Origin of the sequence: Catenulispora sp. MAP12-49 (genome assembly GCF_041262705.1) — a bacterium.
Lineage (GTDB): Bacteria > Actinomycetota > Actinomycetes > Streptomycetales > Catenulisporaceae > Catenulispora.
In genome coordinates this window covers 115,012-227,534 of the sequence record NZ_JBGCCP010000013.1, presented here as the reverse complement: position 1 = coordinate 227,534, position 112,523 = coordinate 115,012, and the positions used below count along the sequence as shown (strand labels likewise).

Below are 112,523 nucleotides of genomic sequence, written 5' to 3'. Positions count from 1 at the left end.
GGGGTGGCCGGCGACCAGCGCCTTCTCCGCCCACAGGAAGCGGGTCTCGCCCTGGGCCGTGCCGTGCGACAGGTGCGCGGCGATCCGGCGGGAGGAGTCGACGACCCGGCCGACCAGCTCGGCCACCGCCGGGACCCCGCCGCCGGCCTCGCGGGCGATCAGCGCGGCCAGCGTCGCGGCGTCCAGCGGCGGCGGGGCGGACGGCGGCAGCCAGGACTCGGCGGTCCAGGCGCTGTCCGGCTCGATCTCGTCGCCCGCGGGCCGGCCGAAGGCCTTGTTCTTGGGCGCCGCGGACTTGCGGTTGGCGTGCGGCAGCGCCAGCGGGTAGGCCGGGCCGAACCGGTGCCAGCCGACCGCCGACCAGGCGTCGACGTCCACTTCCACGGTGACCCCGGTGGCCGGGAAGGTCAGCCGCATCGGGCCGCCGGTCGGCACCGGGATCCGGGCCTCGCGGACCCAGCAGCGCAACAGGACTTCGGCCGACAGCTCGTCGGCGGCGAATGTGTTCATGACGGGCCCCTGACGAAAGCCGAGGATGAGGACGCGGTGCCGCCGGCGGCGCGGACCGCGGCCAGCAAGGCGTCGATCTGCAGCTCGGTGGTGTGCGGGTTGAGGAGGGTGAGCTTGAGGCGGACCCGGCCCGGTGGCGTACCCGGCCGCTCGCGCGCCAGCTCGGTGCGCCCGAGGACGGCCCGGCCGGCCTCGAGCAGATGCCGCCGCAGGAGCCCGTTGACGCGGTCGGCGTCGCGGGGGTCCGGCGGGAGATAGCGGAACAGGACGGTGGTCAGCTGCGGCTCGGCGGTGAGCTCCAGGTCGGCGTGCTTCCGGACCGCCTCGGCCGCGTACCCGGCCAGCGCCAGGCAGCGGTCGGTGAGCTGCTGGAAGCCGTCCCGGCCCAGCGCCTGGAAGGTCGCGGCGAGCTTCACGGCGTCGGCCCGCCGCGTGGTGCGCAGCGAGCGTCCCAGCAGGCTGGGGTAGCCGGCCTGCTCGTCGTCGACGGAGTTCAGGTAGGAGACGCGCTTCTCCAGCGACCGCAGCGACGCGGCCTGCTTGACCAGGAAGCAGCCGGCCGGCACCGGCTGCCAGCCGAGCTTGTGCAGGTCCAGGGTGACGGAGTCGGCGACGTGCAGGCCCTGCAGCCGCGCGTCGGCGACGGTGCCGAGCAGCAGGCCGCCGCCGTAGGCCGCGTCCACGTGGAACCAGGCACCGTGCCGGGCCGCGACCTTGGCGATCGGCACCAGCGGATCGATGGCACCCAGATCCGTGGTCCCGGCGGTGGCCACGACGGCGAGCGGGATCTCGTCCCGGTCGGCGACCGCCTCCATCGCCTCAGCCAGCGCGTCGGACCGCATCCGGCCCTCCGTATCGGAGGCCACGGAGACGACACAGCGCTCCCCGAGCCCGAGGATCGCGGCATTGCGCGCGACCGAGAAGTGCGCCTGGTCGGAGGCCAGGATCCGCAGCCGCCCGGCGGCGAACGGCGGCACACCGTCGAGATCGGGATCGGCGTCGAACCGGCGCCGCAGCACATCGTCGCGCGCGAGCAGCAGCCCCATGAGATTGGACTCGGTCCCGCCGGAGGTCAGCACGCCGGCACTGGCATCGGAGTAGCCGACCGAGCGGGTCAGGGTCCGGACGACCCGCTCCTCGATCTCCCCGGCGGCCGGCGACTGGTCCCAGGAATCCAGCGACTGGTTCAGCGCGGCCACCGCGGTCTCGGCGGCGACCCCGACAGCGAGCGGCGGACAGTGCAGGTGCGCTGCGCAGTGCGGATGCGCGGGATCGGCGGAACCCCAGGCCAGCAGCCGGCCGAGGGCGGCGAGGGTCTCGAACGGATCCTCGCCCTTGTCCGGCAACGCGCCGAAGCCGGTGGCCGCGACCGCGTCGCGGACGGCGGCCGGCCCGCCGGGCGGGAGGGGGCCGAGCCAATCGGCGCGGCCGCGGTCCAGCCCGTCGAGGAGGGTGGCGAGCAGGAGGGCGAGGGGGCCGGTGCCGGAGGGGCCGGAGGCCAGGGCGGTGGCGTCGATAGCGATGTTGAGGGTGGTGTCGATGGCGGGGTCGATGACGGGGGCGATGGCGGGATGGCCGGCCGGCGGCTCGGGCGTGGCGACCGGCTCGGTCATCGCAGGGCTCGGCTGCCAGACCGCGGCCAGATCGGTTGGCGGCTCGGGCATGAGACTCAGCGGCGCGAGGCGGTCGCCCGGCGACAACAACCCGGCAGCCGCGCCGAAGTTGGCGACCTGGCTGGCAATCTGATTGGCGACCTGATTGGCCACTTGGTTCGCGGCGATGCTCAGCGCCGGTCCCGTCGGGTGCTCCGCGGGCGCGAGCCGGCCGACCGGTTCGGCGCGCAGGACTCCGCGCAGGACGTCGGCCTCGACGCCGCTCATCTCGCCGATGTCGACCTTCGCGCCGGCCCGGACCGGCAGCTGGGTGCCCGGCTCCTCGTCAATGTGCTCAGACACCGGCTGCCTCCAAGTCGCGGCGGGTCGTGCGGTCGGGGTCGGGGTTAGGGTTGGGATCGGCGTCGGCGTCGGCGTCGGCGTCTGACAGGGCGTCCAGGGCCAGGCCGAGGACGCCCATCAGGTGGTCGGCCTCGTCGTCGCCGAGGGTGAGGGGCGGCAGCAGGCGCAGGACCGCGCCGTGGCGGCCGCCGAGTTCGGCGATCACGCCGCGGGCCAGTAGTTCCGCGCGCAGTCGGCGGGCCGTCGCGGGGGCGGTGGGCAGGGCGCCGAGGGCGTCGGGCTCGCCGTCGGGGTCGACGATCTCCATGCCGAGCATCAGGCCGCGGCCGCGGATCTGGCCGAGGGCGGGGTGAAGGGCCTGATATCTGGTCAGACGTCCGATGAGCCGTCCGCCCAGCTCCGCGGTCCGCGCGGCCAGGTCCTCGGCCAGGATGTGGCGGATGGTCGCCGCTCCCGCCGCCATCGCGAGCTGGTCGCCGCGGAACGTCCCGGTGTGCGCGCCCTCGGCCCAGCGGTCGAGCTCCGCGCGGTAGACCACCACCGCCAGCGGCAGTCCGCCGCCGACCGCCTTCGACAGGACCATGACGTCCGGCACCACGCCGGCGTGGTCCACGCCGAACAGCCGCCCGGTCCGCCCGAACCCGGTCTGGACCTCGTCGGCGATCAGCGGGACGCCGTGTTCGGCCGTGACGGCGCGCAGCGCCCGCAGCCAGCCGTCCGGCGCCGGGACCACGCCGCCCTCGCCCTGGACCGGCTCGACCACAACCGCCGCCGGAGCCGCCGCGCCCGAGTGCGGGTCGGACAGCAGGGTGCGAACATACGCCGCCGACGCCGCCTCGCCGAGCGCCCCGCCCAGGCCGAACGGACAGCGGTACGGATGCGGGAAAGGGAGCCGGGTCAGGAACGCGTCGCCGGCGACCGCCGGATCGCGCACCGCGTTCGCCCCGGTCAGCGCCAGAGCCCCGGCGGTCATGCCGTGGTAGGCACCGGTGAAGGCGAACACGCCGCGCCGCCCGGTGGCGATCCGGGCCAGCTTGACCGCGGCCTCGACCGCGTCGGCGCCGGTCGGGCCGGCGAAGTGGATGCGGCAGTCGGCGGCCAGCTCCGGGGGCAGCGCCTCCAGCAGCACCGAGGTGAACTCGTCCTTCACCGGCGTGGCCAGGTCCAGGACGTGCAGCGGGGCACCGCTGTCCAGCACCGCGCGGATGGCGGCGACCACCACCGGGTGGTTGTGCCCCAGCGCCAGCGTCCCGGCCCCGGACAGGCAGTCCAGGTAGTCCCGGCCGTCCGCCCCGGTGATCCACGAACCCTGCGCCCGCACTGGCACGATCGGCAGATGCCGCGCGTACGTCCGCGCCGCCGACTCGCGCACCGCCTGCCGCGCGAGGATCTTCGGCGCGGAGATCTTTGCTGCCGAGATCTTTGCTGCCGAGATCTTTGGCGCAGAGCTCTTCGCTGCTGAGGCGGCCTGGGGGTTCGTACGGTCGGCGGGCAGGGCGGGCGAGGGCATAGCGGTTCTCCATCCGTGGCAAGAGATCAGGTAAGGCTTACCTAACTCCCGTCACGGAAGTCAACCTGAATCACTACCGACAGTGATTCTCCCGCGCGTGATCAGACGCGCGGGTCTCCGACACGCCCAGCGTGGACGCGGCGGCACCGCCCGCGTGCCACGTAACGAAAACGAGCCGCCCGGCCGCCGCGCACAAGCCCGCGGCTACGTCAGCAGCAGCCCCTCCAGCCGCCGCGCCGCGACCACCGCCCCGACCAGGCCCATCACCGCCAGGTACAGCACGTCCCACAGCAGCCCGACGTGCATCCGCCCCAGGACCAGGGCCCGCAGCAGGTCGATCCCGTGGTACAGCGGCAGCGCCTCGATCAGGATCCGCACCTGGCGGTTGTACACCGACAGCGGATAGAACGCGCCGGAGAACAGGAACATCGGCATCAGCGCCAGCGTCACCAGGTCGAAGTCCTGCCACGACCGCATGAACGACGTGCACGCCATGCCGACCGCGGCGAAGGCGAAGCCGATCAGCACCGTCACCGGCAGCGCCAGCAGCGCCCACCAGCTGTGCACCAGCCCCATGACGAGCATGACCGCCAGGAACGCCGCCGAGTACATCAGCCCCCGCAGCTGCGCCCACATGATGTCGCCCAGGGCGATGTCCCCGACCCGCAGCGGGGTGGCCAGCATCGCGTCGTAGATCTTGCCGTACTTGATCTTGAAGAACACGTTGAAGGTGGCGTCGAACACCGCGCCGTTCATCGCCGAGACCGCGAGCAGGCCGGGGGCGACGTAGTGCGCGTACGGCACGCCGTCGATCGCGCCGGTCAGCTTGCCCAGGCCGACGCCGATCGACAGCAGGTAGAACACGGGCTCGAAGAACCCGGAGACCATGGTCAGCCACAGCCGGCGGTAGACCATCAGGTTGCGCTCGACCAGCACCCCGGCCTTGCCGCCGCCCATCGGGCCGAAGGCGCGCCGGCCCAGCAGCGCCCGGGTCAGCGGGGCGTTGGACCAGAAGGACAGCTCGGCAGTCGTCATGACCCGCTCCTTCCTAGAAGTTCAGCCGGCGGCGGAAGGTGCGCCTGCCGTACCACAGCGCCGCGCCGACCACCCCGACCAGGTACGCCAGGTGCAGCAGCACCGAGCCCGCGGTCGCCGTCCCGAGCGCCAGGCCCCGGCACAGGTCCACGCCGTGCCACAGCGGCGTGGCGTAGGCCAGGGGCCGGATCTCGACCGGGAGCTGCGACACCGGGAAGAAGGTCCCGGAGAACAGGAACAGCGGGATCATCACGAACCGGAAGACCACCGAGAACCCGGTGTCGCGGTCCTGCGTCACCGCCCAGGCCACCACCGGGGCGGCGAAGGCCAGCCCGGTCAGCACCGCGGCCGGCAGGGCCAGCACCGGCCCGAGGCCGCCGGGCCCGGCCGCGCGCACCGCGCCGAACAGCGCCATCACGCCGAGGAAGATCGCGCAGTTCATCAGGATCCGCAGGCCGATGAACAGCAGCCGGCCCAGGAAGACGTCGAACGAGCCCAGCGGCGAGGCGATCGAGGCGTGGAAGGTGCGCTGCCACTTCATCGACGACAGCACCGGATACGTCGACTCCCCGATCGCGGTCTGCATCGCCGCGTTGGCCATCAGTGCCGGGGCCAGGAAGAGCAGGTAGCTCACCGGCTTGCCGTCGACGGTGCCGAAGGAGCGCGCGCCCGGGCCGGCGTCCACGATCTTGCCCAGCGACATGCCCAGGGCCACCAGGCTCATCAAGGGCCCGAGCACGCTGGAGATGATCGAGCCGCGCCAGGTGCGGCGGTAGTTCGTGAGCAGCCCGCGCAGTTCGCGGACCGCCATCGGCGGCGCGGCGGCCGCGGTCAGCGCCATCAGTCCACCAACGTCCGTCCGGTCAGGTGCAGGAAGACGTCCTCCAGCGACGAGCGCCGCACCAGCGAGGCCACCGGCACGATCCCGGCGCCGTGGACGGCGGCCATGCAGGCCTCGCCGTCGTCGCTGTAGAGCAGGATCCGGTCGGGCAGTTCCTCTATACGGTCGACGGATCCGCGCTCCTTGGTGTCCACCAGCGCGGCCAGTGAAGCGGCTGCGGCCTTGCGGTCCTCGCCGTCCGGTGCGAACCGGATCTCCAGCACCTCGCGCGTGGAATAGCGCTCGATGAGCTCGCGCGGCGAGCCCTCGGCGGCGATCCGGCCGTGGTCCATCACCACCAGCCGGTCGCACAGCTGCTCGGCCTCGTCCATGTAGTGCGTGGTGAGGATGAGCGTCGTGCCGCCCTGCTTGAGCCGGAACAGCCGGTCCCAGACCACATGCCGGGCCTGGGGATCCAACCCGGTGGTGGGCTCGTCCAGGATCAGGATCTCCGGGGAGTTGATCAGCGAGCGGGCGATGGTCAGGCGCCGCTTCATGCCGCCGCTCAACGGCTCGACCGGGGACTCGGCCCGGTCGGTGAGCTGCACGAACTCCAGCAGCTCGGTCGTCCGCGCGGCGATCTCGGCCCGCTTGAGCCCGAAGTAGCGGCCGTAGATCAGCAGGTTCTCCCGGACCCGCAGCTCCATGTCCAGCGAGTCCTCCTGCGGGACCACGCCGAGCCGGGCCTTGATCCGCGAGGAGTCCACCCGCGGGTCCATGCCCAGGATGGTCAGCTCGCCGCCGGTCATCGGCGAGACGCAGCCGATCATGCGCATGGTCGAGGACTTGCCGGCGCCGTTGGGGCCGAGGAACCCGAAGACCTCGCCGCGGTGGAGCTCGAAGTCGACGCCGTCCACCGCGGTGAAGGGAGTGCCGCCGCGCTTGGTCGGTGGGAAGACCTTGCGCAGGCCCACCGCCTTGATCAGCGGGGCGTCGGAAGAGGAGGAGATGAGAGCAGGCGTGGGCGAGGTGGAGATGTCGACCATGCCCGCAACCTAGCGGGATTCAGGGACAATCCGTAAACGCTTTATGGCGTGGCGGCAGGCTATTCCGGCCGCCACCGGCGGATCTCAGCCTTCGAGCTCGCCGTGATGCTGGTGGCCGTGGTGGCCGCCGCGCAGATCGTCGTTCTTGGGCTCGCGGGGGCCCTTGCGCTTGACGTCCACCCCGCCCATGAACGCGAAACCCTTGACGTGCACCGTCGGCGCGGCGGGGTCGATCGGGCCGACCGGGCTGCCGGAGTAGCCGCCCATGAAGCCGAAGCCGTGCACCTGGACGTTCAGGCCCTCGGGCACGAGGATCTCCACGCCGCCCATCCAGCAGGAGGCGTTGATCGTCACCTCCATGTCCTCGAACTCGGCCTCGCGCAGGTCCAGCACGATGCCGCCCATCCAGCAGAACGCCGTGTACCGCTTGGGCACCACCCAGGCGCCCCGGTTCTCCGAGCCGCCCATGACCACGAAGGTCTTGCGGCGGCCCGGGGTGCGGCCGACCCGCCACCGGCCGCGGCCGGTGGCCGGAGCGGGGGCAGCGGCCGGGCGGGAGCCGGCCGCCGGGAGGTCCCGGGTGATCGGCTCCAGCTCGGCGTAGGTCTTGGCGGTGTAGACCGCGGTGATGCGGTCCTCCAGCTCGTCCAGGCCCAGGCGGCCCTCCCCGGCCGCGTCCCGGAGCCGTTCGGCGACCTGGTCGCGCTCGGTGTCGGAAACGCGCAGCTGCCGCGGGTCGATCGGCTCGGGGACGTTGCTCGTCATGGCGTAGACCTTACAAGACCAAGGGGAATCTGCGAGGGGTCACAGGGCCGTGACGTAGGCCCCGCTGATGCCGCCGTCGACCAGGAAGTTCGAGGCGTTCACGAACGAGGCGTCGTCGCTGGCCAGGAACGCCACCGCGGCGGCGATCTCCTCCGGCTCGGCGAAGCTGCCGCGCGGGACGTGCACCAGGCGGCGGGCGGCGCGCTCGGGGTCCTTGGCGAACAGCTCCTTGAGCAGCGGGGTGTTCACCGGCCCCGGGGACAGCGCGTTCACGCGGATGCCCTGCCGGGCGAACTGCACGCCGAGCTCGCGGGACATCGCCAGCACGCCGCCCTTGGAGGCGGTGTAGGAGATCTGCGAGGTAGCCGAGCCCAGCGTGGCCACGAACGAGGCGGTGTTGATGATCGAGCCGCCGCGGCCGGTCTGCTCGAACTGCCGCAGCATGTGCGGCAGGACCGCCTTGCAGCACAGGTACACCGAGGTCAGGTTGACTCTCTGCACCCGGTCCCAGGCCTCGATGTCGGTGGTCAGGATCGAGTCGTCGTCGGGCGGGGAGATGCCGGCGTTGTTGAACGCGACGTCCACCGAGCCGTAGGTGTCCACGGCGGTCTGGAACAGCGCCGCCACCCGCTCGGCGTCGGTGACGTCGGTCCGCACGAACAGGCCGCCCACCTCCTCGGCCGCGGCCTTGCCGCTCGCCTCGTCGAGGTCGGCGAGCACCACGTGCGCGCCCTCGGCGGCGAACCGGCGCGCGGTCGCCAACCCGATCCCGCCGGTACCGCCGGTGATGACGGCCACCCGGCCGGCCAGACGCTCGGTCATCTCGCTCCTGTTCTGAGTTTCTGAGTTTGCAGAGTGTTCACGCTTCTCAACGGTCACAGCGCGATGAAGATGTTCTTGGTCTCGGTGAACGCGGCCAGCGCGTCCGGTCCGAGCTCCCGGCCCAGGCCCGACTGCTTGAATCCGCCGAACGGCGTGGAGTACCGCACCGAGGAGTTCGAGTTCACCGACAGGTTCCCGGCCTGGACGGCCCGCGAGACCCGCAGCGCGCGGGACAGGTCGCGGGTCCAGATCGAGCCGGACAGGCCGTACTCGGAAGCGTTGGCGGCGGCCACCGCCTCGTCCTCGGCGGCGAACGGCGTCACGGTGACCACCGGGCCGAAGACCTCCTCGCACTGGATCTCATCGTCCGGCGCGACCCCGGTGAGGACGGTCGGCGGGAACCAGAACCCTGCGGTGTCCGGGACTTCGCCCTGGTAGGCAAGGCGGCCGGCGGGAACCCGGTCGACGTAGCCGGACACCCGCGCCTTCTGCGCCGCGGAGATGAGCGGGCCCATCTCGGTCTTGTCGTCCATCAGGTCGCCGATCACCACGCCGCGGCAGGCGGTCAGGAAGTGCTCCAGGAACTCGTCGTACGCCGAGGCCTCGACATAGATGCGGGACCGTGCGCAGCAGTCCTGCCCCGCGTTGTCGAAGACGCCGTAGGGCGCGGACGCGGCGGCCTTCTCGATGTCCGCGTCGGCGAAGACGATGTTCGGGCTCTTGCCGCCGAGCTCCAGCGTCACCCGCTTCACCGTCGCGGCGCACTTCGCCATGATCTCGCGGCCGACCTTCGAGGAGCCGGTGAACACGACCTTGCGGACGTCCGGGTGCTCGACCAGCCGCGCGCCGGCCTCGGCACCGAAGCCCGGCACGACCTGCAGCACGCCCTCCGGCAGCCCGGCCGCCAGCGCCAGCTCGGCCAGCCGCAGCGCGGTCAGCGGCGTGGTCTCGGCGGGCTTGAGGACCACGGTGTTGCCGGCCGCCAGCGCCGGCGCGAAGCCCCAGGCGGCGATCGGCATCGGGAAGTTCCACGGCACGATCACGCCGACCACGCCGAGCGGCTCGGAGACGGTCAGGTCCAGACCGCCGGCGACCGGGATCTGCCGGCCGAACAGTCGCTCCGGCGCCGCCGAGTAGTACGTGAGGACGTCGCGGACGTTGCCGGCTTCCCAGCGCGCGTTGGAGATGGTGTGCCCGGCGTTCTCCACCTCGATGCGCGCGAGCTCCTCGGAGTGGGAGTCCACGAGCTCGGCGAACCGGCGCAGCAGCCGGGCCCGGTCGGCCGGCGCGACGTCGCGCCAGGCCGGGAAGGCCTCGCGCGCCCGGCCGACGGCCGCGTCCACGCCGTCGGCGGAGGTCATCTCCAGGGAGTGGAAAACCGCGCCGGTGGCCGGGTTGATCAGGTCGTACACGCGCTATCGTCCTTTTGCGTATCTGGTCGCGGCGTCGGTCAGGGAGCGGAAGAGCTCCGGCTTGCTGTCCTCCTCGGGGTGCCACTGCACCCCGACCACGTAGTCCTTCTCGGGCATCCACACCGCCTCGATCAAGCCGTCCGGGGCGTTGCCCGAGGATTGCAGGCCCTCCCCCAGCTTGTCGATGCCCTGATGGTGGTGGCACCAGGCGATGATCTGGGTGCCCATCACGCGTCCGGGAGGCGCCGCCGGATCCAGGTCGATCCGCACCGCCGCGTACTGGCCCAACTGCTTGCGGTGCGCGTCGCCGAACACCGCCTCGTCGGGCAGGTGCTGGCGCAGCGTGCCGCCGCGGGCGGCGTTCAGCAGCTGGAACCCGCGGCAGATGGCCAGCACCGGGACGTTCCGCTCCAGGGCGGCGGCCAGGAGCGCGAACTCCCAGGCGTCGCGCCCTTTGCGCGGGCTGTCGGTGTCCAGGTGCCGCACGGCGTTGTAGCCGGCCGGATCGATGTCCGGGCCGCCGGTCAGGATCAGGCCGTGCAGGACCGCGACCACCTCCTCGGCCTCGGCCCTGAGGTCCTGCGAATCGTGCTCCAGGTGCTCCGGGAGCAGCAACGGGACCCCGCCGGCCCGGGTCACCGACTCGACGTACGCGTGCGGGAGCAGCGAGGCGGGCACGTTCTTCCACGCCCCCCACGAAGCCGTCTCCTGGTACATGCTCAGTCCGATGAGAGGCGCCGGCATCGCGGCCTCACATCCTTTCGAAGGAACGGAATCGCTCCCAGTCGGTCACGGTCGACTGGAAGGCCGCGAGTTCCACGCGGCCCATGGTGATGTAGTGCTCGACGACGTCGTTGCCGAGGGCCTCCCGGGCGGGCTCGCTCCAGGAGAAGTAGTCGACGGCCTCGCTGAGCATGTCCGGCACCCGCGGGATGTCGGCTTCGTAGGCGTTCCCCGTGAACTCCGGCGGCAGCTTCAGGCCGCGGTCGATCCCGGCCAGGCCGGCGGCGATCATCGCGGCGACCGCCAGGTAGGGGTTCACGTCCCCGCCGGGCACGCGGTTCTCCACACGGAGCGACTCGCCGTGGCCCACGACCCGCATCGAGCAGGTGCGGTTGTCGCGGCCCCAGGCGATGCCGGTGGGGGCGAAGGAGCCGTTCGCGTAGCGCTTGTAGGAGTTGATGTTCGGCGCGTACATCAACGTGAAGTCCCGCAGGAAGGCCAGCTGCCCGGCCAGGAAGTGCTCCATCATCTCCGAGAAGCCGTTGGGCCGCTCCGGATCGGCCATCACCGTCTCGCCGCCGGGGCCGCGCAGGCTCAGGTGGATGTGGCAGGAGTTGCCCTCGCGGTGGTCGTACTTCGCCATGAACGTGAGGGACTTGCCCTCCTGCATGGCTATGGTCTTGGCGCCGTTCTTGTAGATCACGTGGTTGTCGCAGGTGGTCAGCGCGTCCCGGTAGCGGAAGGCGATCTCCTGCTGGCCCAGGTTGCACTCGCCCTTGGCCGACTCCACGTACATGCCGGCGCCGGACATGCCGGTGCGGATCCGCTTGAGCAGCGGCTCGACCAGCGACCCGCCGAGCATCGAGTAGTCGCCGTTGTAGTGGACCGAGGGCTGCATCTCGCGGTAGCCCTTGCGCCAGGCGTCCTGGTAGGAGTCGTCGAAGACGATGAACTCCAGCTCGGTGCCGGCGTAGGCGGTCCAGCCGCGCTCGGCCAGCCGCGCCAGCTGCTTCTTCAGGATCTGGCGCGGGCTCTGCGCGACCGGCGCGTCGTGGTGGTCGACGACGTCGGCCAGAATCAGCGCGGAGCCCGGCTCCCACGGAACGTTGCGCAGGGTGCTCAGGTCCGGCTTGAGGACGAAGTCGCCATAGCCGGTCTCCCAGCTCGCGGTCTCGTAGCCGTCGACGGTGTTCATGTCGACGTCCACGCCCAGCAGGTAGCTGCAGGCCTCCGTCTCGTGCGCGGCCACCTCGTCCAGGAAGTACTCCGCGGACAACCGTTTTCCTTGCAGCCGGCCCTGCATATCGGTCATGGCCAGCTGAACGGTGTCTACGCGGCCGACCGATATGAGGTCGCGGAGCTGCTGGAGAGTGAGCATGCCGGAACGCGGGGGCATAGTGTGCCTACCTAAAGGTCAACGCAAGGCGGGGCACGGAGACGGTGACCGCGGCCTTGTGACTTACAGAGGTTTGCGACGTGCTGGCACATACCCTGGTGTGCGGCGGGGGTTCCAGTCAAGATCCGTTGTGATTGTGCGGGTACGGGCTGTTCGGGGGCGTGCGCACCGGTTCGGCGCGGTGGCGCGGCGGCGGCGAAGCGGGGTCCGACCCGGGCGGAGGCAGACTCCGCCTGGCCGGTAGCGTGGCCGACGCTCGGCGTACCGCTGGAGTTAAGCTGAGCCCGATCACAGCTGATCACCGCCGAACCCGCTGAACCCGCCGAACCCGCCGAACCTGTGCTGAACCCTCGCTGGAGCCCCGCGTGCACTGGATGATGCCCTATCAGATGGCCTTCTGGCTGTGCGGCGTCCTCATCGTGCTGGCCGCGGCGATGTACTTCTCCGGCAAGCCGGTGCTGGTGAAGTACATGCCGTTCCCCCGGGAGCTGGGGACCGTGCTGGGTCTGTTCGGCTTGTGGCAGGTGGCGGGGCAGCTGTCCGTGATGAAGGTGGACGGGGCGATCGCTCGCGGCACCTGGATCTGGGACGCCGAGCGGGACCTGTTCCTGCCCAGCGAACACTGGATTCAGCACCTGTTCTTCCCGGCGCATCCGACCGTGGTGAAGTTCTTCAACCTGTACTACGCGTCGATGCACTTCACGTGCATGATCATTTTCTTGATCTGGATGTTCGTCCGGCACCGCGAGCACTATGCGCGGGCCCGGACCACGATGGCCATGGCGACCGCCTTCGCCCTGGCGATCCAGCTGATCCCGGTGGCTCCGCCGCGGATGATCGACAAGGCCCACCTGGTCGACACCGCGCTGTACTTCCACCAGTCGGTCTACGGCCCGATGAACGCCGACTCCCCCGACCAGCTCTCGGCGATGCCGTCGGTGCACGTGATCTGGGCGGTACTGGTCGGCTGGACGGTCTGGCGGGTCTCCTCCAGCAAGTGGCGCTGGATCGGGCCGCTGCACACGGTGCTGACCATCACCGTCGTGCTGGCCACCGCGAACCACTACTGGGCCGACGGGATCGTCGGCGTGGCGCTGCTCCTCCTTTCGGCGGGAATCCAGGCCGGGGTCCGGCGTGGCGTCGGGGTGATCCGCGCCCCGCGCGTAGCCTCGGCGGAGCCAACCGAACCCGAGCTTGCCAGGAGCACCTGATGACCGCCGTCGCCGAAACCGGGGCCAACACGGTCCCCACCACCGTCGCCTACGGCGTGCTGGGCATGAGCTGCGGGCACTGCAGCGCGGCCGTCACCGAGGCGCTGAGCGCGCTGCCGGGCGTGCACGCCGTCGAGATCGACCTGGCGGGCAAGCGCGCGGTGGTGACCAGCGACGGTCCGCTGGAGATCACCGCGGTGCGCGACGCCATCGAGGACGCCGGCTACCAGCTGGTCTGAGCGCCTCCCCCGGCAGGCCGGCCAGCGGCACCGGGCCACTCATCCGCGATTGGCCCGCAGCTCGCGCCCGAAGCATCCGCCGCCGGCGGCGGCCCCCGGACTACGCTTCGGCAGCATGACGGCGACTCCGCATCTGCACACCCAGCGCCTCGACCTCGACGACCAGACCCTGCGCGAATGGGACGCGACCGTCCTGCGGTCCGACGCCGAGGGCCTGGTCCTGGACCGTTCCGCCTTCTACCCCGGCGGGGGCGGCCAGCCGCCGGACGAGGGCGTCCTGGTGTGGGGCGGGGTGCGGACCCGGATCGTCGGGGCCCGCAAGGACGACGACCTCGTCCTGATCCCGCACGACGAGGACCCGCTGCCGCCCGCGGGCACCGCCGTGCGCGGCGCGCTCGACGACGAGCGCCGCACCTGGCTCATGCGCACCCACTCCGGGCTGCACCTGCTCTCCGGCGTCGTCTTCCGCGACTTCGGCGCCCTGGTCACCGGCGGGAACATGGAGCCGGGGACGGCCCGCATGGACTTCAACCTGCCCGAGGTGCCGCCGGACTTCAAAGCCACGGTCGAGGCCGCCTGCAACGTCGAGGTGGACCAGGACCGCCGCATCGACGTGAAGGTGCTGCCGCGCGAGGAGGCCTTCGCCATCCCCGACATCATCCGCACCGCCACCAACCTCGTGCCGCCGGAGCTGGAGGAAGTGCGGATCGTCGACATCGTGGGCCTGGACACTCAGGCGGATGGCGGAACCCATGTCGAATCGACGAGATGGATCGGCAAGATCGAGGTGTTGAAGGTGGAGAACAAAGGCAAGGGCTTCCGGCGCTTGCGCATCGCCATCCGTGACTGAGTGTGACTGATCTGAGTGCGACTGATCTGAAGGTGATCGGTCCGAGAGGCGGCAGGATCATGGGGACAGACGCCCGCGGGCGCGTGAAAGTGGAGACCGGCGCCAAGCGCGTTCGGCTTTATCTGGACAACCGGCTGGTGGCGGACACGCTGAGGCCGCTGCTCGTCTGGGAGAAGCCGTTCTACCCGACCTACTACGTCCCGGCGAAGGACGTCCTGGCCGAGCTGAAGCCCACCGGGGAGTCCGAGCACTCGCCGAGCCGCGGCGACGCGCAGGTGCACGACGTCCTGATCGGCGGTGCCACGGCGGCCGGCAAGGCGCGCACGGTCCCGGAGTCGCCGCTGGAGGAGCTGCGGGACGCGGTCCGGTTCGACTTCGACGCCTTCGACTGGTTCGAGGAGGACGAGCCGGTCTACACGCACCCGCGCGACCCCTACAGCCGCATCGACGTCCTGGCCAGCACCCGCCACTTCCGCGCCGAGCTGGACGGCGTGGTCCTGGCCGACTCGCCGGGCAGCATGATCCTGTTCGAGACCGGGCTGCCGCCGCGCTACTACGTGCCGATCACCGCGCTGAACCAGGACATCCTGCGGCCGTCGGAGTCCGTCACGCACTGCCCCTACAAGGGCGCGGCGACGTACTGGTCGGTCCAGGTCGGCGACAAGCTCCACACCGACCTCATCTGGGGCTACCGGACGCCGTTCCCGGAGGTGCAGAAGATCACCGGCCTGGCCGCGGTCTACAACGAGAAGGTCGACATCTACCTCGACGGGGTGCTGCAGGAGCGGCCGAAGTCCCGGTACTGAGAGTTCCCGTTCCCAAGATCACCGGGCAGACATCTAGCCGGTGAACTCGACGGCGTACGAGGCGGAGTCCGGTGCCTGCAACCGCAGCACCCGCTCCGCCTCTGCCGTCAGCGCCCTGGCGTCGGCCTTCCCCAGCTTGTGGAACGGCTCCAGCGTCAGCGTCGCCAGCTTCTTCTTCGCCTCCACCGACCAGATCCCCGCGATGTAGCCGCCGACCAGGAAAGACGGCAGGATCTGCAGGTTCTTGCCGTTGTACACCCGCTCCCAGTACTCGCGGGAGATGATCCGCTGCCGGTGCTTCGCGTTGTGCGCGAGCAGGATGCTGTCGAAGCGCGGCAGCAGGCGCGGCGGGGCCTTCACCTCGGCGTCGGTGATCTCGCCGTCCGGGACGTCGTAGAGCGTGCGGCCGGCCTCGTCGGTGTAGGCGACCAGGTCGTCGAAGCCTTCGAGGATGCCGCGGGCGCGCGTGACCTTCAGCCCGAGCCACACCGCGACGTCGTCGGCGGCGGCCGGGCCGAACGCCGCGAGGTGCCGGTGCACCAGCGAGGCGATCGCCGCGTCCGGATCGGCGGCCCGTTCCGGCGAGTACAGGTACGTCTTGGGGCCGGTGGCCGGGGCCCAGTTCCCGTCCGCCGGGAAGCGGATCAGGGCGTTGCTGCGGTAGATCGGCCGCCAGCTGCGCGACTCGTGGTACTCCAGGTTGGGCGCCGACATGCGACCCGGGTTGTCCGCCGCCCACTTCGCGGCGAAGTCCGCGAACTCCGCAGCACTGCGCGGCTGGTCGGCGGCGAACTTCAGAACCGCCGCGCGCAGTTCGTGCAGGCCGGGATCCTTGGCCTCGGCCTTGGCGGTGAGCACGTCGGCGTTGGTGGCCTCCGACACGGCCGCGTACAGCGGGTGCTCGGCGCGGCTGACGGCGTGCACCGTGCCCCGGATCGAGGAGCCGACGACCAGTTCGCGGCGCTCGAAGGCGTCGTAGACCGACTCCAGGGTGGCGCCGTCGTTGCGGGTGAACAGCGAGACCGCGACGGCCGGCCAGTACTGGGCCTGGATCGCGCCGATCGCCTCGACCGTCTCGGACAGCGAGCCGCTGTGCGGGGTCAGCAGATGCTGGCGGGCCAGCAGGGTGCGGTTCAGCGTGTCCCGGGTGAGTGTGGTCGGCGCCATACCGTCGATTATGGCCGCTCAGTTGTCCGTCGGCGGGTTGAGGAAGTCCCACTGGTTCTTGTCCCACACGTCCTGCATCCCTTTGTCGACTATCGTCTGGGCCCACACGCGCAGGCCCTCCGGGTTCTTCAGCTTCCAGATGAAGGTGTGGTCCACGCCCTTTGTGAACGTGTAGTAGTTGTTGACCAGGTCCGAGATGACGTGGATGTCCTTGGGCTGGTACGGCTTGCCCCAGGAGTCGTCCACGAACAGCTCCGGCTCCTGCCCCTTCTTCTGCAGGTTCAGGATGTCCTGCGCCATGCCCACGATCGGGCTGGTCGGCGTGTAGACGATCGGCGCGACCTTGTCCTGGTCGCCGCCGCCGGCGAAGCCGGACAGGAAACCGGCGGTGATGAACCGGCTGGCCGGGATCTGCCCGGACATGAAGTAGATCGAGGGGTCCATGCCCCAGACGATGATCGGCTCCGAGCGGCCCGCGCCGGCGATCTTCTGCACCTCCTGGGCGACCTCCCAGTCGTGTTCCATGTCGGTGCGCGGCCAGGTGAACGCCAGCGTGAGGAACAGTGTCGCGGTCGTGGCCGTGACCCCGAGCATGGTCCAGCGCAGCCGCGAGCCGTTGCGGTGCAGCGCGCCGGTGGCCAGGATCACCAGCGGCGGAAGCATCTGCAGGAAGTAGTGGCCGAAGAAGTGGAATCCGCTGGAGACCCCGATCGCCGAACCGGCCAGCCACAGCCACAGGTCGGCGTCGGCCTTGAAGATGCCGTTGCGGGCCGTCATGTACGTGATCGCCAGGAAGGCCGCGGCCGAGGCGCCGATGAAGATCCCGAAGTTCGCCCAGAACCTCGCCATGATCGTGCCGAACGAGCCCAGCGAGGTCAGATAGCCGCTGTTGCCGGTGAACACCCAGAAGAAGAAGTCGCCGAAGCCGACCCACAGCGCCACTCCCACGATGGGCAGGATGAACGCCGGGATGATCACGACCAGGCCCTTCCAGCGCTGGTCCTTCCAGGCCCGCCAGGCCACCGGGAGCATCGTGACGCCCGCGGTCTGCTTGGTGAGCGTGGCCAGCGCCGCCGCGACGCCGGAGCCGCCCAGCAGCGGGATGGCCCGCCGGGGATGTCGGCGGGCGCTGTCGGCGAGCAGGAAGGCCGCGCAGGTCCACGGCAGCATGAAGACCTCGAACGAGGCCGCCTGGGAGTCCTCCGGCGCGAGGCCCGCCGAGCCGAGCAGGTACAGCAGCCCGGCCCAGACGCCGTGCCGGCCGAAGCGGCGCTTGGCGATCTGGGTGATCAGGATCGCGGTGACGACGTGGACGCAGATCGCCAGCGCCCGGATCACCACCAGCGTGGACAGGCCGTGGTCGCCGACGAGCCGGAACACCCAGGCGTAGACGTACGGCAGCAGGGGCGGCTTTCGGTCGACGATGATCTGGTAGAACTGCCCGTTCTCGGTGTTCAGCGCGCGGGCCTGGGTGGCCAGGAAACCCTCATCGGGGTTCCAGAAGGTGCGGCTGAAGCCCGGAAGGTGGGTGATGGTGGCGACTGCGAAGAACAGAAGGACGACACGTGTCCACGAGGCCTGGGGGGTGTTCCAGAGCCGTTGGAAGCGGGCGGAACACCAGAGTCTTCGAACGCCTGAGGGCTCCGGATCAGGAGGCCCGTTCAGGCCCGGCCCGGTTCGGGTGGGAGCGTCTGTCGCGACCATCGCCTTGTTACGCCTCGCCGCCCATGAAAGAGAGGTTACCTCCCACGCAACGGTGGCCGGGGAGGTAACCCCCTAAAGTCAGCAGGCTGCTACCGTGCTGTTACTTTGGGTGCCGAGCCGTTGGACGAAGCGGCGCCGTCGGCCGACGCCTTGCTGCCGAGCCCGGCGACCAGACCGAGGACCTCGTGCGCGACGCGCTGCCCGGTCAGGCCGATCTCCTCCAGCACCTCGCCGCGGTTGGCGTGGTCCAGGAACTCCGCCGGGATGCCGAAGTCGCGCAGCGGGGTGTGCACGCCGGCGTCCCGCAGCGCCTGGGCCACCACGCAGCCCACGCCGCCGACCCGGACGTTGTCCTCGACCGTGACCACCAGCCGGTGCTCGGCGGCCAGCATCACCACCGCCGGGTCCACCGGCTTGACCCAGCGCGGGTCCACCACGGTGGCCCCGATGCCCTGGTCGGCCAGCCGCTCGGCGACGTCCAGGCAGACCTGCGCCATCGCCCCGACGCTGACGATCAGCACGTCCGGGGCCAGCCCGGTACCCGCGGTGGTCCGCAGCACGTCCATCGAGCCGGCCTTGGCCACCGCCGGGATGTCCTGGCAGACCGCGCCCTTGGAGAAGCGGATCATGGTCGGGGCGTCGTCCACGGCCACCGCCTCGCGCAGCTGGGCCCGCAGCTGGGCGCCGTCGCGCGGGGCGGCGATGCGCAGCCGGGGCACCACCTGGAAGATCGACATGTCCCACATGCCGTTGTGGCTGGCGCCGTCGTTGCCGGTGACCCCGGCCCGGTCGGCGACGAAGGTCACACCGGCGTTGTGCAGCGCGGCGTCCATCAGGACCTGGTCGAAGGCCCGGTTGAGGAAGGTCGCGTAGATCGCCACCACCGGGTGCAGGCCGGCGTAGGCCATGCCGGCCGCGGAGGTCACCGCGTGCTGCTCGGCGATGCCGACGTCGAAGATCCGGTCCGGGAAGCGCTCGGCGAACTTGGCCAGGCCCACCGGGTGCAGCATGGCGGCGGTGATGCCGACCACGTCCTCGCGCTCGGCGCCGATCTTGACCATCTCGTCGGCGAACACCGAGGTCCAGGACTTGCCGGCCGGGACCAGCGGCTGGCCGGTCTCCGGGTCGCTGTCCACGGCGACCTGGTGCAGCTGGTCGTTGACGTTGTTGCGGGCGGCCGGGTAGCCCTCGCCCTTGCGGGTGATCGCGTGCACGATCACCGGGCCGCCGTAGTGCCGGGCCCGGCGCAGCGCGGCCTCCATGCCGGCGAGGTCGTGGCCGTCGACCGGGCCGACGTACTTCAGGCCCAGGTCCTCGAACATCCCCTGCGGGGCGACGACGTCCTTCAGGCCCTTCTTGACGCCGTGCAGCGCCTCGTACAGCGGGGCGCCGATCACCGGGGTGCGGCCGAGCATGCCCCGGCCCCACTCCAGGAAGCGCTCGTAGCCCTGCGTCGTGCGCAGGGTCGCCAGGTGGTCGGCCAGCCCGCCGATGGTCGGGGAGTAGGAGCGCTCGTTGTCGTTGACCACGATGATCACCGGGCGGTCCTTGGCCGCGGCGATGTTGTTCAGCGCCTCCCAGGCCATGCCGCCGGTCAGGGCGCCGTCCCCGATCACCGCCACCACCTGGCGGTCGGTGACGCCGCGCACCTGGTGCGCCTTGGCGATGCCGTCGGCGTAGGCCAGCGCGGTGGAGGCGTGCGAGTTCTCGATCACATCGTGCTCGGACTCGGCGCGGGCCGGGTAGCCCGACAGGCCGCCGGAGTGCCGCAGCGAGGACAGGTCCTGGCGGCCGGTGAGGAGTTTGTGCACGTAGGCCTGATGGCCGACGTCCCACAGGATGGTGTCCTTGGGCGAGTCGAAGACCCGGTGCAAAGCGATGGTGAGCTCCACCACTCCCAGGTTCGGGCCGATGTGCCCGCTCGTCTTCGCCACGGTCGGGATCAGATAAGCGCGGATCTCCGAGGCGAGCTCAGCGAGCTGCTCGGAGCTGAGCTTGTCCAGATCGCGCGGACCCTGGATCGCCTCCAGCAGTGCCACCCGATCCTCCTTCAGTTGAAACGACGCTCCGGGCTTCCAGTTATACGGCAGAGAGTCTAAGCCTGGCCTGAGCGCCGCCCTGGCGCTTCCCGCCTCCTTCTACATGATCTTCACATGGCCCGCGCAGGGTGTTCACCCGAATGCGGCTCTCCGCCGAGCGCCAGACGAACGGCGGTTCGAACAGACGTCGGCGGCGTCGGCCGGGGAGACCCCCCGGCCGACGCCGCCGGCTCCCGGCTCCCGGCTACGGCAGCCTCGCTGCCATCTGGGCAAGGATCTGCGCGGTGTCGCCCTGGGCCCCGGCAGGCTGGGGGTTACTGAAGATGACGGTCAACTGAGCCACATACGTCCCCTTGACCACGATGAACTCGTGGGTGGTCCCGGCCGTTCCGTCGTTGATCCGCGTCGAGTAGCCGGACCCGATGACCACCCCGGCCGCGACGCTGTAGTCGTAGCTCATGCCACCCGGGTCGCTCTTGTGGCACTGCTGAGGCCCGATGAGCTTCTGTGCCTGAGTGAAGGCCGCCGACGCCGACCGGGCGTCCGGGAACGAATGGATGACCTCGTGCGCGTCAGGTCCAGCCGCCCCGGCCGGCCCCGTCGGTGCCTCGAACGCGCGCGTCGCCTCGGTCGACCCGACCCCGCCGACGACATCCGTGAAATCCGACCCGCACAGACTGACCGCGGCCGCCTTTCCGCTGACCGCAGGCACCACCGGCAACTGCGTCCAGCCATGATCGGCTCCCGGACCGGTCCCGAACGGAATCTGCGCGGCGGCAAGGAAGGCGCTACTCGGAGCCGGCGCCGGGCCCGACACCTGGCCGGAGCCCGGATTCCGCAGGCTCGCGGCCATCCGCGCCAGCGCCTGCGGATCGTCGGCCGTGTTGTACTGCGGCATCGTCTTCTCAGCACTGTCGACGTAGCCGTAGACCCCGATCGTGGTCCCGGACAGGACGACCATGATGTGCTCAGTCATGGAAGGCGCCGGAGGCCCCGGCAACGGAGCGGTCTGCACCCAGGCGAAACCGTCGGTCGTCGACGCGGTCAGGCGGCCGTCGTCGCCTCCCGCCCCGGAACCGGCGATGGGATGCTGTGCGCACACGGCCGCGTCAGGCACGAGCGCCGTGTAGTCGGCCCGCGCGGCGGCCTCGGACGGGTACTGATAGAGGGTCTCGCTGCTGTCACTCATCGTCTCGGTCGACGAGTACAGAAAGGTGCGCGCCCGCTCGGCGCGCAGCGCGGTCACCGGCCCCTTCGCCCCACCGGTCCCGCAGATCGGGTATTCGAGCCCGTCATCGGTCCGCCCCGGATTCGGCGCCACCTTCCACTGGAACGTGGACTCGTCGGGAAGGTCGGGGCCGGCGAGGAACAAACTCGCGTCGAGCGGTGCCACGACCGGCTTCGGCACAGGCGTCGGCACAGGGTTCGCCGGCGCGGCGGACCCGCTCCCGGTGATCCCCATCGCGAGCCCGGCGGTGACCGCGACGACACCGACCGCCGACGTGACAACGGTGAGACGCTGCCGCCTCTGCCGCGACCGGCCGCGCGCGACGACCGACGCTTCCGGAAGCGGACGGACTCGCTCCCGGCCGTCGGCGACCAGGGCCTCAAGAGCTGAAACGAGGTTCTCAGGCATTGGAGATCACTTCCTTTCCGGACTTGGCACCGGCGGATTTCGCAGAAGGCGTCGTAGCGGCTCGCTCGGCGTCGGCGTCGGCATCGTCGCTGAGCTCCGAGACATAGGGAGCGACAGCCTTCCGCCCGCGAGCGAGCCGCGCTTTGACGGTGTTCGGCGGCGCACCGGTCTCGTGCGCGATCTCCGCGATACTGAGGCCCTGCACGTAGAACAGCACCAAGGCCTGCCGCTGCTCCCGGGGAATCTTCCGCAGCGCCTCGACAAGCACGAGACGATCGCTCGAGAGCCCAGAGGGATCCGCATGGTCTCGCCGGCCGACACTCTCGCTCCGGCGATGCGCGACAAGGCGGTTCTTCGCCTTGCGCCAGGAGTTCACCGCGACCCGGTACGCGACCGTCCGCACCCACGCCTCGGGATCGTCGTAGTCGCGGACCTTGGACCAGCGCTGCCAGGCCCGCGCATACGCTTCATGCGCCGCGTCCTCAGCCTCGGCCCTGTCGCCGAGCACGACGTACAAGTACCCGGCCACACGATTCACCGTCGCCGCGTAGAACACTCCGAAGTCTGTGCTTCGTGAATCGGCCACCCCGCCCCCGCCTTCTGTCTCGCCCGGCGTTCTGATCACCGCGTCTGGGAAAGACACCGGCGAGTGCGGGGCCCGGTTGCACGGTCGGGAAGAAACCTGCCCGACCGCCGACCGTCACAGGAAGGCGATGCGGGGTTGGTCCTGCCCGAGGATCTGCGCCGGGTCGGCGCCGAGGACCTTGTCCAGCACGGTGGCGTAGACGCTGCGGAAGTCGGTGCTGAACTTCAGGTCGCCGTCGTCCAGGTCGGTCAGCGAGGGCTGCGCGCCGTAGAAGCCGCCGTTCACCGGCTCGCCGAGGAGCAGGACCGGACCGGCGGTGCCGTGGTCGGTGCCCTGGTTGGCGTTGGCCCGCACCCGGCGGCCGAACTCGGTGTACAGCATCGTGACGACGTTCTTGCCGTGCGGTCCGGCGGCGATGGCGTTCTGGAAGTCGACGACCGCCTTGTCGACCTCGCCCCACAGGTCCGACTGCGTGCCCTTCTCGGCACTGTGCGTGTCGAAGCCGCCGAGGCTGACGCTGTAGACGCGGGTCGGGACCGAGGCGTTGATGCACTCGGCGACGATGTCCAGCTGTTGAGCCAGCGCTGAGCTCTTGGCGGCCTTGGCGGGGGCGGCGGCCTTGGCTCCCTTCGTGCCCTTGGCGCCCGCGGCTCCCTTGGCTCCCGCGGCGTCGGCCGCCGAGGCCAGCGCCGGGGTGAAGGTCTTGGCGACGGTGAACAGGTCGGCGACGTCCCGGGCGGCGTACGCGGCCACGGCGGAGTCCTGCGCCGACGGCTGCCCCAGCCCCGTGAAGCCGGTGTCCAGCGGTCCGGGCTTGGGCAGCCGGAACTGGCCGATCGGCAGCGAGCTTCCCGCGGTTTTGGTCCCGCCGAGCAGCGGCGGGAGCGTGCCGCCGACGGAGACCGCTTTCAGGGCCCGCATCTGGTCGTCGGGCTGGGCGTCGAGCCAGCGGCCGAGCCAGCCGGAGTTGGTGGGGTCGCCGGGCGTGGCGGTCTGCCAGATGTCCATGGAGACGAAGTGGCTGTGGTTCGGCTGCGGATAGCCGACGCCGCGGACCACCGCGCACAGCTTGCGCTGCCACATCTGGTGCAGGCCGGTCATCGCCGGGTTGAAGCCCAGGCCCTCGCCCAGGTCGAGCACCTGGCTCGCGCTGTAGGCCAGATCGGGGCGGGAGGAGTTGTAGGCCGGGTCGGCGTACGGGATGACCGTGTTGAGGCCGTCGTTGCCGCCGTAGAGCGTCACCAGGACCAGGACGCCCTGGCCCGGCGCCAGCGGCGCGTGCTGCGCGGCCGCGCCGAGCTGCGCGCCGGAGGTCTGCGGGCCGCTCGGGGTCAGCTTCGGGGCGCCCACCGGGTGGCCGTGCGAGCTGGAGCAGGCCGCCGCGAACGCGCCGGTGGACATGACGCCGGACAACTCCAGGAAGCGGCGGCGGGTCACTGTGTCCATGGTCGAATCCTTAGGTTCCGTCGGTGCTGTCGGTGCCGTCGGTGCTGCCGGTGCCGTCGGCCGTCAGTTGGCGAGGTACTCCGGCGCGATCAGCGCCAGGGTGACCAGTTGCCGGGGGTCGGCGACGACCTCGGTGAGGGCGGCCGTGCTCCGGTCGCTGAACGCGTCCACCCCGAGCAGGTGCGCGACGGCGTCGATCCGCTGCGACGGGCTGCTGTTCTGGACCTGCGACAGGTCGCCCTTGGCCACGGCCCACTGCGCGAAGACGAACCGGGTCTGCGCCGCGGCCGTGGTCAGCCAGGCCGTGCCCTCCGGCCAGCCGCCGACGTTCGGCGGGTAGAAGGGCATCTGCCCCAGGCCGTCGAGGGCGGTGCGCAGGGCTGCCGCGTCCTTGGCGTCCTGGCTCGCGTCCACCTTGATGTTCAGGGCTCTGAGAACGCCGACGACGTACTCGGTCGGCTGTTTCACCAAGGCGTAGCGCGCCTGCGGGCCGCGGAAGACCGGGTCCAGGAACAGGGCTCTGAGAAGCGCGGTGACGTCGCGGTTCGGACCGTAGGCGGCCAGCAGGCGGCCGGAGACGTCGGCCGGGATCGGGCCGGGCATGCCGAAACGGTCCCAGAAGCGGCCGGTGACGAACTTCGGCGAGGCCGGCTGCTGCAGGATCCAGTCGACGAACGAGGTGTCGTCGAAGTCGGCCGTCTTGCCCAGGATGGTCTTGGGGGTGTCGTCGTGCAGCCTGGGCACCAGCGTCGCCTTGCCGCCGGCGTCCAGCCGCCAGCCGGTGAGAGCGCGAGCACCGGCCCGGACGTCGTCCTCGGTGTAGTTGCCGACGCCGAGCGTGAACAGCTCCATCAGCTCGCGCGCCAGGTTCTCGTTCGGCGCCTTGCTCGTGTTGCCGGCACTGTCCAGCCACAGCATCATCGCCGGGTCCCGCACCATCGCGTGGGCGAGCGCGCCGAAGTCACCGCCGCCGAGCGTCCGCATGGTCTGGTTCTGCTCGAGCATGAAGCCGGGGCTCTTCACCTTCTGGACGGAGGTGGCGAAGTGCCCGTGGAGGAAGAAGGTGCGTTTCTCCGCAAGCGGCTGGGTGACCGCGGCCATGCGCGCCAGCCACCACCCCACCATCCGGTAGTCGTCCGGCGCGGAACCCTTCTTGGCCACCTTCATCGCCGGGAAGTCCGGCATCGGCGTGGCCGCGGCACCGGGATCGGCACCCGCCGGCGCCAGCAGCGCGGTCACGGTCGCCTCGTACCCGGCCTTGGCGGCGGCGTCGATCTCCGCTCCGCTCGCGCCGAACCCGGCCCGCCGCAACAAGTGCGCGACGGCGGATCTGTTCTGGTCGATGCTCACACCCCCAGAATCGGGGAGGGGGCCTAAACGGAGGGTAAGAAGACGGCATGTCCTCGGATGGCGACCCTGACGACCCCGACGAACCCTTCATACCGCTGGGCTCCGAGCACCCGCTCGACGAACCCGAGACCGACCCCGCGACCGGCGAGAACGACGATCCCGATGAGCCCAATGAGCCCGACGAACCCGATGAGCGCTACGCGAGCGGCCAGAACCTCGGCGCCCACGCGGCGATAGCCCGCTCCCTGTCCCCGACGGTCCCGCGCGTCCTGCGCAAGGAGGCCCGCGCCTTCTTCGACGGCGCGATGTACGCCTACAGCGAAGGCGACCTAGCCGGCGCCCGGCTGTCCTTCCTCGCGGTGGCCGCCATCGGCGACCCCGACACGGCGCCGGCGGCGACGGTGTTCCTCGGCGTCATCGCCTTCCGGAGACGCGATGCGGCCGAAGCGCGGATGTGGTTCACGCGCGCGGCTTCGGGGCCTGACGAGCATTGGGCTTTGGTCGCCGCGCAGGAGTTGCGGCGGGTGGGTTGATCGGGGTTGATCGGGGTTCAGTCAAGCTCGGCCGTCCCCTCGCGGTAGACCTTCGCCGCCACGATCAATCCGTCGCGCAGCTTGAAGAACGCGGCGATCGCGAAGGACTGCTCGGTCCCGTCCCACACCAGCGTCTCGGTCATCTGGCAGGCCGCCCGGTCCCCGTCGACGAGCAGGTTCTGCACCCGGAGCGCCGGGTGCAGGCCGGCTATCGCCTCGCGGAAGAAGGGCTCCAGTTCCGCGCGGCCGCGCACCGTCGTCCGGCCGGTGATCCACACCGTGTCGTCCGCCAATCCGGCCATGAGCGCCGGCAGGTCCCCCTTGCTGAAGGCCCGGACGTGCTCGTTCACCGCTGCGGCCACTTGATCGTCAATCATGCCCGGGAGCATAAGGCAGCCCCCGACCCGACCGGGCCGAGGGCTGCCTCTCAGAACTCTGTTTCGCCTACTTCTTCAGCAGGTTCCGCAGCACGTACTGCATGATCCCGCCGTTGCGGTAGTAGTCCGCCTCACCGGGGGTGTCGATGCGCACGACCGCGTCGAACTCGACGTCGCCGGCCTTCACCTTCACCGTCCGCGGAGTCGCGCCGTCGTTCAGCGCCTCCAGACCGGTGATCTCGAAGGTCTCCTCGCCGGTCAGCCCGAGCGAGGCGGCGCTCTGGCCGGCCGGGTACTGCAGCGGGACGACGCCCATGCCGATCAGGTTGGAGCGGTGGATGCGCTCGTAGCTCTCGGCGACGACGGCCTTGACGCCCAGCAGCGCGGTGCCCTTCGCGGCCCAGTCGCGGGAGGAGCCCGAGCCGTACTCCTTGCCGGCCAGGACCACCAGCGGGATGCCTGCTTCCTGGTACGCCTGGGAGGCGTCGTAGATGGCGGCCTGCTCGCCGGTCAGCAGGTTCTTCGTGAAGCCGCCCTCGACGCCGTCCAGGAGCTGGTTGCGCAGGCGGATGTTCGCGAAGGTGCCGCGGATCATGACCTCGTGGTTGCCGCGGCGGGAGCCGTAGCTGTTGAAGTCGCGGGGGCCCACGCCGTGCTCGGCCAGGTACTTGCCGGCCGGGCTGTCGGCCTTGATGGAGCCGGCCGGGCTGATGTGGTCGGTGGTCACCGAGTCGCCGAGCTTGGCCAGGACGCGCGCGCCGTGGATGTCCGCCACCGGCGACGGCTCGGCGGCCATGCCCTCGAAGTACGGGGGCTTGCGGACGTAGGTGGAGTCCGCGTCCCACTCGAAGACGTTGCCGGTCGGGGTGGGCAGCGAGCGCCAGCGCTCGTCGCCGTGGAAGACGTCGGAGTAGTCCTTGGCGAACATCTCGGCGGTGATGGAGCCCTCGATGACGGTCTGGATCTCCTGGGTGGAGGGCCAGATGTCCTTGAGGAACACCGGCTTGTCGTCGCCGTCGAAGCCCAGGGGCTCGTTCTCGAAGTCGAAGTCCATGCTGCCGGCGATGGCGTAGGCGACGACCAGCGGCGGGGACGCGAGGTAGTTCATCTTCACGTCCGGGTTGATGCGGCCCTCGAAGTTGCGGTTGCCGGAGAGCACCGACACCACCGCCAGGTCCGCCTCGTTGACCGCCTTGCTGACCGGCTCCGGCAGCGGGCCGGAGTTGCCGATGCAGGTGACGCAGCCGTAGCCGACCAGGTTGAAGCCGAGCTTGTCCAGGTACGGGGTCAGGCCGGCGCGCTCGTAGTAGTCGGAGACGACCTTCGAGCCGGGCGCCAGGGTGGTCTTGACCCAGGGCTTGGTGTGCAGGCCGCGCTCCACCGCGTTCTTGGCCAGCAGCGCCGCGCCGATCATCACCTGCGGGTTGGAGGTGTTGGTGCAGGAGGTGATCGAGGCGATCACGACCGCGCCGTTGTCGATGACGACCTGGGTGCCGTCCTCCATCGTGACCGGGGTCGGCTTGGTGCCCTGCGCGGCGTAGGTCGGCAGGACCTCGGCGAACTTGTCCTTCGCCTGGGACAGCGCGACGCGGTCCTGCGGGCGCTTCGGGCCGGCGATCGAGGGGACCACGGTGGCCAGGTCCAGCTCCAGGTACTCGGAGTAGGACGGCTCGCGGTCCGCGTCGTGCCACAGGCCCTGGGCCTTGGCGTAGGCCTCGACCAGCGCCAGCTGCTCGGCCGGGCGGCCGGTGAGCTTGAGGTAGCTGATGGTCTCGTCGTCGATCGGGAAGATGGCGCAGGTGGAGCCGAACTCCGGCGACATGTTGCCGATGGTGGCGCGGTTGGCCAGCGGGACGGCGGCCACGCCGGCGCCGTAGAACTCCACGAACTTGCCGACCACGCCGTGCTTGCGCAGCATCTCGGTGATGGTGAGCACCAGGTCGGTGGCGGTGGCGCCGGGGGGCAGCTCGCCGTGCAGCTTGAAGCCGACCACGCGCGGGATGAGCATGCTGACCGGCTGGCCGAGCATCGCGGCCTCGGCCTCGATGCCGCCCACGCCCCAGCCCAGCACGCCCAGGCCGTTGACCATGGTGGTGTGGCTGTCGGTGCCGACGAGCGTGTCGGGGTAGGCCTGGCCGTTCCGGTCGAAGACCACGCGGGCCAGGTGCTCGATGTTCACCTGGTGCACGATGCCGGTGCCGGGCGGGACCACCTTGAACTCGTCGAAGGCGGTCTGGCCCCAGCGCAGGAACTGGTAGCGCTCGCGGTTGCGGCCGTACTCGATCTCGACGTTGCGCTCGAAGGCGTCCGGGCGGCCGAAGACGTCGGCGATCACCGAGTGGTCGATGACCAGCTCGGCCGGGGCCAGCGGGTTGATCTTCGCCGGGTCGCCGCCGAGCTCGGCGACGGCCTCGCGCATGGTGGCGAGGTCCACCACGCAGGGCACGCCGGTGAAGTCCTGCATGATCACGCGCGCCGGCGTGAACTGGATCTCGGTGTCCGGCTCGGCGTTCGGGTCCCACTGGCCCAGGGCCTGGATCTGGGAAGCGGTGACGTTGGCCCCGTCCTCGGTGCGCAGGAGGTTCTCCAGCAGCACCTTCAGGCTGAAGGGGAGGCGCTCGGAGCCCTCGACGGCCCCGATGCGGAAGATCTCGTACGACTGCGCGCCCACCGCGAGGGTGTCGCGGGCGCCGAAGCTGTTCTTGGAGGTCATTGCCATGGCCCAGCTCTCGCTTGCGGAAAGTATCTCGACATCAAGAGACTCTAGTCGGTGCCGCCGCGCTTCACCAACCCGGGGGGCGCCTCCTTGTGAGCACGCTCACCCGGGTGGCCGCTGGCTGGAACGATCGGACCTGGTGACAATCGTCCCAATGGATACTGTGCCCGTGAACCCAGAGACCAGCACCACCAGCACCACCAGCACCACCAGCACGACGAGCACCCCGACCGCCGCCTCGAAGGTCCTGCGCACCACCTTCCCGGCCGCGGTCCCGGCGACCGGCTTCGTGCGCGCCACCCGCGAGCTGCTCGCGCCGCACGGCTTCCACGCCGCCAACTCCCTGCCGCTGATCGCGACCTGCCGCGACGAGCTCGCGGTCACCATCACCGCCCGCGTGCAGGACGCCTGGGGCGCCGGCTTCAACATGGCGGGCCTGGCCGGGATGTTCGTCCTGGGCCGCACCGGCATCCTGGCCGCCTCGGGCCACGCCCCGGTCGAGGACGGCGTGCGCCGCTTCGTGCTGGTGGCGCTGCCGCACATCGGCATCGACGCCCACGGCGTGATCGGGAACGTGGAGCGCCCCGGCGTGCCCGGCGTCTCGCACACCTGCGGCGCCCTGATGGCCCTGCACGACGAGCTGCGCGGCGACAACGCCCCGACCGGCGACTACCCCTTCCTGGACGTCGCCGACCCGGAGCAGGGCATGCTCCGCGACCGGATCCCGCCGTTCCTGCCCCAGGGCGAGCTGCCGGACCTGGCCGGGCTGACCCGGATCGTGCGCGACGTCATCACCGCCGACACGCACAAGGTCATCACCGTGCTGCGGGAGGGGTCGGCGCAGCCGGCGCACGTGGCGGTGTTCACCGGGATCCACATCAACGGCCCCGGCGGGAGCGAGTTCGTGGAGCCCGGGCAGTGCTACCTGGACCTGGGCGCCGACCAGCCGCAGATCGATCTGGTCATCGACTGACCGAACGCAGTAACGCAGTAACGCGGCACCGCGACGACGCCGTGAAGAAGGAGCGGGCGGCCCACTGGGTACCGGAGCACACCAGTGGCCCGCCCGCGACGGCGGCAGCCGGGGGTCCGTGGCCGCCGCACCACATCTACTACTACCGCACCCCGTAGGCCGAGGTCACGGCCAGGTGCGGCTTCTTTGTGCAACCCCCCGCGCGTCCGAGCGCATCAGGTGACTGTCCGGACACCTATTCCAGAGGGGGAAGCCTATGGCGAAGCAGCCTGACCGCGACGCCGAGTTCACCGAGTACGTCAGCGCGCGCCAAGCCTGGCTGCGCCGGGTCGCCTTCCTGCTGTGCGGGGACTGGCACCGGGCCGACGACCTGGTCCAGAGTGCGATCACCAAGCTCTACGCGTACTGGCACAAGGCCCGCCGCGCCGACAACCTCGACGGCTACGCACGCCGCACACTGGTCAACACCTACCTGGCCGAGCAGCGGTCGGGCTGGGCGAAGTGGACGATCCTGCACCGCTTCGGCGGCGGCGGCGAGACCGCCCCCGATGCCGACCCCGACCGGGCCGCCCTCACCGGCGACCTGGACCTGGGGCTGGACCTCAAGACCGCGCTGGCCAAGCTCCCGCCGCGCCAGCGCGCGACGGTGGTGCTGCGCTTCTACTGCGACATGTCGGTCGAGCAGACCGCCCAGGTCATGGGCTGCTCGACAGGCAACGTGAAGAGCCAGTCCTCCCGGGGCCTGGCGAACCTGCGCTCCCTCCTCGATCCAAACCTGATCCCCGTCATGGAGGCGAACTGATGACCCACGACCTGAAGACCTCGCTCGACGATCTCGCGGAGGCCGAGTACGCCGGCGCCCCGCTCAGCACCGTCGACATCGGCCGGGCCCGCGCCGAAGGCCGGCGCCGGATGCTCACCGCCCGGCTGGCCCCGATCGGCGGCGGCGTGGCAGTGGTGGCGGCCTGCGCGCTGGTGGTGAACGGGCTCGGCGGCACATCGCCGGCCAAGCCGGGCAGCTCGCCGCAGCAGACCAGCGCGGCGGCCGGGCACACCTTCACCGGCACGGACCCGCTGACCGCGCCGGCGAAGTTCGGCTGGCTGCCGGACGGCTTCCAGACCTCGGCCCGCATGGCCGGCGCCGACTACGGCTACAGCGTGACCGCGAGCGCCAAGCTGCACGCGGCCACGGGGATCCTGGCCGCGGACGCGTACAACGTGGTGCTGCTCAAGTGGGCCGCCGAGCCGCCGTTGGCGGCGGGCCAGTCGAAGGCGCCGGCGAGCGTCACCGGCAGCTCGAACGCCTACTACCTCGTCACCGCCGGGGACACTCCGTCCATCCCGAGCGAGGTGGGACTGACCTGGCAGACCGCATCCGGATCCTGGTTCTCCCTCACCGGCAATCTCCAGCCCCGGAGCGACCTGAAGGCGCAGCTGCTCAAGATCGCCGACTCGGTGCGCGCCGAGGACACCGCGGTGGCCATGCCGATCCACATCGAGGGCATGCCGGCGGACGTCACCCTCGGCGAGACCAACCTGAACGACCCGCTGACGGTCGGCAGCGGTGGCTTCACCGCCGGCATGTCCTACCACTCCGGGAACGCAGGTCCCGGGACGGGCCGCTACTTCAGCATCACGGTGGCGCCGACCGGCCAGAAGGACCCCGACCCGGTCCACGCGGACCCCAATCTCGCGGCCAAGCCCGGGATCCCGGTGCAAAAGGCGGTCCCTACCCCCAACACCTGCAAGGACTCGGAGGGACTGCACATCTGCGTGCAGGACGACCCGGCGCAGTCCGGCCCGGACCCCCTGGCGTCCGTCGGCGGCGCGCAGGGGCTGCTGGACCGGATCACCTCGCTCGGCACGAACCGGGCGAACTGGACGACTCGCGTCGTGAACTGAGACGTAAAGGTGATCGACTGATGAGATTCACCCTGTGAGAAGTCTTACGTAGGAAACATGTATCAGGGCGCCTCTCCCCGGCTCTATGCGACAGCGCCGGGGCGGGGCGCGTGCCAGTCCCGCCAGACGGACACCAGCCGGATCCCCGCCGTGATCACCACCGAGCCGGCCGCGGCGAGGTACACCTGCACCGCCATCCCGTGCCCCTCCAGCAGCCCGAACAGCAGCGCCCCGACGAAGGCCGGCACCGCGTACAGCTCCCGCTGCAGCACCATCGGGACCTCGTTGACCAGTACGTCCCGGACCACTCCGCCGCCGACCGCGGTCAGCGTGCCGAGCAGCGCGGCCTGGAAGGTCGGCAGATGGTAATCCAATGCTTTGAGAGTTCCGGAGACCGCGAACAAGCCGAGGGTCAAGGCATCGGCGACCACTGCGACGTGGTCATAGCGGACTGTCCTTCTCCGCACTTCCTCGATCGCTGATTTCAGTTTCGAATCACTCATTCGGCGGCTGGTCACCAGGAGCACCACCACGGTCGCTCCGAGTGCCACGGCGAAATAGCGCCAGTCGGCGATCGCGGCCACCGGGGTGGCCCCGATCAGGGCGTCCCGGATCATCCCTCCTCCGAGTGATGAGGCGACCGCGATAACCAGGATGCCGACCAGATCAAGGCCCTTGCGCAGACCCGCGAAAGCCCCCGCGACGGCCGCGGCGAAGACTCCCAGGAGGTCGAGAAGAACCGGAAGATGAGGATTGGCGACCATGATGTCTGGGAATGTACCCGGTTCAAGGCGGGACGGTTGCTCCTGCGGGGGATCACAGAACTGACATCCCACAACTGGACGGCGTACGACAAATGACCGACAACCCTTGCTGTCCGGGCGACCTCATCCGTTTCCCGTACCCGGACGGCGTGTCGATGCAGTACGGTCTAGCTGGCAGCACTCGTCGAAGGGAGGTCCGCTCGTGACTGAGCTCCGCGTCATGGCCGTCACCAGCGACGGTCAGCGACTTGTGCTGCGCTCTAACGACGGCCAGGAATTCCATCTGACCATCGACGAGCGTCTGCGGGCCGCCGTCCGCGGCGATCGGGCCCGGCTGGGCCAGATCGAGATAGAGGCAGAGGGGCAGCTCCGCCCGCGCGACATCCAGGCCCGTATTCGCGCGGGCGCGACCGCGCAGGAGGTCGCCAGCGCCTGCGGCATCTCCGTGGAGCGCATCCGCCGGTTCGAGGGACCGATCCTCGCCGAGCGCGCCTTCATGGCGGAAAAGGCTCAGAACACCCAGGTGCGCCGCCAGGGCGAGAACCACGGGCAGAAGCTCGGGGAGATCGTCGGCGAGCGCCTGGCCAAGCGCGGCGCCGAGGATCCGGCCGCCGTGCGCTGGGACTCCTGGCGGCGCGACGACGGCACGTGGACCGTGCAGGCCATCTACAAGATCTCCGGCGAGACGTACGAGGCGCTGTGGGCCTTCGACCCGCCGCGCCGGCTGGTGACGCCCGAGGACGACGAGGCGCGCCTGCTGTCCTCCGACGCCGCCGCGATCGCCGACTCCCAGCCGATGTTCCCGTTCGTCGCCGCCTCCGTGCTCTCCGGCGGGACCGTGGTGCCCGGCCCCGCGCCGGCCGCCAACGGCTCCTCGGCCGGCGGCTCGCTGGTGCACCTGGAGGCCCGCCGGCGCCCGGCGGAGAGCTCTTCGAACGGCTCCGGCTCGGTGATGGAGCGCGAACGGGAACGGGAGCGCGACCGCGAGCGCACCGCCGCCGAGCGGACCGCGTCGGTGGAGCGGCACCCGTCCTCGATGCCGGCCTCGGCCTCGGCCGCCGCCGGGATGTCCGCCCAGGCCGCCGCCAACGGCACCGCGGGCGTCCAGAACGTCCCGAGCCCGACCGCGAGCCCCGAAGAGGACTTCGACTTCCTGGACGCCGCCGACAGCCGGGCCCCCGCGCCGATCGCCGCGGTCGCCGGACAGTCGGCCGGCTCGGCCTTCGACGACGCGATCTTCGGTCCCCGCACCACCTCCCCGCACCGGGAGCGGATGATCGGCACCACCGACCGCCAGGCCGAGGCCGACGGCGTACGGCCGGGCCGACGGGCCACGGTGCCGTCGTGGGACGAGATCGTCTTCGGTTCGCGCCGCGGCAAGCAGAAGGGCCGTGACTGATTCTCGTCACGGTGGCCCGATCTCGCTGACTGAGATCGGGCCACTTTCGCGTCTTTGGCTTTTGGCCCGGGCACCGGCGGTGTGATCGACTTTCCATCATGGAAGTGACGCGCGAGGACGGTCTGTTCATCAGCGACGACCCGGCGCTGGTCGACGCCGGCAAGGTGGTCCGCTGGATCTCCGAGGAGTCCTGGTGGGGCGTGGGGCGGCCGCGCGAGGCCGTCGAACGCTCGCTGGAGGGCTCGCACGTCTACGGGGTCTACGCCGACCGGGAGACCATGGTCGGCGTCACGCGGGTGGTCACCGACCACGCGACCTTCGCGTACTTCTGCGACGTCTACGTCGACGAGGCCTACCGGGGCAAGGGCGTCGGGCCGTGGCTGTCCCGGGAGATCGTGGCGGACCTGAAGGCCATCGGGATCAACCGGTTCCTGCTCGCCACCAAGGACAAGCACTCGACGTACGCCAAGGCCGGGTTCGTACCGGTGGCCCGCCCGCAGTCCTGGATGGAGATCGACGAGCGTGCCACGAAGCCGGGGCCGACGGACTAGCGCCATCGGCCGGACCACAACCACGGATCCCCGCCGGCCGATCAGAACCAGGTCGCGCAGTGGGGCGGGATCGCGGTCTTGAACATCCGGTCCGCGACCGCGAGCGCTCCCGCCTTCTCCTCGGTGGCCTCGCCGACCCGGGCCAGCGCGGTGGCCGCGTGGTGGCCGAAGTAGAGAGCGCCGAGGGTCTGGACCGGCAGGGTCAGGTCGGGAGTCTCAGTGGTGCGCTTCACCGAAGCGCCGCTCGGGCCGCCTTCGAGGGCGTACACGCCTTCGGCGTAGCCGGCGGGGTCGGTCACGGCCAAAACCAGCCGGCCCTCACCCTCGTAGGTGCGCGCTCCCAGCGCCGCCACGACGTCGAGCACGCGGGTCCACAGGACGTCGTAGCGCGCCGTCTCGCGGGCGAAGCGCGGGTTGGCCATCAGGTGGCGCCAGCTGTCGTCGGCCGGGAACTTGTGGACGTCGAAGGTGGTGATCCAGTCCTGCTCCCACAGGAACTGGAGCAGCCGGACGCGAGCCACCGGGCCCTCGGCGGCGAAGTAGGCCGTGGCGCTGTCGTCGGCGATGAAGCCCTCCCAGCCGCCCGCCTTGACCTCGTAGCAGGCGCTGCCGCGCACCGTCCCCGACTCGTCCCGGTACAGCGCGAACAGCTGGTCCTTGTCGGTCGGCTTGCCGTCGTGGGTCAGCAGCCCCGCTTCGCGCTCCCACCACTGGTTGCGGCGCTCGATCGCGCCGGGCGTCGCGGCCCGGAGGCGGTCGTAGACGGCCGGGGCCTCCTGGAGCCACTCCTCGGCCGAGGCGTAGTCCACGGTGCCCGGCAGGGGCCGTGCGGGGGCGCAGCGCTTGCTGTCGAAGCGGTAGCGGACCTCGTCGGTGGAGTGGCCGTAGCCGAAGCGGCCGTAGATCGGCCATTCGGCGGGGATCAGGATCGACAGCGGCTCGCCGGCGTCCGCGGACTGCCGCAGGGCCGAGGCCATCATCGAGGACAGGATGCCGCGGCGGCGGTGCGACTGCGCGACGCTGACCGAGGAGACCGCCGCGGCCGGGATCGCGGCGCCGCCGGGGACCGTCACGGTGTTCTGGTAGTTCGCGAACGTGCCGACCACGCGGTCGCCGTCGTAGGCGGCGATCATCCGGCCGGCGGCGATGTCGGCGGCGAACAGCTCTCGGCGGAAGGCGCCGCGGCCGCGGTCGCCGGGGCGGCTGAAGGCGACGTCGACGGCGTCGCTGAAGCCGTCGCCGTAGGCGTCGCCGACCTTGATCTCGATGGGCATGGGGGCAGGCTATGCACAGGGTGTGCGAGCCTGCCACCGAATATGCGGCGCCCCGGCGCGGGCCGGGCCCGGCTCAGGCCAGCAGGCCGCTCCCGAAGTGGTCGGAGGCGTCCTTCACGCCCGGCAGCACGAAGAAGTAGCCGCCGCCGACCGGCGAGATGTAGTCCACCAGCGGCTCGTCGATCAGCTTGGTCTGCACGAACTCGAACTGCCGCTGGATGTCCTGCTGGTAGGCGACGAAGGCCAGGCCCATGTCGAGGTCGCCGACGTTGTCGAAGCCGCGGTCGTAGTTGTAGCCGCGCCGCAGGATCCGGTTCCGGTCGGTCTCCGCCGTGCGCGGATTGGCCAGCCGGATGTGCGCGTCCAGCGGGATGTTGGCGCCCTTGGGGTCCTTGGCGTACTGCGGGATGTCGGTCTGCGCGCCGCCGTCCAGCGGAGCGCCGGTGTCCCGGCGGCGTCCGATCATCTTCTCCTGCTCCAGCAGCGAGACCCGGTCCCAGAACTCGACGAGCATCCGGATCCGGCGCACCACCTGGTAGCTGCCGCCGGCGGTCCAGGCCGGCTCCGGCCCGCCGGGCTGCACCCAGACCAGGTAGTCGAACTCGTGCTCGGTGGCCGGATTGGCGATGCCGTCGTGGAAGCCGAGCAGGTTCCGCTGCGCACCGGTGGGACGCGGCTCGTTGGCCCAGCCGTCGATCCGGTACTTCAGCTGCATACCGGCGCGGGTGTGCTTGGCGATGTCGCGGATGGCGTGCACGACGGTGTCCTGGCTGTCGGCGCAGATCTGCAGCGACAGGTCGCCGTGGCACTCGGCCGCGTTCAGGTTGTCGTTCGGGAAGGTCTTCATCGGCGTCAGCCGCGCGGGCTTCTTGTCCGCGAGCCCATAGCGCCCGTCGAACAGCGAGGCCCCGACCCCGAGCGTGAAGGTGAGCCCGTCGGCGGGCACCGTGGGCCCGAGGATGCCGCTGTCCGACGGCGGCGCGCCGACCCCGAGGTCCGGCGGAGTGCCGCCGGTGGCGAGGAAGCGGGCCCGCTCGGTGAGGGTCTGGAACAGGGCGGCCAGCTCGCCCTTGTCGGCGGCGATGACGTCGAACACGGCGAGGGTCATGTGCTTCTGCGCCGGCGTGGTGACGCCCTGCTGGTGCGCACCGTGGAAGGGCAGGACCCGGCCCGAGCCGGTGCCGGCAGAGCTGGCCGGGGTGGTGTCGGCGGCGGCCTTGTTCATGGCGAAGCCGGTGGCGCCGACCACGGCCGCACCCGCGACACCCGCCGCCGCGCCCTTGAGCATCGCGCGGCGGGCGAAGGCGGTGTGGTCGAAGGGGCAGGTGGCCGGCTGGGCGGCGCCGGGCTGCTGCTCGGCGGCGGCCGACGTCTCGCTCGCGGCAGCCGAAACCGGCTTGTCGGCCTCGGGCGTCTGGTTCTGCTCGGTCATCTCAAAGCTTTCTTCTACAGAAGTCGGCGGTGGGCGGCGGGTGTCAGGCTCCGCTCACGTCGCCTTCCGGATCTCCAGCAGGTCGGGCACCACCGACAGCTGCTCCAGCAGTTCCCCCAGGGTGCCGTTCAGCTTCTGGCGGGCGGCGGGGTCCAGCTGCGCCACCGGGGTCCAGGTGCCGTCGGGTTGCTTCGCGGCGTCGACGGCGGTGCCGAAGCGGTCGAGCCAGGCGTCGATCTGGGTCAGCCCTTGCGGGTCGCGGGCCTGGACCAGGGGGCGGATCACGGTCAGGACCTCGCGGGTGCCGGCCAGGTTGGCGTCGGCGGTGGCCAGGGTGGTGCCGGAGCCGTAGTCGGCGTCGCCCGTGAGCTGGAACTGCAGGGTGTTCTCGAGGATCTCGTGGGCGCGCAGCGGGAGGTCGGCGGGGTCGAAGTCCTGCTTGGGCCAGTCGCCGATCAGGCCGTGGACGTCGCTGTCCAGCTGGTCGGCGACCGGGGCCAGGCTCGCCGCCGCCTCGCCGTGCCACAGGCCGTACTCCAGGCGGTGGAAGCCGGTGAAGTCCTTGTCCTGGGTCTTGTCGGGCAGGCCGTCGGCGCGGCCGTCGATCTTGGCGTCCCAGTCCTGGAAGGTGCCGTACGCGGCGCCCAGGCGGTTGTACGCCAGGTGCGCGGTCAGCCAGTCCTGCTTGGCCTTGGCCAGGTCGCCGGAGTCCACGTCCTGCTTGAGCGTGTCGGTGTAGCCGGCCAGTTCGTTCAGGTGGTCGGTGACGTAGGCGCGGTACTGGTCCAGCGGGGCGTCCAGGTCCTTCTCGGTGATCGGCACGACCGCGGTGGTGGAGCCGCCGGTGCCGCTGGCGCGCTTGGCCTCGGAGGTGACCGCGTTCTTCCCGTTCGGGACGCAGCGCCAGGCGTACGTGCCGGTGCCGATGGTCGCGGTCAGCGGCCGGGTGGTGCCGGGCGCCAGGCCCTCGATCTCGCCGTAGACGGCGCTGGTCGAGGGGTCCAGCAGGTAGACCTCGGCGGCCACGTCGCCGGTGTTCTTCATCTGGAACGTGTGCTCGCCGGTGGTCAGGCCGTCGAAGCCCTTGCCGCAGGACGCCGCCGAGACCTCGATGGTCTGCGCGCCCTTGGTGCCCGAGCCGGGTCCGACGGCGACGATCACCGCGACCGCCGCCACCGCCGGGACGGCGATCACCGCGGTGCCCAGCGCCCAGCGCGGCGTCGGCCTGCGGGACGGCGCGGGGGCGGAGGCGGGAGCGGGAGCGGGAGCCGAGGCGGCCGGGGTGGCAACCGGTTCGGCGGCTTCAGGGGCCTGAGCCGGCGCGGCCGCCTCGGCGGTCTGTGTGGGCTGAGCGGGCTGTGTGGGCTGAGCAGGCTGGGCAGGCTGGGCAACCGGCTTCGGCTTCGGCTTCGCCGCGACCGGCGTCCGCAGGTAGAAGAACATCACCGGCACCAGGTACGCCACGTACCCGACCACCGACAGCCACGTCATCTTCGGCGTCAGGTTCAGCGTCCCGGCGACCAGCTGGGCGTACCAGGCGTTCGGGTCCAGATGCGCGGTCAGGTCCCAGGCGTAGGACGTGAACCCGCCGACCGCCCCGCTCTCCTGCAGGTCGGTCAGCCCGTAGGCGAGCACGCCGGCCGCGATGACCACCAGCACGAACCCGGTGACCTTGAAGAACTTCGCCAGGTTCAGCTTCAGCGCCCGGTGGTACAGGCCCCAGCACAGCAGCGCCGCGACCGCGATGCCGGTGACGGCGCCGACCGCCGGACCGCTCTTGTCGTGCGCGGTCTGGGCCGTGGTCCACAGGAACAGCGCGGTCTCCAGGCCCTCGCGCGCCACCGCGGCGAACGCGGTGAAGACCAGCATCCCGGCGCTGGCCCCGAGCGCGGCGGCCAGCTTGGCCTTCAGGTCCCCGGACATCGAGGCGCTGGCCCGGCGCATCCAGAACACCATCGTGGTCACGAACGCGACCGCCAGAAGCGCCATCGCGCCGCCGAACACGTCCTGCGCCTTGGGCGGCAGGTGCGCGGAGGTGAAGGTGAGCACGGCGGCGAACGACAGGCTCAGCGCGGCCGCCGCGGCCACGCCCAGCCACACCGAGCCGGCCCGGTCCTTGCGGCCGGCCTTGGCCAGCGAGGCGAGCAGGATGGAAACGACGAGCCCGGCTTCCAATCCTTCTCGGAGTCCGATCAGGAAACTCGGGAAGGCATCCGACAGCACCGCGCCCCGCCCCTTCTGGTCCACTAAGAATTTAGGCACGCCTTAGCGAAGTAAGGCATGCCTAAATTAGCAGCGGACAGTGAGGGTCGGTCAACACCGCCGGTCGTATGAGCTGGTGAGCTCCGTCTCAGTCCCCGCCGGTAGCGACAGGCCGTGACGAGTCGGACGCCCACCCGCTCCATGAGCCCTCGTACAACGCCACCGTCTCCGGGTCGATCCCGGCCACGGCCATCGCCAGGATCTCGTGTGTCGCGGTGACCCCGGAGCCGCAGTAGACGGCCACCTCCGCCTCGTGCTCCGGCATGACGCCCAGCTTGGCGAACCGCTCGGCCAGCTCGCCCGGAGCCAGGAACCGGCCGTCGGCCGCCACGTTCTCGGCCGTCGGCGCCGACACCGCGCCGGGGACGTGCCCGGCGGCCGGGTCGATCGGCTCGGTCTCGCCGCGGTAGCGCGCGCCGGCGCGGGCGTCGAGCAGCGTCCCGTGCGCGGCGACCGCGGCGGCGCCGTCGTGGTCCAGGACGGTGAACAGGCCGTCCCCGGACGCCCGGAAATCGCCCTCGGCGGCCTGGGTCTGCGGCTCGCCCTCCTCGACCGTGCGGCCGGCCGCGCGCCAGGCGGCGAACCCGCCGTCGAGCACCCGGACGCCGGGGTGGCCGTGGTGGCGCAGCAGCCACCAGGCGCGGGCGGCCTGGGTGCTGTCGCCGTCGTCGTACACGACGACCGGCAGGTCGGCGCGGACGCCGGCGGCGCGCATCGCGGCGGCGAAGCGCTCCGGGTCCGGCAGCGGGTGCCGGCCCCGGGGGCCGACCGGCGCCTCGGGGTGCTCGGCCAGGTCCTGGTCGAGGCTGACGTAGCGCGCGCCGGGGATGTGCCCCCGCAGATACACCCCGTGCCCGTACTCGCTGGGCTCGCCGAGCTTCCAGCGAATGTCGATCAGGATCGGCGCGGTGCCGCAGGCGAGGTCGGCGGCGAGCTGATCGGCGTCGATCAGGGGCGGGGCGGGGGCTTGGCGCATGGGCGACATCCTGGCACTGATCCGAGCCCGGATCTACCAGCCGGAGGCCCCGTCCGGCCCGAACACCAGCAGCGGGATCTCCTGCTCGGCCGCGGACAGCGAGCCGTGCATGCCCAGCAGCCGGGACTCCAGCTTCTCCCGGCGCGTGGCGACCACGGCCCAGTCCTCCAGCAGGGCCGCGACCACGTCGCCGATGCGCGGCGCGACCCGGTCGTCCACGCTCTCCGGCGGGCCGAACCAGCCCTCGTAGACGGCCTCCTGGCGGGAGCGGACCACGGCCACGTCCTCCAGCGCCTCGCGCCAGATCTGCAGCACGTCGCGCGCCGCGCCGGGCCGGGCGTAGACGTGCCGCGCCCGGCCCTCGCCGCCCAGCAGCCGGACGCCGACCTGCAGCTCGGGATCCTCGTCGACGTCGACGCGCCGGTCGGCGGGGATGTCGACCATGCCGTGGTCGGCGGTGACGTAGAGCGCGGTGCCGGCCGGGAGGCGGTCGGCGAGCTCGCGGACCGTGGCGTCGACCACCGCCAGCTGCTGCCGCCAGCTCTCGGAGTCCACGCCGTTGAGGTGGCCGGCCGCGTCGAGGTCGGCGTAGTAGAGGTACACCAGGGCCCGGGCGTCGCGGTCGGCGGCGTCGTCGAGGATGTGCAGCGCGCCGGCCACCCGGTTGGGCAGCGACTCGGCGCCGGAGAAGGCGCCGCCGCGCAGTACCGAGCGGGTCAGGCCGGAGTCCTGGAAGCGCGGCGCGGTGACCTGGGTGACCTCGATCCCCTCACGCTCGGCCCGCTCGAAGAGGGTCTCGTGCGGCTGCCACTGGACCGGGTCGACCGGCGCGTCCCAGCGGAGCAGGTTGATCATCTGCGAGGTGCCGGGGACCAGCACCCGGTAGCCGAGCATGCCGCTGGCCCCGGAGGGCAGGCCGGTGCCCAGCGAGCCGATGCTGGCCGCGGTGGTGGAGGGGAAGCCGGCGGTCAGGTCGCGGCCGGCCCGCAGGGCGCGGGCCAGGAACGGCGCGACCTCGGCGTTGTGCTCGATCAGCCGGGCCCCCATGCCGTCCACCAGGAAGACGCAGGCGCGGCGGGTCGGGGCCAGGCCCAGCGGGTTCGGCGCGTCCGGCACCCCGAGCGCGGCCAGGACCGCCGGGAGCAGGTCGGACAGGGCGCCTCGGCCGTAGGCGGGCAGGACGATCTCGGAGCCGGCGGGGCCGGAGGCGGCGGGCAGGATCACGCGGCTCGGCGCCTCTAGCGCCCGGTCCGGGCGCCGCCGGCGGTACCGGTGTCGGTGACGACGTTGGTCAGCGCGCGGGCGAAGGAGAGCGTCTCGGCGACCGCGTCGGCGCCGTCGGCCTCGGCCGAGACCCGGATCATGACGTCGTCGGCGGTGGCGGTGCCGGTGTAGCCGTGGTCGGCGTCGCAGTGCGGGTCGCCGCAGTTGGCCGGCTCCAGGTCCAGCCGGCTCACCACGCCCCAGCCGATGGTCAGGACCACCTCGCGCGGCGGGGTGCCGGGCTTGTGGTTGGCCGGGTCCTCCACGACCCGGCTGACCACGACCGAGGAGATGCGGTGCAGCGGCACGGTCTCGGTGGAGGTGGTGGCGTAGGCCTTGGCCCCGGCCGCCGACTCCGGCGAGCCGGGCGGCACCGGCGCCATCGGGTCGTCCGAACCGTACTCGTCGGTGTGCCCGGCGATCAGCCGCGTCGGGGTCACGGCCAGCACGGTGACGTGCCTTCGCACCTCGTCGGCGTCGAAGGTGGTCTCCTGGTGCACGAGGTGGCCGAGCACCGCCTCGGAGCCCACCGCGTCCTCGACCGCCTCGGCCACCAGCGCGGGGTAGTAGCCGCTACGCTCGATGGCGGCGATGAGGTTCGACGGGGTGGGCGGCTTGGAGTTGGGCATGAGTCCATCCTGACACTTGCGGGCCCGCATGCGGGCCTCATGCCCCACTGAAGCGTGACGGGCCGGGGTGTTATCTCCCGATTGTTGCCGACGATCGCTGTGGGCGGACAGCGGTCGGGTACGCCCTCCTGCGCCCAGGTGTCGGAGCGACGCGCAACAATAGGGCGTCACCCGCATCGCCGCGCGAGAAGCAGGAGCCGCACGAAGATGGCACGCCGCAGCACCACCCCCGAGCCCGACGAGGACTTCGAAGAGCGCATCATCGACGTGGACGTCGCCGACGAGCTCTCCGACTCGTACCGGGAATACGCGTACTCGGTCATCTACTCGCGCGCCCTGCCCGACGCGCGCGACGGACTCAAGCCGGTCCACCGCCGCATCCTGTTCCAGATGAACGACATGGGCCTGCGGCCGGACCGCGGGTACGTCAAGAGCGCGCGCGTCGTCGGCGACGTGATGGGCAAGCTGCACCCGCACTCGGACACCGCGATCTACGACTCGCTGGTGCGCATGGCGCAGTCGTGGGCGATGCGCATCCCGCTGGTCGACGGGCACGGCAACTTCGGCTCGCTCGGCGGCGACGACCCGCCGGCCGCCATGCGGTACACCGAGGCCCGGCTGTCGCCCGCGGCGATGATAATGACCGACTCCATCGACGAGGACACGGTCGAGTTCGGGCCCAACTACGACGGCCAGGAACAGGAACCACAGGTTCTGCCGGCGGCCTTCCCGAACCTGCTGGTCAACGGCGCGGCCGGGATCGCGGTCGGCATGGCCACCAACATGGCGCCGCACAACCTCGGCGAGGTGGTGGCCGCGGCCCGGCACCTGATCAAGCACCCGAACGCCACCCTGGACGACCTGATGCGGTTCGTCCCGGGCCCGGACCTGCCCACCGGCGGCCAGATCATCGGCGAGCAGGGCATCCGGGACGCCTACGAGAGCGGCCGCGGCGTGTTCAAGATGCGCGCCACCGCCAAGATCGAGAAGGTCACCGCGCGCCGCGAGGGCATCGTGGTCACCGAGCTGCCCTTCAACACCGGCCCGGAGAAGGTGATCGGCAAGGTCAAGGAGCTGGTGCAGGCCAAGAAGATCCAGGGCATCACCGACCTGAAGGACCTCTCGGACCGGTTCAACGGCCTGAAGCTGGTCATCGAGATCAAGGCCGGGTTCAACCCCGAGGCGGTCCTGGAACAGCTGTACAAGCTCACGCCGCTGGAGGAGTCCTTCGGCATCAACAACGTGGCGCTGGTCGACGGCCAGCCGCTCACGCTGGGCCTGAAGGAGCTGCTGGAGGTCTACCTGGACCACCGCTTCGAGGTGGTCCGGCGGCGCACCGAGTTCCGCCGCACCAAGCGGATGGACCGGCTGCACCTGGTCGAGGGCCTGCTGATCGCGCTGATCGACATCGACCGGGTGATCCGCATCATCCGCGAGAGCGACGACGCGGCGGCGGCCAAGGATAACCTGATGGCCGCGTTCGCGCTGTCGGACAAGCAGGCCACGTACATCCTGGACACCCCGCTGCGCCGCCTGACCCGCTTCGACTCCCTGGAGCTGGAGTCCGAGCGGGACAAGCTGACCGGCGAGATCAGGGACCTGACGGCGATCCTGGAGTCCGACACCCTGCTGCGCAAGGTGGTCTCCGACGAGCTGGCCGCCATCTCCAAGCAGTTCGCCACCCCGCGCCGCAGCGTGCTGGTCGAGGGCGCGCTGCCGGTGTTCGAGGCCCGGCCGCTGGAGATCAGCGACGACCCGGTGGTGGTCCTGCTGTCGGCCACCGGCCTGCTGGCCCGCACCGCCTCCGGCGCGACGAAGATCGGCACCGGCGGCGAGCGGGGCAAGAACGACGCCGTCGCCTCGCTCGTGACCTCGACGATAAGGGGCGAGGTCGGCGCCGTGACCACGACCGGCCGGCTGATCCGGTTCCCGGTGATCGATCTGCCGGTGCTGCCGGAGGCGGCCGCGAAGGCGGCGCCGAGCCTGGCCGGCGGCGCCCCGGTGTCGGAGTTCGTCCGGCTGGACGAGGACGAGCGCGTGCTGTGCCTGTGCTCGCTGAACCCCGAGTCCCCGGGCCTGGCCCTGGGCACGCTCCAGGGCGTGGTCAAGCGGGTGGTCCCGGACTACCCGAGGAACCGCGACACCTTCGAGGTGATCACGCTCAAGGACGGCGACACCCTGATCGGCGCCACGGAACTGCGCACCGGCGAGGAGGAGCTGGTCTTCATCACCGACGACGCGCAGCTCCTGAAGTACTCGGCCGCCCTGGTCCGCCCGCAGGGCTGCCCGGCCGGCGGCATGGCCGGCATCACGCTCGGCGACGACGCCTCGGTGATCTTCTTCGGCGCGGTCGACCCCGGCCAGGACGGCCTGGTGATCTCCATGGCCGGTTCGGACGACGCCCTGGTCGACACCGCGACCACGATCAAGGCCACGCCGTACGACCTGTACCCGACCAAGGGCCGGGCCACCGGCGGCGTGCGCTGCCAGCGCTTCCTGAAGGGCGAGCACCGGCTGGTGGCCGCGTGGGCGGTGAACGCGCCGGTCTACGCGTGCACGGAGAACGGGACGCCGACCCCGCTGCCCGGTCTGGACCCCCGGCGCGACGGTTCGGGGACGCCGGTGGAGGTGCCGATCGGGTTCGTGACGAGCCCGGCGGCCGCGGGGTAGGTCCGCGGAAGGGTCCCGAAGGGCCTGAAAGCGCTTGAAGGCTGTGCGAGCGGCTGTGGCCGCCCCTCGTGGGGCGGCCACAGCCGTTTCGCGTCTCCTGGCGGCCGTCAGCCGTCAGCCCCCGAAGATCGCCACCGGATCGCCGGTGAACCAGGTGTTGTCGATGCGCATCCGGCGGATCAGCCAGCGGGAGCCGTCGCGCACCAGCTCGACGGTGTAAGGGTTCTTCAGCAGCGCGTGCGTGCCGTGGTCGGCGGTGAGCAGATGCTGGGCCTCGACCAGCGCGGTGGCGTGCGCGGTGTCGCCGTCGACCTCCGTGCGCACGTTCGTCACCTGGTGCGTGGTGTCCACGCGGCCGGCGAAACCGGTCAGGATCGCGGTGACGATCGTGTCCCGGCCGACCATGACCGGCGGGGTGCCGCCCCACTTGGCCGCCGCCGGACGGAAGTCCAGTTCGGCGTCCTCGGTCCAGGCGGAGGCGAACAAGTCCGGGTCCTGGGTGTCCTGGCCGAGGCCGAAACGGTAGAGCGCGTCGGCGATTTCCAGGCGGTCGCGGAGTTCGTTGATCGTGATGTCCATGCCTTCATGGTCGGCCGCCACGCCGGGCCGGCCAAGGGCCGCTTGTGTCATGATCGGTAAGTCACGCTTAACGATCGGATCCGACGGCCATGCTGGAACGCCACGAGCTCGACACCTTCCTCACCCTGGCCGAGCAGCTGCACTTCGGCCGCACCGCCGAGCTGCTGCACGTCTCCCCGGCCCGGGTCAGCCAGACCATCGCGAAGCTGGAGCGCCGCCTCGGCGTCCGGCTCTTCCACCGCACCAGCCGCCGCGTCGAGCTGACCCCGGCGGGCCGAGCCCTGTACGCCGAGGCGCGCCCGGCCTGGACCGCGATCACCGAGGCCGTCACGCGGACGATCGAGGCCGGCCGCGGTGTCAGCGGGACGCTGCGGGTGGCGTTCGTCGGAGCGGCCGGCGGGCAGTTGCTGGTCGGGGCGACGGAGGCGTTCGGCAAACGGCATCCGGACTGCGAAGTGGTGCTCCGCGAGGCGCAGTTCGGCGATGTGGAGCCATGGCTCAACGACGACGAGGCCGACCTGGTTCTCAGTATCCGGACACCGGGACTGGCTCAGGGCCCGACATTGGTGAGCGAGACGCGGATGCTCGCGGTGGCGCTGGGGCATCCCTACGCGCGCCGCGAGACGGTCTCACTCGCGGATGTGGCGCGGACGACGCTTATCGAGCCGCAGGCAACGCTTCAGGAGACGCTGACGCTCGTCGGAGCCGGGCGCGGAGTCGCCGAGGTCGGCGCGCAGACGCGGCGCTACTACCCGCGGCCCGACGTGATCTACATACCGATCCGCGACGCGCCGCCGGTCGAATGGTGCCTGATGTGGCACGGGGACCGGGAGACGGCCCGGGTGCGGGCCTTCAGCCAGGTCGCCGACGAACTCGTCCACTCATCAGACTGACGGGGAAAGGCGGAAGCACCGCCGTCCCGCGGCCCGAGGCACGCGGCGGGAGGTCGTCTCCCCGGCCCCTGTGTGGCGGGGCCGGAGTCCCCGCGGACGGCGGTGCTTCCTCATCGGCGGTGACACGGAAGGATCGCCACAGCCGGACCGGACCGCGCCTCGGGGTCCGCCGAGGGGTCCGGGGTATGTGTACTTTTACCCGGAAACCGGGGATTGCGTTGTGAGCTCAGTGAGTCTGCCGGAGCTAAGCCCCCACGCCCGCAACGCCGACACCCGCGCCGGCGCCCTCGGCGTCGCCGTCGGAGTCCGCGAGCAGCCTGCCGTCCCCAACGGTGATGACCCGGTCGGCGAGCTCCATCATCAGCGGGTCGTGGGTGGCCACCAGCGCGGTGACGTTCTCCGCGGCGACCACCGCGCGCAGCAGCCGCATCACCGCGCGGCCGGTCTCGGAGTCCAGCTGGCCGGTGGGCTCGTCGGCGATCAGCACCCGCGGCGAGTTGGCCAGCGCCCGGGCCAGCGCCACGCGCTGCTGCTGGCCGCCGGACATCTCCCCGGGGCGCTGCTTGGTGTGCTCGCCCAGGCCGACCATGTTGAGCAGCAGCTCCACGCGCTGCTCCCGCTCGGCCACCGGGGTCCGGCGCAGGCGCAGCGGGATGCCGACGTTCTCGGCCGCCGACAGGATCGGGATCAGCGCGAAGGACTGGAACACGAAGCCGAACAGGTCCCGGCGCAGCGCCGCCAGCTCCTTCTCCCCCAGGTTGCGCCCGGGGCCGGCGAGCTGCTTGCCGTCCACCGCGATCCGGCCGGCGTCGGGCTTGTCCAGCCCGCCGATCAGGTTCAGCAGCGTCGTCTTGCCCGAGCCGGAGCGGCCGACGATCGCGCACAGCTGACCCTCGGGCACCGTGAACGACACGTCCTCGACCGCGTGCACGGCGTTCTCCCCCGAACCGAACGTCCGGCGGAGCCCCTCGACCTCGATCATGTCCCCCACCGGACTACGCCCTCTCGTCCATGGAACCGCCGGCACTCTCAGAACCCATAGAACCCTCAGCCCCGCGCGCCAGGTCCGGCCAGACCCCGATGTGATCAGGGCTCTTCGCCAGCCGCACCCGGTCCTTCATGCGGAGGTCATCAACGTACTCCTTCGGCAGCTGTACCCGGCCGGCGCGGTCCAGGACCGCGAACTGCTCGGCCGGCGCGCCGCCGGCGCCGCGCCGCAGGACCTCGGTGGAGGTGCGGCCGTCGCGGATCTCCACGGTGCGCTGCACCTGGTCGGTCACCTCGTGGTCGTGCGTGACCACCACGATGCTGACCCCCAGCTCCTCGTTCGCGGTGCGCAGCGCGTCGAACACCTGCTGGCTGGTCGCCGAGTCCAGCTCGCCGGTCGGCTCGTCGGCGAACACCACCTCGGGGTCGTTGGCCAGCGCCACCGCGATCGACACCCGCTGCTGCTCGCCGCCGGACATCTGCCCCGGGCGCCGGGCGGCGCAGTAGCCGACGCCCAGCAGGTCCAGCAGCTCGCCGGAGCGGCGCCGGGCGTACTTGCGCTTCTTGCCGGCGAAGCCCATCGGCAGCGCGACGTTGTCGGCGGCGTTGAGGTAGGGCAGCAGGTTGCGCGCCGTCTGCTGCCAGATGAAGCCGACCGTCTCGCGCCGGTAGCGCAGACGGTCGCGGCCCTTCATGGTGAGCAGGTCGTATCCGCCGACCCTGGCGACGCCGGCGGTGGGGGTGTCGAGCCCGGACAGGATGTTCAGCAGCGTGGACTTGCCGCTGCCGGAGGCGCCGACGATCGCGACCAGTTCCCCGGCCCGCACCAGGAGGTCCAGGCCCTGCAGAGCCTGGACCTCGATGCCGTCGGTCTTGTAGATCCGGACCAGGTTGTCGCAGACGATCTTGGCGTCCTCGCCGTAGACCTCTTTCGGCCGTGCCGCCGCGAGCTCAAGCTCCTGAAGGGTGCTCATGCGCGTTAGGACGAGCCGGCTCACTGCCTCCGTTGCGGTCGTTATGGAACGGTGACCATCCGGCCGGGTGCGCCCCGACGGTGTCCGGCAGCCAGCCGGGTTCGCCGAGCAGACCCTTGTGCGGCACGCCCTTGATCTGGTGCCGCGAGGGTCCCTCGGAGCCGCGCAGCCAGCCGCGCATGATGTGGATGTCCGGCACCTCGCGCTGACACCAGGCGACGATCGAGTCCAGCACCGCGTTGCGCTCGCCGCTCACCCGCATCATGCGCGGGAAGGAGACCGGGAAGGTGACCGTGTTCTTCAGGTCGGTGACCGCGCCGTGCGCCAGGTTGGACGCGGTGCGGGCGCGGTCGTGGTTCGGCGGCCACGGCGCGCCGAGCTTGAGGCCCTCGGTCTCGGGCTCGCCGAGCAGCACCACGTCCACGGTCCGGCCGTCGGCGCCGCCGAAGCTGATCCGGCCCGCGCGGGCCCAGACGTAGAGCCGGCTCAACGGCAGGTCGCGGACCAGCGCGCCGGAGCCCTTGCGCCATCGGAGCAGTTGCATCCGCCCCGGTGCCGAGGACTCCCAGTCCTCGCGCGCGACGGTGCGCAGCGCGATCACTTCGTGGCCATGGACGGCGGGGAAGCCGTAACGACGGGCCTCGGGGCCGGCATCCAGGAACGCCTCGTCGCTGTCTGCCGCTGCGGGCTTGGGACTCTGGGCCTGCCCGGAACTCTGGGCCTGCCCGGAACTCTGGGCCTGCCCGGAACTCTGGGCCTGCTCGGAACTCTCCGTCATGGTGCGCACCTCGCTGTTCGGAGCACCCCCCGATCTGTGTCGCCACCACCATCGTGAACCCGGCTCCGCACAAAAGCGAACGGTGTGGGGGTGCGCGATGGGCGTTATGGTCGGGGGCATGCGCGACGATCAACTTCCGGCTCCCCAGCCCCACGCGTGTTCGGTGCTGTCCCGCGAGCTGGACGAGCCGCTGGCCGGCACGGGTGCCGAGGCCACGGCGTGGGTGCTGGTGGAGCAGCCCGGACCCTGGGGGCGGGCCACCGTCACCGAGAGCCGTCTGGACCCGGCGCTGGGCGCCGAGTTGGAGGGGCGCACGGCCGGGACCGGCGTCCGACTGGCCCTGATCCGCCGGGTCGAGGACCACCACGACGCCGCGCCGCGCCACCGCCGCTGGTTCGCCGCCTCGACCCACCCGAAGCGCACGTGGCTGGCCAGCGGGGTGGTCGAGTACCCCACCGACCTGCTGAAGATCGACTTCACCGCGCTGGGCGCCGGCGACCGGCGCGCGGTGGCGGCGCTGGACGCCGAATTCCCCGGCACACCGCTGCTCGGGGTCTGCACCAACGGCAAGCGCGACGCCTGCTGCGCGACACGCGGCCGCCAGGTGGCGGTCGCCGCCGAGGCGCTGGACTCGGCCTCGGGGCCGGGGGCGGACGCCGCGTTCCCGGCGGTATGGGAGATCACGCACCTGGGCGGACACCGGTTCGCGCCGACCGCTGTGGTGCTGCCGTCCGGGTACTCCTACGGCCGGCTGGACGCGGCCTCGGCCGTCTCCGTGCTGGCCGACGCGCGGCACGGCCGGATGGCGGTGGCGAACTGCCGGGGCCGGTCGACCTGGCCGCGGGCCGGGCAGGTCGCCGAACTGGCGGTGCGCTCGGCGCTCGGCGAGACCGCGCAGGACGCGCTGGACGTGGTGGCGGTGACGCAGACCGCCCCGGATCCGGAGCCGGCGTGGACGGCGGTCGTCGAGCACCCGGACGGCCGGGCCTTCGCGGTGTCGGTCACCGGCGCTTTGGCCGCCGTTCCGCGTCCGGAAAGCTGCGGGAAAGCCGACGGCACACCTCTTGAGCTGCGGGTGGACACCGTCGATAAGATCCGGTGACATGAGCGACCTGCCGCTGACCGGCATCAAGAACGCACGCGACATCGGGGGAATACCGACGGGCTCGGGGGCGGTGGTACAGCCGCTGCGGCTGCTGCGCTCGGCCCGCCTGAACCGGCCGACCGACGCCGACCTGGCCTGGCTGGCCTCGATCGGGCTGCGGACGGTGGTGGACCTGCGGCAGTCGTTCGAGATCGCGGCGTGGCCGGACGCCCTGGGCGAGCTGGCGGTCGAGCGCGTGAACGTGGCACCGAGCCTGGAGAACGAGGGCGCGGGGACGTTCTTCGAGCTGTACCTGGCCTGGCTGGACGACAGCGGCGAGGCGTTCGCCGACGCGGTGCACGCGCTGGCACGTCCCGGCGCGCTGCCGGCGCTGGTGCACTGCACGGCGGGCAAGGACCGGACCGGGGTGCTGGTCGCGCTGGTGCTGGACGTGCTCGGGGTCGCGGAGAAGGAGATCGTCGCGGACTACCTGCTGTCGCACGCGCGGCTGTCGGCGGATCCGGGGGATGTGATCTACCAGCACGTGATCACCGGGTCGCTGGCGCACGTGCGCGAGCGGTTCGGGAGCGCCGAGGGGTACCTGTTGGCGCACGGGGTGAGCGCGGAGGAGATCGCGGCGCTGCGGGAGGGGTTGCTGGGGTAGGGGGTCAGTCCTCGAAGAAGTCGCCGAGGTGCAGGTCGATCGCGATCAGCCCGTCGTCGCCGGCGGCGATGAGCAGCCCGTCGGCCCCGAGCGCCAGGGCCTTGGGCGCCCAGCCGAGCGGGATCGGCCGGCCGGTGCGGGCGTCCTCGAGGTCCCACACGGTGAGGCAGCCGTCGGCCCACGCCACCGCCGCGACCGGGCCGGCCTCCGTGATCGCGGCGGCGATCGCCGTGACCGGCACGCCGCGGTCCTCCACCGGCAGCAGGCTGGCGTCGGCGGGCACGGCCCACAGGCGGAACGTCCCGTCCTGGCCGCCGGAAAGCGCGAACAGCACATCCATGTCGGGCATCCAGATGGCCGACACCGCGGTCACCGCCCCGGAGTGCTGGTCCTCGGGATCGGCGATGAGCTCCTCGGTGTCGACGTCCCAGACGTGCACCCGGCCGTCGCCCGCCCCGAACACGAGCGCGTCCCGAGCCACCGCCACCGCCGTCACGGCGGTATCGGGCAGCACGTCGCGCACCGCCGCCACAGCCTTGCGCGGCGCGGTCGGCCCCAGCGCGGCCAGCCGCCGGCTGGAGTCGGTGAGCACCAGGCTCGGCGAGGCGTCGACCACGGCGGCGGCCCGCGCCTTCACCATCACCGGCGACGCCGGCCGCCCGACGATCCGGCCGCTCCGCGGATCCAGGCGATAGGCGCGAGCGAGGTCGTCTATCGCGACCAGCACCTCCGGCGGCGTGGGCTCCGGGTCGGGGAGCCAAGCGCCGGCCGGGGAGGCCGCGACGGGGGTGAGGAGGATCGCGGGGCCGGCGTGGTGCACGTCGGCTGCGGGGGCGGGGGCGGGTGCCGGCACGGTGACGGTCGGGCCGGGAGCCTGCTCGGCAGCGGCAGCGGCAGTACCGGCAGCAGCAGCACTGGCAGCGCCGGCAGTACTGGCAGCGGGCACAGGCGGAGCAGCGGTCGCACCGGCTATCGGCGAGCCGGCAGCGGAACCATCAGCGGCAGACAGAGCAGCGACCGACTCGGCGATGTTCGCTGTGATGCCCGGCGAGCCCGCCGCCACGGCCAGCGCCGCCACCGGTCCCGGCCAGGGCATTTGCCGCGGCGTGTCCGGCGGCAGGGGACGCCAGCCGGCCCAGCGTGTCAGCCAGGGGATCGGGTCGCCGACGGGGGCGCCGTCGGAGGGGCGGTTTCCGCTGGTGTAGGGCGCGACCGCTTCGGCCAGGGCGTGATCGCCGACGGCCAGGGCCGCGCCGTGCAGGATGGCCGCGCGTTCCGGGACGGTGGTCGAGTTCGTGAGGGCCTGGCCTGCCACGCGCCAGGCCGCGCGGGTGCCGGGGGCCACGGCGCTGCCGAGGGCGTCGATGGCGGTGGACAGGGCCGGCTGCTGGACCAGGACCAGGTTGGCCGGCTCCAGGACGATCTGGTCGGCGATGCCCTCGCGGAACGCGATGTCGAACGGGACCGCCGCCAGCTTCCAGGGCCGTTCGTCGCTGGCGGCGAGCAGGCCGGCGTGGCGTTTGGAGGCCAGGCTCAGGATCTCGCGGGCCTTGGTGGGGTTCGGGTACGCCTGCGGGGCCGCGGCGCCGCCGGAGGGCACCAGGTCGTCCAGCCAGGCCGCGAACTCGGCGCGGTCGGTCCAGCGATGCTCGCCCAGGTCTATGACGGTCGCGGAGCTGTCGGCGCGGGCCGCGGCGTCCGCCACGTCCGGATGCGCCGACTCCACGATCAGCCGCACGCCCGGCACCGCCAGCAGCGGCGCGATCAGCTGCGCCAACACGGCTTCGCGCGCCGAGCCGTCGCGCAGGTGCCCGGCGAGATCGAGTTCGGAGATCAGGATCGTGACCCGCGACCAGCGCCCGACCTCATGGAGCGCCTCGGCGGCACTGGCCGACAGGTCCCAGGTCGCCGATCGGCTCGCCGACACGCGGGCGGCAGCGGGGTGGCGGCTGTCGCAACTCGATCCGGCGGCCTCAGCCTCCACCTTGGCCTCAACCTCGGCCTCAGCATCCTGCCCGGCAGCGCCACCACCGGCGGCACTCCCGCCGGCCGCGCCACCACCCGCAGCACTGCCGCCAGCTGCACCGCCACCGGCAGCATTCCCGCCAGCCGCGCCACCACCGACCGCACCGCCACCGGCAGCACCGCTCAGCCCATCAGCAGAAACCCCGTCCGCGATCCCCGGCCCGAAGCCCGACCCTCCGGACTTCCCAGCCTTCCCCGAATCCTCCCCCGCACCGCTCCCCCGCAGCCGCCCAGCGACAGCCGTCGCGAGCCCGGCGGCGTCCGCCACCGTCACCCCGAGCTGTCCGGCCAGCTGCCAGGCCAGCACGCGCGGGGTCAGCCCGCGCGCGGAGACCCAGGCGAAGCGCTCGTCGTCGGCGGCCTCGGCCAGGACCGCCAGTTCCGAGGAGGCCCAGGCCAGGGTGAACGTCTTGCCCGCGCCGCGCGGGCCGGTCACCAGCAGCAGCCGGGGCGCCGGGCCCGCGTCGCGTTCCGGGGCCGGCTCGGTCAGCCAGCCCACCACCGCGCGGCAGACGCCGCCACGCCCGGCGGGCAGCACCGTGCTCGGTGCCGCCGGCCCCCCGCCCGCCGCCATCGCTTAGGCGTCGATCCGGGATCGGTCCAGGACCGCGGCCGAGTTGATGATGAACTCGCGGCGCGGCGCCACGTCGTTGCCCATCAGCAGGTCGAAGGCCTTGTCGGCGGATTCGCCGTCGGCCACGGTGATGCGGCGCAGGGTCCGGTGGCGCGGGTCCATGGTGGTCTCGGCCAGCTGGTCGGCGTCCATCTCGCCCAGACCCTTGTAGCGCTGGATCGGCTCCTTGATCCGCTTGCCCTTCTTCAGCAGCTCGGCGACCGTGCGGCGCATCTCGTTGTCCGAGTACGTGTAGATGTACTCGTTCTTCGCCCGGCCCGCTCCGATCACCTCGATGCGGTGCAGCGGCGGGACGGCGGCGTAGACGCGGCCGGCCTCCAGCATGGGGCGCATGTACCGGTGGAACAGCGTCAGCAGCAGGCAGCGGATGTGCGAGCCGTCGACGTCGGCGTCGGCCATCAGGATCACCTTGCCGTAGCGCGCCTGGTCGATGTCGAACGACCGGCCCGAGCCCGCGCCGACGACCTGGATGATGGACGCGCACTCGGCGTTCTTCAGCATGTCGGCGATCGAGGACTTCTGGACGTTCAGGATCTTGCCGCGGATCGGCAGCAGCGCCTGGAACTCGGAGTTGCGCGCGGCCTTGGCCGAGCCCATCGCCGAGTCGCCCTCGATGATGAACATCTCGGAGCGGTCCACGTCGTCGGAGCGGCAGTCGGCCAGCTTGGCCGGCAGCGCCGAGGTCTCCAGCGCGTTCTTGCGGCGCTGCGCCTCCTTGTGCTGGCGCGCGGTGATCCGGGTGCGGGCGGCGTTGGCGATCTTCTCCAGGACGCCGCGGGCCATCGGCTTGTCGTTGCGCTTGGCCGAGGTCAGGAACTCCTTGAAGGAGTTCTCCACGACCCGCGCCACGATCCGCTTCGCCGCCGGGGTGCCCAGGACCTCCTTGGTCTGGCCCTCGAACTGCGGCTCGGCCAGCCGGACGGTGACCACCGTGGTCAGGCCCTCGAAGACGTCGTCGCGGATCACGTCGTCGTCGTTGACCTTCAGCAGCTTGGCCGCCCGCAGCTGCTCGTTGGCCGCCTTCAGCAGACCGCGGCCGAAGCCGTCGAGGTGGGTGCCGCCCTTGGGGGTGGCGATGATGTTCACGAAGGAGCGGACCACGGTGTCGTACTCGGTCCCCCAGCGCAGCGCCACGTCCACGAACAGCTCGCGCTCGATGTCCGCCGGGGTCATGTGGCCCTGGTCGTCCAGCATCGGGACGGTCTCGGTGAACTTGCCCGAGCCGGTGAAGCGCAGCGTGTCGGTGATCGGGCGGTCCGGCGCCAGGAACTCCACGAACTCCGAGATGCCGCCGGCGTAGGAGAAGACCTCCTCGATGTGACCGCCGTCACGCTCGTCGACCACCTTGATGGTCAGGCCCGGCACCAGGAACGCGGTCTGCCGCGCGCGGGAGTGCAGCTCGTCCAGGACGAACTCGGCGTCCTTCAGGAAGATCTGCCGGTCCGGCCAGAAGCGGGTGCGGGTGCCGGTGGGCGCGGCGCGCCGGCCATCGGCCGATTTGGGCACGAGCGCGCGCGAGACCTTGCCGACCTTGCGCAGCCCCGACTCGGGCTTGAACTTCCCGTCCGGCCCGTCGCCGTCGAACACTCCCGGGATGCCGCGCTGGAAGGAGATCGCGTGGACCGTGCCGGCCCGGTCGACCTCCATGTCGACGCGGGAGCTGAGGGCGTTCACCACCGAGGCGCCGACCCCGTGCAGACCGCCGGAGGCGGCGTAGGAGCCGCCGCCGAACTTGCCGCCGGCGTGCAGCTTGGTCATCACGACCTCGACGCCGGACAGGCCGGTCTTGGGCTCCACGTCCACCGGGATGCCGCGGCCCTGGTCCCTGACCTCGGCCGAGCCGTCCTTGTGCAGGATGACCTCGATCTGGTCCCCGAAACCGGCCAGCGCCTCGTCGACCGAGTTGTCGATGATCTCCCACAGACAGTGCATGAGACCACGGCCGTCGTTCGAGCCGATGTACATGCCCGGCCGCTTGCGGACCGCGTCGAGTCCCTCGAGGACAAGGAGGTGCCGCGCGGTGTAGGAGCCGTCCTTGTCGGCGGACGGCGCGGGCCTGCCTTGCGCACTCACTTGCGGACCTTCCTCTCCCTTGTCGATCTTGTCGATCCGTGATCGACTCTCGTCACTCGAACACAGTTTCGCATCAATGGTAGCGACGGCAGGGCCAGCGTACCGGGAGCTTCCCCCCGGCGAGTCCATGTGACCGGCGCAACACTCTGAGCCACGAAGCCTCACGCTACGTGCCGATACTGACACCGAACGTTGAGTTTCCTCACGGTTCGACCCCTTTCCCCGTACGCTCTCAGCGAACGTGACGCTTTCGACGCCGAATCACTTGCGCGGGAACACCGAACGCCTGCTTTGATGTTGTTCCGGGTACCACACAGAAAGCAGGTGCGACCGTGACCACTGCAGTCTTGACTCCGACTGAGCCGCTCAAGGCCTCCGACCGCTGCGACCGCTGCGGGGCCGCTGCTTACGTGCGCGTCGTCCTGGGTGGCGGCGAGCTTCTCTTCTGCGCCCACCACGGCAAGAAGTACAACGAGAGCCTGGCGAAGGTCGCCATCGAGATACACGACTTCTCCGACCAGCTGGTGGAGACGAAGCAGACCACCGCCGAGGAAGAGCGCTGACCTGAAGCGCAGCATTACCCGGCCCGATTGCGTAGACCTGTAACGGACGATCCGATAACGGCTACTGCTCTTGCCGAAGGCCCCGGTTCCGCATGACGGAACCGGGGCCTTCGTTGTGAGCTGAGTCACACACGATCGCAGAGAGCGTGTGCCACATCACCGTTGGTCATGCCGCGGTCATGTCGCCCGGCTCCGAGAAGGCCAAGCGCTCGTCACCGAAGTCGGCGACGATCTCCAGGCGACCGCCCAGCGCCTCGACGTACGCAGCCAGCGTGCGCAGCTCGGTGGCCCCGTCTTTGGCGTGCTCGATAGCGGAGACACGCCCCTGGCTGATCCCCATCCGTTCAGCCACCTCGACCTGGGTCAACCCCATCCGCCGGCGCATCTCGGCGAGGCGGAAGGCACGCTGCTCCGCCCGCAACCGCTCCATGCCCGCGGCGATCTCAACCTGGTCCTGGGCTTCGGGGAAGAACTCATCGAGGAACCCCTGCCGGTCATAGCTGTGGGTGCTCATCGTCCTTCTCGCTCCTTCAGATACACGGCGTAGCGGGCCTCCGCCAGCGGTACGGCGACGCGATACCAAGCATTCCACCGCCCCGTCTTGTCCCCCGCGACCAGAAGCACCGCGCGGCGCCGCGGGTCGAAGACGAACAAGATCCGCACCTCACTTCGCCCCGCCGATCCCGGACGGAGCTCTTTGAGATTGTGCAACGTCGCACCGTGGATGCGATCCGCCAATGGTCGGCCGAGTTCCGGTCCGGCTTCCAACAGCATCGAAATGGCTTGCCCCACAAGCAGCGCCGTCGAGCGATCGGTCCTGCGCAACTCATGCAGCCAAGCCCGGACCTCAGGAACCATCTCCAAGCCGTAGCTCGCGAACGTCTACCTTTCTGCGGAAATTACGCCTGTATAATATCCGGGGCAAACGCGCAGGCCTTGGCCTCGCACACAGGCTCATCCAAACGAGTGAGCCCAACGAAAGTGCGGCCGCCCCTTCCGGGGCGGCCGCACTTTTCGCTGTCGCTACTGACTAGTCCAGGTAGTCCCGCAGCACCTGCGAGCGCGACGGGTGCCGCAGCTTGGACATCGTCTTGGACTCGATCTGCCGGATCCGCTCGCGCGTGACCCCGTAGACCTTGCCGATCTCGTCCAGCGTCTTGGGCTGGCCGTCGGTCAGCCCGAAGCGCATGGACACCACGCCGGCCTCACGCTCGCTGAGCGTGTCCAGGACCGAGTGCAGCTGTTCCTGCAGGAGGGTGAACGACACCGCGTCGGCCGGGACGACCGCCTCGGAGTCCTCGATGAGGTCGCCGAACTCGCTGTCGCCGTCCTCGCCGAGCGGGGTGTGCAGGGAGATCGGCTCGCGGCCGTACTTCTGGACCTCGACGACCTTCTCGGGCGTCATGTCCAGCTCCTTGGCCAGCTCCTCCGGGGTGGGCTCGCGGCCCAGGTCCTGGAGCATCTGGCGCTGCACGCGGGCCAGCTTGTTGATGACCTCGACCATGTGGACCGGGATGCGGATGGTCCGCGCCTGGTCGGCCATGGCGCGGGTGATGGCCTGACGGATCCACCACGTCGCGTAGGTCGAGAACTTGTAGCCCTTGGTGTAGTCGAACTTCTCCACCGCGCGGATCAGGCCCAGGTTGCCCTCCTGGATCAGGTCCAGGAACAGCATGCCGCGGCCGGTGTAGCGCTTGGCCAGGGAGACCACCAGGCGGAGGTTGGCCTCCAGCAGGTGGTTCTTGGCCCGGCGGCCGTCCTCGGCGATGATGTCCAGCTCGCGCCGGAACTCCGGGGTCAGCGGCTCGCCGTCGTTCAGCTTCTCCTCGGCGAACAGGCCGGCCTCGATGCGCTTGGCGAGCTCGACCTCCTGCTCGGCGTTGAGCAGCGGGACCTTGCCGATCTGCTTGAGGTAGTCCTTCACCGGGTCCGCGGTGGCACCGGCGGAGGCGACCTGCTGGGCCGGGGCGTCGTCCTCGTCGTCCGACAGGACGAAGCCCTCCTCCTTGTCCTCGCCGGGGGTGGCCCCGTCGGTCTCGGAGGTCTCCTCGCTCTCGTCCGTCGCGGCGACCTCCATGTCGGGGCCGTCCTCGTCGTCGAGTTCGATCTCCAGGTCGACGTCTTCCTCGAGTTCGGCGTCCTCGCCGTCCTCGCCGTCGCCCTTCTTGCCCGCCGCCTTCTTGGCCGGCGCGCCCTTCTTCGCCGCGGCCTTCTTGGCCGGGCCGGTGCCCGACTCGCCGTCGGCGCCGGCCGCGGAGGCGGCCGTCTTCTTGGCCGCGGTCTTCTTCGCCGCGGCGGCCTTCTTGGCCGCGGCCGAACCGGCCTCGGTCAGTTCGTCGCCGGAGGCGCCGTTGGCGGCCGCGACACCCGGGGCCGCGGTCTTGGCGGCGGCCTTCTTGACCGTCGTCGCCTTGGCCGCGGTGGCCGTGGTCGTCTTCTTGGCCGCGGTCTTGCTCGCCGCGGCGACGCGCTTGCGCGCGACCCCGGCGCTCTGCGTGGCGTTGACCGTCAGGTCCACGCCCTCCTCGTGCAGCACGGTGGTCAGGGCCCGCATGACGCTCTTGGCCTTGGCCATCGGGATGTCCGCCTCTTCAAAGGCTTGCCGCACCTCGTCTGCGGCAATGTGTCCCTGCGCCCTGCCCCGCTCGATGAGCGCCACGAGGTGGGCGGACTCGGCGATCTCGGCGGGCAGTGGACGGGAAGTGCTGGCCGACACGAAAACCCTCTCGCTACTGGATGGCAACCACCCGCTTCCGACGTGAGCCGGGATACGGTCCGTCCGCGCGGTGTTCACGCGTCCGGGCCGTCTTGCTCTGTGTCGGGTTCGTGTGGAAGATTCCGATCGCGCCGCGGATCCGGCCGGTCGCACCCGGTCGTTCCGCATTGCACGCGACATAGCATTGTGGCACGCCGATGTATTCCCCCGGCACCGGTTAGCCGGTAATCGGCGGGCACCGCCTCCAGAACGCCTCTCGGCGTCCCCCGACACGGCGGTGCCCCGCACCACTGATCACGATCTGATGTGACGCTACCGGATCTGCTCGATCACCGGCTGTTCACTGGCCGCGCTGTCCGGGCAGGCCGTAGGCCGGAGCCTGCTCCTCCAGCTGCGCCGCGAGCATGGCGCGCATCACACTGGCCGCCGCCGCGCCGTCGCCGGCCGTGATCTCGTCGGCCAGCCGCTGGTGCGCCGCCGCGCCGCCGTCGCTCATCGGCCCGCAGGAGCGGCGCCGCATGCCCGCGCTCTCGGCGGCCCCGGTCACCACCCGCGCCAGGTGCTCCACCATCCGGTTCGGGCACTCGGCGACCAGCAGCGCGTGGAACTCCCCGTCGATCTTGGCGTAGCCGGGCTGGTCGCCGTTGGCGGCGGCCTGCTTGAGCAGCACGGCCAGCTCCGAGAGCCGGACCGCGGCGGCCTCGGAGAGCCGGCCCGAGGCCAGCTGCGCGGCCAGCGGCTCGAACGCGCAGCGCAGCTCGGCCAGCTCGCGGCACTGGTCCAGGCCCGCCACGCCCGCCGCGCGCCACTCGATCACGTCCGGGTCCAGCAGGTTCCACTCCGGGACCGGCCGGATCCGGGTCCCGACGTTGGGCCGGGCGGTCACCATGCCCTTGGCCTCCAGCACCCGCAGCGACTCCCGGACCACGGTGCGCGAGACCTCGAAGCGGCGGCCGATCTCCTCGGGCACCAGCGGCCGGTCCGCGCCGAGTTCGCCGGCCACGATCATCCGGCCGAGCTGCTGGACCAGCTGGCCGTGCAGGCCGCGGGCCTGGGTGCCGGCGCGCAGGGACAGGTAGGAGTCGCCGATGGAGCCGCCGGCGGCCGCCGCCAGCGTGTTGGCGACGGGGTTCGGGGCGGGAAGGGTGTCGACGGGCGCGGCGGTCCCGGTCATGTGTGTAGGAATGCTCATGTTGTTGTCGTCGGCCGCACCGCGGGCGGACTTGAGGATTCTTAGCCGATAGTCGGGCCGATGTCACCCGTCGGAATGATCACCCGCAGGTCGGGGCGTCGCGCGGGCCTGTGGGTCGAGTATGCGGACATTGCGATGTCCATCATATCTCGTCAACTTGACGATAAGGGTGGCGACGGGCTAGCGTCGCAGCATCGTTCCACGCTTCGATGTGCAGGGGGAGAAATGGCGGACATCACCAGGCGGCTTTTCTGGAGCCACTTCCGGGGCAGCCCGACCAACCACGTGGTGCACCTGCGGCGCGGCGAGGTCGCGCACGAGGGCACCGGCCAGGCGTTCTGGTTCCGGCCGCTGACCGCGGTGCTGGCCGAGGTGCCGGTGGACGACCGCGAGCTGCCGATGCTGTTCCACGCGCGCACCAAGGACTTCCAGGACGTCACCGTCCAGGCCTCGATGACCTACCGCTTCGTCGACCCGACGGTGGCCACCCGCCGTCTGGACTTCTCGGTGGACCCGGTCTCCGGCCAGTGGCGCACCACCCCGCTGGAGCAGGTCGCCACCCTGCTCACGGAACTGGCCCAGCAGCACGCGCTGACCCTGGTCGCCACCCTGGAGCTGGCCGACACGCTGGCCTCGGGCACCGCGGCGGTCCAGGAGCGGGTCACCACCGGCCTGGCCGCCGACGAGCGCCTGGCCGAGACCGGCATCGGCGTGCTCGGCGTCCGCGTGGTCGCGGTGAAGCCGGAGGCGGACGTGGAGCGAGCGCTGCGCACCCCGACCCGGGAGCTGATCCAGCAGGAGGCGGACCGCGCCGGGTTCGAGCGCCGGGCGTTGGCCGTCGAGCGCGAGCGCGCGATCACCGAGAACGAGCTGCAGAGCAAGATCGAGCTGGCCACGCGCGAGGAGCAGCTGGTCGCGCAGGAGGGCGCCAACGCGCGGCGCAGGGCGACCGAGCAGGCGGCCGCGGCGCGGATCGCCGCCGAGGGCGACGCGGACCGCGCCCGCATCGCGGCCGAGGGCGAGGCCGACCGCGCCCGGATCGCCACGGCGTCCAACGCCGAGCGGGCCCGGATCGTCGCCGAGGCGGACGCCGACGCGCTGCGGACCCGCTCCTCGGCGAACGTCGAGGACCTGCGCGCGGTCGGCGCGGCCCAGGCCGAGAACGAGGCGGCGAAGCTGGCGGCGTACGCCGGGCTGGACCGGAACGTGCTGTTCGCGCTGGCGCTGCGCGAGTTCGCCGGCCAGCTGCCGGAGATCGGGACGGTGAACCTGACCCCGGACGTGGTGACCGGGCTGCTGTCCAAGCTGGCGAACGGCCCGGCCGGCGCCGGGGCGCACGGCGGGGAGTCCTGAGCCGTGTCCGTGGCACCGCGGGTGGTCGTCGTCCACCGGCACAGCGAGCGGGACGAGATCGTCGCCGAGCAGGGCACCTGGGGGCAGGCGGAGTTCGTCCAGAAGCGCCGCGGGGTCTCGCTGTCCTCGGTGAAGAAGCGGCACGACATGCTCAGCGGCGCGGTCCAGGCGGTCTCCGCTGCCATCCCCAGGGAGTGGCGCCGCGGGACCGTCGAACGCTCCGACCTCCCGCGGTTCCTGTTCGAACCGGAGGACGTCGTGGTGGTGGTCGGCCAGGACGGCCTGGTCGCCAACACCGCGAAGTACCTGGCCGGCCAGCCGGTGATCGGGATCGATCCGGACCCGGGACGCAACATGGGGGTCCTGGTCCGCCACTCCCCCAAGGACTTCGAGCCGCTGCTCGCCGGGATCGGCGCCGGCAAGGCCCGCTTCGAGTCCCGCACCATGGTCTCGGCCGCCACCGACGACGGGGAGTCGCTGCTGGCCCTGAACGAGGTCTACCTCGGCCACTCCGGGCACCAGTCCGCGCGGTACCTGCTGAGCACGCCCGCGGGCGAGGAGGAGCACCACTCCTCCTCGGGGCTGCTGGTCGGCTCCGGGACCGGCGCCACCGGCTGGCTGCTGTCGATCGCCCGGCAGCGGGCCCGGCAGATCACGCTGCCGGGGCCGACGGACCCGGAGCTGGGGTGGTTCGTGCGGGAGGCGTGGCCCTCCCCCACGACCGGGGCTTCGCTGACGGAAGGACTGCTTCCGGACGGACAGGAGCTCACGGTCCGGATCGAGGGCGAGTCGCTGGTGGTGTTCGGCGACGGGATCGAGGCCGACCGGCTGGCCCTGGGCTGGGGGCAGACGGTCCGGATCCGGGCGGCCGAGCGCCATCTGCGGCTGGTGGTGTAGCGAAACGGACTCGCCGGCGTTCGCCGCGGGCACCTTGGCAGGGCTTTGCGAACAGCGCAGCGGACGGTGATGCGGGCACACTGGATCCGTGCTTCTCGACGGGATCGGCAAGCGGTACCGGATCGGCGGACCGTGGGTGCTGCGTGATGTGCGGCTGGAATTGCGGCCCGGACGGGTCGTGCGGATCCAGGGCCACAACGGCAGCGGGAAATCGACGCTGCTGCGGGTGATCGCGGGGATCGCGGAGCCGTCCCGCGGCACGGTGAGCGAGCGGCCCTCGACGGGATACGTGCCGGAACGTTTTCCCTCGGCGCTGCCCTTCACCACGGAGCAGTACCTGCGGCACCACGCGCGGATGCGCGGCGTCCCGGCGTCTCAGGGCTCGCGATGGCTGGAGCGGTTCGGGGCGGAGCAGTTCGCCGGAACCGCGATGAAGGAGCTGTCGAAGGGGACCTCGCAGAAGATCGCGGTGACGCAGGCGCTGCTCGGCGATCCGCGGCTGCTGGTCCTCGACGAGGCCTGGACCGGCCTGGACACCGCCGCGCGCGAGGAACTGGCGGCGGTGGTGCGGGAGCGGGCCGAGGACGGGGCCTGCGTGGTGTTCGTCGACCACGATCCGGCGCGGCTGGCCGACACCACGGACGAGCGGTGGCTGGTGCGGGACGCGGCGCTGCACGCTTCGCAGCAGGCGGTCGCGACCGACCGGACGGCGATCGAGGTGACGGGAGTCCCGGACACGGTCTCGCTGGCCGAACTGCTGCCGAGCCTTCCAGGGCTTCCGGAGTCTTCGGCACTTTCGGCACTTTCGGCGCTTCCAAAGTCTCCGGAGCCCGGGGGCGCCACCGACGGCCACCGGATCGTGGTCGACGCGGCGCACTCGGACGAGGTCCTGAGACGTCTTCTGGCCCTCGGCCCCGAGGTACACATCGTCGCTGTATCCCAGGCCGGCGCTCAAATCCGCGCGACCAAGGAGGCCTGAGTCCTGATGCCCGCGCTGATCCGCTACTACGCGGCGCTCCTCATGCGCTCCGGACGCTGGCTCCCGGCGACGATCTTCTATGCCGCGATCGTGAGCATCGGAACACAGGGTTCGGCGAAAATCGGCGAAGCGCTCGGCTATGCCGGAGCCGGCCTGGTCCCCTCCGTGGCCTGGCTGACGCGCGCCGCCCTGACCGCCGAACCCGAGGCGGCGCGGCACTGCGTGGCCGGCGCCGTGGGCCCGCGCCGCCCGCACCTCGCGGCGCTGGCGGCGGCGGCGATCGGGGGCCTGGTCCTGGCCGCGGGCGGCGCGGCGGCGATGGTGTCCGCGGTCGGCACCGTCCGTCCCGCGACCGCCCTGGCCGCGGGCCTGCTGACGATGGTGCTGTGCGCCGTGGCCGGCAGCGCGGTCGGCGCCCTGTGCAACCCGCCGATCCTGGTGCGCGCCTCCTGGGCCATCCCCGTCGCGGGCATCCTGGCGATCACCGTGCTGGTCGCCGCCGGCTCCCCGGTCAACGCCGCCATCCGCGGCATCACCCCGAGCGACCGGGGCGCGCGGCTGCCGTTGCTGCCGGCGGTACTGGTGGTCGCGGCGACGGCGGTGTGCTGGACGGTGTCGACGTTCGTTGCGGCCCGCAAGGAGTTCCACGTCGGCGAGTCCGATTAGAAACGCCTGCGCTGGTTACGTTGGAAACATGATCACCTGTGTAGTCGAGTACGTCATCGATCCGCAGAAGACCGACGCCTTCGAGAAGTTCGCGACCCGCTGGATGGAGCTGGTCGACGCCCACGGCGGAACGCATCACGGCTACTTCCTGCCCGCCGAGGGCGCGAGCGACAAAGCCCTGGCTTTGTTCAGCTTCCCGAGCCTCGCGGCGTACGAGGAGTATCGGAAGCTGTTCGGCCACCATCCCGATTTCATCGCCGCCGACAAGATCAGGGACGAGAGCGGCTGTGTGCTGCGGTACGAGCGCAGCTTCATGAGGCCGTTGCTGCCTGGCACGAGCTGAGGACTCCGGCGCGTCAGACTGCCGCCGGACCCAACAGATCCCAGCGGTTCCCGGCGATGTCGCGGAAGACCACGACCCGTCCATACGCCTCGCTCCGCGGCTCGCCGACGAACTCGACGCCCTCGGCCAGCATCCGCGCGTAGCCTGCGTCGAAATCATCGACCTGCAGGAACAGCCCGACCCGGCCGGCGTACTGCTCGCCGACCGCAGCAGTCTGCCGCTCCCCGTCCGCGCGGGCGAGCAGCAAACCGGTCTGGCCGCCGGGCGGGCGGACGACGACCCAGCGCTTGGGGCGGCCGTCATTGGTGGTCGACGGCGAGTCCTCGGCAAGTTCGAAGCCCAGGGCGCGGGTGAAGAAGTCGATCGCCTCGTCGTAGTCGTCGACGATGATCGCGGTCAGCTGGAGGAAGGACACCGGCTCAAGGATGGCAGCTCCCTAAGGCCGCCCGCCCACCCGCCGGATCACCCGCGCCGCCAGCCGGCACCCGGCCGCCAGCGCTTCCTCCGGGTCCTCGTCCCGCATCCACGCGGCCAGGTAGCCGGCCGCGAAGGCGTCGCCGGCGCCGGTGGTGTCGATCAGCTGTCCCGGGGCCAGCCGCTCGGCCGGGACCCGGATGGTGCGGTCGAACAGGGCGTCGTGGCGGACCACGCCGTCGGCGCCGAGCTTGACCACCACCTGGTCGCACAGCTCCGTCAGGGCCCTGGTGGCGGCCACCGGGTCGTCGTCGATGCCGGTCAGGACCGCGGCCTCGTCGCGGTTGGCGATCAGCATGAACGGGTCGCCGATCCAGTCCAGGAAGCGGTCCGGGCCGACCGCGGCCAGCGGGCCGGCCGAGGCCACGTCCACCGAGGTGGTCATGCCGCGGCGGCGGGCCAGGTCCAGGGCCGCGACGCCGGCGGCGCGGCTGGCCGGGTTCAGGATCGTGTAGCCGGACAGGTGCAGGTGCCGGCCCGGGACGAACTCGTCCTTCGGCAGGTCCATCGGGGTGAGCGCGCAGTTGGCGCCGGGGTCGGGGACCATCGTGCGCTCGCCGGTGGGGTCGACCAGGACCACCACCGTGCCGGTGGGGCGGGAGGGGTCCACCTTCAGCACGGTGCGGACCCCGGCCGTGTGCAGCGCTTCGGCGGCCTCGCGGCCGGGCAGGTCGTCGCCGACGCAGCCCACGAACAGCGCCTCGGCCCCGGTGGCGGCCAGCCAGCAGGCCGTGTTGGCCGCCGAGCCGCCGCCGCGCATCGCGATGCGCCCGGGGCTGTCCGAGGCCGCCACCAGCGGCCCGTCCAGGCGCGCCACGACGTCCACCATCAGGTCGCCGATCACCAGGATCGGCGCCGCCGCTGCCATGGGCACCGTGCCGTCCGCTGCTACTGGTTCGGCGCGGCGCTGATGATCTCCGCCGCGATCCGGGTGGCGAGCTCGGCGTTGCGCTTGACGAGCAGCACGTTCGCGCGCAGCGACTCCCCGCCGGTCTCGCGGTGGAAGAACTCCAGCAGGAACGGCGTGACGTCCTTGCCGGCGATCCCTTCCTTCTCCGCCGCGGCCAGCGCCTCGTTCAGGATCCGGTCGTGCAGTGCCGGGTCCAGCTGCTCCTCGACCGGGATCGGGTTGGCGATCAGCACGCCGCTGGACACCGCCGGCCAGGCCAGCTGCCAGTGCTGCAGCACCGCCTCGGCGACCTCCTCGGCGAAGTCGAAGCTCCACTCCAGCGCGTGGCCGGAGTCGGCGAGGTAGAAGCCGGGGAACTGGGTGGTGCGGTAGCCGAACACCGGGACGTTCAGGGTCTCCAGGCGCTCCAGCGTCGCCGGCACGTCCAGGATCGACTTCACGCCGGCGCACACCACCGCCATCGGGATCCGGGACAGCGCGGTCAGGTCCGCGGACTCGTCCCAGGTGTCGCGCGCCTGCCGGTGCACGCCGCCCAGGCCCCCGGTGGCGAAGACGTCGATATCGGCCTGAGCCGCCAAAGAGGCGGTGGCCGCCACGGTCGTCGCGCCGTGCAGCCCCTTGGCCGCGGCCACGCCCAGGTCGCGCACGCCGAGCTTGACGACGTCGTCGGACTCGGCGATCAGCCGCAGCTCCTCGTCGTACAACCCGACGCACGGCTTGCCCTCGACCACCGCGATGGTGGCCGGCACCCCGCCGCTGTCGCGCACGGTCTGCTCGATCTCGCGCGCCACCCGCAGGTTGTCCGGACGCGGCAGCCCGTGGCTGATGATCGTCGACTCCAGCGCCACGACCGGGGTGTCCGACTCCAGCGCCTCGATCACTTCGGGGTGAATCCGGAGCCCCACGCCGTCCACTGTCACTTCTGCCTCCTGCAGCCCGACGGGCACGAAAGACGGGCATAGACGCCGTCCCGGTTACGCTCATGCGAACACTACTGAAGATCGTAGAGGGAACCGGAGGCGGGTTGTGAGCGACGAGGTCACGGTGCTCGACAACAAGGAGCGCAAGCGTTACGAAGCGCGGATAGGCGGGGCCCTGGCGGGCATCCTGGCCTACACCGTGCAGGACGGCGTGGCCGTCATGCCGCACACCGTGGTGGAGCCGCAGTTCGAGGGCCGGGGCATCGGCGGGAAGCTGGCGAAGGCCGCGCTGGACGACGTGCGGGAGCGCGGCCTGAAGGTCGCGCCCCGGTGCTGGTTCGTCGCCGCGTACATCGAGAAGCACCCCGAGTACACGGATCTGGTCGTGGACTGAGGCCGTTCAGACGGCCAGCGCGCGCCCGGCGATCTTCTCGATCTCCAGCCCGCGCGGCAGCGTCCCGAAGCTGCGGCCCCAGTCTCCGGCGAGCCGCGAGGCCACGAAGGCGTCGGCGTTCTCGGCCGGCGCGTAGCGCAGCATCAAAGAGCCCTGAAGCATCAACGCCATCCGTTCCACGAACCGGCGTGCCCCCGCCTCGTCCACCGAGGCCACCTCGTCCTTGAGTTCCTTGAACGCCGCGTCGAAGCGGGCGTCCGCACCGCGCGCCGTGCCGACCTCGGCGCAGAACGCGTCCCACACCCCGGCCTCCTTGGCCAGCGCGCGCAGCACGTCCAGCGCGTTGACGTTGCCGGAGCCCTCCCAGATGGAGTTCAGCGGCGCCTCCCGGTACAGGCGCGGCATGCCGGACTCCTCGACGTAGCCGTTGCCGCCGAGGCATTCCAGGGCCTCGGCCGCGAACGGCGCGCAGCGCTTGGTGACCCAGAACTTCGCCACGGCCAGGCCGATCCGGCGGAACTTGCGCGCGGCCTCGTCGGAGCCGGCGTCGGTGGCCGCGGCCAGGTGCAGCGAGGTGAGGGTCGCCGCCTCGGACTCCAGGGCCAGGTCGGCCAGCACGTTGCGCATCAGGGGCTGGTCGGCGAGCAGCTTGCCGAAGGCCATGCGGTGCCGGGTGTGGTGCACGGCCTCGGCGAGCGCCGCGCGCATCAGCGAGGCGGAGCCGGTGACGCAGTCCAGCCGGGTCATGGCGACCATCTCGATGATGGTGGCCACGCCGCGGCCGGCGTCGCCGAGACGCCAGGCACGGGTGTTGTGGAACTCGACCTCCGAGGAGGCGTTCGCGCGGTTGCCCAGCTTGTCCTTCAGGCGCTGCAGGCGGAAGGAGTTGCGGGTGCCGTCCGGCAGCACGCGCGGGATCACGAAGCAGGTCAGGCCGCCGGGAGCCTGGGCCAGCACCAGGAACACGTCGCACATCGGGGCGGAGGTGAACCACTTGTGGCCGATCAGCGTGTACTCGCGGTCCGAGCCGGCGGCCGGCGTCGCCCTGGTGGTGTTGGCCCGGACGTCGGAGCCGCCCTGCTTCTCGGTCATGCCCATGCCGGCCAGGCAGCCGGCCTTGGTGGCGGGGTCGCGCAGGCCGAAGTCATAGCTCCTGGACGCCAGGCGCGGCGTCCACTCCGCGGCCAGCATCGGGTCGGCGGCCAGCGCCGGGACCGCCGCGTAGGTCATCGAGACCGGGCACAGGTGGCCGCCCTCGGTCTGGCCCCAGACCAGCATCTTGGCGGCGCGGGCGGTGTGCCGCATGGTGCCGGCGTCCTCCAGCCACGGCGCGGCGGCGATGCCGTGGTTGACGGCCACGGTCATCAGGCTGTGCCAGGCCGGGTGGAACTCGACCTCGTCGATGCGGGCGCCGTAGCGGTCGTGGGTCCGCAGCACCGGGTGGTTCGCCTCGGCCAGCCGGCCCCACTCGCGGGCCTCGAAGGACCCGGCGAGCGCGCCGAGCCCGGTCAGCTCGGTGTCGGTGGCCGAACCGGTGCCGAACAACCGCGAAACGGCGCCCGCCAGTGAGGGGTCGGCGGTGTAGGCGTTGTACCCGGCCAGCGGCGGAACCTGGTTCAGGGGCTCGTCGGCGGGGCCGACGAGGGTGCCTTCGGGCATGGGCCGGTCATCTCCGTTTCGGCGTGATGCTGGTGCTGCGTCGTGCTGCCGTTAACGTAGTACCCGATCCTTCTGTTCGCTACCAGTAAGTAACAACGCCAGATCGCCTGTGAACCCACCCGTCGGACCCGAGGACCCGCGCATGCGCCCAGTGCTGGACCTGCCCGCAGGCTCCGGCTCCGATGCCGTCACCGGCGCCTCGGAGCAGTCGGACCAGGCCGAGCAGCCTCGGCCGGCGATGCGCGAGCGCTTTCGCGCGCAAGCACGCAACTGGTGGTCCGTCACCAGGATCACCTTCGCGATCTGCATGCGCTACCGGATCACCGGGCTGGCGGCCGAGGCGGCGTTCTTCGCGCTGCTCTCGCTGCCGCCCCTGGCGATCGGGCTGGCCGGCACCCTGGGCTATCTGAACGGCTGGATCGGCGCGGCGCGGATCAACGAGATCAAGCACCACATCGACGGCGCGGCCGCCACCATGCTGTCCGGCCCGGGCGTGCAGAAGCTCGACGGACTGCTGACGAACCTGACCTCCAACGGCCACCCGGAGCTGATCTCCATCGGCTTCCTGCTGGCGCTGTGGGCCGGGTCGCGCGCCATGAACGTGTACGTCGACACCATCACGATCGCCTACGGGCTGTCGGGCCGCCGCGGCATAGTGCGGACCCGCCTGCTGGCGTTCGGCATGTACATGCTGGGCCTGCTCCTGGGCTCGGTGGCGCTCCCGCTGCTGGTGATCGGGCCGGACCTGCTGGTCAGCGCGTTCCCGCCGATCACCGACCTGATCCACGCGGTGTACTGGCCGCTGATGCTCACCGTGCTGGCGGCGTTCCTGAACACGCTGTACCACCTGGCCGTGCCGGTGCGCACGCCGTGGTCGCAGGACCTGCCGGGCACCGTCCTGGCGCTGCTGCTGTGGCTCGGCGGATCGGCGCTGCTGCGGGACTACGTGTCCAACACCTTCTCGGACACGAACTCGACCAACTCGCTGTACGGAGGACTCGCCGCGGCCGTGGCGATCCTGGTCTGGCTGTACGTGACGGCGCTGGCCGTACTCCTCGGCGCGGCGCTGAACGCGGCCGTGGAACAAGTGTGGCCCTCGCGGCGGTTGTGGCTTGCGAGGCTGGCACTGCGCCAGCGCGTCGCGGCTCAGCGGGATGCCACCACCCCGGTTCCGGAGGAGTTTCCTACCGAGGACTGAGCTGCGAAAAACTCCGGCGACAAGCTGTCGGAGGCGTACGTACCATGAAGCGATCTTCCGGGATTTCGGTAGATACCGGGACAGGCGATGGACCTGAAACCCGGTCGATAGAACCGGACAGAACAGTGAAAGCTGGGACAGCATACGTGTCAACCGCAGCTCCGATGGGCTCGCAGCGGCTCCGGGCGCTGGGCTGGACGGAGGGCCACCAGAAGGCCTTCTCGATCCTGCAGGAAGCCGCCGGCGCCGACCTCATACCGGCGCTGGTCACGGAGGCCGGCGAGGGCGGGTGTTCGGCCGAATCCGCCACCGGCGCGCTCAGAGCAACCTACGGCTCCAACCTGCTGCTCTCCATGGCAGCCGACCCCCTCCGACGACCCCTCACCGACGACTGGATCGCCGTCCGCCGCTGGCCGGACGGACGCGCCACCGCGGAGGCCATTCTGAGCCGCCGCGTGACCCTGATGCGCCAAGAACCCTCCCGCTAGCGCGGCTGCCGCGCCGAGGGCCCCGGACTCCTGGCGGACTTCCAGGACTTTCTCCCGCGCCATAGCGGACATTCCCTCCCCAATCACACCGGACTTCCACCGGACTTCAACGTTCCGCGACGCCTCCGGAGCCTAAGGTAATCGCTTGCGCTGGGTATGCACTCCGTGACGCAGGGGTCACGGAGCCCGGCGGAAGGCTTTGGGGGCGGCAGAGATGGCGCGGCAGGCAGCGGCGAGCAGTACCGACCTGGACCCGGCACGCGTCCCGGCACTGCTCCGGGACAGCTTCGCACTGGTCGCCGACGACTCCGACAAGGTCGTCGCCCACTTCTACGCGCTGGTCTTCACGGAGTACCCGGCGCTGCGGGACATGTTCCCGCCGATGATGGACGCCCAGCGCGACCGCCTGTTCCAGGCCCTGGTCCGCATCGTGGGCCAGGCCGAGCACCCCGAAGGGCTGGCCGGCTATCTCAGGGAGCTGGGCCGCGACCACCGCAAGTACGGCGCGCGCCCGGAACACTACGAAGCGGTCTGGCGGTGCCTCATATCAGCGTTGAAACGCTATGCGGGCACCGCCTGGACTCCCGACATGGACGCCGCCTGGCTGGCGGCGTACCAGCTCATCGCCGGGACGATGATCGAGGCGGCCGAAGAGGACGCGCACTTGGCGCCGGCCTGGTGGACCGCCCGCGTGGTCGCCCACGAGCGGCGTACTCCGGACATCGCTGTAGTGACGCTGGCGCCGGACGCCCCTTATCCGTTCCGCCCAGGGCAGTTCCTGACGCTGGAGACGCAGCGCTGGCCCCGCGTGTGGCGGCACTTCTCGATCGCCAACGCACCCCGGCCCGACAACACTCTGACGCTGCATGTCCGCAAGGTGCCCGCGGGATGGGTGTCCAACGCGCTGGTGAACCACACGAACGTCGGGGACATCGTCCGCCTGGGCCCGCCGGCGGGGACGACGGTCTGCAACACGACCTCTATGCGGGACCTGTTATGCATCGCCGGAGGCACCGGACTGGCGCCGATCAAGGCGATGGTCGAGGACATGGCGAAGTGGAACACCACCCGGCAGGTGCGGCTGTTCTTCGGCGCACGGCATGACAACGAGCTCTACGACTTGGCAGAGCTCGAACAGCTGGCGTACCGGCGCCGGTGGCTGTCGGTGGTCACGGCGGTGTCGCACGATGCGCGCTACCCCGGAGAGCGCGGGATGCTGCCGGACGTGGTGGCGCGCCACGGCGAGTTCTTCGAGCACTGGGCCGACCACGACGTGTACGTGTCGGGCTCCGTGCCGATGGTCCGGGCGACCATCGCGCGGCTTCAGGAACTGAACGTCCCCCTGGCGAGCATCAGGTTCGACGCGTACGGCGGCATGGACGGCCTGTGGCAGCCCGGGGCGGGGCAGGGCGTGCCGGTGCCCCCGCCGGCCCCTGCGGGGCCGGGAACGGCCGTGACGGAGGCCCCTGACGCCGACGGCGGGCAGCAGGGCGTGCCGACGGCCGCCGCCGGGCCGGCCGGTTCCTGGGCCGCCTCAGCCTCCCGCGGCGGGGGCTGGCGGAAGGACAACGGATGGCGGGACGAGGCCGTCGGCCAGGTGCGGACCGCGCAGACGATCGACGACTGGCTGATCTCGCAGGCTTCTTAGCGGGCCCGCTCAGGCGTCGAAGTCGAGCTCCACAGCCGGGGTGAGGGGGCGGGACTGGCAGGCCAGGACGAAGCCCTCGGCCTTCTCCTCCGGCTCCAGGGCGTAGTCGTGGGCCATCGCGACCTCGCCCTGGACGATCTTCGCGCGGCAGGTGCCGCAGACGCCGCCGGTGCAGGAGTAGGGGGTGTCGGGGCGGGCCTTGAGGACGGCGGCCAGGACCGAGTCGTCGTCCTTGGACATGGCCAGCTCGGTGCGGCGGCCGCCGAGGGTGACCGTGACCTCGACGTCGCCGTCGGCCAGCACCTTGGCGGTCTCGGCGTAGGCGGCCGGCGGCGGCGCGTCCTCGGCGTGGAAGAGCTCGAAGTGCACGTGCCCGCGGGCCACGCCGCGCTCGGCCAGCACCTGCTTCGCGGTGTCGACCAGCGCCATCGGCCCGCACAGGTAGTAGTGCGCGTCCGGCCCCGGCGCCGCCGCGGCGAGCAGCTCCGGCAGCCGCTCGGCGTCGATCCGCCCGGTCAGCAGCGGCGCCTCCCGAGGCTCCCGGGAGAGCACGTGCAGCACCATCAGCCGTTCGGCGTAGCGGTCCTTGAGGTCGGCGAGCTCCTCCAGGAACATGACGGAGGCGGCGGTGCGATTGCCGTAGATCAGTGTGAAGCGATCCCCGCGAGCCAGCGCGGCCTCTGCCATGGCCAGGACCGGCGTCACCCCGCTGCCGGCGACGATCCCGACATGCTCGGCCCCGTCCTGCAAGACGAACCGCCCCGCCGGCACCAGCACGTCGACGAGGTCCCCGACGCCCAGCTTGCGCGCCGCGACCTCCCCGAACCCGCCGGGCCCGAGCTCCTTGACCGCGATGCTCAGGCGCGCCTCGGCGTCATCGCCGCACGGCGCGGCGCACAGCGAGTAGGCCCGCCGGGCCTCGACCCCGCCGAGCTCCAGCCGCACGGTGACGTGCTGCCCCGGCGTGAAGCGGTAGGCCTCCCGCTCCCCCGACGGCACGCCGAACACGACACGCACGGCGTCATCGGTGAGCCGGTCCAACCCGACGACAGGAAGCATGGTCACAGCACTCTCACAAGGGACTCGAGAAGGGACTCGATCAAAGGGACTTCATCGCCCCGAAGGGCTCCCCGCACGCCCGGCAGGCACGCAAGGACTGGCACGGCGTGCTGCCGAACGCGCTGAGCTCGCGCGTCTCGGTGCTGCCGCAATGGGGGCAGGTCTGGGTTTCGGTCTCGCGACGCAGCCCGATCGTCACCGCGACCGGACCGGCGGGACGAGCAGCACGGGCCCGGCCGCTCGGCGGCGCGATGCCGTGCTCGGCGAGCTTGCGCCGGCCGTCCTCGCTGATCCAGTCGGTGGACCAGGGCGGCGACATGACCATGCGCGTCCGCACTTCGGTGTCCGGCACGCGAGCCCCGACGGCCGCGCGCACGTCCGCGGCGATGGCCTCGGTCGCGGGACAGCCGACGAAGGTCGGGGTGATGCGCACTTCGACCGCGCCGTCGTCGAGCAGCGCCACGCCGCGGACGATGCCCAGGTCGCCGAGGGTCACCACGGGCAGCTCCGGATCCGGCACGGCTGATGCGGCGGCTTCCAGCTCCGCCAGATCGAGCGCCGTACGCTCCTCGACCACCATCGTCACCACCTCCGCCTCGCTCATGCCACTGTTCGCCACCGGACCGAACCGATCCGAAAATCAGCTCGCTACCAGCTAGCCCCGGGATACTGCCGATGCAGAGCCTGCATCTCTCCCAGCAGCAACCCGAACCCCTCGCCGTGCCGCCCCTCGCGCCCGCCGCGCGGCTGCCAGCCGTCGGTCGGCATCGCCAGCGTCGCGGCCTCGACCACGCCGGCCACCGCCGCCTCCCAGGCGGGCCGCAGCGTGCGCGGGTCCACCGCGACACCGCTCTCCGCCAGGGCCGCCACCACCGGGTCCGGCGCGAACAGCTCCGCCGTGTACGGCCACAGCTGGTCCAGCGCCGCCTGCATCCGGCGGTGGCTCTCCTCGGTGCCGTCGCCGAGGCGAAGTGTCCACTGCACCGCGTGGTCGCGGTGGTACGCGACCTCTTTCACCGCCTTCGCGGCGAGTGCGGCCAGTTCGGGGTCCGTCGAGGCGCACAGGGCGGCGTACAGCTCGCTCTGGTACGTCGCGAAGTACAGCTGCCGGGCGATCGTCACCGCGAAGTCGCCGTTGGGCTGCTCCACCAGCAGCACGTTGCGGAAGTCCCGCTCCGTGCGCAGGAACGCCAGGTCGTCCTCGGAGCGCCCGGCGCCCTCCAGCGAGCCCGCGTACGTCAGCAGCGTCCGCGCCTGGCCCAGCAGGTCCAGGGCGAGGTTCGCCAGCGCGACGTCCTCCTCCAGCTCCGGGGAGTGCGAGCACCACTCCGACAGCCGGTGCGACAGGATCAGCGCGTCGTCGCCCAGCTGGAGCGCGTACTTCGCGACCAACGGAGTGGATTCCGTGACGGCGGTCACAGGTTCTTCACGCCTTCCGGGATCCGGTAGAACGTCGGATGCCGGTACACCTTGTCCGCGGCCGGGTCGAAGAACGGCTCCTTCTCGTCCGGGGAGGACGCGGAGACCGCGGCGGCCGGGACGACCCAGATGGAGACGCCTTCGCCGCGCCGCGTATAGAGATCCCGCGCATTGCGCAGCGCCATCTCCGCGTCCGACGCGTGCACGCTCCCGACGTGCTGATGCGACAGCCCACGCCGCCCGCGGATGAAGACCTCCCACAGAGGCAGACCGCTACTCATGCCGCCGCCACGTTCCTCTCGCCGTCACTGTGCTCGCCGTCACTGTGCTCACCGTTACTGTGCTTGGCCGCGTATGCCAACGCCGCCTGCCGTACCCATTCGCCGTCCTCGTGCGCCTGCACGCGCGTCGCGACGCGCTGCCGGTTGCACGGTCCGTTGCCGGCGAGGATCTCCTGGAACTCGGTCCAGTCGATCACGCCGAAGTCGTGGTGCCCGCGCTCCTCGTTCCACCGCAGGTCCGGGTCCGGGATGGTCAGGCCCAGCGCCTCGGCCTGCGGGACGCTGATGTCGACGAAGCGCTGGCGCAGCTCGTCGTTGGAGTGCCGCTTGATGCGCCAGGCCATGGACTGCGCGGAGTGCGAGGACTCGGCGTCCGGCGGGCCGAACATCATCAGCGAGGGCCACCACCAGCGGTCCAGCGCGTCCTGGGCCATCGCGTGCTGCTCGGGCGTGCCGTGCGCGAGATCGTACAGGAGTTCGAAGCCCTGGCGCTGGTGGAAGGACTCCTCCTTGCAGATGCGCACCATGGCCCGCGCGTAGGGGCCGTAGGAGCAGCGCTGGAGCGGGATCTGGTTGATGATCGCCGCGCCGTCCACCAGCCAGCCGATGGCGCCGATGTCGGCCCAGGTCAGGGTGGGGTAGTTGAAGATCGAGGAGTACTTCTGGCGGCCGGTGTGCAGCGCGTCGAGCAGGTCGGCGCGGTCCACGCCGAGGGTCTCGGCCGCCGCGTAGAGGTAGAGGCCGTGCCCGGCCTCGTCCTGCACCTTCGCCAGCAGGATCGCCTTGCGCCGCAGCGAGGGGGCCCGGGTGATCCAGGTGCCCTCCGGCTGCATCCCGATGATCTCGGAGTGCGCGTGCTGCGCGATCTGGCGCACCAGCGTCTTGCGGTAGGCCTCGGGCATCCAGTCCCGCGGCTCGATCCGCTCGTCGGCGGCGATCAGCCCGTCGAAGCGCTCCTGAAGCTCCGCCACGGCTGCCGCCGCGTCCTGCGTCCTGGCCTGGGCCGTCACGGCACCCACCTCTCAACCGACCGAACGTTCGGTTTCCATCGTCCCGCCGGGATGGCGGCGGTGTCAACAGGGAGGACGCGCGGAGGACCGCGGCCGGGGCCGCCGTCTGGTAAATCAGAGTTCTGTGATGACTACCACTTCGTCCTCCGCCTCGCAGCCCGGCTTCGCGCCCGGGCGGCGTGCCGCCCTGGCCGGCCTGGCCGCGCTCGGGCTCGGCACCGTCGTCCCGACGCTGGTCGCCGCACCGGCGCGCGCCGCCACCGCTCCCGACGCCGCGCCCAAGACCGCGTCCGCCGACCCCGTTCAGCTGACGCTGCCCGCGCCGACCGGCCCGCACCGGGTCGGGAACGTCGCCCTGCACCTGATCGACCGTTCACGCCGCGACCCGTGGGTGCCCTCGCATCCGCCGCGCGAGCTGATGATCGGCATCTGGTATCCGGCCCGCGACGTCGAGGGCCACGCGCTCGTGCCGTGGCTGCCGGCCAACGCGTGGACGGCGTACCTCCAGGACAACGCGATCCCGTCGGGCGTCCTGTCCGTCCCCTGGACGCACGGCCATGACGGCGCATCCGCCGACCTGCGGGGCGGACCGCGTCCGGTACTGCTGTTCTCTCCGGGCTCCGGTGGGGACCGCGACACCTGCACCACGCTCACCGAGGAGCTCGTCAGCCACGGCTATGTCGTCGTCACCATCGACCACACCCACGACAGCGCGGAAGTGGAGTTCCCGGACGGCCGCGTCGAACCGCGCACGATCCCGCCGGACACACTGCCGATCAACACCGAAGCCGTCTCCGTGCGCAGCGCCGACGCCCTGTTCGTCCTGGACCAGCTGCACGCGATCGCCGCCGGCTGCAATCCCGACGTGGAGCACCGCGCGCTGCCGCACGGCCTGGCAGAGGTGCTGGACCTGTCCCGGGTAGGGATGTTCGGGCACTCCATGGGCGGCGCCACCACCGCGTGGGCGATGCTCGACGACCGCCGGATCCGCGCCGGGATCAACCTCGACGGCTCCTTGTACGGCCCGGTGCTGGCGGCGGGGCTGAACCGGCCGTTCCTGTTCATGTGCTCGCAGCTGCACGACTTCACCGACGACCCGACCTGGGTCCAGACGTGGTCGCACCTGCGCGGCTGGCACAAGCTGCTCCGGCTCGCCGACGCCGCGCACAACTCCTACACCGACCTGCAGTCCCTGGTCCCCGAGGCCGCTGCCGCGGTCGGTTTCCCGCCGAGCCAGGTGGAGCTGCTGATCGGCACGATCGACCCGGTCCGGTCGGTGCTGGCCGCGCGGACCTACGTGCGCGCGTACTTCGACCGCTTCATCCGCGGGCACGACGACCACCTGCTCGACCGGCCTTCGCCGGCCTTCCCCGAGGTCGAGTTCTTGGCTTGATCAAGTTCTTGGCCTGACCCGCGCGAACGGCGCCGGTCGAACCGGCGCCGTTCTGGAGACCCCCGCTGCCGCGGCCGGTCAGTCCACCCGCGTCAGCACCCGCGGGCCCTCCTCCGTGATCGCGATGGTGTGCTCCGAGTGCGAGCCGCGCGAGCCGTCCTGGAAGCGCAGCGTCCAGCCGTCGGGGTCGGTGTAGATCTCGCTGGAGGTGGCCGACCACCACGGCTCCAGCGCCAGCGTCAGCCCCGGGCGCAGGACCAGGCCGCGGCCGGCCCGGCCGGCGTTGGCCACGTGCGGGTCCTCGTGCATGGTGTGGCCCAGGCCGTGGCCGCCGAACTGCATGTTGACCGGGTAGCCGTACTCGGTCGCGACCGCGTGGATGGCCGCGCTGATGTCGCCGAGCTTGTTGCCCGGGAGCGCGGCGGCGATGGCGGCCTCCAGGGCGACGCCGGTGGACTCGACCAGGCGGGCGTCCTCCGGGTCGGCGGTGCCGACGATCACCGTGCGGGCCGCGTCGGCGACCCAGCCGTCGATCGACACCGCGAAGTCCAGGGTCAGGACGTCGCCGTCGCGCAGCGTGTACTTGTGCGGCAGGCCGTGCAGGACGGCGTCGTTCACCGACAGGCAGATGACGTTGCGGAACGGGCCGCGGCCGAAGGAGGGCGCGTAGTCCCAGTAGCACGAGACCGCGCCGCGCTCCTTGACGCGGCGCCTGGCGCGCTGCTCCAGGTCCATCAGGTTCAGGCCGGGCTTGGCCAGCTCGGCCAGCTCGGCGAGGGTCTCGCCCACGAACCGGCCGGTGACCGCCATCTTGTCGATCTCCTGCGGCGTCTTCAGCTCGATCACCGGGTCTTCTCCGTCCGTTCGGGTTCCTCGTCCAGCTTCTCTCCCGGCGTGCCCGCCTGCGCGCGCCAGATCTGCTCGCCCTCGTCGTCGAGCTCCCCGGTCGGGGCCAGGCCGATCCGCTCGGCGACCCGCGCCGAGGCCGCGTGCCCGGGGTGGATGTTCGCGCCGATCTCCGCCACGCCCCGCTCCCGCAGCCAGGCGACCAGCGCCGACGCCGCCTCGACGGCGTATCCGCGGCCCTGCCACGCCGCGCCGACCACCCACGCCACGTCGGCGCGCGCGCCGTCGTCGACGACCGTCGCCTGCACGGTGCCGACCGCCGCGCCGTCCTCCACGCGCCGGGCGATCCAGTTCACCCATTCTTGCGAACCGTCGGGCGAACGCCCTACCGCCAGCCGCGCATAGCGGGCCCGCAGACCCTCGACCGTCGGCGGCTCTCCTCCGATGAACGTATAGAGCTCAGGGGCAGCAAGTACCCCCGCCATATCGTCGGCGTCGGACTCCGCTAAGGGTTTCAGCACCAAGCGCGCCGTAGTGATCGGCTCTCTAAACATCCTTGCATGCTATGCGGGGCGTCCCGAGACACAGCGTCGGCGCCGCTCCCGGGGTTTGTAATAAATCCGGCTCCCGGACCCCACAGACGGATCGCACCAGCACACAACAGGTAAACACTGATACCCGCAAACGCGAGGCACCCTCCATTAAGTTGCCGCCGTTGCCATATCGTTACCCACCTGTGACGAGGCGAGTTGACACGCCCCGCGTCCCGAGAGGATCCTTTGTTTCCGTTAGGACACCTCGTTCGGTGAGGCGTCTTCACGGACAAAGGCCACTGATCCCATCGGTCGAGAGACCCTCCGGATCAGGACAGATCTCCTCGGCTTAAGGGGTGATCCCAAGTGGCTGCGCAGCTGACGCTACGCCGTGAAGTGCCGAAGCTCTGACGAGAGAGGTGGCCGGGACTTGGTCGTGGCTTTGCCGTGGAATGGCGGCTGCCGCTGACCCTCCCGGGTGTTCCTCCCCGAGGTGTCGAGTAGGACCGATCCGCCGCGAAGGCGGATCCGGGCAAGACACAGGCGCCGCGGCGCCGCGGCGGGCAGGGAGGTGGTTGGCGATGAAATCCGGTAGTAGGTCGGGCCACAGTCGGCCCCTCATCGCGCACAACCCAGCCCACCGTCCTTTCCTCGGCGCGCGTTAACCCGCACCAGATCTCTGCCACCACCCGGCCGCACCGGGGCCCGACCAGGCCCCACCGCTGCCGGCGGGGCAGACGCGTGCCACCCGACCAGCCGCTCCTACTCGGCAGCAGGGGGTGTTCCCATGACCACGGCCACGCTGAACAGCGAAATCCGCGAGACGCACCACGGCGCAGTGCTTGACGACGCACACGTCGGCGACATCAAAGGTGCGTTCGGCACCATCAAGCTCGGCGACCACGACGCTCGCACCGGCCTGTCGGCCAAGCTCAAGACCCTGCTGGCGATCGTCGGCCCCGGACTGATCGTGATGGTCGGCGACAACGACGCCGGCGCCTTCGCGACCTACGGCCAGGCCGGCCACGACTACGGCACCAAGCTGCTGTGGACGCTCCTGCTGCTGGTCCCGGTCCTGTACGTGAACCAGGAGATGGTGCTGCGCCTGGGCGCCGTCACCGGCGTCGGGCACGCCCGGCTCATCTTCGAGCGCTTCGGGAAGTTCTGGGGCGCGTTCAGCGTCATCGACCTCTTCATCCTCAATGCCCTGACACTGGTCACCGAATTCATCGGCATCACGCTGGCGACCAGCTACCTGGGCCTGCCGAAGGTGCCGTCGGTCATCATGGCCGCGCTGGTCATCGTGGCGGCCGCGATGAGCGGGTCGTTCCAGCGGTTCGAGCGGATCGCGCTGACGCTGTGCGTGGGCTCGCTGCTGCTGATCCCGATCTCTATCATGGCGCACCCGAGCGCCGGCACCATGGCGCACGGCTTCGTCACCCCGGTCCTGCCCGGCGGCTCGGGCCAGATGGCCACCGTGATGCTGGTCGTGATCGGCATCGTGGGCACCACGGTCGCGCCCTGGCAGCTGTTCTTCCAGCAGAGCTACGTCATCGACAAGCGCATCACCCCGCGCTTCATGAAGTACGAGAAGGCCGACCTGGGCCTGGGCATCGTGGTGGTCGTGGTCGGCGCGGCGGCGACGATCGGCCTGGGCGCGGTGGCCGCGGCCCACCTGGGCGGCTCCTTCACCGACGCCGCCGACGTGGCGCGCGGCCTGACCGTCTACGGCGGCCGGGTCCTGGGCGACATGTTCGCGGTGGCCCTGCTGGACGCCTCGATCATCGGCGCCTTCGCGGTCTCGCTGTCCACCGCCTACGCGATGGGCGACTGCCTGAAGATCAACCACTCCCTGCACCGCGGCGTGAAGCAGGCCAAGGGCTTCTACGCGGTCTACGCCGGCATCATCGCCTTCGCCGCGACCATCGTGCTGGTGGCCAGCGACCACGTGCAGGGCGTGCTGACCGTCGGGGTCCAGGCGCTGGCCGGCGTGCTGCTGCCCTCGGCCTCGGTGTACCTGCTGCTGCTGTGCGTGGACAAGGAAGTCCTCGGCCCCTGGGTCAACAGCCGCAAGACCACCGTGTTCACCGGCGGTGTGATCGCGGTTCTGGTGGCGCTGTCGCTGGTGCTGACCGGCTCGGTCCTGGACCAGAACATCACCGCCGGGCAGATCGAGGCGATCCTCGCCGGCTGCCTGCTGATCGCGCTGGCGTTCGGCGGCTGGCTGGGCGTCAAGGCCCTGCGGGCCGGCCGGGTGTCAGGGGCCGTGGCCGTCGACCGCTCGGGACGCGACGACTGGCGGACGCCGCCGCTGAAGGAGCTCGGGCAGGTGCGGTTCTCGGCCGGGACGCGCGTCGGGCTGGCCGTCCTGCGGACCTACCTGGCGGTGGCCACGGTGCTGGTGGCGGTCAAGCTGGTCTCGATGATGCTCGGGCACTGATTGACCATCCGATCGGCTATCGCCGCTCCATGTAGGCCTCTTCGAGGTCCAACTGGTGCAGGACCCTTCGGTAGACGTCGTCGTTGATCTCGCGCATGTCCCGCAAATGCTCGATCGCCGCACGCTCGGCGTCCAGCATCGAGCGCCGCGCGTCGTCGACCGCCGCCGCGCTGGCGCTCGGGCTGCCGGAGGCCACCTGCATCGCGTACTTCTTCGCCCGCTCGCCGCGCCACTGCGCCTGGCCCCGCATCCGGTCCACGGCCGGGTCGGGGAGCGTGGCCTCCAGCTCGTCCAGGCGCGCCAGGCCCGCGTTGGCGGCGGTGCCCATCGCGCTGCAGTAGGCGAAGGCGTCCTCGCGCTCCTCGTCCTTCGCCTCGACGCCGAGCCGCCGGATCAGCGGCGGCAGGGTCAGGCCCTGGACGATGAGGGTCGCCAGCACCACGAACAGGGTCAGGAACTGGACGAGTTCGCGGTCCGGCAGCGGTGCTCCTTGGTTGTCGGTCAGCGGGATGGCCGCCGCCGCGGCCAGGGAGACCACGCCGCGCATGCCGGCCCAGCCGACCACGAACAGGATCCTCGGCCGCTGCGTCTGGGCCGGCGGTGGCTCGAGCGCTCCGCCGCGGCGCATGTGGTGCAGCAGGAAGCGGCCGATGTAGCCGAACGTGAAGACCCCGCCGAAACGCGCCACCACCACGATCGCGAAGGCCGCCAATCCGTAGCCGATCAGCTGCCAGGCGCTCCACTGGTCCACGTCCCGCAGGATCGGGATCAGCTGCAGGCCGATCAGCGCGAAGACCGTGGACTCCAGGATCTCCACGATCACGTCCCACAACGCGGTGTCCAGCATGCGCGTGGCATAGCCGGCGCGGACCCGGCGGTGGCCGAGGTAGAGCCCGAGGATGACGACGCCCATCACCCCGGACACGTGCACCGCCTCGGCGGTGATGTAGACGACGAACGGCAGTATCAGCGAGATGGCGCTCTCGGCGCGCGGATCGCGCATCCGGAAGCGGATCGGGTCCCAGAGCATCGCCACCACCGCGCCGATCACTATGCCGCCGGCCGCCGAGCCCACGAACCGGCCGACCGCGTCGAAGACCGTGACCGTCTCCCCCACCGCGGCGGCCAGCGCGATCCGGAACGCGGTCAGCGCGGTCGCGTCGTTGAACAGCCCTTCACCGACCAGGACGTCGACCGTCCGCCGCGGCAGTCCCAACCGTTTGGCGATGGAGATCGCAGCGACCGTGTCGGGCGGTCCGAGCACCGCGCCCAGGACGAAGGCCACCGGCAGCGGCAGGTCCGGGATCAGCCAGTGCATCGCGAACCCGGTGAGGATCGTGGTGACCAGCACCATCCCGACCGACAGGATCAGCACCGCCGACCAGTTCTCGCGCAGCGAGGGCACCGAGGTCTCCACCGCCGCCTGGTACAGCAGCGGCGGCAGCAGGATCATCAGCACGAACTCGGGCTCGAGCGTGTAGTCGGGGATGAACGGCGCGACGGACACCAGCAGCCCGACGCCCACGAGCACCAGCGGGCCGTTGACGTCGAACCGCCGCGCGATCGCGGACACCACGACGGAAAAGAACGGGACGCCCAAAAGGAACAGAAGGTGTTGCGCCGTCATGACACCTGATCATCCCATGACAGACGGGTCGAACGGCGTGGCCGGGCACGGATCACCCGCGCGCCGGGCCCCACACCTCCGGCGGGAACGTCTCGGCGAGCGTTACCAGCATGTTGAGACTGGTCTGCACCCAGTGTGGTTTCACGTGGCCTTTGCCCCAGGTCAAGAGCCTGTTTCCCTCGATCCGCCAAGCGAAGTCCGGCCAGGAGGCGATCACCTTCAGCACCTTGGGGTCCAGCAGGTCGGCGGCGAAGGCGGGAATCGTGGTGGTGACCAGATACCGCTGATCGAAGGCCGGATCGCCACGGACGAACTCCGGCGCGGCGGTCAGGATGCCCGGGGCGCTGGCCTGGTTCTTGCGTGCCGTGCGCGGCACGACTTCCAGGGCGGGCATCGGCGCCGGGAGGTCGTCGACGCAGACGGCCCAGTAGCGGTGCGTGTCGTCGCCGTCGTCGCCGGGGGTCTTGAACTCGTAGTCGATCACGAGGATGGCGCGGCCGTTGTGGTGGCCGCGCAACACTATGCGCGCGACGCGGCGGCGGCCGGCGGCGAAGGGCTGGCCGCCGAACGTGTTCGGCAGCTCACGGTCGTTCTTGGCCAGTTCCCAGCGCTTGGCGGCGGCCATCGCGACCAGCGCGCGGCGGCGGCGGACGTTGGCGACGATCCCGGCGGCCGTGAGGGCCACCAGGAAGCCCACGAAGATCAGAACAGGCACGGCCACGGGGTCATGCCTACCATCGCGGCGCGGGTGCCGTCACCGTCTTTGCCGTGACCGTCTGTGCCGTCACCGTCTCCCCGCGCCGCGCCGCGCCTGCTTAGTACTCAGTGCTCAGCGGGTGCCGTTGCAGTAGTACGCGGTCCCGTTGAAGTACTGGTTGTCCCAGAAGTACAGGTCCGCCCACGTCTGCGGGCCGGCGTCGCCGTCCACGGCCAGCTTCGGATACGGCGGGGTGCCGCCGGGCGAGTGCACCGTCGGGGAGTTGTTGCACCCCTGGAAGGCGGTCAGCGCGGACTGCGTGTCCGAGCCCCAGGAGCCGTCGATCGCCAGCGGCTTGATGCCCAGCTCGGACTTCTTGAGCAGGCACTGGAGCTGCTTGACCGCGTTGGTGTTGGTCGTGCCCTGCTTGATGTCCGGCATCTGCGAGGCCGGCAGGTCCAGGTACGTGCAGTCGCTGGAGGGCTTCGCCGCGGCCGTGGTGGTCGTCTTCGGCGCGGGCGCGGTGGTCACCGGAGTGCTCGGCTTCGGGGCGCTGGTGGCCGGGTTCGACGGCGCCGGGACGCCGGAGTGCGAGGTCGTCGGGCTGCCCGGGTGCGTCGAGGTGCCGCCGCCGGGGGCCGAGCTCGAGGCGCCGCCGTTCGTGCTCTGGCTCTGTCGGCCGCCGCTGGTCGAGGTCGGGTCGCCCGGCAGGGCCGCACCCTGCGCGCCGTTGGTCGAGCCGGCCGCCATGTCGTCGCCGTCGGGCTTGCCGCCGCCGTTGGCCAACTCCCCGGAGCCGTTGCCGGCGTTGGAGCTGCCGGATTCGGAGGCGCCGACGCCGGCGCCGGCCAGCGAGGCGGCGTCGGGCTTCTTGTGCGGCGACCCGCCGCTCATGAAGGCGACCGCGCCGCCGATGCCGACCACGGCCACCACGGCCAGGGCCGAGGCGATGAGGGTCCTGCGTCGCCGGAGGTCGCCGGGGTCCCGGTCGCCCGGGCCGAAACCGCCGGGCCCTTCCAGACCGCCGTCGTTGAGCGGCACCCCGTACGGCGACATCATCGGGGGCGGAGCCGGGCTGCCGGGCGGGGCCATCGGCGGCGGCGCAGGCTGCCCGGGGTCCTGCGGCGACGACGACTGATACTGCTGATCCGCGAACGGCGGCTGTGGCCCGGACGGACCCGGGGCGAACGGCGGCAGCGGGCCGCCGGCGGCGCCGGACGGTGGCTGGGGCGTCCCCCAGGGTGTGTGGTTGTCGGGCGAGCTCATGGTCGGTCATCGTATCTTCGCCCTCGACGGGACCGGTCCCCGGCCCGGCAAAGCGCGGGTAAAACAACTGTCGCGGCACGCCGACTGCGCATGAACCTCGACAAACGTGGTGGCGCCGGGCACCGCCGGGCGGGATCATCGAGGGCATGACGCTGCCCCGCCAGCGCCCTCAGGGGCCTGCCATCCACCCGGCTCCCGACCCCGACGGACACCCGCCGGCACCGGACAGGCGCACCACAAGCGACCCCGCGAACCACCCCGCAAGCGACCCCACGAGCGACCCCGGAGGCCGACTGCCCTTCCGGGTCACGATCGACGACTCCGACACCCCCTACGACGTGGTCGACGCGCTGCTGCTGACCCCGTTCACCACCGGCCTGCAGCCGCACGCCCGCCACGCCCGCCTGGACGCGCTGCGCGAGGACGCGACCCTGGTCCCGGCCGAGGGCAAGGTTCTGCGCTCGGTGGTCGAGGACAAGCGCGAGTCCTGCCTGACCGCCGGGACCGGCTGGACCGCGCGCTCGGTGCGCTGGTCCAGCGGCGGCGGCGAGGTCACAGTGGTCGCCGAGACCCCGGAGCTGGCGGCCAAGATCCTGGAGCAGGCGACCGACGGCGTCGCGGCCGAGGAGGAGCCCGAGGAGGAGAAGGTCTCCGTCGGCTTCTGGTACGCCGCGCCGCAGCGCGGTCCCTACCGCACGGTCCGCACCATCACGGCCGAACCGTGGGAGTCCGTCCGCCAGAACTACTCGGCCACGGCCGCCGCGGCCATGGACAAGCTGATGGCGGTCCGCCGCACCGAGGCCGCCGGCCGCATGATCCTGCTGCACGGCGCCCCCGGCACCGGCAAGACCACCGCGCTTCGCACCCTGGCGCGAGAGTGGCGCGACTGGTGCCAGGTCGACTACGTCCTGGACCCCGACGCCCTGTTCTCCTCCCCCGGCTACCTCATGGAGGTCGCGATGGGCGTGGAGTACCACGGCCACGGCGAGGACGAGGAGAACCGCCGCCGCTGGCGCCTGCTGCTGCTGGAGGACTGCGACGAGCTGATCCGCGGCGAGGCCAAGGCCACCAGCGGCCAGGCCCTGTCCCGGCTGCTGAACCTCACCGACGGCCTGCTCGGGCAGGGCCGCGACGTCCTGGTCGCGATCACCACCAACGAGAACCTGGCCAGCCTGCACCCGGCGGTCATAAGGCCCGGGCGCTGCCTGGCGCAGATCGAGGTCGGCCCGCTCCCCCGCGCCGAGGCCCTGGCCTGGCTGGACCGCGAGGGCACCGATCCGTCCCGGGTCGCCGCCGCGCGCCTGGGGCGCGCCGGCCACGGCTCCGGCGGCCCGATCGGCGGGGTGACGCTGGCCGAGCTGATCGCGGCCCGCGACGGGAACGAGCCGGTCGCCTCGGCGGGCGACGACAGCGGGACGGGGCTGTATCTGTAGCTTGAGTTCGCGGGCGGCGCCGGGTTTCAGTTCCCTGGCGAACTCTGCACCGGCGGCGTGGCCGCGTACTGGAAGACCATCGCGTGGCCCACGAACACCTGGCCGGTGTAGCCGTAGTGCTGCTCCAGCAACGGCACGACCATGCCCGGATCGGGAGCCGAGATGGTGATCGTGCCGTTGTTCTGCAGCGCGGTCATGAACACCACGCCCTGGCTCTTCCAGTAGCCGGCGTCCTGCTCGAGCCGGTGGCCCAGGAACCACTGCTCGGAGGCGTCCAGGACGGTGTCCTGGAACACCACCTTGAACGGCGACGCCGCGCTGATCGCGGCCGCCTCCAGGGACGGGTCGGTGTTGGGCTTGCGGTAGACGACGATCGGGCTCGAGTTGTAGACGGACGTGCTGTCGAACGCGCCGCTGGTGTAGTCCTGGCCGCTGAAGCCGACGCCCATGAAGGAGTTCTGGTGGCTGGACTGCAGCGCGTTCTGGACGCGGTCGACGGCCTGCGCTTTCGGCGCGTGGATCCACTCCAGGTCGGTGAGGGGGTCGGTGAGCGGGTCGGTGAGCGGGTCGGTGACCGGGTCAGCCGACTGGGAGAGCGTCAGCGTCTGCGTTGGGGTCGGCGCTGACGTCGGCGCTGATGTCGGCGTCGGCGTGGCCACTGCCGAGGTGGACGGCGAGGGCGAGGGCGTCGCCGTAGCCGGGGACGCGGCAAAGGCACCCGGGTCGATCCGGGCGTCGGCGACGCCCGGTCCGCGGCCGCCGCCCCACCCGGCCAGCGGCACGACGGCCAGCGCGCCCAGCGCCACCACCGCCACGGCGCCCGCGACGCCGAGCGCCCGGGCCCTGGCCCGCCGCCGTTTGGCGCCGGCCATCGCGCGGTCGCCCAGCCCCGGCGAGACCGTGAACTCGGGCAGCGCCGCCAGGAAGAGCTCGCGCACCCGCGCGTCCAAGTCGTCGTCGTCGTGTGGTCCGTCCCCGTATTCGCCGTCCCCGTATTCGCCGTCCCAGCGCTCGTCGAAGTCGCCCTCGTACGTCATACCGAGACCTCCTGGGCTCGCTGGGTCAGGCTGAGGCGCGTGCGCAGGGTGGCGAGCGCCTTCGAGCTCTGACTCTTCACGGTCCCCGTACTGCATCCCAGCTGCGCCGCCGTATCGGCCTCGGACATGTCGAGGTAGTAGCGCAGCAGCACGACCGCGCGCTGCCGCGGCGGCAGCGCACGCAACGCGGCACCGAGCACCGACCGGTCGTCCACGGCGTCGAAGGCGGCTCCCCCGAATCCCCCGCCAGTCTCACGCGGCGGCTCCCAGCCCGGCGCGTGCCCCGAGGGCACCTCACCGTGCCACTTGCGCCGCCACCACGAGGTCGCGGTAGTGATCATTGTCTTACGCAGATAGGCCTCGAGCGCCCCATCGTGCGCCAGCCGCTCCCACCGCGGCAGCACCTTCACAACCGCGGTCTGCAACAGATCCTCAGCCAGGTGCACATCACCGGTCAGAACCCAAGCGGCACGCAGGAGATGTGCCTGACGCGCCGCCAGGAACTCCCGGAAACCCTCCGGCTCTCGCACCATGTTCCCCCGTCGCCGCCAGGCCAGGACAGCGCCCAAGCGAGCGCCCTCCCTCCTGACGCGACGGGGGGCCGATGAGGTTGCCGCGGGTTTCGGGTGCTGGTGGTGGGTGGGGAGGTTGGTGCGGTTCGGTGGGTGCTTTTAGGAGCTCTTAGGAGCTCTATACGGCTTCGCGCATGGTTTGCGGGATCCGCAGGGTGGCGCGGTCGTGGGGCGGTGGCTGGCGCTGCGGCGGCGGCTGATGGTCTGGGTAGGTGGTGGGGTTTACTACGACAGTCAAGGTCAAGAGCGACAGTCAGAGGCGACAGTCAAGAGCGCCTCCGGCGGCGCCTGCGCGGCGAGCGGCCTCGCTCCGGGGAGTGGGGGCCGCGTAGTCGGGCGGCGGACGCTGCTTGTGGTCGCCTCTGTCCCGGATTCCCCGCCGCATCAGCGCCCGGAGGGAACCATCCCGGCCTGGGCGGTGTCAAGCCGGATCACTGTTGCTGGCCACCGGTTTCGTCCGGCTGGACACCGCCCAGGCCGGGATGGTTGTGCAAGCACCGCCGAAGCGACGGGGAATCCGGGACAACCCCGGCCTGTGGGAAGGGTTCCCGCACCCCATGCCCGCAGACTCACCGCCGCGTGTGCGTCGGTGACGTCCATCGACGTGGTGTAAGCAATCTTCGACGTGGACAGGACGCAAGACACGCCCGAGCGCGTGGTGATCTTCATGGATGTGAAGAACCGGCCATCAGCAGGCCGGTTTTTCACATCCATGGGCTCAGATGCCCACTGCGGCAGCTGTGACCCGGGGCTTCACCGCTGAAGACTACTTACACCACGCAAGTGGACAAAACCCGTGCGTCGCGGAGTGGACCCCGTCCACACCACAGGCCGGGGTTGTCCCGGATTCCCCGTCGCTTCGGCGGGCGTAGCCAAGCAGGCCGGGCCGGTGGTGTCAAGTCGCTGATACCCGGCCACCAGCTGGGCGATCCGACTTGATACCACCGGACCGGTCTGCTTCCGTAAGGCGACGATGCGACGGGGAATCCGGGACAAAGGCGACCACAAGCAGCGTCCGCCGCCTAGCAGCGCGACCCCCCACTCCCCGGAGCCAGGCCGCTCGCCGCGCAGGCGCCGCCGGAGGCGCTCTTCAGCTCTTGACTGTCGCAGTAGACCCCACCACCTACCCACACCACCGCCGCCCCGCGAAACCAGCGTCACCACCGACCAGCGTCACCACCGACCCGCGCCACCACCGACCCGCGCCACCAACGGATCCCGCAAAACCATACGCGAAGCCGTAAAAGCTTCTAAACCCACCACCCAACCGCACCAACACCCCCACCCCGACTCACACATAAGCCCGGGCGCCTGATTTTTCCGCCACAGCGTCGTTGCCTGGCACGAAGTTGTGAACTGGCACCGGAGCGCTCGCGGTAGTGGCGGTCGCCGCTTTGGCCACCGTCGGGTTCCTACGTCGCCAGCTGGTATCCCTCGGACTGGATCCGGAACAGCTCCGCGTACTCGCCGTCCGCCGCCATCAAAGTCTCGTGCGACCCCTGCTCGCGGATCGCACCGTCGGCCAGCACGACGATCCAGTCGGCGGTGCGGACGGTGTTCAGCCGATGCGATATCAGCAGGCTGCTGCGCCCGGTCCGCAGCCGGGCCAGGCTCTGATGGATCTCCAGTTCGGCGCGGGCGTCCAGGCCGGAGCTCGGTTCGTCGAGGATCATCAGGTCGGCCTCGGTACGCAGGACGGCGCGCGCGATCGCGATCCGCTGCCACTGGCCGCCGGACAGCGTCACGCCGCGATCGCCGTCGGCGCCGCTGAACATCCGGCTGAGCATGGTCTGCAGGCCCTGCGGCAGTCCGTCGATCAGGTCGGCCGCACCGGCGGTCTCGGCGGCGCGGCGCAGCGCCGACTCGTCCCCGGCGGCGGCCAGGTCGCCGACCGCGATGTTCTCGGCGGCGGTGAGGTCGTAGGACATGAAGTCCTGGAACACCGCGCACAGCCGGGTTCGCAGGCCATTGATGTCCAGGTCGCGGATGTCGACGCCGTCCCAGGTGATCGAGCCGCGCGTGGGTTCGTACAGCCGGCACAGCAGTTTCACCAGGGTCGACTTCCCGGCGCCGTTCAGGCCGACGAGGGCGACCGCCTGGCCCTTGCCGATGGTCAGATCGACACCGCGCAGGATCCAGTCGTGGTCGTCGTGGTAACGGAACCAGACGTCGCGCAGTTCGATGCGGTCCTTCAGCGGCTCCGGAACCGACGCCGACGCCGACGCCGCTACCTCGGGTGCCGCCGTTCGCGTAAGCCCGGCGTAGTGTCCGAACAGGATCAGCATCTGGTTCACCGTGCCGAGCTGGGCGACGATCCCGGCCAGCCCGCCCTGCACGGCGCTCAGTGCGGCGATCAGGATGCTGAGATCGCCGACGCTGCCGTGTCCCGTGCGGATCCGCGCCACCGTGGACAGCAGCGCCACGCCGGAGACGACGGCGGTCAGCAGCGACAGCGAGCCGTCGGCGCGCAGCGTCGCCCGATCCACCGCACGGTCCCCGGCCTGCACGGCCGTCAGTTCCGAGAGCATCCGGCCGCGCAGGAAACCGCCGAGGCCGAACAGCCGGATCTCCTTGGCGGCGCGGGTGTCCGTGAGCAGTGTCGAGTAGAAGATCTGGCGCCGGACCGCTGGCACGGTCCGCACTGTGACCTCGGCGCGCCGCCGGCTCAGCGCCAGCTGTGCCCACAGGATCGGCCCGGCCGAGGCCAGCACCAGCACGGCGAGCAGCGGCGACATCGCGATCAGCGTCACCGTGAACCCTGAGACGACCAGCGCGGTCTGCGCGATGCCCAGCAGCGAGCCGGCCAGCAGCTGCGGCCCGTTCTGCGCCGACTGCTGAGCCAGCCGCAGCCGGTTCTGGAACCCGGGGTCCTCGATCTCGGCCAGCCCTGGCAGCCGGGTCACGGCGGCGAACACCTGGCTTTGGGTGAACAAGGTGACGCGCCGTGCGATCTCGCGGTCGGCGTAGGCACCGACGTGCTGGACGGTGGCCCCGGCGGCGGTGACCGCGGCGATCGCCAGCGCGCAGCTCCACAGGCTCGGACCCGGACGGCCGGTGAGCCGGTCCAGCAGGAGCTTGGTCAGCCACGCGGCGACCACCGGCGCCAGGCCGGTGACCAGCGCGGCGATCATGCGCAGGGCCACGGCCAGGGGCGCCGCGCGTACGTAGACGGCGGTCGCGGCGCGCAGCAGGCCCGGTATGCCAGGGTTCGAAGACGTCGCGGGCTCGCTCATCGCTGCCGGACCACCCGGCCCACCAGCCGCTGCGCGTCAAAGTAGCCGCGCTGCCGGGAGTCGGTGCTGTGCGCGGTGTTGTCGCCGAGCAGGACGAGTTTGCCGTGCGGGACCAGGGTTTCCGGCGCGTCGGCGAGCGCCGGCACCCGCGTGCGCGGCACCGGGTCGCCCGGGACGGCGGCGGCGCGCTTGATCAGCCAGAGTTCGCCGTGATCGGTCGCGGGCGCCGATGCCGGATCCAGGTCCAGCTCCAGCTCCGGGTCCGGTGCCAGGACCACGACGTCGCCGCTGCGGATCCGGCCCGGCGCGGTCCGGCGGACGACCAGCCGGTCGCCGGGGCGCAGGGTCGGGGCCATGCTCAGGCCGGCGACCGTGACCAGGACGTAGTGGTGCCGGAGCGTCAGAGCGGTCGCTGTCAGGGCACTGAGCGCGACCGCCAGCACCAGCGCTCCGAGCACGGCTGCGGTGGTGACGGTCACGACGCCTCGGCCGGGACCAGCGCCGGCCTTGCGGTCTGGGCGGGGGCGGCCGGGCGCTGAAGCGCCTCCAGCACGGCCCCGGCCGCGTCCACCAAGCCGTCCGGCCCCATGCGCACCAGCGTCGGGAAGCCCGACAGGTCGAACGCGCGCACCATCGGCCCGTCCGAGGCCTGCACGACGACTCGCGCCACCGTGCCGAGCTGCGCGACCATCGCCGCGTCCGCCTCGGGCGCGGCCAGGACCGCGATGACCTGCTCCGGGCCCAGATCCAGACCCAGACCGGCCACGTAGTCGACGAAGCGAGGCAGCAGCTCCTTGCAGGGCACGCAATCGGTGGTGAAGAAGCCGATCAGCGTGCCGGGGCCCAGCAGGTCCTGGTCCACCGGACGGCCGTGCGTGTCGATCGCCGCGAACTCCCCGACCCGGTGCCCGGGCCGGGGCCGCAGGGCCGGACGGCCGCCGGCGATCTGGGCGTCGAACAGCTGCGTGTGCTGGCGCAGGCGGCGGATGACGCCGACCGTGAGCACCAGGTCGAGCAGGCACAGCACGCCGACGAGCGCCACGGCGGCACCGAGATAGGCCATCAGATCGTCCCCTTCGCCAGTTCGCGGCCCGCACGGTCCGCAGGGCCAGCAAGGCTAGGCCCGGCCGCTACACGATCTGTACATCCGGCGTCAGGAGCATGTACGGGGCTTGTATCAGCACGGTATGGCGCCTCGTTAGGTTGCGGATCCCCAGCGATCGAAAGGAGATCACCGATGAAGCGACTGACTCAGGCCGCCGACCGGATGCTCGACCGGTTCGCCCCGAAGGCGACGGCGATGGCGGCCACGTGCCCGCTGCCCTCGGACTGCTACTACACCGGCACCAAGTACGCCGGCCCGTGCAACGGCGGCTACATCTACGAGGTCCAGTGTGGGCCGCGCGAGGGCTACACCTACTGGTACCAGTGCGTCTGTTAATCAGCGTCCGGTAACCAGCGGCATCCCGGGCCGGGTGGTCGCCTCCGTGCGGCCGCCCGGCCTCAGGCGGAAAATTTCGAGATCCTGTCAGGATATTGCAGCGACCCGTCGCGACTCGGTACCCTCACGGCAGTACGGGCACGGGCACGGGCACAGGTACGGGCACAGGTCGGGGTAAGGGCACACAGAGCACGGCGCCTTGGAAGGACCCGCGGGGTGAGAAGGCACGTTCAGCGCGCGCTCAGGCGCGCCGCCCACCGGGTGCGCACCGGGCTCCCGGCCACACTGGTGACGGCGGCGGCCGCGCTGGTCTTCGCCACGCTCGGCGCGTTCGTCGCCGCGCTGGCCCATTCCGAGCCGCCGGTCGAGGTGCGCGGCGCGCCGACGGCCGACCGCGTGATGCGCTATCTGGGCACGTATGCCGGTGCCGGCGCGGGGGAGCAGGACGCGGCGGTCGCCGCGGCGGCGCACCGGTTCTTGGGCGACGTGCCGGGGACGGTCTACCGGATCGACGCCTCGCCGGCGCTGACGCTGGCCGGGGGCGGCGCGGAGCCGTTCGGCCAGGCGGCGGTCGCGGTCTCGGGTGCTGATATCGCCGCCCATGCGACGCTGACCGCCGGGCAATGGCCGACGGGAGCTACAACCAATGCGAATTCTCCTTACGCGGCCATAGAAGTCGCCCTTCCCGACTCGCTCTCCGGCGCCGAGAACATCCACCTCGGCACCGTCCTCACCCTCGGCCCCGGCAGCCAGGCCGCGGACTCCGCCGCCGACCACTCCGTCACCGTCGTCGGCATCTATCACGCCGACGGCTCCGCCTTGTGGCAGGCCCTCCCGCCCGGCGCGCTCCCACAGATCGCGGCCAGCCCGGCGCAGCCGCTGGTCGTCGCCCCGGCCGCGCTGGCCGGCGCCGGCGGACTCGGCCAGGCCGGCAGCGCGACCTGGATCGTCGATCCCCGCCTCGACGGTGTGTCGGCCGCCCGGCTCTCAGCGCTCGTCGACCGGGCCGACGCCGCGATCGTCCACCAGGACGCCCGGGCCGTGCCCGGCGCCGCGCCGATCAGCCCGGCGATCATCGTGTCCTCGGCGCTGCCCGAGCAGCGTGCGGTCGCCCGGCGCGCGACGGTCGCGGGCGAGGCCGAGCTCGCCGTCCCGGCCGGCGTCCTGATCCTGCTCGCCGGGACCGCCATGGTCCGCGCGGCGCGCACCGTGGCCTCGCGGCGGCGCGCGGACCTCGTCCTGGCCCGCAGCCGCGGTGCCGGGCCGGCGAAGCTGCTGGCGGCCGCCGGGCTGGAGGGGCCGGCTGTCGGGGCGCCGCTCATCGTGGTCGTGCCGTTCGCCGCACCGGCGCTGGCTCGCTTGCTCGCCGTCGCGACCCAGGTCAAAGCACTGACCTTCCCCGCGACCGCGCTGCTGACCATCGGGATCGCGACCGCGGCGGCCGTCGCCCACGGACTTCTCGCCGTCGCGGCCGCGTGGCCCGACGCGGTGGAGCGCGCGCCCGGAGCCGCCATCCGGCGCCGCAGCGCGCGGGTCGCACGCTTCCAGCGTGCCGGGACCGACCTCGTCCTGGCGGGCCTCGCGGCGTGGGGCTTGATCCAGCTCCACCACTACCGCTCCGCCCTGGCCGACCGGATCAGCGCCCAGAGTGCGGCCCAGAGCGCGGCCGGCGGCGGCGCGGTCTCCCTGGACCCGGTCCTGATCCTGGTCCCGGTGCTGGTCACCGGTGCTCTGGCGGTCCTAGCCCTGCGGCTGTTCCCGTTGCTGGCCCGGCCCCTGGACCGGCAGGCCGGACGGCGGCGCGGACTGACCGGCGCGTTGGGAGCCTGGCAGGTGAGCCGCCGGACCACCCGGCTGACCGGCGCGCTCCTGCTCATGGTCATGGCGATCTCCGTCGGCGCGCTGGCCTTGACCGCCACCGCCATGCGCACCCGCAACGCCGGCGACCAGGCGGCCTTCGCGGTCGGTGCGGACGTGCGGATCGACAGCTCGGCGCTGTCGCCGCCGGCTCGGCGCGCCGCCTATACATCAGTGCCCGGAGTCAGTACCGCGACGCCGATCTGGTCCACCGCGGCCACTTCAGCCGACGGTACTCATACGGCGACGACCCTCATCGGCGTGGACCCGCACACCGCCGGCACCGTCCTGGCCTTCGGTCCCGGAACGGCCGGCCCGGCGGCCCGCACCGCGCTCGCGCACCTCGGCGGGGCCCAGCTCGGCGGCCTGTCGTTGCCGGGACGGCCGACCCGGCTCACCGTGGCGGCGACGACCACCGTCTCCGACGGTGCGCTGCCGACCGGCTCAGTACTCGAACTCACGATCGTGGACGCCTCGGGGCTGACCATGACCCGCTCGGCGCCGCTGACCACGAGCGATGCGGTGTTCGACCTGAGCGGGGCCGGGGCGCTGTCGTATCCGTTGCGAGTCACTGGAATCAGTGCACAGATACCCTTCTCCTCCATCACCCACCTGGTCCACATCGACTTCCGCGCCATCACCGGTACTGACGCCGACGGTGCCCCCACCGGTCCGGCCACGGCGCCGGACGACAGCAGCTGGCTGGTCACGAGCACACAGCGCGGCCTGTCCGGCGACGGAGCCGACCCCGCCGCGTGTCCGGACCCTGTCCCGCAACCCGGGCCCGGTCAGGGGGGCGGCGGCAGGCTGTGCCGGAGCAAGACGTCCGCCGGCGCGCTCGTCACGTTCGCGTTCCTGACACCGGCGTACAACGCCCCCGACGGGACGGCTTCGCAGCCGCGCGACCCGTTCGGTGTGAACGCCACCCTTCCGGTGCCGCTCGCCGACGGTCTGGCGCCCGCGCTGCCCGCCGTCGTCGACCAGGATCTGCTCGACCAGACCGGGACGCACGTCGGCGACACGCTCACCTTCACCGCCGACGACGCGCCGGCGGACAGCCCGGTGCCCGACCCCTCCGGAACCTCCGACGGCACGCCGCAGCTCAGCCTGCGCATCACCGGGGTGGTCGCCGCCATCCCCGGTCAACCCGCCGGTCCCGCCGCGATGCTCGACCTGGCCACGCTCGCCGACCAGCTTCCCACCCTCGGCCTGGACCCGCCGACCGATGCGACCTGGCTGCTCAAGACCGCGCCGGGCAGCGACGCAGAGGTCGAACAAGCCTTCGCCGCGCGTCCGGCTCTCGGTGCGCCGGTGCTGAGCGGCGCGGCACGTGCCGCTGGGCGTGACGACGTCTTCCGCGCGGGCTCCTCCGGGCTGTTCACCGCGTGCATCGTCCTGGCGCCGCTGTTCGCGCTGCTGGGCTTCGCGATGGACACCGTCATCTCGATCCGCGAGCGCTCCCGGGGCTTCGCCGCGCTGCGGGCCTTCGGGGCGCGTCCGCGCCAGCTGGCCTCGGCGCTGCTGATCGAGCAGGGGGTGGTGGCCGTGGTGGCGCTGCTGGCGGGCACCGTCATCGGCGCCGGGGTCGCGGCGATCACCGAACCGCTGCTCGCCACGTCCTCCGACGGCTCGGCGGCGCAACCTGCCATGGCGGTCCTGATCCCCTGGCTGCGCGCCGCGGGCCTGGGACTGGCCACCGTCGCGGCGGTGGTGGCGGTGCTGTCGGCCATCGCCCGCGCCGCCGCCGCACTCGACCTGGCCTGCGTGCTCCGGGCGGGGGAGGACATATGAGAGTCCGCGCGGCACGCCGCGAACTGCGCGCCGACAGTGCACTGCTCGGCTGCCTGGCCGCCGTCATCACGCTCAGCACCCTGATGGTCAGCGCCGGTCCCGCCCTCGTCGCACGCCTGGATGACAAAGCCCTGCGACAGAACGTCACGACCGCAGCCGAGCGGGGACGCGGCGTCACGGTGACGCTGAGCACGGTCGGCCTGGACCCGAGCGCGGGCTTCGCCGCCTTCGTCGGCCGACTCCTCGCCCCGCTGCCGACCTGGGCCCGCCCGATGCTCGGCACCCCGGCCATCGACCTGGCCACGCCCTTCACCGACGCCACGGCGCCCGGCATCACGACGACCGGCGGAGTCCCACCCGAGATGCGGGTGGAGTATGCGAACCCGGTGCCGGGCGGCCTGCGCTATGTGGAGGGCGGCGCGCCGCCGGACGGGCCGCTGGCGGCCGGTGTTCCGGCGCCGATCGCCGCCTCGGCCGCGACCCGGGACGCGCTGCATCTCACGCTGGGGCAGGTGATCACGCTCGGGCAGAGTGACTCCGCGGTCGGCGCCGACAGCGGCGCTGCTTCGGGAACTTCGACCGGTGCCACGACCGGCGCCTCGACCGCCGGCACCCCGCTGCCCCCCAAGCCCGCCACCGCCCGCGCCCGCATCGTCGGCTTCTTCGAGCCCCTCGACACCACCTCCGCGGCCACCACCACCTTCTGGTACACCCACCCCTGGCTCCGCGCTCCCGTCTCCGGCCAGGGCCCCGCCGTCAACGGATTCAGCCCCCTGATCCAGCGCGCCACCGTCCTGACCAGCGTTCCGGGGCTGGCCTCCGTGCTGCCGGCGCTCGTCGCCGCGGGGCCGGTGACCAGCACCATCGCCTTTCCGCTCGACCCCGTCGCGCTCACCGCCGACCGGGCCGCCGCCTTTTCGGCGCAGCTCGGGCGGATGACCGATCCCGCGTTCGAGGATCCGTGCGCGCCGGCGCCTCGGGGGTTGCCGCGGCAGTGCGGGCCGTTCACCGTCACGCGCAGCGGCCTGGTCGTCGCCGCCGACATCAAGCCCACGCTGGACCGCTTCGTCGCGGCGCGCGCCGAGGTGTGGGTCGTGGACTCGTTCTCGCTGGCGAGTCTGGCGACCGTCGCGCTCATCACGCTGTTCAGCGCCGCGCGGTTGGCGGTCGGGCGGCGCGAGCGCGATCTCGCGCTGCATCGGGCGCGCGGGGCGACCGTCAGGGACCTGATGACGGTGCGCGCCGTGCACGGTGCCGTGGTGACCGTTCCGGCGGCGCTCGTGGGCTGGCTCGCCGCACGCCTGGTGCTCCTCATCGGCCGCCATCCCGTGCAGAGCAAAGGCCCCGGCGCCGCCTGGCTGCTCGCCGCCATCGTCATCGCAGGCCTCGTACTTCTGCCCGCGCTCACGTGGGCCCGCAGCCGTCCACGCCCGGCTTTCGTCGACCGCGCCGTGGCCCGGCGCCGGCGCCTGGCGTTTGAAGGCGGCCTCGGGATCCTCGCCGTCGCGGCGGTCCTCTCCCTGCACAGCCGCGGCATCGACGGCCTGCGCACGGCCGGCGTGGACCCGCAGATCAGCCTGGTCCCGGCGCTGCTCGGCGCGGTCGGCGCCGTCCTGCTGCTCCGCGTCCATCCGGTCCTGCTCGGGGCCTGCCTGCGCTGGGCACGCCGCCGACGCTCGGCCGTGCCGGTCCTGGCTTTCGCGCAAGCGCGCCGAAGTGTCGGGCTCGGCGCCGCCGGGCTGCTCGTCCTGGTGCTCACCCTCGCCGGGCTGGTCTTCGGCGGCCTGGTGACCAGGACGGTCACCGGCGCGCACAGCGACGTCGCGGAGTCGGTCAGCGGCGACGCCGTCATCTCCGGACGCGGCCTGGCCCCGGCGGTGCGTACCGACGTCGCCGCGGTGGCCGGAGTCCAGCACGTCATCGCCGAACAGTCCCTGTGGCTCACGCCCGACGCCCCGGCCGGCCAAGCCGCCTCGGCACCGATCAGAACCGTCGCCGTGGATGTCAAAGCTCTGACTGCCGCCGATCCGAGCTCCCCGCTTGCGCGTCTGCTTGCTGGTTCCGGCCAGCCCGCCTACGCCTCGGCCGCAGTTCCGCACCACGCCGCAGGTCCGCCCCACCCCGCTGACAGCGCTGCCGCCACCGGCCTGAGCGTCAACACCCCGACCGGCTCCACCACGCTCGACCTTTCCGCCGTCGGCACCCTCAGCGCCACCGACCTCCGTGTCATCGCCACCGACCTCGACGGCCTGACGCCCTCCGACCCGTTCCTGGTCGTACCGCTCACCGTGGCCGCCAAGCTGACTCCCGGCGCCGACCCCGACACCCTGGTCATCGACGGTCCCGGCGTCGCCGAATCCGAGCTGCGCGCAGCGCTTCCGGCGAACATCGACTACCAGATCCAGACCCGCGCCGACCTGGCCGGCAGCCTGGACGCCAGCACCCTGACAGACTCCCTCGACCTGGTCGCCAACGCCTGCGCCGCCCTCGCGTCGGGCTTTGCCCTGCTGGCCGTCGTCCTGGAACTGCTGGCCGGCGCCCGGGCCCGCGGCGACGCCGTGTCCTTCCTGCGCACGATGGGCCTGCGCAGCCGGGCCGCGACCGGGATGCTGATCGTTCAGCTGCTGCCGCCGGCCTGCCTGGCCGCGCTGGCCGGGGTCTGTCTCGGGGTCCTGATTCCCCCGGTGCTCGGCTCGGCGCTGAGGCTGCAGGCGGTGACCGGCGGCGCGGCCGAGCCCGTGCTGCGGGTCGATTTCGCCACCGCCGCCGCCCTCGGCGCCGGGATGGTCGCGCTGGTCCTGCTGGCCGCGCTGATCGACAGCCGGCTGGCGCGCCGCCGCAAGCTCGGCTCCGTGCTGCGTTTCGACGCCCGATGACCCGAAAGGCGATCATGACCGCTTCGAACGACCTCCAAGGCCTTCAAGACCTCCAAGCCCTCGAAGCGCAGGCCGCCGGCCCCCGGCAGCGTTTCGGCCAGGACGCGCACATCGTCTGCGACAGCCTGGTCCGCATCTACCAGACCGAGGGCGTCGAGGTGCAGGCGCTTCAGGGCCTTGATCTGCTCGTCGATCGGGGCGATCTGGTGGCGGTCGTCGGTGCCTCCGGCAGCGGCAAGTCCACGCTGCTCAACATCCTGTCCGGCCTGGACACCCCGACCGCCGGCGGTGCTCGCGTGGCCGGCTGCGATCTGTTGACGATGAAGGCCAAAGACCGCCTGCGCTACCGGCGCCAGGTCGTCGGCTTCGTCTGGCAGCAGACCGGCCGGAACCTGTTCCCCCACCTGGACGCCCTGGACAACGTCATGCTCCCGATGAGCTACGCCCGCACGCGCGGCGCCGTAGCCGAGCGCCGCGCCGGCGAACTGCTGGACCTGCTCGGCGTCGGCCACGCCCGCGACCGGCGCCCCTCCGGGCTCTCCGGCGGCGAGCAGCAACGGGTCGCGATCGCCGTGGCCCTGGCCAACACCCCCGACGTGCTGTTCGCCGACGAGCCGACCGGCGAGCTCGACAGCGCGACCGGGCACCAGGTCTTCGAGGCGCTGCGGACCGCGAACCGGGAACTGGGCGTGACCGTGGTCGTGGTCACCCATGATGCGAACGTGGCCGGCCAGGTGCGGCGCACCGTGGCGATCCGGGACGGCCGGACCAGTTCGGAGACCGTGCGCCAGGTCGCGGTGGACGAGGACGGCGCCGAGCGGAACGTCGCCGAGGAGTACGTGATGCTCGACCGCGCCGGACGCATGCAGCTGCCGCGGGAGTACGTCGAGCGACTCGGCATGCGCGACCGGGTGCGGGTGGCGCTGGACGAGGATCACGTCAGCGTGTGGCCGACCGAGTAGGGCAGTAGAGCGCTCGAATTATTGCAAGTAAGCGTCGATAGTTTTCGATTTCATGTCGGACTCTTGTGGTATCAGAGTCCTGTCGTTACGCTGGGCGCACCTGCTTCGCATCGCACGGGGAGCGATGCGCACGACCCAACGGGGGGATGACGTGCGCTTCCAGATCCTCGGCCCGCTCAGCGTCGGCCGCAGCGACGGGCCGCTGCCTTTGGGCACCACCAAACAGCGCCGGTTACTGGCCGCGCTGCTCCTGGACGCCAACCGGGCGGTGCCCCTGGACCGGCTGATCGCCTCGGTCTGGGACGACGACCCGCCGGCCTCGGCCGTGGCCAACATCCGCACCTACGTCTCGCGCCTGCGCGGCCTGCTCGTCGACGAGCACGGGACCGAGCGGATAGCCCGCCGCGGCCCCGGCTACGCCCTGGACATCGCCGAGGAGGAGCTCGACCTGGCCGAGTTCCGCTGCCTGGCCCGCGAAGGCCGCACGGCCGCCGCGGCCGGCGACCACCGGCACGCCGCCGCCGTCCTGGGCGCCGCGCTCGCGCTGTGGCGCGGGGCGCCCGCCGAGGACGTGGCACCCTCGAACTTCCTGCACCGGCGCCTGGAACCGCTGGCCGAGGAACGGCTCGCGGTGGTCGAGGAATGGACCGAGGCCCGGCGCCACGCCGGCGGCGACTCGCGGCTGATCGGCGACCTCCGGTACTTCGTCGAGGACCATCCGCTGCGCGAACGGCTGTGGTACGAACTCGTGCTGGCGCTGTACCGGCGCGGCGACGCCCCCGGCGCGCTGGCCGCCTACGCGCAGGCTCGCAAGGCCCTGATCGACGAACTGGGGATCGAGCCGGGACGGCCGTTGGCGCGGTTGCAGCAGGCGGTGCTGGCTCGGGATCCGGCGTTGGAGGCGACCGGTTCCGGGGCCGAATCCGGATCCGAGGTCGGATCGGGCGTCGGCGGGGCTCCGGACTCGGGTGCGGGCACTGGTGCGGGCGGGGACGCCGGTACCGGCATTGTCACTGGAACTGGAACTGGAACTGGAACTGGAACTGGCAACGGCAGCGGATCGACGGGGCGCGCGCTGGTGATCGTGGTCGTCGGCGAGGCCGACCCGGAGGACATCGGCGAGGTGCTGTCGCGGCTCGGGGGCGGCGATCCGGGGGTGGACGTGCACCGGATCCTGGCGCCGCGCCGTGGGCCCCGGCTGCGTCACCCGGCGTAGAGGTCGACGATCTCGTCGAGCAGGACCAGTGCCACGGCGCCGAGGGCACCGGCCAGCGCGCACAGGGCCCATGCGGGTACTGAGACACCGCTGGCGTCTCCGTGCGCCCCGGCCGTCCCCGTCAGCCCGACCAGCGCGACCACGCCGAGCAGCACGTCGCGCACCACGTGCCGGATCCCGAACTCCCGCGGCGTGGTGCCGAAGCACATGCACGCGGCCGACGTCCCGCTCCGCAGCACCCTGATGATGACCGCGAGGAAGCCCGCGTCCAGGACCACGGCGAGCGCGAAGCCCCAGGCCGGCGTCGCCGGATCCGCCAGCAGCACGACCACCGCCGCCTCGGCGCCGAGCACGCCCGGCACCGCGAGCAGGTGCGACAGGCGAGTCAGACCCAGTAGACCCGGTAGACCGGGCAGGCCCGGCAGGTCGCGGATCGAAGCCGCGAAGCCCCGCACGTCGCGGGCCTTGCCCACCACCGCCGCCAGGAACACCAGGCCGACCAGGACTCGGGCCGCCGAGGTCACCAGGTCCACGCCACACCGCCGTTCCGTCGCCGATCATGCCTTGAGCTCACGGCACGGTATGCCGGGGGCGTACACGCCGGATACAGGCGGGATACTTCCTCAGTATCAGGGTTCGGGCATAGTTGCCTGCCATGAAGAAGAACCGCATCATCGCCCTGCTCGCCGCCGTCGCGGCCGTGACCACCGTGTCCGCCAGCGGCGAGGCGCTCGCCACCTCGGGGTCCGCACTGGCGTCCGACCCGTCGCAGACCACCGCGACGCTGGTCGCCAAGGTGGCCGACCCCCAGCCCGGCCCCTTCGGCACGAGCCTGGAGGGCGCGGCCTTCGACGGCAAGGGCACGTTCTACTTCGTCGACACCACCGCCGCCACCGGCCAGCCCATGCTGATGACGATGGATCTGGCCACGGACCAGGTCAGCACGCTGTACAAGAACGCGCCGGGCCAGAACACGATGCTGAACTGCATCGGCTTCGCCCCCGACGGCGTCATGTACCTGTGCGACCTGCGGGGCCGGATCGCCACGTTCAACCCGGCCACGCAGCAGCTGAAGACCGTCCTGGACCGGGTCGGCGGCCAGCCCGTCGTCCCGGACGACCTGACGATCGCCCCGAACGGCGACATGTACATCGCCGACTACAAGGGCACCCCCGCCGCGCCGGCCGGCCGCGTCCTGCTGCGCCCGGCGACCGGCAAGCCGAGCGTGGCCGCCGGCGGGCTGGCGCATCCCAACGGGATCGTGCTCACCGGGAAGCTGGACGGGGTGTGGGTCGACGAGGACCTGGCCGGGCGGCTCGACCACATCGGTCCCGGATTCTCCTCGCCGGCCTCGACGACCCTGGAGAACGTCGTGCACACCGTGGCATACCTCGGGCTCGGCGCCTCCGACTTCACCGACTCGCTGACCATCGACGGCGCCGGGAACATCTACATGGCGGTGTACGGCGGCAGCGAGGTGCTGGAGTTCGATCCGAACGGCGTGCAGATCGGCCGCGTGGTGGTCCCCGGTGACGCGCCGAACGTCACTCATGTCGCGATCCAGCCCGGGACACAGAACGCTTATGTCACCGCCTCGGGGAAGGGCGGCGGGTACATCTACCGCTTCACGGCCCTCGCGGCCGCGCCGGCCAACACGCCCAACGGTGGGTGAGGGTTCTTGTCCGGCAGCTCGCGGCCGACCTCGGGCCGGCCGGTGGCACGACCGCGCGTGCTTGTCGTGAGCTGGAGCAGGCGGGGCTGCTCAAGGGGCGGGGCAACCGTCAGTGCGTTCATTCAGGCGCTCCTGACCGGTGCGGCTGGGGTGGGTGGCTTGCAGGCGTTTCTTGACGGCTTCGCGCATGGTTGGCGGGATCCGTTGGTGGCGCGGGTCGGGGGTGGTGCTGGTTTCGCCGGGGCGGTGGTGGTGTGGGTAGATGGTTGGCTCTACTGCGAAAACCAAGGGCAACTGCGACAGTCAAGGGCAAGGTCAAGGGCTACAGGCGCCTCCGGCGGCGCCTGCGCGGCGAGCGGCCTCGCTCCGGGGAGTGGAGGTCGCGCTGCTGGCTGCCGGACCTGCTTGTGGTCGCCTTCGTCCCGGATTCCCCGTCGCTTCGTCGCCTTACGGAAGCAGACCGGTCCGGTGGTATCAAGTCGGATCGCAGAGCTGTTGGTCCAGTATCAGTGACTTGACACCACCGGCCCGGCCTGCTTGGCTTCGCCCGCCGAAGCGACGGGGAATCCGGGACAACCCCGGTCTGTGGTGTGGACTCGGTCCACTCGGTGAGGCACAGCGGCGGCCGGGTGGTGTGTGCGTGTGGTGCGGGAACCGTTCCCACAGGCGGGGGTTGTCCCGGATTCCCCGTCGCTTCGGCGGTGCTTGCACAGCCATCCCGGCCTGGGCGGTGTCAAGCCGCTGATACTAGGCCACAGCAGCGTGTGATCCGGCTTGACACCGCCCAGGCCGGGATGGTTCCCTCCGGGCGACGAAGCGGCGGGGAATCCGGGACAGAGGCGACCACAAGCAGCGTCCGCCGGCAGCCAGCGCGACCCCCACTCCCCGGAGCGAGGCCGCTCGCCGCGCAGGCGCCGCCGGAGGCGCTCTTCAAGCTCTTGACCTTGACCTTGCCTGTCGCATTTGCCCTTGACTGTCGCAGTAGACCCGACCACCTACCCACACCACCACCGCCCCGGCGAAACCAGCGCCACCCCCGACCCGCGCCACCAACGGATCCCGCCAACCATGCGCGAAGCCGTCAAGAAACGCCTATGACTGTCAACCCACGAACAAACCGCAACCAGCCATACCCACCCACACCTAAGTCAGGAGCGCCTCATTCAAGGTCTGCTTGAACTCCGGGCACGCGACCAACGGCTCGTGATCGCACTCCACGGCGTGCCGCAGCCCGGCTCGCATCCGGGTGAGGCGCGCGATCAGGACGTCCAGCTCGTCGGCCTTCGAGGCCATCCGATCGCGCAGGTCCTGATCTCTCGGCCCGGCGGCCAGGAACCGCGCGATCTCGGCGATGCCGAAGCCGGCCTCGCGGGCGCAGCCGATGAGGGCCAGGCGGTCGAGCACGTCCGCGTTGTAGGTGCGTCGCAGCCCATTGCGTCCGGTGGAGGCGATCAGGCCGCGCTGTTCGTAGAACCGGAGCGCCGAGGGCGCCAGTCCGGTGTGCGCCACGACTTCCCCGATGTCCAACGCCGTCTCGGTCATGGGTCCTCCTCCCGGTGCGGGCTTGACCTCAAGCGCGCTTCAAGTCGCAGTGTAGGCGCATGCGAATCCATCACATCAACTGCGGATCGATGCGTTCCATCGAGGACGAGGACGGATCCAGCCTGCCCGCGGTGTGCCACTGCCTGCTGATCGAGACCGACCGCGACGGCCTGGTGCTGGTCGACACCGGCCTGGGCACCGCCGACGTCGCCGATCCGGAGCGCACCCTGAGCCAGGAGTTCATCGGCCGCGCGCAGCCGGTACTCGACCTGGAGGAGACCGCCCTGCACCAGGTCAAGGCCCTGGGATACGACGCGGCCGACGTACGGCACATCGTGCTGACCCACCTCGACATCGACCACTCCGGCGGCCTGCCGGACTTTCCCGACGCGCGCGTGCACGTCCTGGACACCGAGCAGCGCACCGCGCTGGCCGGCACCGGCAGCCACCCCGAGGACCGCATCCGCTACCGCCCGGCGCACTGGGCGCACCAGCCGCTGTGGCAGACGTACGCGCCGGGGGTGGGGGCGGGGGTGGGGGCGCCGGCGGGGGAGTCGTGGTTCGGCTTCGACGCGGTCCGGCCGCTGGCCGGGCTGGACGCGGAGATCGCGCTGGTCCCGCTCGGCGGACACACAGCGGGGCACAGCGCGGTGGCCGTGCGTGCGGCGGATCGCTGGCTGCTGCATTGCGGGGATGCCTACTACTTCCACACCGAGATCGACCCCGACCGTCCGCGTGGCCACCCAGGGATGGACATCCTGCAGCAGATCACGGAGGTGGACCGGCCGCTGCGGATGGCGAATCATGCTCGGCTGCGGGAATTGGTTCGGTTGCACGGGGATGAGGTCTCGGTGTTCGCCGCGCATGACCCATGGGAGTTGGACCGCTACCGCACCACGATCTCGTACTCCAAAAACGCCCCCGCCAGATCCTGATCCTGCGCGCAAGCCACATCCTCCCCCGCGCACATCCGCCGAGCCTCGGGCTGAAGCCCGAGTCGCAGGTACAGGCTCAGCGCCCGCCGCAAATGCTGCTCGCCCTCCTGAATCCGGCCGCGCCGCACCAGGATGGCGCCGAGCCCCTCCAGCGCCGTGGCCTCGTCGTCGGGCTGGCGGACCTCGCGGTTCAGCACCACCGCCTGGCCGTAGGCCTCCACTGCCTCGTCCTCGCGGCCCGCGGCGGTCAGGGCGGCGGCGTGCTGATTGAGGGCCCAAGCCTGCTCGCCGCGGGCGTCGCAGTCGCGCAGGATCCGCAGTGCCTCGGCGGTGTGCGCGACGGCGCCCGCCGGGTCGGCGAGGCGGCGGCGGACGTTGCCCAGCTCGGCGATGGCCACGGCTTGGGCGGTCGGGTGGGTCAGGCCCCGGTACAGCTTCAGGGCCTGGGTCAGGGCGTCCTCGGCGCCGAGCGGGTCGTCGGTGAGCAGGCGCAGGCGGCCCAGCTCGATCAGTGCGCCGGCCTGGCCCAGGGGGCTGTCCAGGCGCCGGTACGTCGCCAGCGCCTGCGTGACGTTCTCGGTCGCGGCGCGGTGGTCACCGGTGCGGCGCTGCACGATGCCGAGCGAGGTCCGTGCGTTGGCCTGGCCGAGCACGCTGTCCAGGCGCCGCCACAGACGCAGTGCCCTGCTGTACGCGGCGGTCGCGGCGGGGTAGTCGCCGGTCAGGTGCCGGATCGCGCCCAGCTGGGTCAGCACCTCGGCCAGGCCGGCGGTGTCGTCCAGGCGCTGGTAAAGACGTTGGGCGCGGGTGCAGGCGTCGGCGGCGGCGATGTAGTCGCCGGTGAGGCGGTGGACGCGGCCCAGTTCGTTCAGGGCTCTGGCTTGTCCGGGGAGGTCGTCGAGGTGGAGGGCTAGTTCCAGGGCCTGAGCTCCGGCATCCCCGGCGGCGGGGTGGTCGCCGGCGAGTTGGGATACCCGGCTCAGTTGGGTCAGGACGAAGGCCTGCGCGCGGAGGTTATCCGATGCCTGATAGAGCTTTAGGGCTTCCCGGTGGGCCTCGACCGCGCTGGGGTAGTCGCCGCACATACGCCTGGCGACGCCCAGATTCGTCAGGGCGCAGGCCAGCGCGGGAAGGTCCGCGCGGCGGCGCGCCAGATCGGCGGCGGCGCCGTGCAGCTCGACGGCCCGGGCCCAGGGGCCGTGCGAGTACAGATGCGTGGCCACAGCGGCCGGGAGCGCGATCGCGTGGACCGGGTCGGGTCGGCTCGCGGCGTGGTGGGCCGCGGCTATCAGGTTCTCGATCTCGTCGCTCATCCAGGCCTGCGCGGTTTCGCGGTCGCTGATGGCGGGGTGGTGGCGCGGCGGGTGTGCGGGAGCGGCGGTGTGCAGCGCCGGCAGGGTTCGAAGATAGCTGTCGGCCAGTTGTGCGGTGTGCTGGTAATAGTCGAACAGGCGGTCCAGGTTGGGGTTGCGAAGGTCCTGGTTCGGTATGCGCGAGAGCGTGTAGGAGCGCATCAGATCGTGGATGCGGAATCGGCCCGGAGCGGACTCGGTCAGCAGGCTGCGATCGATGAGGTCGTCGAGCAGCCGCCGCGTCGAGCGCAGATCGGCGTCGAGCAGCGCCGCGCACGCGTAGACGTCGACGTCCCGGCCCGGGACCTGCGTGATGTTGAACAGGACCGTTCGCTGCGCCCGCGTCAGATTCCGGGAGGACAGCTCGAAGACCGACGCCAGGCTCCGCTGACCGTCGTCGAAAGCCTCCAGCGCACCGGAGTCCTCTCGCAGTTCCCTGATGACGTGCTCCAGCTGCCAGCTGCGCCGATGCCTCAGCAGCGCGGCTGCGATGCGTACCGCCAGCGGCAGCCGCCCGCACATCTCGGCGACCTCGGCCACCGGCGCGTCGTCGACCGGCGTGCGGCCCGCGCCGGCGGTGGCGCGGAACAGGCTCACGGCGTCGTCCACCGGCAGCACGTCCAGGCTCAGCGGCTCGGCGTCGTCCAGCGCCTTCAGCCGTTTGCGGCTGGTGACCAGCACCAGACAGCCGCCGCTGCCGGGAATCAGGGGCCGGATGTGGTTCTCGTCGGCGGCGTTGTCCAGCACGATGAGCGTGCGGGTGCCGGCCAGCAGGGCCCGGTATTTGGCCGCGCGGGCGTCGAGGTCGTTCGGGACCGTCTGCGGCGGTGCGCCGAGGGCGGCCAGTGCGCTGCCCAGGGCGTCGAAGGCGGTGCGGGTCGGGACGCCGGGGGAGTGGGCGTGCAGCTCCAGGAACAGCTGCCCGTCCGGGAACCGGTCGGCCAGCAGGTGCGCGGCGTGCACGGCCAGGGCCGTCTTGCCGATGCCGCCCATGCCGTCGATCGTGCAGATCACCGGTGCGCCGGGCGTTCGGTCGGCCTCGGCGCGCCGGGCCAGGCGGGCGAGTTCGAACAGCTCGTCCACGCGGCCGGTGAACGCGCCGGTGTCGGCGGGCAGTTGCTGGCGAGGGTCGGCCGGGTGGGCTGGGACGCGGCCGGCGAGTGCGTCGCTGTGGGCTTGGCGCAGGGCCGGGGTCGGGGTGCGGCCCTGGCGACGCAGGGAACGTTCGGCGCGGGAGCCGGTCTCGGCCGCCTCGTCCGTCTGGCCGGCCTGTGTCAGGGCTCGAATGAGGGTCGCCGCCACGGCTTCGTCGTCGGGTCGGAGCGAGGCCACGTCGCGCAGGACCGTCGCGGCCTCGGCGGGTCGGCCGGTCTCCAGTTCGATCTCGGCCAGCAGCATCGCCGCGTCCCGGCGCCGGCGCTCCAGCTCGGCAGCGCGGTGCCGCAGATAGGGGGTGTCGAGTCCTTCGAGCGGACGGCCGTGCCACAGGTCCAGCGCCTCGTGCAGGCGCTGCGCCGCGATCTGGTGCTCCTGCCCGGTGCGGGCGTCGCGGGCCCGGCCCAGCAGCACGCCGAACCGCTCGGCGTCGATCAGGCGGGGATCCAGCAGCGCGGTGTACCCGGGGCGGCGGGCCACCAGCCGGACCTGGTCCTCGATCGGCTCCAGCGCCTTTCGCAGGGCCGAGACATAGTTGGCGATCTGCCGGTCGACCGTGTCCGGCGGCGAGGAGGGCCAGGCCCATTCGGCCAGGTCGCTGCGCGAGACCGTGCGGCCGTGGTTGAGCACCAGGACGGCCAGCAGGCACAGCCGTCGCTGGCCGTCGAGGGGGAGCGGAACGCCGCCGTGGTGCACGGTCAGCCCGCCGAGCAGCCGGATATCGGGATCCATCGGTCCATCCCCTGCGGAGCGGAAGATAGCGATGGCAAGGCTACTCACCGTGTCAGTACGTTCACAACGCCGTAGTGGGGGACCGGTCCTCCGCTGCGGCTTGTTTGCCTCTTGCGGTCCTGGAGATACGTGCTACCTACCGACGATCGAGAGGATTTGCGAGATGCAGGACACCCTCGAATACGTGATACGCAGCCGCGTCCGGTGCGCCGGGGAAGAATGCGGTGAGGTGGCGTTCGTGGTCGTCGACCCGGTGGCCGACAGGCTCACCCACCTCGTGGTGCAGCCGGACGACGACAGCGGGCAGGCCCGCCTGGTCCCGGTGCACATCGCCATACCCGGACCGGAGGGCGTCGACCTGAACTGCACCCGGGCGCGGTTCGACGAGTTCGAACCGGCGGTGCAGACGTATTTCATGCCCGACATCGAGGCCGTCGGGCCCGCGCGCGGCGACCGCGTCCTGGCCTGGCCGCTGTACGGGCTGGTGATGACCCCGACCGCGCTGACCGGCTTCGTCCCCGGCGTGGACCCGCAGCTCGCGGCCACGATCGTGGAGCACCTCCCGGCCGGCCAGGTCAGTGTGCGGCGCGGGGAGCGTGTGCACGCCGAGGGCGGCGAGATCGGGCGGGTGCAGGGCCTGGTGGTGGTCCCGCCGGACAGCGAGGTGACCCACGTCCTGCTCGACGAGGGCCACCTGTGGGGCCGCAAGCGGGTCGCCATCCCGATCCGGGACGTGCTCGGGATCGACGTCGACGGCGTGTCCGTGGGGCTGACCAAGGACCAGATCAAGGACCTGCCCCCGGTGGACGTCGATGGCCTGGAGGCGTCCGCGGACCCCCGGTGATTCCCGCCGACCCGCGCTGACCCTCCCGCGCCCGGGCCGGGGCGGCATGACCGGCCCGGCCCTGGGTAGGCGGACCGGAGCGTGACCGATCGTCCGGCCGAACAGGCCCTGAAACGTAAACGGCGGAACCATCATGCAGAAGCTTTCGCTCGAAGCGCTCTCCCGGCAGCACCTGGAGCGCGCCGCGTCCTCCTCGACCGGCCGCAGCTCGCAGAGCGTCTACGGCGGCCACGAGCGCGTCCTGCGCCAGACGCTGATCGCTTTGCGCTCCGGCAGCACGCTGTCCGAGCACGAGAACCCCGGCGAGGCCACGGTGCTGGTGCTGCGCGGCCGGGTCCGGCTGGTCTCCGAGGACGCGTCGTGGGAGGGCATGGCCGGCGACCTGCTGATCGTGCCGGAGGCCCGGCACAGCGTGGAGGCGGTGGAGGACGCCGCGTTCGTGCTGACCGTGGCCAAGACTTTGTGAGCCGGGAAATGCCTTAGTCGTCGTCGGCTGCCTCGGACCGGACACCGTCACGCCGGCCGCTCGGCCTCACCCGGTCGGCCGAAGCCGCATCATGCCCGGGACAACGGTGCGCCCCCGCTTGTCGGAGGCGCACTGTTTGATCGTTCCGGAACTGGTCACACGTAAAGATATGAACAATGTCCGCCGATTGAACGAGGTGGCCCGGACCGGCCGGATCACGGTGCCCGAGGCCGCGTCCGTGCAGCTCGCCGTGCCGGCGGACAGGCACTACATTGTGCTCGTCCGGTCCGCGGTGGCCCAGCTCGGCGCCTGTTTCGGCTTCACCATGGGGGCGATCGGGGATCTGCGCCTGGCCGTGGACGAGGCGTGCAACCTGCTCGTCGCCGGCGGCCCCGACCCCGCCGTCAGCGGCCTGGAGTGCCGGGCCGAGGTGCGCGGGGACCTGCTGCGGGTGACGGTGTCCGCCTCGGCGGTGGCCGTGGCGCCGCCGGACCCCGAGGGGCTGGGCTGGAACATCCTGGCCGCGCTGGTGGACACGCTGGCGTGGGAAGAGGACGGCGACGTGGTGCGCGTCGAGATCGAGAAGCGGCGCGGCACCCGCGGCAGATGAGAGCCATGGTCAAGGACGGCGTCCACGACGGACGGCCCGATCGGCTCGGCGCGTACGCCGCGGCCCTGGCCGCGCTGCGCCGGCTGGGTACCCTCGCGCACTCCGATCCTCAGCGGCCGGCGCTGCGGGAGTTCGTGATCGGCGAGTACATGTCCTACGCGCGCTACGTCGCCGGGCGTTTCCGCCGCCGCGGCGAGGCCTCGGAGGACCTGGAGCAGGTGGCGTACGTCGGCCTGGTGAAGGCGGTCGACGGTTACGACGTGGAATACCACACCACCTTCCTGACCTACGCGACGCCGGTGATAGCCGGCGAGATCAAGCGCCACTTCCGCGACACGACCTGGGACGTCCACGTCCCGCGCCGGATGCAGGAGCTGTCCGCGGCCCTGCGCCAGGCGCGCGAACACCTGGCGCAGACGCTGGGACGCGACCCGACCGCGGCCGAGCTGGCCGAGCACCTGGACGCCACCACCGAGGAGATCGTCGACGCGATGGAGGCCTCGGCGGTCTACAACACCGGCTCCCTGGACATCCCGGTCGGCCTGTCCGACGGCGACGGCGCCACCCTCGGCGAGCTGATCGGCGGCGACGACCCCGCCTACGGCATGATCGTCGACCGCGAATCGCTCAAGCCGCTGCTGGCCGAGCTCGACGAGCGGGACAAGCGGATCCTGCTGCTGCGCTACTTCCGCACCATGTCGCAGACCGAGATCGGCGACGAGATCGGGGTCTCGCAGATGCAGGTGTCGCGGCTGCTGGCCAGGATCCTCGGGCAGCTGCGGGAGGGACTGGGCCTGCAGACGGCCGCCGGGGCGGCGGACTCCAAGCGATCAGCAGGCTAAGGGCCCCGCCGATCGGCACGCCGCGACGTCCGAGCGAGCCGCCGTCGCTTGATGGTGGCCCGTTCGCGCGCGGTGAACCCGCCCCAGATCCCGTAGCGCTCCTGCTTGGCCAAGGCGAACAGCAGGCATTCGCGGCGCACCGGGCACTCCGCACACACTGCCTTGGCGGCCCGGATCCGCCGGGCGCGCGGCGCGGCGCCCTCGCCCTCGGCCTCGAAGAAGAGCCGCCACGCGGCCTGGCGGCAGGCCGCGCGGGCGAACCAGCTCCGCTCCCGGTCGGACTTCGGGCTCGGGGGCGCGGGCGTCGGCGCCGGCGCCGACGCGACAGGGCTCTGCTGCATGGTCAGATGTCCTGGACGATCGCGTGCTCGACCAGGCCGCTGATCCCCGGCGGCAACACCCGGGCCAGGTCGGACTGGCTGACGATGCCGACCAGGTGCGGTCCGTCGACCACCGGCACCCGGCGGATCCGGTGGTCGGCCATGGCACGCTGGGCCGCCAGGACCGGATCGGACGCGCGCACGCACACCGGCGGCTTGGACGCCAGCGTGGACGCCGCCACCCGGCTCAGGTCCATACCCTCTGCCACGCCGCGCACGGCGATGTCCCGGTCGGTCAGCATCCCGGTCAACTCGCCGTCGGCGCCCCGGACCGGGACGGCGCCGACGCCCTTGTCGCGCATCAGCCGGGCGACCTCCTCCAGCGGCTGGTCGCCGTCGACGCACTGGACCGGGGTGGTCATGATCTCGGAGATCGTCGTGGCCATGAAGGCTCCCTTCTTCGCGATACGGCGGATTCTTAGCCCGGTGACCGGTTCCGGCGGATCGAAACCCGCTGGGGCGGGGCGCGCTCAGCGGTTCAGCTCAGCGGATCGGCTCAGTGGTTCGGCGCGGCGGTACTGATCCGGCCCAGCACCGACTCCGGATCCCGCAGCCGCGCCAGATCGCCCAGCGAGATCACCCCGACGGCCACCCCGTGGTCGACCACCGGGACGCGCAGCACGGCGTGCTCCCGCATGGTCTCCAGCGCGGCGTCGACGTCGTCCTCCGGGTGCAGGCACAGCGGATGCATCGTGCAGACCGCGCTGACCATGGTGGCCGGGCTGCCGCCGTCGGCCAGCACCCGGACCACCAGGTCGCGGTCGGTCACCACCCCGGTCATGTCCCCGCCGCCGTCGACCAGCACCGCGCCGATGTCCCGCTCCCGCATGACCGCGGCCACCTCGGCCACGCTGTCGGTCGGTTTCACTGTCACCGGCGCCAGGCTCATGACGTCGACGATGCGCTCGGTGCTCATCGCGATCTCCTCGCCGCGGCACGGCTGTCCGGCGCCGCGGTTCCACGGGGCGGCGTGCCGTCGAGCCTCGCGCGTACCCGGGATTATGGGGGATATGCGCCTCAAGGCGGGGGTTTGCGCCACAGATCACCGGGCACCGGACCGGAATGGCCGGAATGAACTTGGCGCGCAAGCTGATCGAGGCACATCTGGTGGACGCCGACGCCGACGCCGACGGCGCCATGACGCCGGGTTCCGAGATCGCGTTG

The 112,523-nt window shown here is 71.5% G+C and carries 101 protein-coding genes and 1 riboswitch (2 of these 102 only partly in view); of the genes, 39 read left to right on the top strand and 62 right to left on the bottom strand.

Annotated elements, in window-relative coordinates; translation table 11 throughout:
• The 11 genes from ABIA35_RS24050 to ABIA35_RS24000 all read right to left on the bottom strand — a co-directional run.
• Nucleotides 1-510, bottom strand: partial view of an IucA/IucC family siderophore biosynthesis protein gene (locus tag ABIA35_RS24050; protein WP_370359390.1) — the 5' portion only. It extends 1,296 nt beyond the left edge of the window; only the first 510 of its 1,806 coding nucleotides appear in the window; it begins with the start codon at nucleotides 508-510; its stop codon lies off the left edge, out of view.
• Nucleotides 507-2,465, bottom strand: a complete 1,959-nt coding sequence (locus ABIA35_RS24045; protein WP_370359389.1) for an aspartate aminotransferase family protein — start codon at nucleotides 2,463-2,465, stop codon at nucleotides 507-509. Before ABIA35_RS24045 ends, ABIA35_RS24050 begins: the two co-directional genes overlap by 4 nt.
• Nucleotides 2,458-3,975 carry a diaminobutyrate--2-oxoglutarate transaminase family protein gene (locus ABIA35_RS24040; protein ID WP_370359388.1) on the bottom strand — a complete coding sequence of 506 codons (1,518 nt, stop codon included), beginning with the start codon at nucleotides 3,973-3,975 and terminating at the stop codon, nucleotides 2,458-2,460. The genes ABIA35_RS24045 and ABIA35_RS24040 overlap by 8 nt, the downstream gene beginning before the upstream one ends.
• Nucleotides 3,976-4,179: 204 nt before the next feature.
• A complete protein-coding gene (locus tag ABIA35_RS24035) occupies nucleotides 4,180-5,010 on the bottom strand; it encodes an ABC transporter permease (protein ID WP_370359387.1) in 831 nt (276 codons plus the stop codon).
• Between the two features lie 13 nt (nucleotides 5,011-5,023).
• Nucleotides 5,024-5,851 carry an ABC transporter permease gene (locus ABIA35_RS24030; protein WP_370340685.1) on the bottom strand — a complete coding sequence of 276 codons (828 nt, stop codon included), beginning with the start codon at nucleotides 5,849-5,851 and terminating at the stop codon, nucleotides 5,024-5,026.
• The gene (locus tag ABIA35_RS24025) at nucleotides 5,851-6,876 is read right to left on the bottom strand and encodes an ABC transporter ATP-binding protein (protein WP_370359386.1); all 1,026 of its coding nucleotides are present in this window, start codon (nucleotides 6,874-6,876) and stop codon (nucleotides 5,851-5,853) included. Before ABIA35_RS24025 ends, ABIA35_RS24030 begins: the two co-directional genes overlap by 1 nt.
• An 84-nt stretch (nucleotides 6,877-6,960) precedes the next feature.
• Nucleotides 6,961-7,641 (bottom strand): DUF1707 domain-containing protein, encoded by a 681-nt coding sequence (locus ABIA35_RS24020; protein WP_370359385.1) that lies wholly within the window; start codon nucleotides 7,639-7,641, stop codon nucleotides 6,961-6,963.
• 39 nt (nucleotides 7,642-7,680) lie between these two features.
• Nucleotides 7,681-8,463 carry a 3-oxoacyl-ACP reductase gene (locus ABIA35_RS24015; protein WP_370340682.1) on the bottom strand — a complete coding sequence of 261 codons (783 nt, stop codon included), beginning with the start codon at nucleotides 8,461-8,463 and terminating at the stop codon, nucleotides 7,681-7,683.
• 53 nt (nucleotides 8,464-8,516) lie between these two features.
• Nucleotides 8,517-9,875, bottom strand: a complete 1,359-nt coding sequence (locus ABIA35_RS24010; protein WP_370359384.1) for an aldehyde dehydrogenase — start codon at nucleotides 9,873-9,875, stop codon at nucleotides 8,517-8,519.
• A 3-nt stretch (nucleotides 9,876-9,878) separates the two neighbouring features.
• A complete protein-coding gene (locus tag ABIA35_RS24005; RefSeq protein ID WP_370340680.1) occupies nucleotides 9,879-10,619 on the bottom strand; it encodes a gamma-glutamyl-gamma-aminobutyrate hydrolase family protein in 741 nt (246 codons plus the stop codon).
• A gap of 7 nt (nucleotides 10,620-10,626) precedes the next feature.
• On the bottom strand, nucleotides 10,627-11,994 hold the full coding sequence (locus ABIA35_RS24000; protein ID WP_370359383.1) for a glutamine synthetase family protein: 1,368 nt from the start codon (nucleotides 11,992-11,994) through the stop codon (nucleotides 10,627-10,629).
• A 374-nt stretch (nucleotides 11,995-12,368) separates the two neighbouring features.
• Between ABIA35_RS24000 and ABIA35_RS23995 the strand changes: the two genes are divergently transcribed.
• From ABIA35_RS23995 to ABIA35_RS23980, 4 genes are all read left to right on the top strand, one after another.
• Entirely contained in the window at nucleotides 12,369-13,205 is an 837-nt protein-coding gene (locus ABIA35_RS23995) for a phosphatase PAP2 family protein (RefSeq protein ID WP_370359418.1), read from the top strand.
• Nucleotides 13,205-13,444, top strand: a complete 240-nt coding sequence (locus ABIA35_RS23990) for a heavy-metal-associated domain-containing protein (RefSeq protein ID WP_370359382.1) — start codon at nucleotides 13,205-13,207, stop codon at nucleotides 13,442-13,444. Before ABIA35_RS23995 ends, ABIA35_RS23990 begins: the two co-directional genes overlap by 1 nt.
• Nucleotides 13,445-13,559: 115 nt before the next feature.
• Nucleotides 13,560-14,294, top strand: coding sequence for an alanyl-tRNA editing protein (locus tag ABIA35_RS23985; protein WP_370340677.1), 735 nt, complete (start codon nucleotides 13,560-13,562; stop codon nucleotides 14,292-14,294).
• A gap of 59 nt (nucleotides 14,295-14,353) precedes the next feature.
• Nucleotides 14,354-15,100, top strand: coding sequence for a DUF427 domain-containing protein (locus ABIA35_RS23980; protein WP_370340676.1), 747 nt, complete (start codon nucleotides 14,354-14,356; stop codon nucleotides 15,098-15,100).
• A gap of 33 nt (nucleotides 15,101-15,133) precedes the next feature.
• Here ABIA35_RS23980 and ABIA35_RS23975 read toward each other — a convergent pair whose 3' ends face one another.
• The 7 genes from ABIA35_RS23975 to ABIA35_RS23945 form a co-directional block, all read right to left on the bottom strand.
• Complete coding sequence (locus ABIA35_RS23975; RefSeq protein ID WP_370359381.1) at nucleotides 15,134-16,267, bottom strand: winged helix DNA-binding domain-containing protein; 1,134 nt, start codon at nucleotides 16,265-16,267, stop codon at nucleotides 15,134-15,136.
• 18 nt (nucleotides 16,268-16,285) lie between these two features.
• On the bottom strand, nucleotides 16,286-17,971 hold the full coding sequence (locus ABIA35_RS23970) for an ArnT family glycosyltransferase (RefSeq protein WP_370359380.1): 1,686 nt from the start codon (nucleotides 17,969-17,971) through the stop codon (nucleotides 16,286-16,288).
• An 89-nt stretch (nucleotides 17,972-18,060) separates the two neighbouring features.
• On the bottom strand, nucleotides 18,061-20,010 hold the full coding sequence (gene dxs, locus ABIA35_RS23965; RefSeq protein ID WP_370359379.1) for a 1-deoxy-D-xylulose-5-phosphate synthase: 1,950 nt from the start codon (nucleotides 20,008-20,010) through the stop codon (nucleotides 18,061-18,063).
• A gap of 244 nt (nucleotides 20,011-20,254) precedes the next feature.
• Nucleotides 20,255-21,646 (bottom strand): hypothetical protein, encoded by a 1,392-nt coding sequence (locus tag ABIA35_RS23960; RefSeq protein WP_370359378.1) that lies wholly within the window; start codon nucleotides 21,644-21,646, stop codon nucleotides 20,255-20,257.
• A complete protein-coding gene (locus tag ABIA35_RS23955) occupies nucleotides 21,639-22,232 on the bottom strand; it encodes a sigma-70 family RNA polymerase sigma factor (RefSeq protein ID WP_370340671.1) in 594 nt (197 codons plus the stop codon). Before ABIA35_RS23955 ends, ABIA35_RS23960 begins: the two co-directional genes overlap by 8 nt.
• Before the next feature lie 114 nt (nucleotides 22,233-22,346).
• Nucleotides 22,347-23,678, bottom strand: coding sequence for a DUF1501 domain-containing protein (locus ABIA35_RS23950; RefSeq protein ID WP_370359377.1), 1,332 nt, complete (start codon nucleotides 23,676-23,678; stop codon nucleotides 22,347-22,349).
• A 63-nt stretch (nucleotides 23,679-23,741) separates the two neighbouring features.
• Entirely contained in the window at nucleotides 23,742-25,028 is a 1,287-nt protein-coding gene (locus ABIA35_RS23945) for a DUF1800 family protein (RefSeq protein ID WP_370359376.1), read from the bottom strand.
• 47 nt (nucleotides 25,029-25,075) lie between these two features.
• Here ABIA35_RS23945 and ABIA35_RS23940 point away from each other — a divergent pair, with 47 nt between their 5' ends.
• Nucleotides 25,076-25,561 carry a hypothetical protein gene (locus ABIA35_RS23940; RefSeq protein ID WP_370359375.1) on the top strand — a complete coding sequence of 162 codons (486 nt, stop codon included), beginning with the start codon at nucleotides 25,076-25,078 and terminating at the stop codon, nucleotides 25,559-25,561.
• A gap of 17 nt (nucleotides 25,562-25,578) precedes the next feature.
• Here ABIA35_RS23940 and ABIA35_RS23935 read toward each other — a convergent pair whose 3' ends face one another.
• Together ABIA35_RS23935 and acnA are read right to left on the bottom strand one after the other, a co-directional pair.
• Complete coding sequence (locus ABIA35_RS23935) at nucleotides 25,579-25,938, bottom strand: nuclear transport factor 2 family protein (protein WP_370340667.1); 360 nt, start codon at nucleotides 25,936-25,938, stop codon at nucleotides 25,579-25,581.
• 67 nt (nucleotides 25,939-26,005) lie between these two features.
• The gene (gene acnA / locus ABIA35_RS23930) at nucleotides 26,006-28,651 is read right to left on the bottom strand and encodes an aconitate hydratase AcnA (protein WP_370340920.1); all 2,646 of its coding nucleotides are present in this window, start codon (nucleotides 28,649-28,651) and stop codon (nucleotides 26,006-26,008) included.
• Nucleotides 28,652-28,823: 172 nt separating this feature from the next.
• Between acnA and ABIA35_RS23925 the strand changes: the two genes are divergently transcribed.
• The 3 genes from ABIA35_RS23925 to ABIA35_RS23915 all read left to right on the top strand — a co-directional run bounded on the left by ABIA35_RS23925 (nucleotide 28,824) and on the right by ABIA35_RS23915 (nucleotide 31,529).
• On the top strand, nucleotides 28,824-29,627 hold the full coding sequence (locus ABIA35_RS23925; protein ID WP_370359374.1) for a hypothetical protein: 804 nt from the start codon (nucleotides 28,824-28,826) through the stop codon (nucleotides 29,625-29,627).
• Between the two features lie 256 nt (nucleotides 29,628-29,883).
• Nucleotides 29,884-30,429 (top strand): SigE family RNA polymerase sigma factor, encoded by a 546-nt coding sequence (locus ABIA35_RS23920; protein WP_370359373.1) that lies wholly within the window; start codon nucleotides 29,884-29,886, stop codon nucleotides 30,427-30,429.
• Nucleotides 30,429-31,529 carry a hypothetical protein gene (locus tag ABIA35_RS23915; protein ID WP_370359371.1) on the top strand — a complete coding sequence of 367 codons (1,101 nt, stop codon included), beginning with the start codon at nucleotides 30,429-30,431 and terminating at the stop codon, nucleotides 31,527-31,529. Before ABIA35_RS23920 ends, ABIA35_RS23915 begins: the two co-directional genes overlap by 1 nt.
• A gap of 83 nt (nucleotides 31,530-31,612) precedes the next feature.
• Here ABIA35_RS23915 and ABIA35_RS23910 read toward each other — a convergent pair whose 3' ends face one another.
• Entirely contained in the window at nucleotides 31,613-32,293 is a 681-nt protein-coding gene (locus ABIA35_RS23910) for a trimeric intracellular cation channel family protein (RefSeq protein ID WP_370340660.1), read from the bottom strand.
• 202 nt (nucleotides 32,294-32,495) lie between these two features.
• On the opposite strand from ABIA35_RS23910, the gene sepH reads away from it, so the two are divergent.
• Nucleotides 32,496-33,692, top strand: coding sequence for a septation protein SepH (gene sepH / locus ABIA35_RS23905; protein ID WP_370340658.1), 1,197 nt, complete (start codon nucleotides 32,496-32,498; stop codon nucleotides 33,690-33,692).
• A gap of 98 nt (nucleotides 33,693-33,790) precedes the next feature.
• On the top strand, nucleotides 33,791-34,243 hold the full coding sequence (locus ABIA35_RS23900; RefSeq protein WP_370359370.1) for a GNAT family N-acetyltransferase: 453 nt from the start codon (nucleotides 33,791-33,793) through the stop codon (nucleotides 34,241-34,243).
• Between the two features lie 41 nt (nucleotides 34,244-34,284).
• On the opposite strand, the gene ABIA35_RS23895 is transcribed toward ABIA35_RS23900, so the two are convergent.
• The 6 genes from ABIA35_RS23895 to ABIA35_RS23870 form a co-directional block, all read right to left on the bottom strand.
• Nucleotides 34,285-35,517: a GNAT family N-acetyltransferase gene (locus ABIA35_RS23895; protein WP_370359369.1), complete on the bottom strand. Its 1,233-nt coding sequence runs from the start codon at nucleotides 35,515-35,517 to the stop codon at nucleotides 34,285-34,287.
• Nucleotides 35,518-35,590: 73 nt separating this feature from the next.
• Complete coding sequence (gene efeB, locus ABIA35_RS23890; protein ID WP_370359368.1) at nucleotides 35,591-36,949, bottom strand: iron uptake transporter deferrochelatase/peroxidase subunit; 1,359 nt, start codon at nucleotides 36,947-36,949, stop codon at nucleotides 35,591-35,593.
• A gap of 54 nt (nucleotides 36,950-37,003) precedes the next feature.
• A complete protein-coding gene (gene efeU / locus ABIA35_RS23885; RefSeq protein ID WP_370359417.1) occupies nucleotides 37,004-39,172 on the bottom strand; it encodes an iron uptake transporter permease EfeU in 2,169 nt (722 codons plus the stop codon).
• Nucleotides 39,173-39,299: 127 nt separating this feature from the next.
• Entirely contained in the window at nucleotides 39,300-40,196 is an 897-nt protein-coding gene (locus ABIA35_RS23880; protein WP_370359366.1) for a sulfurtransferase, read from the bottom strand.
• Between the two features lie 24 nt (nucleotides 40,197-40,220).
• Nucleotides 40,221-41,411, bottom strand: coding sequence for an alkaline phosphatase family protein (locus tag ABIA35_RS23875; RefSeq protein WP_370359365.1), 1,191 nt, complete (start codon nucleotides 41,409-41,411; stop codon nucleotides 40,221-40,223).
• A 14-nt stretch (nucleotides 41,412-41,425) separates the two neighbouring features.
• On the bottom strand, nucleotides 41,426-42,079 hold the full coding sequence (locus ABIA35_RS23870; protein ID WP_370340646.1) for a DUF5998 family protein: 654 nt from the start codon (nucleotides 42,077-42,079) through the stop codon (nucleotides 41,426-41,428).
• 207 nt (nucleotides 42,080-42,286) lie between these two features.
• Between ABIA35_RS23870 and ABIA35_RS23865 the strand changes: the two genes are divergently transcribed.
• On the top strand, nucleotides 42,287-44,749 hold the full coding sequence (locus ABIA35_RS23865; RefSeq protein WP_370359364.1) for a DNA topoisomerase (ATP-hydrolyzing) subunit A: 2,463 nt from the start codon (nucleotides 42,287-42,289) through the stop codon (nucleotides 44,747-44,749).
• 114 nt (nucleotides 44,750-44,863) lie between these two features.
• Here the strand turns inward: ABIA35_RS23865 and ABIA35_RS23860 are convergent, their stop codons facing one another.
• A complete protein-coding gene (locus ABIA35_RS23860; RefSeq protein ID WP_370359363.1) occupies nucleotides 44,864-45,328 on the bottom strand; it encodes a nuclear transport factor 2 family protein in 465 nt (154 codons plus the stop codon).
• Between the two features lie 89 nt (nucleotides 45,329-45,417).
• Here ABIA35_RS23860 and ABIA35_RS23855 point away from each other — a divergent pair, with 89 nt between their 5' ends.
• Complete coding sequence (locus ABIA35_RS23855; RefSeq protein WP_370359362.1) at nucleotides 45,418-46,221, top strand: LysR family transcriptional regulator; 804 nt, start codon at nucleotides 45,418-45,420, stop codon at nucleotides 46,219-46,221.
• A 244-nt stretch (nucleotides 46,222-46,465) separates the two neighbouring features.
• Here the strand turns inward: ABIA35_RS23855 and ABIA35_RS23850 are convergent, their stop codons facing one another.
• From ABIA35_RS23850 to ABIA35_RS23840, 3 genes are read right to left on the bottom strand one after another with little or no spacing between them, the layout of a single operon-like run.
• Nucleotides 46,466-47,203, bottom strand: a complete 738-nt coding sequence (locus ABIA35_RS23850) for an ABC transporter ATP-binding protein (RefSeq protein ID WP_370340637.1) — start codon at nucleotides 47,201-47,203, stop codon at nucleotides 46,466-46,468.
• Between the two features lie 13 nt (nucleotides 47,204-47,216).
• Nucleotides 47,217-48,182, bottom strand: a complete 966-nt coding sequence (locus ABIA35_RS23845) for an ABC transporter ATP-binding protein (RefSeq protein WP_370340635.1) — start codon at nucleotides 48,180-48,182, stop codon at nucleotides 47,217-47,219.
• Nucleotides 48,160-48,960, bottom strand: a complete 801-nt coding sequence (locus ABIA35_RS23840; protein ID WP_370359361.1) for a hypothetical protein — start codon at nucleotides 48,958-48,960, stop codon at nucleotides 48,160-48,162. Before ABIA35_RS23840 ends, ABIA35_RS23845 begins: the two co-directional genes overlap by 23 nt.
• A 118-nt stretch (nucleotides 48,961-49,078) precedes the next feature.
• Between ABIA35_RS23840 and ABIA35_RS23835 the strand changes: the two genes are divergently transcribed.
• Both ABIA35_RS23835 and ABIA35_RS23830 read left to right on the top strand, forming a co-directional pair.
• A complete protein-coding gene (locus ABIA35_RS23835; protein ID WP_370359360.1) occupies nucleotides 49,079-50,062 on the top strand; it encodes a sucrase ferredoxin in 984 nt (327 codons plus the stop codon).
• 1 nt (nucleotide 50,063) lies between these two features.
• The gene (locus ABIA35_RS23830; protein WP_370359358.1) at nucleotides 50,064-50,708 is read left to right on the top strand and encodes a tyrosine-protein phosphatase; all 645 of its coding nucleotides are present in this window, start codon (nucleotides 50,064-50,066) and stop codon (nucleotides 50,706-50,708) included.
• A 4-nt stretch (nucleotides 50,709-50,712) separates the two neighbouring features.
• Here ABIA35_RS23830 and ABIA35_RS23825 read toward each other — a convergent pair whose 3' ends face one another.
• Both ABIA35_RS23825 and ABIA35_RS23820 read right to left on the bottom strand, forming a co-directional pair.
• On the bottom strand, nucleotides 50,713-53,307 hold the full coding sequence (locus ABIA35_RS23825) for a WD40 repeat domain-containing protein (protein ID WP_370359357.1): 2,595 nt from the start codon (nucleotides 53,305-53,307) through the stop codon (nucleotides 50,713-50,715).
• 3 nt (nucleotides 53,308-53,310) lie between these two features.
• Nucleotides 53,311-55,440 carry a type IIA DNA topoisomerase subunit B gene (locus ABIA35_RS23820; protein ID WP_370340625.1) on the bottom strand — a complete coding sequence of 710 codons (2,130 nt, stop codon included), beginning with the start codon at nucleotides 55,438-55,440 and terminating at the stop codon, nucleotides 53,311-53,313.
• Nucleotides 55,441-55,772: 332 nt separating this feature from the next.
• Here ABIA35_RS23820 and ABIA35_RS23815 point away from each other — a divergent pair, with 332 nt between their 5' ends.
• Complete coding sequence (locus ABIA35_RS23815; protein WP_370340623.1) at nucleotides 55,773-56,003, top strand: hypothetical protein; 231 nt, start codon at nucleotides 55,773-55,775, stop codon at nucleotides 56,001-56,003.
• 166 nt (nucleotides 56,004-56,169) lie between these two features.
• On the opposite strand, the gene ABIA35_RS23810 is transcribed toward ABIA35_RS23815, so the two are convergent.
• The 4 genes from ABIA35_RS23810 to ABIA35_RS23795 all read right to left on the bottom strand — a co-directional run bounded on the left by ABIA35_RS23810 (nucleotide 56,170) and on the right by ABIA35_RS23795 (nucleotide 59,911).
• A complete protein-coding gene (locus tag ABIA35_RS23810; RefSeq protein WP_370340621.1) occupies nucleotides 56,170-56,517 on the bottom strand; it encodes a helix-turn-helix domain-containing protein in 348 nt (115 codons plus the stop codon).
• Nucleotides 56,514-56,861: a type II toxin-antitoxin system RelE/ParE family toxin gene (locus ABIA35_RS23805; protein ID WP_370359356.1), complete on the bottom strand. Its 348-nt coding sequence runs from the start codon at nucleotides 56,859-56,861 to the stop codon at nucleotides 56,514-56,516. Before ABIA35_RS23805 ends, ABIA35_RS23810 begins: the two co-directional genes overlap by 4 nt.
• A 172-nt stretch (nucleotides 56,862-57,033) precedes the next feature.
• Complete coding sequence (locus tag ABIA35_RS23800; RefSeq protein ID WP_370340617.1) at nucleotides 57,034-58,719, bottom strand: RNA polymerase sigma factor; 1,686 nt, start codon at nucleotides 58,717-58,719, stop codon at nucleotides 57,034-57,036.
• Nucleotides 58,720-59,059: 340 nt separating this feature from the next.
• The gene (locus ABIA35_RS23795; RefSeq protein WP_370340615.1) at nucleotides 59,060-59,911 is read right to left on the bottom strand and encodes a FadR/GntR family transcriptional regulator; all 852 of its coding nucleotides are present in this window, start codon (nucleotides 59,909-59,911) and stop codon (nucleotides 59,060-59,062) included.
• 225 nt (nucleotides 59,912-60,136) lie between these two features.
• Here ABIA35_RS23795 and ABIA35_RS23790 point away from each other — a divergent pair, with 225 nt between their 5' ends.
• From ABIA35_RS23790 to ABIA35_RS23770, 5 genes are all read left to right on the top strand, one after another.
• Complete coding sequence (locus ABIA35_RS23790; RefSeq protein WP_370340613.1) at nucleotides 60,137-61,264, top strand: SPFH domain-containing protein; 1,128 nt, start codon at nucleotides 60,137-60,139, stop codon at nucleotides 61,262-61,264.
• A 3-nt stretch (nucleotides 61,265-61,267) separates the two neighbouring features.
• Complete coding sequence (locus tag ABIA35_RS23785; RefSeq protein WP_370340611.1) at nucleotides 61,268-62,161, top strand: hypothetical protein; 894 nt, start codon at nucleotides 61,268-61,270, stop codon at nucleotides 62,159-62,161.
• Between the two features lie 88 nt (nucleotides 62,162-62,249).
• On the top strand, nucleotides 62,250-63,140 hold the full coding sequence (locus ABIA35_RS23780; RefSeq protein ID WP_370359355.1) for an ATP-binding cassette domain-containing protein: 891 nt from the start codon (nucleotides 62,250-62,252) through the stop codon (nucleotides 63,138-63,140).
• Between the two features lie 6 nt (nucleotides 63,141-63,146).
• Nucleotides 63,147-63,806: an ABC transporter gene (locus tag ABIA35_RS23775; RefSeq protein WP_370359354.1), complete on the top strand. Its 660-nt coding sequence runs from the start codon at nucleotides 63,147-63,149 to the stop codon at nucleotides 63,804-63,806.
• A gap of 28 nt (nucleotides 63,807-63,834) precedes the next feature.
• Entirely contained in the window at nucleotides 63,835-64,149 is a 315-nt protein-coding gene (locus tag ABIA35_RS23770) for an NIPSNAP family protein (protein ID WP_370340605.1), read from the top strand.
• A gap of 13 nt (nucleotides 64,150-64,162) precedes the next feature.
• Here ABIA35_RS23770 and ABIA35_RS23765 read toward each other — a convergent pair whose 3' ends face one another.
• The 3 genes from ABIA35_RS23765 to ABIA35_RS23755 are packed head-to-tail and all read right to left on the bottom strand — an operon-like array spanning nucleotide 64,163 to nucleotide 66,453.
• A complete protein-coding gene (locus ABIA35_RS23765) occupies nucleotides 64,163-64,564 on the bottom strand; it encodes a VOC family protein (RefSeq protein WP_370340603.1) in 402 nt (133 codons plus the stop codon).
• 21 nt (nucleotides 64,565-64,585) lie between these two features.
• A complete protein-coding gene (locus ABIA35_RS23760) occupies nucleotides 64,586-65,491 on the bottom strand; it encodes a carbohydrate kinase family protein (RefSeq protein WP_370340918.1) in 906 nt (301 codons plus the stop codon).
• A 20-nt stretch (nucleotides 65,492-65,511) separates the two neighbouring features.
• The gene (locus tag ABIA35_RS23755; RefSeq protein WP_370340601.1) at nucleotides 65,512-66,453 is read right to left on the bottom strand and encodes a pseudouridine-5'-phosphate glycosidase; all 942 of its coding nucleotides are present in this window, start codon (nucleotides 66,451-66,453) and stop codon (nucleotides 65,512-65,514) included.
• 106 nt (nucleotides 66,454-66,559) lie between these two features.
• Between ABIA35_RS23755 and ABIA35_RS23750 the strand changes: the two genes are divergently transcribed.
• The gene (locus tag ABIA35_RS23750) at nucleotides 66,560-66,847 is read left to right on the top strand and encodes a GNAT family N-acetyltransferase (RefSeq protein WP_370359353.1); all 288 of its coding nucleotides are present in this window, start codon (nucleotides 66,560-66,562) and stop codon (nucleotides 66,845-66,847) included.
• Between the two features lie 6 nt (nucleotides 66,848-66,853).
• On the opposite strand, the gene ABIA35_RS23745 is transcribed toward ABIA35_RS23750, so the two are convergent.
• Nucleotides 66,854-68,506 (bottom strand): acyl-CoA dehydrogenase family protein, encoded by a 1,653-nt coding sequence (locus ABIA35_RS23745; RefSeq protein ID WP_370359352.1) that lies wholly within the window; start codon nucleotides 68,504-68,506, stop codon nucleotides 66,854-66,856.
• 142 nt (nucleotides 68,507-68,648) lie between these two features.
• Between ABIA35_RS23745 and ABIA35_RS23740 the strand changes: the two genes are divergently transcribed.
• From ABIA35_RS23740 to ABIA35_RS23730, 3 genes are all read left to right on the top strand, one after another.
• Nucleotides 68,649-69,704 (top strand): YihY/virulence factor BrkB family protein, encoded by a 1,056-nt coding sequence (locus tag ABIA35_RS23740; protein ID WP_370340595.1) that lies wholly within the window; start codon nucleotides 68,649-68,651, stop codon nucleotides 69,702-69,704.
• 146 nt (nucleotides 69,705-69,850) lie between these two features.
• Complete coding sequence (locus ABIA35_RS23735) at nucleotides 69,851-70,192, top strand: hypothetical protein (RefSeq protein WP_370340593.1); 342 nt, start codon at nucleotides 69,851-69,853, stop codon at nucleotides 70,190-70,192.
• A 214-nt stretch (nucleotides 70,193-70,406) separates the two neighbouring features.
• Nucleotides 70,407-71,840, top strand: coding sequence for a globin domain-containing protein (locus ABIA35_RS23730; protein ID WP_370359351.1), 1,434 nt, complete (start codon nucleotides 70,407-70,409; stop codon nucleotides 71,838-71,840).
• A gap of 9 nt (nucleotides 71,841-71,849) precedes the next feature.
• Here ABIA35_RS23730 and ABIA35_RS23725 read toward each other — a convergent pair whose 3' ends face one another.
• Genes ABIA35_RS23725 through paaA form a run of 5 tightly spaced genes read right to left on the bottom strand, consistent with a single transcriptional unit; the run spans nucleotide 71,850 to nucleotide 75,609 of the window.
• On the bottom strand, nucleotides 71,850-72,899 hold the full coding sequence (locus ABIA35_RS23725; RefSeq protein ID WP_370340917.1) for a 2Fe-2S iron-sulfur cluster-binding protein: 1,050 nt from the start codon (nucleotides 72,897-72,899) through the stop codon (nucleotides 71,850-71,852).
• Between the two features lie 40 nt (nucleotides 72,900-72,939).
• On the bottom strand, nucleotides 72,940-73,503 hold the full coding sequence (paaD, locus tag ABIA35_RS23720; RefSeq protein WP_370359350.1) for a 1,2-phenylacetyl-CoA epoxidase subunit PaaD: 564 nt from the start codon (nucleotides 73,501-73,503) through the stop codon (nucleotides 72,940-72,942).
• Between the two features lie 44 nt (nucleotides 73,504-73,547).
• Nucleotides 73,548-74,318: a 1,2-phenylacetyl-CoA epoxidase subunit PaaC gene (gene paaC, locus ABIA35_RS23715; protein WP_370359349.1), complete on the bottom strand. Its 771-nt coding sequence runs from the start codon at nucleotides 74,316-74,318 to the stop codon at nucleotides 73,548-73,550.
• Nucleotides 74,315-74,599, bottom strand: coding sequence for a 1,2-phenylacetyl-CoA epoxidase subunit PaaB (paaB, locus tag ABIA35_RS23710; RefSeq protein ID WP_370340586.1), 285 nt, complete (start codon nucleotides 74,597-74,599; stop codon nucleotides 74,315-74,317). The genes paaC and paaB overlap by 4 nt, the downstream gene beginning before the upstream one ends.
• Entirely contained in the window at nucleotides 74,596-75,609 is a 1,014-nt protein-coding gene (gene paaA, locus ABIA35_RS23705; RefSeq protein ID WP_370359348.1) for a 1,2-phenylacetyl-CoA epoxidase subunit PaaA, read from the bottom strand. The genes paaB and paaA overlap by 4 nt, the downstream gene beginning before the upstream one ends.
• Nucleotides 75,610-75,736: 127 nt before the next feature.
• Here paaA and ABIA35_RS23700 point away from each other — a divergent pair, with 127 nt between their 5' ends.
• Nucleotides 75,737-77,002, top strand: coding sequence for an alpha/beta hydrolase family protein (locus ABIA35_RS23700; protein ID WP_370359347.1), 1,266 nt, complete (start codon nucleotides 75,737-75,739; stop codon nucleotides 77,000-77,002).
• Nucleotides 77,003-77,080: 78 nt separating this feature from the next.
• Here ABIA35_RS23700 and map read toward each other — a convergent pair whose 3' ends face one another.
• Nucleotides 77,081-77,848 (bottom strand): type I methionyl aminopeptidase, encoded by a 768-nt coding sequence (gene map / locus ABIA35_RS23695; protein ID WP_370340581.1) that lies wholly within the window; start codon nucleotides 77,846-77,848, stop codon nucleotides 77,081-77,083.
• The gene (locus ABIA35_RS23690) at nucleotides 77,845-78,369 is read right to left on the bottom strand and encodes a GNAT family N-acetyltransferase (RefSeq protein WP_370340579.1); all 525 of its coding nucleotides are present in this window, start codon (nucleotides 78,367-78,369) and stop codon (nucleotides 77,845-77,847) included. The genes map and ABIA35_RS23690 overlap by 4 nt, the downstream gene beginning before the upstream one ends.
• Before the next feature lie 269 nt (nucleotides 78,370-78,638).
• Nucleotides 78,639-78,807, top strand: a riboswitch (M-box (ykoK) riboswitch).
• A gap of 361 nt (nucleotides 78,808-79,168) precedes the next feature.
• Between ABIA35_RS23690 and ABIA35_RS23685 the strand changes: the two genes are divergently transcribed.
• Nucleotides 79,169-80,821 carry an NRAMP family divalent metal transporter gene (locus ABIA35_RS23685; protein ID WP_370359346.1) on the top strand — a complete coding sequence of 551 codons (1,653 nt, stop codon included), beginning with the start codon at nucleotides 79,169-79,171 and terminating at the stop codon, nucleotides 80,819-80,821.
• A 16-nt stretch (nucleotides 80,822-80,837) separates the two neighbouring features.
• Here the strand turns inward: ABIA35_RS23685 and ABIA35_RS23680 are convergent, their stop codons facing one another.
• The 3 genes from ABIA35_RS23680 to ABIA35_RS23670 form a co-directional block, all read right to left on the bottom strand.
• The gene (locus ABIA35_RS23680; RefSeq protein ID WP_370340575.1) at nucleotides 80,838-82,448 is read right to left on the bottom strand and encodes a Na+/H+ antiporter; all 1,611 of its coding nucleotides are present in this window, start codon (nucleotides 82,446-82,448) and stop codon (nucleotides 80,838-80,840) included.
• A 52-nt stretch (nucleotides 82,449-82,500) separates the two neighbouring features.
• A complete protein-coding gene (locus tag ABIA35_RS23675) occupies nucleotides 82,501-83,169 on the bottom strand; it encodes a hypothetical protein (protein ID WP_370340574.1) in 669 nt (222 codons plus the stop codon).
• Between the two features lie 108 nt (nucleotides 83,170-83,277).
• Nucleotides 83,278-84,411, bottom strand: coding sequence for a hypothetical protein (locus ABIA35_RS23670; RefSeq protein WP_370359345.1), 1,134 nt, complete (start codon nucleotides 84,409-84,411; stop codon nucleotides 83,278-83,280).
• Between the two features lie 146 nt (nucleotides 84,412-84,557).
• Between ABIA35_RS23670 and ABIA35_RS23665 the strand changes: the two genes are divergently transcribed.
• Entirely contained in the window at nucleotides 84,558-85,844 is a 1,287-nt protein-coding gene (locus ABIA35_RS23665) for a DUF5925 domain-containing protein (protein WP_370359344.1), read from the top strand.
• 26 nt (nucleotides 85,845-85,870) lie between these two features.
• Here the strand turns inward: ABIA35_RS23665 and ABIA35_RS23660 are convergent, their stop codons facing one another.
• From ABIA35_RS23660 to ABIA35_RS23640, 5 genes are all read right to left on the bottom strand, one after another.
• Nucleotides 85,871-86,881, bottom strand: a complete 1,011-nt coding sequence (locus ABIA35_RS23660) for a hypothetical protein (protein ID WP_370359343.1) — start codon at nucleotides 86,879-86,881, stop codon at nucleotides 85,871-85,873.
• Nucleotides 86,878-87,450: a SigE family RNA polymerase sigma factor gene (locus ABIA35_RS23655; protein WP_370340567.1), complete on the bottom strand. Its 573-nt coding sequence runs from the start codon at nucleotides 87,448-87,450 to the stop codon at nucleotides 86,878-86,880. Before ABIA35_RS23655 ends, ABIA35_RS23660 begins: the two co-directional genes overlap by 4 nt.
• A 1,415-nt stretch (nucleotides 87,451-88,865) precedes the next feature.
• Nucleotides 88,866-90,686, bottom strand: a complete 1,821-nt coding sequence (locus tag ABIA35_RS23650; RefSeq protein ID WP_370359342.1) for an ABC transporter ATP-binding protein — start codon at nucleotides 90,684-90,686, stop codon at nucleotides 88,866-88,868.
• Nucleotides 90,683-91,165: a S26 family signal peptidase gene (locus ABIA35_RS23645; protein ID WP_370359341.1), complete on the bottom strand. Its 483-nt coding sequence runs from the start codon at nucleotides 91,163-91,165 to the stop codon at nucleotides 90,683-90,685. Before ABIA35_RS23645 ends, ABIA35_RS23650 begins: the two co-directional genes overlap by 4 nt.
• Nucleotides 91,162-91,749, bottom strand: a complete 588-nt coding sequence (locus ABIA35_RS23640) for a TlpA family protein disulfide reductase (protein ID WP_370359340.1) — start codon at nucleotides 91,747-91,749, stop codon at nucleotides 91,162-91,164. Before ABIA35_RS23640 ends, ABIA35_RS23645 begins: the two co-directional genes overlap by 4 nt.
• Nucleotides 91,750-91,923: 174 nt before the next feature.
• Here ABIA35_RS23640 and ABIA35_RS23635 point away from each other — a divergent pair, with 174 nt between their 5' ends.
• From ABIA35_RS23635 to ABIA35_RS23615, 5 genes are all read left to right on the top strand, one after another.
• Nucleotides 91,924-92,127: a hypothetical protein gene (locus tag ABIA35_RS23635; RefSeq protein ID WP_370347640.1), complete on the top strand. Its 204-nt coding sequence runs from the start codon at nucleotides 91,924-91,926 to the stop codon at nucleotides 92,125-92,127.
• Nucleotides 92,128-92,343: 216 nt separating this feature from the next.
• Nucleotides 92,344-95,775, top strand: a complete 3,432-nt coding sequence (locus tag ABIA35_RS23630) for an ABC transporter permease (protein ID WP_370359339.1) — start codon at nucleotides 92,344-92,346, stop codon at nucleotides 95,773-95,775.
• Nucleotides 95,772-98,651, top strand: a complete 2,880-nt coding sequence (locus tag ABIA35_RS23625) for an FtsX-like permease family protein (protein ID WP_370359338.1) — start codon at nucleotides 95,772-95,774, stop codon at nucleotides 98,649-98,651. The genes ABIA35_RS23630 and ABIA35_RS23625 overlap by 4 nt, the downstream gene beginning before the upstream one ends.
• A 14-nt stretch (nucleotides 98,652-98,665) precedes the next feature.
• Entirely contained in the window at nucleotides 98,666-99,613 is a 948-nt protein-coding gene (locus ABIA35_RS23620; RefSeq protein ID WP_370359337.1) for an ABC transporter ATP-binding protein, read from the top strand.
• Nucleotides 99,614-99,737: 124 nt separating this feature from the next.
• Nucleotides 99,738-100,829, top strand: coding sequence for a BTAD domain-containing putative transcriptional regulator (locus ABIA35_RS23615; protein ID WP_370359336.1), 1,092 nt, complete (start codon nucleotides 99,738-99,740; stop codon nucleotides 100,827-100,829).
• Here ABIA35_RS23615 and ABIA35_RS23610 read toward each other — a convergent pair.
• Nucleotides 100,817-101,362 (bottom strand): MauE/DoxX family redox-associated membrane protein, encoded by a 546-nt coding sequence (locus ABIA35_RS23610; RefSeq protein ID WP_370359335.1) that lies wholly within the window; start codon nucleotides 101,360-101,362, stop codon nucleotides 100,817-100,819. The genes ABIA35_RS23615 and ABIA35_RS23610 overlap by 13 nt on opposite strands.
• 122 nt (nucleotides 101,363-101,484) lie before the next feature.
• On the opposite strand from ABIA35_RS23610, the gene ABIA35_RS23605 reads away from it, so the two are divergent.
• Nucleotides 101,485-102,501: an SMP-30/gluconolactonase/LRE family protein gene (locus ABIA35_RS23605; protein WP_370359334.1), complete on the top strand. Its 1,017-nt coding sequence runs from the start codon at nucleotides 101,485-101,487 to the stop codon at nucleotides 102,499-102,501.
• 1,143 nt (nucleotides 102,502-103,644) lie between these two features.
• Here the strand turns inward: ABIA35_RS23605 and ABIA35_RS23600 are convergent.
• On the bottom strand, nucleotides 103,645-104,043 hold the full coding sequence (locus ABIA35_RS23600) for a MerR family transcriptional regulator (RefSeq protein ID WP_370359333.1): 399 nt from the start codon (nucleotides 104,041-104,043) through the stop codon (nucleotides 103,645-103,647).
• A 59-nt stretch (nucleotides 104,044-104,102) separates the two neighbouring features.
• Between ABIA35_RS23600 and ABIA35_RS23595 the strand changes: the two genes are divergently transcribed.
• Nucleotides 104,103-104,978, top strand: a complete 876-nt coding sequence (locus ABIA35_RS23595; protein ID WP_370359332.1) for an MBL fold metallo-hydrolase — start codon at nucleotides 104,103-104,105, stop codon at nucleotides 104,976-104,978.
• On the opposite strand, the gene ABIA35_RS23590 is transcribed toward ABIA35_RS23595, so the two are convergent.
• A complete protein-coding gene (locus tag ABIA35_RS23590) occupies nucleotides 104,930-108,217 on the bottom strand; it encodes a tetratricopeptide repeat protein (protein ID WP_370359331.1) in 3,288 nt (1,095 codons plus the stop codon). The genes ABIA35_RS23595 and ABIA35_RS23590 overlap by 49 nt on opposite strands.
• A 163-nt stretch (nucleotides 108,218-108,380) precedes the next feature.
• Between ABIA35_RS23590 and ABIA35_RS23585 the strand changes: the two genes are divergently transcribed.
• From ABIA35_RS23585 to ABIA35_RS23570, 4 genes are all read left to right on the top strand, one after another.
• A complete protein-coding gene (locus tag ABIA35_RS23585; RefSeq protein WP_370359330.1) occupies nucleotides 108,381-109,061 on the top strand; it encodes a hypothetical protein in 681 nt (226 codons plus the stop codon).
• 133 nt (nucleotides 109,062-109,194) lie between these two features.
• The gene (locus ABIA35_RS23580; protein WP_370346029.1) at nucleotides 109,195-109,527 is read left to right on the top strand and encodes a cupin domain-containing protein; all 333 of its coding nucleotides are present in this window, start codon (nucleotides 109,195-109,197) and stop codon (nucleotides 109,525-109,527) included.
• A 169-nt stretch (nucleotides 109,528-109,696) separates the two neighbouring features.
• Nucleotides 109,697-110,137, top strand: a complete 441-nt coding sequence (locus tag ABIA35_RS23575) for an ATP-binding protein (RefSeq protein WP_370346027.1) — start codon at nucleotides 109,697-109,699, stop codon at nucleotides 110,135-110,137.
• Complete coding sequence (locus ABIA35_RS23570; protein ID WP_370346025.1) at nucleotides 110,134-110,979, top strand: SigB/SigF/SigG family RNA polymerase sigma factor; 846 nt, start codon at nucleotides 110,134-110,136, stop codon at nucleotides 110,977-110,979. The genes ABIA35_RS23575 and ABIA35_RS23570 overlap by 4 nt, the downstream gene beginning before the upstream one ends.
• Here the strand turns inward: ABIA35_RS23570 and ABIA35_RS23565 are convergent.
• The 3 genes from ABIA35_RS23565 to ABIA35_RS23555 form a co-directional block, all read right to left on the bottom strand.
• Nucleotides 110,976-111,320: a WhiB family transcriptional regulator gene (locus tag ABIA35_RS23565; protein WP_370346023.1), complete on the bottom strand. Its 345-nt coding sequence runs from the start codon at nucleotides 111,318-111,320 to the stop codon at nucleotides 110,976-110,978. The genes ABIA35_RS23570 and ABIA35_RS23565 overlap by 4 nt on opposite strands.
• A 2-nt stretch (nucleotides 111,321-111,322) precedes the next feature.
• A complete protein-coding gene (locus tag ABIA35_RS23560; protein WP_370346021.1) occupies nucleotides 111,323-111,745 on the bottom strand; it encodes a CBS domain-containing protein in 423 nt (140 codons plus the stop codon).
• Nucleotides 111,746-111,855: 110 nt separating this feature from the next.
• Complete coding sequence (locus ABIA35_RS23555) at nucleotides 111,856-112,275, bottom strand: CBS domain-containing protein (protein ID WP_370346019.1); 420 nt, start codon at nucleotides 112,273-112,275, stop codon at nucleotides 111,856-111,858.
• A 146-nt stretch (nucleotides 112,276-112,421) separates the two neighbouring features.
• Between ABIA35_RS23555 and ABIA35_RS23550 the strand changes: the two genes are divergently transcribed.
• A protein-coding gene (locus tag ABIA35_RS23550) for an aconitate hydratase (RefSeq protein ID WP_370359329.1) crosses the window boundary here: on the top strand, nucleotides 112,422-112,523 show its start. 1,860 nt of this gene lie beyond the right edge of the window; only the first 102 of its 1,962 coding nucleotides appear in the window; its start codon is at nucleotides 112,422-112,424; its stop codon lies beyond the right edge, outside the window.

Excerpts from the sequence above, each read along its gene's own strand:
- ABIA35_RS23985 (WP_370340677.1), top strand. The coding sequence starts at position 13,560 with ATGACGGCGACTCCGCATCTGCACACCCAGCGCCTCGACCTCGACGAC.
- ABIA35_RS23580 (WP_370346029.1), top strand. The coding sequence starts at position 109,195 with ATGCAGAAGCTTTCGCTCGAAGCGCTCTCCCGGCAGCACCTGGAGCGC.
- ABIA35_RS24035 (WP_370359387.1), bottom strand. The coding sequence starts at position 5,010 with ATGACGACTGCCGAGCTGTCCTTCTGGTCCAACGCCCCGCTGACCCGG.
- ABIA35_RS23660 (WP_370359343.1), bottom strand. The coding sequence starts at position 86,881 with ATGACGTACGAGGGCGACTTCGACGAGCGCTGGGACGGCGAATACGGG.
- ABIA35_RS23570 (WP_370346025.1), top strand. The coding sequence starts at position 110,134 with ATGAGAGCCATGGTCAAGGACGGCGTCCACGACGGACGGCCCGATCGG.
- paaD (WP_370359350.1), bottom strand. The coding sequence starts at position 73,503 with ATGAGCGAGGCGGAGGTGGTGACGATGGTGGTCGAGGAGCGTACGGCG.
- ABIA35_RS23575 (WP_370346027.1), top strand. The coding sequence starts at position 109,697 with ATGAACAATGTCCGCCGATTGAACGAGGTGGCCCGGACCGGCCGGATC.
- ABIA35_RS23900 (WP_370359370.1), top strand. The coding sequence starts at position 33,791 with ATGGAAGTGACGCGCGAGGACGGTCTGTTCATCAGCGACGACCCGGCG.
- ABIA35_RS23990 (WP_370359382.1), top strand. The coding sequence starts at position 13,205 with ATGACCGCCGTCGCCGAAACCGGGGCCAACACGGTCCCCACCACCGTC.
- ABIA35_RS23840 (WP_370359361.1), bottom strand. The coding sequence starts at position 48,960 with ATGACGGAGAGTTCCGAGCAGGCCCAGAGTTCCGGGCAGGCCCAGAGT.
- ABIA35_RS24040 (WP_370359388.1), bottom strand. The coding sequence starts at position 3,975 with ATGCCCTCGCCCGCCCTGCCCGCCGACCGTACGAACCCCCAGGCCGCC.
- ABIA35_RS24025 (WP_370359386.1), bottom strand. The coding sequence starts at position 6,876 with ATGGTCGACATCTCCACCTCGCCCACGCCTGCTCTCATCTCCTCCTCT.
- ABIA35_RS23595 (WP_370359332.1), top strand. The coding sequence starts at position 104,103 with ATGCGAATCCATCACATCAACTGCGGATCGATGCGTTCCATCGAGGAC.
- ABIA35_RS23805 (WP_370359356.1), bottom strand. The coding sequence starts at position 56,861 with ATGGTTCCTGAGGTCCGGGCTTGGCTGCATGAGTTGCGCAGGACCGAT.
- ABIA35_RS23995 (WP_370359418.1), top strand. The coding sequence starts at position 12,369 with ATGATGCCCTATCAGATGGCCTTCTGGCTGTGCGGCGTCCTCATCGTG.
- ABIA35_RS23860 (WP_370359363.1), bottom strand. The coding sequence starts at position 45,328 with ATGGACATCACGATCAACGAACTCCGCGACCGCCTGGAAATCGCCGAC.
- ABIA35_RS23560 (WP_370346021.1), bottom strand. The coding sequence starts at position 111,745 with ATGGCCACGACGATCTCCGAGATCATGACCACCCCGGTCCAGTGCGTC.
- efeB (WP_370359368.1), bottom strand. The coding sequence starts at position 36,949 with ATGACCGAGCAGAACCAGACGCCCGAGGCCGACAAGCCGGTTTCGGCT.
- acnA (WP_370340920.1), bottom strand. The coding sequence starts at position 28,651 with ATGACCTCCAAGAACAGCTTCGGCGCCCGCGACACCCTCGCGGTGGGC.
- ABIA35_RS23725 (WP_370340917.1), bottom strand. The coding sequence starts at position 72,899 with ATGCTTCCTGTCGTCGGGTTGGACCGGCTCACCGATGACGCCGTGCGT.
- ABIA35_RS23830 (WP_370359358.1), top strand. The coding sequence starts at position 50,064 with ATGAGCGACCTGCCGCTGACCGGCATCAAGAACGCACGCGACATCGGG.
- ABIA35_RS23960 (WP_370359378.1), bottom strand. The coding sequence starts at position 21,646 with ATGCCTGAGAACCTCGTTTCAGCTCTTGAGGCCCTGGTCGCCGACGGC.
- ABIA35_RS23975 (WP_370359381.1), bottom strand. The coding sequence starts at position 16,267 with ATGGCGCCGACCACACTCACCCGGGACACGCTGAACCGCACCCTGCTG.
- ABIA35_RS23590 (WP_370359331.1), bottom strand. The coding sequence starts at position 108,217 with ATGGATCCCGATATCCGGCTGCTCGGCGGGCTGACCGTGCACCACGGC.
- ABIA35_RS23855 (WP_370359362.1), top strand. The coding sequence starts at position 45,418 with ATGCTGGAACGCCACGAGCTCGACACCTTCCTCACCCTGGCCGAGCAG.
- ABIA35_RS23605 (WP_370359334.1), top strand. The coding sequence starts at position 101,485 with ATGAAGAAGAACCGCATCATCGCCCTGCTCGCCGCCGTCGCGGCCGTG.
- ABIA35_RS23920 (WP_370359373.1), top strand. The coding sequence starts at position 29,884 with ATGGCGAAGCAGCCTGACCGCGACGCCGAGTTCACCGAGTACGTCAGC.
- ABIA35_RS23935 (WP_370340667.1), bottom strand. The coding sequence starts at position 25,938 with ATGATTGACGATCAAGTGGCCGCAGCGGTGAACGAGCACGTCCGGGCC.
- ABIA35_RS23600 (WP_370359333.1), bottom strand. The coding sequence starts at position 104,043 with ATGACCGAGACGGCGTTGGACATCGGGGAAGTCGTGGCGCACACCGGA.
- ABIA35_RS24020 (WP_370359385.1), bottom strand. The coding sequence starts at position 7,641 with ATGACGAGCAACGTCCCCGAGCCGATCGACCCGCGGCAGCTGCGCGTT.
- ABIA35_RS23915 (WP_370359371.1), top strand. The coding sequence starts at position 30,429 with ATGACCCACGACCTGAAGACCTCGCTCGACGATCTCGCGGAGGCCGAG.
- ABIA35_RS23555 (WP_370346019.1), bottom strand. The coding sequence starts at position 112,275 with ATGAGCACCGAGCGCATCGTCGACGTCATGAGCCTGGCGCCGGTGACA.
- ABIA35_RS23620 (WP_370359337.1), top strand. The coding sequence starts at position 98,666 with ATGACCGCTTCGAACGACCTCCAAGGCCTTCAAGACCTCCAAGCCCTC.
- ABIA35_RS23760 (WP_370340918.1), bottom strand. The coding sequence starts at position 65,491 with ATGGCAGCGGCGGCGCCGATCCTGGTGATCGGCGACCTGATGGTGGAC.
- ABIA35_RS23585 (WP_370359330.1), top strand. The coding sequence starts at position 108,381 with ATGCAGGACACCCTCGAATACGTGATACGCAGCCGCGTCCGGTGCGCC.
- ABIA35_RS23665 (WP_370359344.1), top strand. The coding sequence starts at position 84,558 with ATGACGCTGCCCCGCCAGCGCCCTCAGGGGCCTGCCATCCACCCGGCT.
- paaB (WP_370340586.1), bottom strand. The coding sequence starts at position 74,599 with ATGAGTAGCGGTCTGCCTCTGTGGGAGGTCTTCATCCGCGGGCGGCGT.
- ABIA35_RS23910 (WP_370340660.1), bottom strand. The coding sequence starts at position 32,293 with ATGGTCGCCAATCCTCATCTTCCGGTTCTTCTCGACCTCCTGGGAGTC.
- ABIA35_RS23635 (WP_370347640.1), top strand. The coding sequence starts at position 91,924 with ATGAAGCGACTGACTCAGGCCGCCGACCGGATGCTCGACCGGTTCGCC.
- ABIA35_RS23880 (WP_370359366.1), bottom strand. The coding sequence starts at position 40,196 with ATGTCGCCCATGCGCCAAGCCCCCGCCCCGCCCCTGATCGACGCCGAT.
- ABIA35_RS23795 (WP_370340615.1), bottom strand. The coding sequence starts at position 59,911 with ATGAGCATTCCTACACACATGACCGGGACCGCCGCGCCCGTCGACACC.
- ABIA35_RS23810 (WP_370340621.1), bottom strand. The coding sequence starts at position 56,517 with ATGAGCACCCACAGCTATGACCGGCAGGGGTTCCTCGATGAGTTCTTC.
- ABIA35_RS23825 (WP_370359357.1), bottom strand. The coding sequence starts at position 53,307 with ATGGCGGCGGGCGGGGGGCCGGCGGCACCGAGCACGGTGCTGCCCGCC.
- ABIA35_RS23970 (WP_370359380.1), bottom strand. The coding sequence starts at position 17,971 with ATGGTCGCGACAGACGCTCCCACCCGAACCGGGCCGGGCCTGAACGGG.
- ABIA35_RS23850 (WP_370340637.1), bottom strand. The coding sequence starts at position 47,203 with ATGATCGAGGTCGAGGGGCTCCGCCGGACGTTCGGTTCGGGGGAGAAC.
- ABIA35_RS23730 (WP_370359351.1), top strand. The coding sequence starts at position 70,407 with ATGGCGCGGCAGGCAGCGGCGAGCAGTACCGACCTGGACCCGGCACGC.
- ABIA35_RS23870 (WP_370340646.1), bottom strand. The coding sequence starts at position 42,079 with ATGCCCAACTCCAAGCCGCCCACCCCGTCGAACCTCATCGCCGCCATC.
- ABIA35_RS23770 (WP_370340605.1), top strand. The coding sequence starts at position 63,835 with ATGATCACCTGTGTAGTCGAGTACGTCATCGATCCGCAGAAGACCGAC.
- ABIA35_RS23865 (WP_370359364.1), top strand. The coding sequence starts at position 42,287 with ATGGCACGCCGCAGCACCACCCCCGAGCCCGACGAGGACTTCGAAGAG.
- ABIA35_RS23640 (WP_370359340.1), bottom strand. The coding sequence starts at position 91,749 with ATGGCCTATCTCGGTGCCGCCGTGGCGCTCGTCGGCGTGCTGTGCCTG.
- ABIA35_RS23745 (WP_370359352.1), bottom strand. The coding sequence starts at position 68,506 with ATGCCCGAAGGCACCCTCGTCGGCCCCGCCGACGAGCCCCTGAACCAG.
- ABIA35_RS23670 (WP_370359345.1), bottom strand. The coding sequence starts at position 84,411 with ATGAGCTCGCCCGACAACCACACACCCTGGGGGACGCCCCAGCCACCG.
- ABIA35_RS24005 (WP_370340680.1), bottom strand. The coding sequence starts at position 10,619 with ATGCCGGCGCCTCTCATCGGACTGAGCATGTACCAGGAGACGGCTTCG.
- ABIA35_RS23790 (WP_370340613.1), top strand. The coding sequence starts at position 60,137 with ATGGCGGACATCACCAGGCGGCTTTTCTGGAGCCACTTCCGGGGCAGC.
- ABIA35_RS23845 (WP_370340635.1), bottom strand. The coding sequence starts at position 48,182 with ATGAGCACCCTTCAGGAGCTTGAGCTCGCGGCGGCACGGCCGAAAGAG.
- ABIA35_RS23650 (WP_370359342.1), bottom strand. The coding sequence starts at position 90,686 with ATGAGCGAGCCCGCGACGTCTTCGAACCCTGGCATACCGGGCCTGCTG.
- ABIA35_RS23895 (WP_370359369.1), bottom strand. The coding sequence starts at position 35,517 with ATGCCCATCGAGATCAAGGTCGGCGACGCCTACGGCGACGGCTTCAGC.
- ABIA35_RS23700 (WP_370359347.1), top strand. The coding sequence starts at position 75,737 with ATGACTACCACTTCGTCCTCCGCCTCGCAGCCCGGCTTCGCGCCCGGG.
- ABIA35_RS24015 (WP_370340682.1), bottom strand. The coding sequence starts at position 8,463 with ATGACCGAGCGTCTGGCCGGCCGGGTGGCCGTCATCACCGGCGGTACC.
- ABIA35_RS23980 (WP_370340676.1), top strand. The coding sequence starts at position 14,354 with ATGGGGACAGACGCCCGCGGGCGCGTGAAAGTGGAGACCGGCGCCAAG.
- ABIA35_RS23565 (WP_370346023.1), bottom strand. The coding sequence starts at position 111,320 with ATGCAGCAGAGCCCTGTCGCGTCGGCGCCGGCGCCGACGCCCGCGCCC.
- ABIA35_RS23680 (WP_370340575.1), bottom strand. The coding sequence starts at position 82,448 with ATGACGGCGCAACACCTTCTGTTCCTTTTGGGCGTCCCGTTCTTTTCC.
- ABIA35_RS23940 (WP_370359375.1), top strand. The coding sequence starts at position 25,076 with ATGTCCTCGGATGGCGACCCTGACGACCCCGACGAACCCTTCATACCG.
- ABIA35_RS23615 (WP_370359336.1), top strand. The coding sequence starts at position 99,738 with ATGCGCACGACCCAACGGGGGGATGACGTGCGCTTCCAGATCCTCGGC.
- ABIA35_RS24030 (WP_370340685.1), bottom strand. The coding sequence starts at position 5,851 with ATGGCGCTGACCGCGGCCGCCGCGCCGCCGATGGCGGTCCGCGAACTG.
- ABIA35_RS24000 (WP_370359383.1), bottom strand. The coding sequence starts at position 11,994 with ATGCCCCCGCGTTCCGGCATGCTCACTCTCCAGCAGCTCCGCGACCTC.
- ABIA35_RS23835 (WP_370359360.1), top strand. The coding sequence starts at position 49,079 with ATGCGCGACGATCAACTTCCGGCTCCCCAGCCCCACGCGTGTTCGGTG.
- ABIA35_RS23625 (WP_370359338.1), top strand. The coding sequence starts at position 95,772 with ATGAGAGTCCGCGCGGCACGCCGCGAACTGCGCGCCGACAGTGCACTG.
- ABIA35_RS23775 (WP_370359354.1), top strand. The coding sequence starts at position 63,147 with ATGCCCGCGCTGATCCGCTACTACGCGGCGCTCCTCATGCGCTCCGGA.
- ABIA35_RS23740 (WP_370340595.1), top strand. The coding sequence starts at position 68,649 with ATGCGCCCAGTGCTGGACCTGCCCGCAGGCTCCGGCTCCGATGCCGTC.
- ABIA35_RS23685 (WP_370359346.1), top strand. The coding sequence starts at position 79,169 with ATGACCACGGCCACGCTGAACAGCGAAATCCGCGAGACGCACCACGGC.
- ABIA35_RS23950 (WP_370359377.1), bottom strand. The coding sequence starts at position 23,678 with ATGGACACAGTGACCCGCCGCCGCTTCCTGGAGTTGTCCGGCGTCATG.